Raw genomic sequence first — 107,924 nt, 5'->3', positions numbered from 1 at the left:
CGGCGCTCGATCTCACTGGCGCAAAACCCCTCAAGCCCTGAACCTCTAGAGGCCGTGGTTATGCACTGCGCGCCTGCGCCACCCCCGCAGTCGCTGTTCCAGCTGCAACGGGCTGTCGAGCTGCTGGCGCCGTGCCTGGCTGAGCAGGATCAGTGCAAGCTCTGCCGTGACCTGTGCATCGGCGCTGGCATGGTGACGCTCATCGACCTGCAGGCCAAAGCGCGCCACCCAGTCGTCCAGCCCGGCCTCGCGCAGTACGGTGTCGGGGTTGAGCATCGGTGCCAGCTCTGCAACGTCGAGGAAGGGCAGCTGCAAGCGATGGCCCAGGCTTTCCTTCAAGGCACGGGCAAGCATGCGCTGGTCGAACGGCGCATGAAACGCCAGCACCGGGCTGTCGCCGATGAATTCGAGCAGGTCGAGCAAGGCCTCGGCCGGGTCGCTGCCAGCAGCCAAGGCACTTGGCCCAAGGCCGTGGATCAGTACGCTGGCGTTGGTTTTCTGTTCTGGGCGGTGCAGGGTGCGTTCGAACTGCTGAGCGAAATCGATCGCCCCGTCCTCGATGGCCACCGCGCCGATCGACAGCACCTGGTCACGATTGGGGTTCAGGCCACTGGTTTCCAGGTCGAGTACGACCCAACGCTGCTCACGCAACGCGCACACGCCCAGTGGCCTGGCCTTGGGCAGCCGAGCCAGGCGCTGGCGCAAGGCATCGCTTAGCAGCGGGGCGGCAGGGCGCAGCCAGGCGAACAGGCTCATAACTGATACCGCAGGGCCAGGCTGCTCTGCAGGCGCTGGGCCTGGCGCAGGGATTCGCGCAGGATGCGCCGGTCCAGATGGTTGAGGCTGTCCGGATCTACGCGGTTGGAGTACGGCAGGTTGTCGCGGGTCTGGCGCTGGTGCTGCTGCATGCGGGTTTGCTGAATGAAGTGGTAGGCCTCTTCATAAGCGGCGCCGTCGAGCGCTTCGATGACCCCTTTGCCGACCAGCTGGCGTAGGCGCTCCAAGGTGTTGCAGGCGCCAATGCCATTGGCCAGGGCCAGCAGGCGGGCGCCATCGACGAAAGGTGTCAGGCCCTGGACCTTGAGATCGAGGGTAGCGGCCTTGTCGTTGCCCTGGCGGGTCAGCACGAACTCGCGCAGGCGGCCCACCGGAGGGCGCTGGCGCAGGGCGTTGTCGGCCAGCATACGCTGGAAGATCCGGTTGTCCGCCACTTGCTGCAGCAGTTGCTGGCGCAGTTGTTCACAGCCGTGTTCGTCGCCCCAGACCACGCGCAGGTCGAAGTAGATGCTCGAACCCAGCAGGTTCTCCGGGCTGGCTTCGCGCACGAAGCTGGCAAAGCGCCGTGCCCACTGCGCGCGTGACAGGCACAGCTCGGGGTTGCCGGCCATGACGTTGCCCTTGCACAGGGTGAAGCCGCATTGGGCCAGGCACTGGTTGATGTACTGCGCCAGGGGCAGCAGGCGTGTACGAATGGCCTCGGCTTCAGCGTCATCGGCAGCTTCGAAGAGGATGCCGTTGTCCTGGTCAGTGTGCAGGGTCTGCTCGCGTCGCCCTTCGCTGCCGAAGCACAGCCAGCTGAACGGCACCCCGGGGTCGCCACGTTCGGCAATGGCCAGCTCGATCACCCGGCACACTGTGTGGTCGTTGAGCAGGGTGATGATCTGGGTGATCTGCATCGAAGAGGCGCCGTGTGCGAGCATGCGCTCGACCAGCTGGCCGATCTCGCCGCGCAATTGCACCAGAGCGTCGAGACGGGGTGCATGGCGGATGGTGCGCGCCAGATGCACAAGGTCGACCCGCTGCAGGGAGAACAGGTCGCGCTCCGAGACCACGCCACACAGGCGCTGGTTGTCTACCAGGCAGACGTGGGCGATATGCCGTTCGGTCATCGCCATGGCCGCATCGAAGGCGCTGGCCTGTGGGCTGAGGTAGAACGGCCTGGCGGTCATGTGCTGCTCGATCGGCGCGCCGAGGTCGGCATCAGCGGCGGCCACCACCTGGCGCAGGTCGCGCAGGGTGAAGATGCCCACCGGATAGCGCTGCGGGTCGATCACCACGATGCTGCCGACCTGCTGTTCATGCATCAGCCGCACAGCCTCGCGCAGCGGCGTATCCGGCGCACAGACCACCGGGTGACGCATGGCCAGTTCGCCCAGGGGGGTATTCAGCGAGTACTGGGTGCCGAGGGTTTCCACCGCGCGTTGGCGTACTTGCTGGTTGACCTGGTCGAGCAGGCTGCTGACTCCGCGCAGGGCAAAATCTCGAAACACTTCCGACATTGAGAACACGCGGATGAACGCGGCTTTGTTCAGTTGCAGGCAGAAGGTGTCTTCGCCCGCCAGGTGTTCGGTGCGCGTCGCCCGCTCGCCCAGCAGTGCCGCCAGCGGGAAGCATTCGCCGCCGGTGATCTCGAAGGTGGTTTCCACCCCGGGCTTGACCAGGTGCTGGCGCTCGCCGACCACTCGGCCCTGCTTGACGATGTAGAAGTGCTCGACTGGCCCGTCCGTGGGTTTGATGATGCTTTCGCCACTGGCATAGAAGCGCAGCTGGCACTGTTCCACCAGGAAGGCCAGATGGCTCTGCTCCATCTGGTTGAACGGCGGGAAACGCTGCAGGAACTGCAAGGTGCCCTGGATATTCTGCAGTACTGCCGTTCTACCCGCCTGGTTGTAGGCGTCCTTTTTGCTCATGACACTGACCGTATCGCTACGCCGAACTATATATATCTATATATAGGTGCCGGCCTTGTTGTTCTCGGCTCCCATGGTCGGCTGGCAGCGGGGTGGTGCCCATTGGACGTAAGTCTAGTGAACCGTGGCTGTCAAAGACCCGACGAAAGGCGAGCGGGGTTACAGGGGTTTTGTGGTCCTAATCACTGAGCGGGATTTTTTTGACGAGATGACCATGGCTGAGCATGAAGACATCCTGAGTGACGCCGAACGCGAGGCGTTGGCCGTGGTAAGCGCACCTGTTGCGCCGAGTCCTGTGGTACTGGTTGTCGATGACAACCCGGTCAACAGCGAGGCGCTGAAGCTCTACCTGAAGAGCAGGGGCATCGAGAGCATGACGGCTGACGGGGCGCAGGAGGCAATGCTCAAACTGCATTACGAACCGCGCATCGCCCTGATGATCACAGACCTGCGCATGCAGCCCAACGATGGCCTGGAACTGATCCGGCAGATTCGCGAGTCGGAGCGGGCGGCGTTGTCGATCATCGTGGTGTCGGGCGACACCGATGTGAAGGAGGCGGTGGACGTGATGCACCTGGGGGTGGTGGATTTTCTGCTGAAGCCGGTGGATCTGGGGAAACTGCTGGGGCTGGTGAAAAAGGAACTGAAAATCGAGTAGTGCAGGACTGGGGCTGCCTTGCAGCCCTCTCGCGACACAAGGCCGCACCTCAAGGGATCGCATATTCCTGTAGGAGCGGCCTTGTGTCGCGAGAGGGCCGCAAAGCGGCCCCTTGCGGTTTACAGCCCGTTACGCGCCTTGAACTCGCGGCGACGGCGGTGCAGCACCGGCTCGGTGTAGCCGTTCGGTTGCTTGGCACCTTCGAGCACCAACTCCACTGCAGCCTGGAAGGCCACGTTGTCGTCGAAGTTCGCTGCCATCGGCCGGTACTGGGCGTCACCGGCGTTCTGCTTGTCGACCACCGCAGCCATGCGCTTGAGGCTCTCTACCACCTGCTCCTCGCTGACGATGCCATGGCGCAGCCAGTTGGCCAGCAGCTGGGCCGAGATGCGCAGGGTGGCTCGGTCTTCCATCAGGCCGACGTTGTTGATGTCCGGCACTTTCGAGCAACCCACGCCGTGGTCAATCCAGCGCACGACGTAGCCAAGGATGCCCTGGGCGTTGTTGTCCAGCTCGTTGCGGATCTCTTCAGCCGACCAGTTGGTGTCGGCTGCCAATGGGATGGTCAGGATGTCATCGACCGACGCCGGCGTGCGCGAAGCCAGCTCGCGCTGACGTGCCTGCACATCGACCTTGTGGTAGTGCAGGGCGTGCAGGGTGGCGGCGGTTGGCGACGGTACCCAGGCAGTGTTGGCGCCTGCCAGCGGGTGAGCGATCTTCTGCTCGAGCATGGCGGCCATCAGGTCAGGCATGGCCCACATGCCCTTGCCGATCTGCGCACGGCCTTGCAGGCCAGTGGCAAGGCCCACATCGACGTTGTTGTTCTCGTAGGCGCCGATCCACTTCTCGTTCTTCATGGCGCCCTTGCGCACTACGGCGCCGGCTTCCATCGAGGTGTGGATTTCGTCACCGGTGCGGTCGAGGAAGCCGGTGTTGATGAACACCACGCGCTCGGCGGCAGCCTTGATGCAGGACTTCAGGTTGACCGTGGTACGGCGCTCCTCGTCCATGATGCCGACCTTGACGGTGTTGCGTGGCATGCCCAGCAGGTCTTCGACGCGGCTGAAGATCTCGGCGGCGAAGGCGACTTCTTCCGGGCCGTGCATCTTCGGCTTGACGATGTATACGCTGCCGCTGCGTGTGTTTTTGCGGGTGGTGTTGCCGTTGAGGTTGTGCAGGGCGATCAGGTTGGTGAACAGACCGTCCTGGATGCCTTCAGGGATTTCATTGCCCTGGCCATCGAGAATCGCCGGGTTGGTCATCAGGTGACCCACGTTGCGCACGAACAGCAGCGAACGGCCGTGCAGGGTTACGCTGCCACCATTGGGAGCGGCGTATTCGCGGTCCGGGTTCATGGTGCGGGTGAAGGTCTTGCCACCCTTGCTCACGCTTTCGGCCAGATCGCCCTTCATCAGGCCCAGCCAGTTGCGGTAGACGATGACCTTGTCATCGGCATCGACGGCGGCGACCGAGTCTTCGCAGTCCATGATGGTGGTCAGTGCCGATTCCATCAGGATGTCTTTGACGCCGGCGGCATCGGTGCTGCCGACGGGCGTGCTGGCGTCGACCTGGATCTCGAAGTGCAGGCCGTTGTGCTTGAGCAGCACGGCGGTCGGCGCCTTGGCGTCGCCATGGAAGCCGATCAGCTGTGCGTCATCACGCAGGCCGCTGTTGCTGCCGCCTTTCAGCGCAACGACCAGCTTGCCGCCTTCGATGCGGTAGCCAGTGGAGTCGACGTGGGAGCCGGCCGCCAGCGGTGCGGCTTGGTCGAGGAAGGCGCGGGCGAAGGCGATGACCTTGTCGCCCCGGAGCTTGTTGTAACCCTGGCCTTTCTCGGCGCCGCCTTCTTCGCTGATGGCATCGGTGCCGTACAGCGCGTCGTACAGCGAACCCCAACGGGCGTTGGCGGCGTTCAGGGCGAAGCGGGCGTTCATCACCGGGACGACCAGCTGCGGGCCGGCCATGTGGGCGATTTCTTCGTCCACGTTCTGGGTGGTGGCCTGGAAATCGTCGGCTTGTGGCAGCAGGTAGCCGATTTCCTGGAGGAATGCTTTGTAGGCTACGGCGTCGTGTGCCTGGCCTTTGCGTGCCTGGTGCCAGGCGTCGATCTTGGCTTGCAGCTCGTCGCGCTTGGCCAGGAGGGCTTTGTTCTTGGGGGCGAGGTCGTTGATGATCTTTTCCGCCCCGGCCCAGAACGCATCGGCTTTGATGCCGGTTCCAGGGATCGCTTCGTTGTTGACGAAGTCATACAGGGCCTTGGCGACCTGAAGGCCACCGACTTGAACGTATCCAGTCATTGCTTGCCTCACCTCTGCTCAGCTATTTCGCTTTCGCTCTTCTGTATTAAGCCTGTAGCGCTTCTCTAAACACGGCACCAGTTCATGCTCTCGCCACTCACGAGAGCGGCTGGGTGCGGCTCGCCAGGCAGGCTGGCGGGCGGTTGGCGTATTTTCACAGGCGCCTTGGCAGACATCGAAACGACGTTTTGTAGTCCGCGCCAGCGCATACTACATGAAGCAGCAGGCAGGTAAACATCAGACTAAAAGCGTCGCTCTGCGACCGGGTGGTCGCGTTGGGTCACGCTGGGAATTGGTATGTTCGCAAAAAACCGGTGGATTGTTCCAGATAAATCTTGAAACAGTACACGATTAGTTCCGCGGACGGCCCTGCGGCAGGTTGCCGCGCCTTGCCTATACTGAGTCGATTCCCCGTATTTCCGCCGCTCAGGGCGGCTCGAAGCAGAGGAAGCCCCTGTGGATCATCTTGTATTGACCGTGATTGCCCCGGACATGGCCGGCCAGGTGGAGCGCATAGCCCAGTGCATTGCCGATCATAACGGCAACTGGCTGGAGAGCCGCATGTCGCGGATGGCCGGGCAGTTTGCCGGGATCCTGCGGGTAGCGGTGCCAGCCGAAAGTTATGACGAGCTGGTGAAGTCTCTGCAGGCGCTGGAGCAATACGATATTCGCGTGCTTATTGCCGAGAGTGGCATAGAACCGTCCTGCACCTGGAAACCGATTGCCATGGAGCTGGTGGGCAATGACCGCCCGGGGATCGTGCGCGATATCACTCGCTTGCTGGCGGATCATGGCGTGAACCTGGAGCGCTTCACCACCGAAGTGCGGCCGGCACCGATGAGCAGTGAGCCGCTGTTCCATGCTGATGCCTTGCTGGCGTTGCCGCTGACATTGTCGCTGGATGAATTGCAGCAGGAGCTGGAAAGCCTGGCGGATGACTTGATGGTGGAGTTGAAGCTGCGACCGGAGGACTGATCTGAAACGGCCGGGGCCGCTCGCAGCCGATTCGCGGCCCTCTGCGGTTATCCCGATTTCACGGGGAAGGCCCTGTGGATAAGCTGGGGGCTCACCTCTACAGCCCATACGTGGCAAGCGCTCCCAAGGTTTGAGCAAAAAACGTACAGAAATCAGTCGCTTGTGCACAAAGCACGGGGACGAGGGTGTGGATAACCTTTGGAGATGTTGCTGCAGGCCACAAAATACGTGGCCTGCAAGGTTTTGATCACTTTTTGATCAGGCACGCTTGCGCAGATTCAACCAGGCGTCGACGCTATATACCGCCAATCCCGCCCAGATGAAGATGAACGCCATCAGGCTGCTCGACGACAGGTGCTCGTCAAACAGCAGTACTGCCTGCAGCAGCACCAAGGTTGGCGCCAGGTACTGCAGGAAGCCCAGCGTGGTGTAGGGCAGGTGACGCGCAGCGGCGTTGAAGCACACCAGCGGCACCAGGGTCACAGGGCCCGCAGCCATCAGCCACAATGCCTGGCTGCTGCTGTAGAACTCGCTCTGCGCGCTCATCGCCGCCGGGTGCAGCAACATCCAGCCCAGCGCCAGTGGCACCAGCATCCAGGTTTCCACTACCAGGCCGGGCAGTGCAGCAACCGGTGCCTGTTTGCGGATCAGGCCATAGAAGCCGAAGCTCAGCGCCAGTGCCAACGACACCCACGGCAGGCTGCCCACCTGCCATACCTGCTGCGCAACGCCTACCGCCGCCATGGCCACCGCCAGCCATTGCAGGCGGCGCAGGCGCTCGCCAAGCAGCAGCATGCCCAGCAGCACATTGATCAAAGGGTTGATGTAGTACCCCAGGCTGGCTTCGAGCATGCGGCCGTTGTTGACCGCCCAGACATAGGTCAGCCAGTTGCCGGCGATCAATGTACCGCTCAGTGCCAGGATCGCCAGGCGGCGAGGGTTTTCACGCAGCTCGCGCCACCAGCCGGGGTGCTTCCACACCAGCAGCAACAGTGAACCGAACAGCGCCGACCAGAGCACCCGGTGGACGATGATTTCCACCGCCGGAATGCTCTGGATAGCTTTGAAGTACAGCGGGAACAAGCCCCAGATGATGTAGGCACCAAGGCCCAGAAGGTACCCGCGGCGCGGGTTTGCAGCTTGCATGGTGAATCCTTGCTGAATAAAGCGACGCCTATTGTAGACAGAGGCGCGCTCGCTTCTAGAACAATTTCAGCGGTTGCTCGTCCAGCGCAGCCAGTTGTTCGCGCAAGGCGAGAATCTGGTCGCCCCAGTAACGTGGCTGCCCGAACCAGGGGAAGCTTGGCGGGAACGCCGGGTCGTCCCAGCGGCGTGCCAGCCAGGCGCTGTAATGCAGTTGGCGCAGGGCACGCAGCGGTTCGATCAGGGCCAGCTCGCGTGGGTCGAAATCGTGGAACTCGTTGTAGCCGTCAACCAGTTCCGCCAGTTGCCCCAGGCGCTCCTCGCGGCTGCCGGCGAGCATCATCCACAGGTCCTGCACTGCTGGGCCCATGCGGCAGTCGTCGAGGTCGACCACGTGGTACACCTCGTCGCGGTGCATCAGGTTGCCAGGGTGCAGGTCGCCATGCAGGCGAATCGCCTTGTGCGGGGTGCGGGCGTAGATGGCCTCGACACGCTTGAGCAGGTCACGGGCCACCGATTCGAAGGCCGGCAGCAACTCCTTGGGCACGAAACCGCCTTCGAGCAAGGTATTCAGCGAGGCGTGGCCGAAGTTGTCCACAGCCAGTGCTTCGCGGTGTTCGAAGGGGCGTGCCGCGCCTACTGCATGCAGGCGGCCGAGCAGTTGCCCAAGGGGGTAGAGCTGGTCGAGGTTGCCCGGCTCCGGCGCATGGCCGCCGCGACGGGGGAACAGGGTGAAACGGAAGCCTTGGTGTTCGAACAGGGTCCTGCCTTCGTGCTGCAGCGGGGCGACCACCGGTACCTCGCAATCGGCAAGCTCGGCGGTGAACTGGTGTTCTTCGAGAATCGCTTCGTCGCTCCAGCGGCCGGGGCGGTAGAACTTGGCGATCAAGGGTTGCGAGTCTTCGATGCCCACCTGATAGACGCGGTTTTCGTAGCTGTTCAGCGCCAGGATCCGGGCATCGCTGAGAAAGCCCAGGCTTTCCACGGCGTCCAGGACCAGGTCGGGGGTGAGGGTGTCGAAGGGGTGGGACATGGAAGCTCCGGGAGGTGGGCGGCATGTCGGCATGGTACCGCATTCCAGGGCCTGCTCTGACTTCGCCTGAGCTTGCCCTTTCGCGGGTAAACCCGCTCCCACAGATACGGCATCATGCCTGAGGTTGGTGAAGCCTCTGAGGGGGCGGGTTTACCGGTGAAAGGGCCGGGTCAGGCTACACCGGTACCCCCAGCAGCACGTAGGACGGATGGAACTGCACCTTCACTTTGCTTCCTTCCTTGACCGACTGCTCGACCAGCCAAGCGGCCTCGGCGATCGCACACAACGTCTGCCCATTGCCCAGTGCCAACCGTACCTCGCTTTCGCCCTGTGCATCTGCCAGCACCTCCTCGACAGTGGCATTGAGCACGTTGCTTCCCGCCTCGGCTTCATCTTCCGCGCCCAGCAGCTGCACCCAACCGGCCTTGAGCAGCGCCATCACTGTGGTCCCCAGGGTCAGCTCCAGCCGTGCCGTGCTGTCATGGGTAATCAGCGCATCGATCTCCAGCCCGCCGCCCAGCGCCAGGTTGACCCGATCATGCCGGCCCTCCCTGCGTAGCCCACTGACTTGCCCCTGCAACTGATTGCGCGCACTGGTGCGCAACATCAGGCGGCCAAGCAGGTCGAGGTCACTGGACTCCTCCGCGGCTTCGAGAATCTGTGCCTGCAGTGCCTGTAGTTTCTGGTACAGGCGCAGCACCCGCTCACCCTCTGGCGAAAGCCTCGCGCCACCACCGCCACGCCCCCCCGTGCTGCGCTCGACCAAGGGCTGGCTGGCCAGGTTGTTGAGTTCATCGATCGCATCCCAGGCAGACTTGTAGCTGATGCCGGCAGCCTTGGCCGCGCGGGTGATCGAGCCTTGCTCGGCGATGTGCTGGAGCAGGGCGATGCGCTGCGGGCGGCGGGCGATGTGCTGGGTGAGCAGGGTGGGCAGTGACATGGTGGCGCCTATCTGGAACTGACCCGTCAAGCTTGCCCCGGTTTTGCCGTGCGTGCCAGGCAATACACATCGATCCTGCGTGCTCCGGCCTGGCGCAACAGCTGTGCGGTGGCCTGCGCGGTGGCCCCGGTGGTCAGCACGTCGTCGACCACCGCGACGTGTTTGCCCTCGAGCGAAGCCTCACCGGCAAGCGCGAATGCCTGGTGCAGGTTGCGACGGCGTGCCCGGGCATCCAGGTGTTGTTGAGCCGGCGTCTCGCGTGTGCGCAGCAGCAACCGCTCATTGCATTCGATAACCAACGCTTTCGACAGCCAGCGCCCTAGCATGCCGGCCTGGTTGAAGCCGCGCTTGCGCAGTCGACGCCGAGCCAGTGGTACAGGCAACAGCAGGTCTGGCTTGGGTAGGCCCTCCTGAAAGCGATGACTCAGGTTCAGGCTCAATATTTCGGCCATCAGCCGGCCAAGCGGCCATTGGCTGTTGTGCTTGAAGCGGCTGATCAGCGTGTCCAGCGGAAACCCGAAATGCCAGGGCGCAATGACCTGATCAAAGGCCGGCGGGCGGCGGCTGCACTGGGCACAGGTCAGGCCGGCCATCGCCAGGGGCAGGGCACAACGCAGGCAATGCTCGTCGTTCCAGGGCAGTTCCTGCTCGCAGGCAACACACAGCGGGTAGCGTTGCTCGGCGGGTTCGTTGCACAGCAAGCAGGAGTGATTAATATTCGTACACTTGTAAACCAGTGCTTTTAACCAAGGTTGACAGTTCATAGGCCTTCCATGACTATGCGAGCTATCCGTGATGCGCTGGCGGGCAGTTCTGCCTCGGCGCCAGTTACAGCCTAAACAAGGAAACGCCGATGAGCGCCAGCACAACTGCAACAACACGTCACGACTGGTCCCTGCCTGAGGTCAAGGCACTGTTCCAGCAGCCTTTCAATGACCTGCTGTTCCAGGCGCAGACCGTGCACCGCGCGCACTTCGACCCGAACCGCGTCCAGGTTTCGACGCTGCTGTCGATCAAGACCGGCGCTTGCCCGGAAGACTGCAAATACTGTCCGCAGTCCGGCCACTACAACACCGGGCTGGAAAAACAGAAGCTGATGGAAGTGCAGAAGGTGCTCGAGGAAGCCGCGCGCGCCAAAGCCATCGGCTCCACGCGCTTCTGCATGGGGGCGGCCTGGAAGCACCCGTCGGCCAAGGACATGCCCTACGTGCTGGAGATGGTCAAAGGCGTGAAGGCCATGGGCCTGGAAACCTGCATGACCCTCGGCAAGCTCGACCAGGAGCAGACCGCGGCCCTGGCCCAGGCTGGGCTGGACTACTACAACCACAACCTCGATACCTCGCCAGAGTTCTACGGCAGCATCATCACCACCCGCACTTACAGCGAGCGCCTGCAGACCCTGGCCTACGTGCGCGATGCCGGGATGAAGATCTGCTCCGGCGGTATTCTCGGCATGGGCGAGTCGCTGGATGACCGCGCCGGCCTGCTGATCCAGCTGGCCAACCTGCCCGAGCACCCAGAGTCGGTGCCGATCAACATGCTGGTCAAGGTAGCCGGCACCCCACTGGCCGAGGAAGAAGATGTCGACCCGTTCGACTTCATCCGCATGCTGGCGGTCGCCCGTATCCTCATGCCCAAGTCGCACGTGCGCCTGTCCGCCGGCCGCGAGCAGATGAACGAGCAGATGCAGGCATTGGCCTTCATGGCGGGCGCCAACTCGATCTTCTATGGCGAGAAGCTGTTGACCACCGCCAACCCGCAGGCCGACAAGGACATGCAGCTGTTCGCCCGCCTGGGCATCAAGCCTGAAGCGCGCGAAGAGCATGCCGACGAAGTGCACCAGGCGGCCATCGAGCAGGCCCTGGTCGAGCAACGCAGCAGCGAGCTGTTTTATAACGCAGCCATGGCCTGATATGGCCTTCGACCTGGCGGCGCGCCTGGCCGAACGGCGCGCCGCAGACCTTTATCGGCAGCGGCCATTGCTGGAAAGCCCACAGGGGCCTGAGGTAGTGGTCGACGGCCAGCGCTTGCTGGCCTTCTGCAGCAATGACTACCTGGGGCTTGCGAACCACCCTGAAGTGATCGCCGCCTGGCAGGCGGGCGCCGAACGCTGGGGTGTCGGTGGCGGCGCCTCGCACCTGGTGATCGGCCATAGCTCGCCGCACCATGCCGTCGAAGAAGCGTTGGCCGAACTGACCGGCCGCCCGCGTGCGCTGCTGTTTTCCACAGGCTACATGGCCAACCTTGGCGCCATCACCGCTCTGGTCGGGCAGGGCGACACGGTGCTGCAGGACCGCTTGAACCATGCGTCGCTGCTCGACGGCGGGTTGCTCAGCGGTGCCCGTTTCAGCCGCTACCTGCACAACGACGCTGGCAGCCTCGCCAACCGCCTGGGCAAAGCCACCGGCAACACGCTGGTGGTCACCGACGGCGTGTTCAGCATGGACGGCGACCTCGCCGACCTGCCGGCGCTGGCCGGCGTCGCCGGTGCCCGTGGTGCCTGGCTGATGGTCGACGACGCCCATGGTCTGGGCACCTTGGGTACGCAAGGCGGCGGCATCGTCGAGCACTTCGGCTTGGGCATCGAGGATGTACCGGTACTGATCGGTACGTTGGGCAAGGCCTGTGGCACCGCAGGTGCGTTTGTCGCCGGCAGCGAAGAGCTGATCGAAGCCCTGGTGCAGTTCGCCCGGCCGTATATCTACACCACCAGCCAGCCCCCGGCGCTGGCCTGCGCCACGCTCAAGAGCCTGGAACTGCTGCGCCGCGAAACCTGGCGCCGCGAGCACCTGGCTGCGCTGATCCGCCAGTTCCGCCAGGGCGCCGAGCAAATGGGCCTGCAACTGATGGACAGCCCGACGCCGATCCAGCCGATCCTGATCGGCGACAGTGCCCAGGCCCTTAAATTGTCGCGCATGCTGCGCGAACGCGGCCTGCTGGTGACCGCCATTCGCCCGCCTACCGTGCCTGCCGGCAGTGCGCGCCTGCGGGTAACCCTGAGCGCCGCGCACAGTGAGGCGCAGGTACAGCTATTGTTGAATGCATTGGGCGAGTGTTATCCACAGCTGGAGGCCGCCGATGCGTAACCGTTTGATCCTTCTTCCTGGCTGGGGGCTGGGCACCGCCGCCCTCGAGCCGCTGGCCGCCAGCCTGCGGGCTCAGGACGCGCGCCTGCAGGTCGAGCTGATGCCACTGCCGGAACTGGCCGAAGCCGATGTGCAGGCGTGGGTGGACTACCTCGACCGCAAATTGCCCAGCGATACCTGGCTCGGTGGCTGGTCTTTAGGTGGCATGCTCGCCAGCGAGCTGGCGCGCAAGCGCGGCGACCATTGCTGCGGCTTGCTGACCCTGGGCAGCAACCCCAGTTTCGTGGCCCGCCCCGATTGGCCCCACGGTATGGCCGGCGACACCTTCGGCACCTTCCTCGATGGTTGCCGCAGCCATACCTCGGTGACCCTCAAGCGCTTCCGCACGCTGTGCAGCGAGGGCGCCCTGCAACCTCGCACGCTGCTGCGGCAACTGGGTGTCGGTGTGCCAGACACCGACCCGCTGTACCTGGCTACTGGCCTTGAAGTGCTGGCCGGGCTCGATACCCGTGAAGCCCTGCAAGCCTATGCCGGCCCGCAGTTGCACCTGTTCGCCGGCAGCGATGCGTTGGTGCCGGCTGAAGCGGCCAAAGCCTTGAGCGAGCTGCTGCCCGATGTGGAAGTCGGCCTGGTCGAAGACAGTTCCCACGCCTTCTTGCTGGAGTATCCGCAGGAGCTGGCGGCGGGCATCAAGAGTTTCCTGCATGAGAGTGGCGATGACTGACCTTTCCCGTCCAACCCTGCCCGGTACGTTGCCGGACAAGCGCCAGGTGGCTGCCTCGTTCTCCCGTGCGGCGGCCAGCTACGACAGCGTCGCGGCCCTGCAGCGTGCAGTAGGGGTGAGCCTGCTGGACCAGCTGCCGGACGGCCTGACGCCGGCACGTTGGCTGGACCTGGGCAGTGGCACCGGGCATTTCAGCCGAGTGCTCGGCGAACGCTTCGAACAGGCAACCGGTGTGGCGGTGGATATCGCCGAAGGCATGTTGCGTCACGCCCGTGGCAAGCGCGGCGGGGCGCACTACCATGTTGCCGGTGATGCCGAGCGCCTGCCGCTGGGGGATGCCTGCGTCGACCTGGTGTTCAGCAGCCTGGCGGTGCAGTGGTGCGGTCAGTTCGCCCGTGTCCTCGATGAAGCCCGGCGGGTACTGCGCCCAGGTGGCGTGCTGGCCTTCAGCAGCCTGTGCGTTGGTACACTCGATGAGTTGCGCGCCAGCTGGCAGGCGGTTGATGGCATGGTGCATGTCAATCGCTTCCGCAGGTTCGAAGACTACCAGCGCCTGTGTGCCGCCAGTGGCTTCGCCCAGGTCAGCCTGCAGCGCCAGGCCCATGTGCTGCACTACCCCGATGTGCGTAGCCTGACCCATGAGCTCAAGGCCCTCGGTGCCCACAACCTCAACCCTGGGCGACCTTCAGGGCTGACCGGCCGGGCGCGCATGCAAGGCCTGTTGCAGGCCTATGAAGCGTTTCGCCAGCCCCAGGGGCTGCCAGCCACCTATCAAGTGGTCTATGGTGTGTTGCGCAAGCCACAGGCGTGAGAGGAGCAACATGAGCCAGGCCTATTTCATCGCCGGGACCGATACCGATGTCGGCAAGACCACCATCGCCGCCGGGCTGCTGCATGCGGCGCGGTTGCAAGGGCTGAGTACCTTGGGCGCGAAGCCGGTGGCTTCGGGTTGCACAGTGACGCCCAAAGGCCTGCGCAACAGCGATGCCCAGGTGCTGATCGACGAGAGTTCGATCAAGCTCGCTTATGAAGAGGTCAACCCGTTTGCCTTCGAGCCGGCCATTGCGCCGCACGTGGCTGCCCGGGAGGCGGGTGTTGCCCTGGAGGTCACCGAATTGTCCAGGGCCATGCGCCATGTGCTGGACCAAGGGGCCGACTTCACTCTGGTCGAAGGGGCGGGCGGTTGGCGAGTGCCATTGTCCGACCATGCCAACCTTTCGGACCTGGCGATTGCCCTTGAGCTGCCGGTGATTCTGGTGGTCGGGGTGCGCCTTGGCTGCATCAACCATGCGCTGCTCAGTGCCGAAGCGATTGCCCGGGATGGGCTGCAACTGGCGGGCTGGGTGGCGAATATCATTGAGCCCAGAACCTCCCGGCTGGAGGAAAACCTGGCCAGCCTGGCAGAGCGTTTACCAGCGCCGTGCCTGGGGCGAGTGCCGAAGCTCAAGCAGGCAACTGCCGATGCGGTGGCGGAACACTTGCAGCTCGACCTGCTGGATTGAACGTTGGCAGAAATGCCCGTGGGCTATCAGATAGCACCGAGCCATTAGGGATTTAAACGGGCCTTTTCGTGCCTGGCCTGCTTTAATTGGCCGTGTTCATATCCAGCGTCATTGGAGTTCTGACATGGAAATCACCGGCAGCACTGCGTATTACGCGGGCCTCAACGCCATCTACAACGGCCAGGATCGTGTCGATCAGGCCGCCGGCCAGATCGCCAATGCTTCGGTCGAGCGTTCTGCCACCAGCCAGTCCAGCGACTTCCAGGCCGAGCGCCTGCGTGGGGTCGACCGCAGCCAGCAGATGGACCTGGCAACCAGCACCGTGCAATTGGCCCTGGGCAAGACCGAGGTTGAACTTGGTGCAAAGGTGGCCAAGGCGTCCGACGAAATGCTTGGGCGCTTCATCGATACCTACGCCTGATTCTTGCCTCCCCCCGCTATCCCTGTGGGAGCGGGTTTACCCGCGAATGCGTCCGCCCAGACATCTCTGTTTTCTGGGCTGGCCCTTTCGCGGGTAAACCCGCTCCCACAGTCATTTCTGCCTGCGATTTCATGCGTTGGCATAAATGCCATCTTTCGCGGCGTAAATGGAACCATAGTCCCTCCTTGACATCGGACGGTGCTAAACGTAAGTTTCAAACAACTGTTTGACCGAAAGCCGACAAGAGCTGGTCGGTACCAGCGGTCCCCTACCGAACTCATCACAGAGGTTCATCGCAATGCCTGATTACAAAGCCCCCTTGCGTGATATCCGTTTCGTCCGCGACGAGCTGCTCGGCTACGAGGCGCATTATCAGAGCCTGCCGGGTTGCCAGGACGCAACGCCCGACATGGTCGACGCGATCCTGGAAGAAGGCGCGAAGTTCTGTGAGCAGGTGCTGTCGCCGCTGAACCGTGTCGGTGACCAGGAAGGCTGCACCTGGAGCGAGTCGGGTGTGAAGACCCCGACCGGTTTCAAGGCGGCCTACGAGCAGTTCGTGGAAGGCGGCTGGCCAAGCCTGGCGCATGATGTCGAGCACGGCGGCCAGGGCCTGCCGGAGTCGCTGGGCCTGGCCCTGAGCGAAATGGTCGGCGGTTCGAACTGGTCGTGGGGTATGTACCCAGGCCTGTCCCATGGCGCGATGAACACCATCTCCGCACACGGTACCGCCGAGCAGCAGCACACCTACCTGACCAAGCTGGTATCCGGCGAGTGGACCGGCACCATGTGCCTGACCGAGCCACATTGCGGTACTGACCTGGGCATGCTGCGCACCAAGGCCGAACCACAGGCCGACGGCAGCTACAAAGTGTCTGGCACCAAGATTTTCATCTCGGCCGGCGAACACGATATGGCCGACAACATCGTCCACATCGTGCTGGCGCGCCTGCCGGACGCTCCGGCGGGCACCAAAGGTATCTCGCTGTTCATCGTGCCGAAGTTCCTGCCCAACGCCGAAGGCGGTGTGGGTGAGCGCAACGGCGTGAGCTGTGGTTCCATCGAACACAAGATGGGCATCCACGGCAACGCCACTTGCGTGATGAACTTCGACAGCGCCACCGGCTACCTGATCGGCCCGGCCAACAAGGGCCTGAACTGCATGTTCACCTTCATGAACACCGCACGCCTGGGTACCGCGCTGCAAGGCCTGGCCCACGCCGAAGTGGCGTTCCAGGGCGGCCTGAAGTATGCCCGCGACCGCCTGCAGATGCGTTCCCTGACCGGCCCGAAAGCACCGGACAAAGCCGCTGACCCGATCATTGTCCACCCGGACGTGCGTCGCATGTTGCTGACCATGAAGGCCTTCGCCGAAGGCAACCGTGCGATGGTGTACTTCACCGCCAAGCAGGTCGACATCGTCAAGTACAGCCAGGACGAGGAAGCGCGCAAGAATGCCGACGCACTGCTGGCCTTCCTGACCCCGATCGCCAAGGCGTTCATGACCGAAGTCGGCTTCGAGGCCGCCAACCACGGTGTGCAGATCTATGGCGGCCACGGCTTCATCGCCGAGTGGGGCATGGAGCAGAACGTGCGCGACAGCCGTATCTCCATGCTGTACGAAGGCACCACCGGCATCCAGGCACTCGACCTGCTCGGTCGCAAGGTACTGATGACCCAGGGCGAAGCGCTCAAGGGCTTCACCAAGATCGTGCACAAGTTCTGCCAGGCGCAGGAGGGCAATGACGCTGTCAAGGAGTTCGTCGAGCCATTGGCAGCGCTGAACAAGGAGTGGGGCGAGCTGACCATGAAAGTGGGCATGGCCGCGATGAAGGACCGTGAAGAAGTGGGGGCCGCCTCGGTGGATTACCTGATGTATTCCGGTTACGCGTGCCTGGCCTACTTCTGGGCTGACATTGCACGCCTGGCTGCTGAAAAGCTGGCTGCCGGCACCAGCGAAGAGGCCTTCTACACCGCCAAGCTGCAGACCGCGCGCTTCTACTTCCAGCGCATCCTGCCGCGTACGCGCACCCATGTGGCCACCATGCTGTCGGGTGCCAACAACCTGATGGACATGAAAGAGGAAGACTTCTCGCTGGGTTATTAAGCCCGGTTGAGTTGCCAAGTAAAAAGCCGCTCCCCAGGGAGCGGTTTTTTTATTCTCGTTCTAATTCCACACGGGTTGAGTAACTTCTTTACTTGGTAGCTGGCAAAGCGGCAATAGCTTGCGCAGCGCAGCGTTAATGCGCGTGTATTTGTTCTTGTCGACTTTGGTCGGCCGTGTTCCAAGGGCTCCGCTCAATAGCGGGCCCCGCTCATCAAGTTTGAGCAAATACATTGCCAACTTTTACTCGGCGGCGCTCAGGCCATTTACTGCTGGGGTTTGCGCGGTTAGCCAGCAGGCTGATGGGGAATGGCCCCCATAAGTGGGGGGTAAGTTAACACCGGAACTGAGGAACGTTGGGGGTCAGCATTTATTGGCATGACGCCCTAAGTAAACTGATATAAAAAATAGTGAATGTTTCCCGTCGACATACTTTGTTACAGCTATCGTGGCATTAAGCGCACTCAGTGGCGTGAACGATCAGTCTGTAAACCTGAGCCGTCGGGAAGTCCATCATGGTCAAGTATCTTGGTAACTTGCGAGTCCCCCACCTGGCCTGTGCGGCAGCGATGACCCTCTGCGCTGCCGGCTTGCCGTTCATGAGCGTTCGGGCCGCGGACCCGGCCGAGCCCGCGCCGGTCGTGCCGGATGTGCCCAGCCTGCAGTCACTGCGTGGCATGACGCCGCCGGACCCTTCAGGTACCGAGGGGGGGCGCAAGGTCGACCTGATGTCCGATTATGTGATCAATCGTGGGGCGGTGGTGCTGTTGGGCAAGGCCCTGTTCTGGGACATGGCGGTCGGCAGCGATGGCGCCACCGCCTGCGCGTCATGCCACTACCACGCGGGTGTCGATCATCGGATCACCAACCAGATCAACCCCGGCCAGGCCAATACCAATGCCAATGTCGCGTCGATCTTCAACAAGCCGTTCACGGCCGCCGATATTCCCGGCGACGTGCCGAGCTACGCGATGCGCTCCGCAGGCAAGGGCGGCCCGAACTACACGTTGAAAAAAGGCGACTTCCCGACCCACGTGCTGGCCAACCCCCTGGATCGCAACTCAGCGATCGTCTATTCCAGCGATGACGTCATTGGCTCACAAGGTGTGTTCGACGCCAACTTCGTCAAACCCCGTCAATCGCGCTTCGACAAGTGCACCCAGCAACCGGACGGTATTTTCCAGGTAGGCGGCATCAACGTGCGCCGCGCCACCGGGCGCAATGCGCCGTCGGTGATCAATGCTGCATTCAACGTGCGCAACTTCTGGGATGGCCGGGCCAACAACGTGTTCAACGGCCTGTCGCCGTTCGGTAACCGCGACCCTGACGCGGGGATCTTCGTCACCAAGGATGCCAGCGGCGTGGCAGTCAAGGTACGCCTGGCCCTCAAGGATGCCTCGGCAGCCTCGCAAGCCGTCGGCCCACCCGGCAGTGCGGTGGAAATGTCCTGTGGCGGGCGCACCTTCGCCGACATTGGCCGGCGCATGCTCGACACCATGATGCTCAAGGGGCAGAAGATCTCGCCCACCGACTCGGTACTCGGGCCGGTCTCCAGCGCCCGCCGGCCGACCTACCGCGAACTGATCAGGAACGCCTTCCAGCCACGCCTGTGGAATGCCACGCAACAGGTCTTGCTGGGCGGCGAACCCTACAGTCAGATGGAGGCCAACTTCCCGCTGTTCTTCGGCCTGGCAATTCAGATGTATGAGTCCACGCTGATTTCCGACCAGGCGCCGTTGGATGCCTATCTGCAGGGCGATCACACCGCCATGAATGCGCAGCAGGTGCAAGGCATGCAACTGTTCCTGGGCAAGGGCAAGTGCGTCGCCTGCCATGGTGGTGCGGAGTTGACCAACGCCGGCAGCCGGCTGCTGTTCCAGCCACGTGAGCGCATCGAGCGCATGGTCATGGCCGACGGCCTGACCACGCTCTATGACAACGGCTTCTACAACACCGGTGTACGCCCGACCTCGGAAGACCTGGCGCTGGGCGGTTCGGACGCCTGGGGCAATCCGTTGTCCTTCACCCGCCAGTACAACACCCAACTTCAAGGCGGGAATATCCCTGACCCTCTGGATGTCGATGTGTGCACCTTCGAGGCACCGCTGAGCGCAGCGGTCCCCTGCGACCCGACACTCAAGCCCAGTGTCGGCTTCCGCGACTCGGTCGATGGCGCCTTCAAGACGCCTACCCTGCGTAACATCGCGCTGACCGGGCCGTACTTCCACAATGGCAGCCGGGCAACGCTGCAACAGGTGATGGAGTTCTACAACCGTGGCGGCGACCGGCGTGGCGAAGATGCAAGCAACACCAGCGGCTTCGAACACCCGGCAGTCAATCAGCACAACGGCTCCAACCTTGACCCAGACATGACCCCGCTGAACCTGACCCCGGATGAGGTAGAGGCACTGGTCAAGTTCATGGAGGTCGGCTTGACCGATCCGCGCGTTGCCTGGGAACGGGCACCGTTCGATCACCCGTCATTGATACTGCCACAGGGTGAGAAGGGGGATGAAAACTCCGTCGGTCAAAAACCGGCCAGTGCACAGACCACTTCGCGGCAAGCGCAAGACGCCGAATTCCAGCTCAATGCCGTCGGTGCTTCAGGTCGCTCCACGCTGCAAGGACCGCTGCAGCCATTCAGCAACGACCTGTAGCGGGGCTGTGTGGTGCCCTGTAGGAGCGGCCTTGCGTCGCGAAAGGGCCGCATGGCGGCCCCTCGATTTCGGCGTCGATCAGGGAACGCAGGGGCTGCTAAGCAGCCCTTTCGCGACACAAGGCCGCTCCTACACCGATCGTGCAGTTACAAGAAAAGCTCAAGCCCTCCACCCTCGCTGCCGTTAACCCACCGGTGTACTCATCTATTCACGTGTGCTGCCGATGAAGTAAAGGCACAATGCTATTATTGATCTGCCGGGTCGGAGATTGCCCTTGTTTCGTCTAAATGCTGTTCGCGCGAGCCATTTCCTGCCTTCGCTGTTTCTGTTGCTGGCTGGGCTTGCGGCGGCTTACGTAAGAGACCTCAGCGTCTTCTTCACGTCACTGTTCAACGTCCTCCCCACGCTGGTCTTGCTGCTGGGTGGTGCCTACTGCGCTGTCTACCGCCGCCAGCGTGAGCTGTTCCTGATGGTCACGGTGTACATCGCCTACTTCCTGCTCGACACGCAGACCGATTACTACCGCGACAACGGCCGTGTGCGTGAGGATGCGGCAGTGATCTTCCACCTGGTGTGCCTGCTGCTGCCCGCCCTGTATGGGTTGTTCGGCGCATGGCAGGAACGCACTCACCTGGCCCAGGACCTGCTGGCCCGCTTCGCCGTGTTGTTTGCCGTCGGCAGTGTGGCGGTGGCCCTGGAGCAAAGCTTCCCCGAGGCGCTGCTGGGCTGGCTGGCAGAGATTCGTTGGCCTTCGCTGCATGGCCAGTGGATGAGCCTGATCCAGATGGTCTACCCGGTGTTCTTCGGGGTGTTCGTCCTGCTGGTGGTGCAATACCTGCGCGAGCCTCGGCCTTTGCATGCGGCGCAGCTGATTGGCCTGGTCGGCATCTTCTGGATGTTGCCCAAGACCTTCATCCTGCCGTTCACCCTGAACATCATGTGCAGCCAGGTGATGCTGATGATCGCCGCTGCGGTATCGCACGAGGCCTATCAGATGGCCTTCCGTGACGAGCTTACCGGGCTGCCTGGGCGCCGTGCGTTGAACGAGCGCATGCAGCGCCTGGGGCGCAACTACGTGATCGCCATGACCGACGTAGACCATTTCAAGAAATTCAACGATACCCACGGCCACGATGTCGGCGACCAGGTGTTGCGCCTGGTCGCCAGCCGGTTGTCCAAGGTCACTGGCGGTGGCCGTGCCTATCGCTACGGCGGTGAAGAGTTTGCCCTGGTGTTCGCCGGCAAGACTGCCGAAGAGTGCGTGCCGCATGTGGAAGCCGTACGCGAGATGATCGCCAACTACACCATGCACCTGCGTGACCAGAACAGCCGCCCGCAGGACGATACCGCCGGGCGCCAGCGCCGCAGCGGCAGCGCCAGCGGTACGGTATCGGTGACCATCAGCATTGGCGTGGCAGAGCGCCAAATCGACCATCGCAACCCGGAACAAGTGCTCAAGTCCGCCGACCAGGCGCTTTACAGCGCCAAGAGCGCCGGGCGCAACTGTGTCATGGTCTATGGGCAACAATCCCAGCGCGGAGCAGTGCGGATGGCGTGACCAGGGTTGACCATATGGTCGCGTGATGACCCTATGTCTCGCAAAAGTTGTTCGGTTACACTGGTTTCAACGCCGGGTTTCAACCCGTGCCATGGCCCGTGAGGCCGCCCCGACCCGACCAGCGAGAGGTTGTCATGGCTGACTATAAAGCGCCCCTGCGCGACATGCGCTTCGTACTGAATGAAGTCTTCAACGTGGCCGAGCTGTGGGCGCAACTGCCCGAACTGGCCGAGGCGGTCGACGCGCAAACCGCCATGGCCGTACTGGAAGAAGCCGGCAAGGTCACCAGCAAGAGCATTGCCCCGCTCAGCCGCGCTGCCGATGAAGAAGGCTGCCACTGGGACAACGGTGCCGTGCGTACGCCCGCCGGTTTCATCGAGGCCTACAACACCTACGCCGAAGGCGGTTGGGTGGGCGTGGGCGGTGACCCGCAATTCGGCGGCATGGGCATGCCCAAGGCGGTATCGGCCCAGGTCGAGGAAATGGTCAACGCCTCCAGCCTGGCCTTCGGCCTGTACCCGATGCTGACCGCCGGCGCCTGCCTGTCGATCAATGCCCATGCCAGTGAAGCGCTGAAGGAAAAGTACCTGCCGAACATGTACGCCGGCGTCTGGGCCGGCTCCATGTGCCTGACCGAGCCGCATGCGGGTACCGACCTGGGCATCATTCGCACCAAGGCCGAGCCCCAGGCCGATGGCAGCTACAAAGTCAGCGGCACCAAGATCTTCATTACCGGCGGCGAGCACGACCTGACTGAGAATATCATCCACCTGGTGCTGGCAAAGCTACCGGACGCGCCGGCGGGGCCCAAAGGCATCTCGCTGTTCCTGGTGCCGAAATACCTGGTGAATGAAGATGGCAGCCTAGGCGCGCGCAACCCGGCCACTTGTGGCTCGATCGAGCACAAGATGGGTATCCAGGCTTCGGCTACCTGCGTGATGAACTTCGACGAGGCGGTCGGCTATATCGTCGGCGAGCCGAACAAAGGCCTGGCGGCCATGTTCACCATGATGAACTACGAGCGCCTGGGCGTGGGTATCCAGGGCCTGGCGTCGGCCGAGCGCTCCTACCAGAACGCTGTGGAATACGCCCGTGACCGCCTGCAGAGCCGCGCACCGACCGGGCCGCAGGCCAAGGACAAGGCCGCTGACCCGATCATCGTCCACCCTGATGTGCGGCGCATGCTGCTGACCATGAAGGCGCTGATCGAGGGCGGTCGTGCCTTCTCCACCTATGTGGCGATGCAACTCGATAGCGCCAAGTACAGCGAAGACACGGCTACGCGCAAACGCAGCGAAGAGCTGGTGGCGCTGCTGACGCCGGTGGCCAAGGCGTTCCTTACTGACCTTGGCCTCGAGTGCACAGTGCACGGCCAGCAGGTATTTGGTGGCCATGGCTACATTCGCGAGTGGGGCCAGGAGCAACTGGTGCGCGATGTGCGTATCACCCAGATCTACGAAGGCACCAACGGCATCCAGGCGCTGGACCTCATGGGCCGCAAGGTGGTGGCCAGCGGTGGCGCGTACTACAGGCTGTTCTCTGACGAGATTCGCCAGTTCATTGCCAGTGCGGGCGATGAGCTCAAGGAGTTTGCCGGCCCGCTGGGCGTCTCACTGGATCAGCTCGACGGGCTGACCGAGTGGGTGCTGGAGCAGGCCAAGGGCAATCCGAATGAAATCGGCGCCGCGTCGGTCGAGTACCTGCATGCCTTTGGCTATGTAGCCTATGCCTACATGTGGGCGTTGATGGCACGTGCGGCCAAGGCGGGTGAGGGCGATGAGGCGTTCTATTCGGCCAAGCTGGGCACGGCGCGGTTCTACTTCGCGCGCTTGCTGCCGCGGGTGAATTCGCTGGTGGCCTCGGTGAAGGCGGGCAGTGAGTCGTTGTACTTGCTGCATGCCGAGCAGTTCTGACCGATTGCGTGGGGCCCATTCGCGGCGTTACCGGCGAATGGGCTCAAGCCGATGTATCTGGGAATGACTACTTCTTGTAAGCCTTTTCCTACATGACGTGGTGACTTTTCGCCACTGGTGTCAGATTGGATCCACGGTTAATCTTTCTACATGGACGTTGCGCAGGAAGTGCAAAGGACAGAACAGGGACAACGAAGGATTTCCTGCCAGGATGGCGGGGCGATAGGGATGTCACAGGGAAACAGTCTAGAGAACCCCGCTTCGGCGGGGTTTTCTTTGTCTGCGTGTTTTTCAGCCAAGCACATCCAGCGGCGAGGCGCCCAGTTGCCGGGTGTCGGTCTCTTCCTCCAGCAACGTGCGCAGCAGCTCCACCGACGCCTGCTGACGCTGTGCATCACGGAACACCAGGCCAACCTTTAGCGGCACGCGCGGCTCGCTCAGTGGCTTCCACAGCAAGCCCTGCTCATCCTCGGCGGCATCCTTGGCCCGCCCTGGCAGGATGGTCGCAAGCGCCGTGTGCGCCAGGCTGTCGAGGATCCCCGCCATGTTGTTCATCTCGGCCTGCACCTGCGGCCTGCGGCCTTGGGCGGCGAGCTGCTCCTTCCAGATCTGGCGGATCTGGAATTCCTCACCGAGCATCAGCATGGGTAATTCGGCGGCCTGCTTGATGGAGACCTTCTTGAAGTCCTTGAGGGGGTGGGTATCCGGGATGACAACCTGCAACTCGTCTTCGTACAGAAGTGAGCCGTGCAGCCCTGGCTGACGGGGTGGCAGGTAGCTGATGCCAATGTCCAGGTTGCCGTTGAGCAACCGCCGTTCGATCTCCAGCCCAGACAGTTCGTAGATCTGCACCACCAGATGCGGCTGTGCCTTGCGCACCCGCTCCAGCAACTGTGGCACCAGGCTTGGCCGCACGGTCTGCAGCACACCGATGGCCAGCGTGCGAAGTGAATGGCCCTTGAAATTGCGCATGGCCTCATGGGCCCGTTGCAGGCCATCCAGCAGCGGCAGCGCATGGTTGTACAAGGTGTGAGCGGCCAGGGTCGGCAGCAGGCGCTTGTTGCTGCGCTCGAACAGGCTGAGGTCAAGGCTGTGCTCAAGCTGGCGAATCTGTTGCGACAGCGCCGGTTGTGACAGTGAAAGGCGTTCGGCAGCACGGCCGACATGGCCCTCTTCGTACACCGCGACGAAATAACGCAGTTGGCGAAAATCCATAAGTAACACTTATCGAAAAAGCTGGGAAAACGAAATGGCCGAAAACACGGGCGACGCCTAGTCTATCGCCGTATTCCAACGGGTTACAGCGATCATTCAGCTCATTGTTACCGCGTTTGAAAAACACTTTTGATAGGCAAGGCAGAATTATCCAGCGCCGGCAGCAAGACCGGACCCCTGGCCGCCCTTTACCGTGATTGGTTGGAGCCCCGATGAACCTGTTCAACCTGCGCCGTTCGGCCCCTGCCGCGGTTGCCGAGCCCAAGCGTGCGCCGGTGATCGTGGCGGATGCGCCGCAGTTGTCACGCGAGCGCCTGATGCCGAGCACCGAGCGTGCGGCGCAAGTGTTCGTGCGTGGTCAGGGCTCCTGGTTGTGGGATAACGAAGGGCATGCCTACCTGGACTTTACCCAAGGCGGCGCGGTGAACAGCCTCGGGCACAGCCCCACGGCGCTGGTCAAGGCATTGGGTAACCAGGCACAGGCGCTGATCAACCCAGGTGCGGGCTACCACAGCCATGGCCTGCTGGCGCTGGTCAATCGGTTGTGCCAGAGCACTGGCAGCGACCAGGCCTACCTGCTCAACAGCGGTGCCGAGGCCTGTGAAGGGGCGATCAAGCTGGCGCGCAAGTGGGGCCAGCTGCACCGTAACGGCGCCTACCACATCATCACCGCCAGCCAGGCCTGTCATGGCCGCAGCCTGGGTGCGCTGTCGGCCTCTGACCCGCTGCCGTGCAACCGCTGCGAACCGGGCCTGCCGGGGTTCAGCAAGGTGCCGTTCAACGACCTGGCGGCGCTGCACGCCGAGGTCGATTCGCGCACGGTGGCGATCATGCTCGAACCGGTACAGGGCGAGGCGGGCGTGATCCCGGCTACACGCGAGTACCTGCAAGGGGTGGAACAGCTCTGCCGGGAGCTGGGCATCCTGCTGATTCTCGACGAAGTGCAGACTGGCATTGGCCGTTGTGGAGCCTTGCTGGCAGAGCAGACCTACGGCGTGCGCGCCGACATCATCACCCTGGGCAAGGGCCTGGGCGGCGGTGTGCCACTGGCCGCGTTGCTGGCTCGCGGGACGGCCTGCTGTGCCGAACCGGGTGAGCTGGAGGGCAGCCATCACGGCAATGCGCTGATGAGCGCTGCCGGTCTGGCCGTGCTGGAGACCGTGCTGGAGCCGGGCTTCTTCGAACAGGTGCAGGACAGTGGTCGTCACCTGCGCGATGGCTTGAGCCGCCTGGCTGGCCGCTACGGTCAGGGGGAAGTGCGTGGCCAGGGCCTGCTTTGGGCCCTGCAACTGCAGGAGAACCTGGCAAAAGAACTGGTCGAGGCCGCCCTGCACGAAGGCTTGCTGCTGAATGCGCCACAACCCGATGTGGTGCGCTTCTCGCCGGCACTGACGGTGAGCAAGGGCAACATCGATGAAATGCTCCTGCGCCTGGCCCGGGCCTTTGCCCGCCTGCACGCGCAGCAACAGGCCCGCCGCGAGATGCCGGCCTGATCAAGAATTCAACGAACCGTCTGGCGTTCCTGCGCATCGCCCCGTGCCTGTTTCATTTGGCCCGGGGCGTTTTTTTTGCCTGTGGAACCTCTGCGATGCGCGACTAGTCTCTGATGTAACCCCTTCAGGAGAGACCCGCATGGACATCATTCGCATCATCATCGCTATCATCCTGCCGCCGCTGGGCGTGTTTCTGCAGGTGGGTTTTGCCGGGGCGTTCTGGCTGAATATTCTGCTGACCCTACTGGGCTACATCCCGGGGATCGTGCATGCGGTGTACATCATCGCCAAGCGCTGAGGATGCCGGGGCCGCAAGGCCGCTCCTACAACTGAACGCGACCCTGTAGGAGCGGCCTTGCCGGGGCGCCGGACCGGTCGGAAAGGGCCGCAAAGCGGCCCCAAGGTCTCAGCCCTGCAGCACCCGGCAGTAAAACCTCCACTCTTCCTCCAGCGCATGGGCCAGGTTCTCGGCTTTGCGCAGCCCATGCCGTTCCCCTGCATAGAAATGCCCTTCGGCCGCGATGCCATTGGCCTGCAACGCCTGCAGCATCGAGCGCGTCTGCTCCGGCACCACCACGGCATCCAGCTCGCCCTGGAAGAAGATCACCGGCACCTTGATCCGTGAGGCATGCAGCAGCGGTGTGCGCTGGCGGTAGCGTTCGGCATCCTGTTGCGGGTCACCGATCAGCCAGTCCAGGTAGTCGCCTTCAAACTTGTGCGTGGCCCGGCCCAGGGCAACGGGGTCACTGACTCCGTAAAGGCTGGCGCCGGCGCGGAACACGTCGTGGAACGCCAGGGCGCACAACGTGGTGTAGCCACCGGCACTGCCACCGCGAATGAACGCCTTACCGGGGTCGATCAGCCCTTGCCCTGCCAGATGCTCGACCGCGGCGCAGGCATCCTGCACATCGCTTTCGCCCCAACGCAGGTGCAGCGCCTGGCGGTAGGCCCGGCCATAGCCGGTGCTGCCCCGGTAGTTCAGGTCGGCCACGGCGAAACCGCGCTGGGTCCAGAACTGGATACGCGGGTCGAGCACCGGGTAGCAGGCCGAGGTCGGGCCGCCGTGGATAAACACCAGTAAAGGCGCAGGGCCCTTGGAGCCGTGTGCCGGATAGAAAAAGCCATGGGCAAACGTGCCGCCGCTTTCGTAGTGGATCGATTGCGGCAGGCTGATCTGCCCTGCCGGCAGCACTTCGGCACCGCCGGCCAGCACGCTGACTGCGTGGTTGGCGCGGGCAATGGCGATCACCGCTGGTGGGCTGATTGGCGAGGCGGCGACGGCGTAGAGGTGTTTGGCGTCCATGGCCAGGTTGCGGAATCGGGTGTAAGCGCTGGCGAATCGCTCCAATCGGCCATTTTCATCATGCAGGCCCAACTGCCCGATACCGCCTTCGAACCAGGTGGCAAGATATTGTCGAGGGCTCACCGGTAGCCAAGTGCAGGTGCCCAGTTGCCAAGGCGCGGCGGCATGGTCGGCAGGCTTGGCCGGCAATGCTTGCCAGTGGCCGTCGACCTCGCCCCAGGGCTGCCAGAAGCCATTACGGTCAGACAGGCAATACAAGCGGCCCTCAGCGTCGAAACGCGGTTGTTGCAGCGATTCGTCTGCGGCGGCGATGGGCTGTGCGGGGCCCCAGTCGCCCTTGGCGTCGCGTTCGCGGCACATCAGCCGGGTCAGGGTCCAGGGCTGTGCCGGGCGGTCCCATTCGACCCACGCCAGGCGGTTGCCATCAGCGCTGACCGTTGGCGAGGCGTAGAAGTCGGCACCTTCGGCGAGTACCTGGCGGGTGTTTTCACCCAATGCCACCAGGCGATGTTCGACGCCTTCGCCATGGCGCTCTTCAACCGCCAGCACCTTGCCGTGGTGCCACTGCAGATCGCCGTAGCGGCAGCCGGCCTCGGCGCTCAGGGGGCGTGGTGCAGAGCCTGCGAGGCTCTGGGTATAGACCTGCTGATCCTCTTCGTTGACGAACAGCAGCCCGTCGCCGCCCAGGCAGAAGCTGCCGCCACCGTATTCGTATACCCGGCTGCGCACGCTGAAGCCATCGGGCGTCAGGCAACGGGCCTGGTGGTCACGCCAATGCCAGATACGGCAGGCGCCATCGGCCGGGCGGAACTCGTTCCAGAACAGCCCCTCGGGGCTGACCTTGAGTTCGGCAAAGTCGGTGCCGGCGGCGACGGCCTGTGCGGCGCTGAAGTCAGCCGCGGACGATGACACGGGAGTTGCGCTCATTGCGGAAGGTCATCTCTTCGATGGCGAGCTGGGCGGTTTCCGCCTCCTCGCGGGCTTTGAGGATGATGCCGTGGTCGGCCGACTTGGCGCACACCGGGTCGGCATTGCTGGCATCGCCGGTGAGCATGAAGGCCTGGCAACGGCAGCCGCCGAAGTCCTTTTCCTTCTCGTCGCACGAACGGCACGGCTCGGGCATCCAGTCGTAACCGCGGAAGCGGTTGAAGCCGAACGAGTCGTACCAGATGTGGTGCAGGTCATGCTCGCGCACGTTGGGGAACTGCACCGGCAGCTGGCGCGCGCCGTGGCAGGGCAGGGCGGTGCCGTCCGGGGTGATGGTCAGGAACAGGCTGCCCCAGCCGTTCATGCAGGCCTTGGGGCGTTCTTCGTAGTAATCCGGGGTGACGAAGATCAGCTTGCACGGGTGGCCCTCGGCCTTGAGTTTTTCCCGGTACTCGTTGGTGATCCGCTCGGCACGTTCGAGTTGCGCGCGGGTCGGCAGCAGGCCCAGGCGGTTGAGGTGCGCCCAGCCGTAGAACTGGCAGGTGGCAAGCTCGACGAAGTCCGCCTCAAGGGCAATGCACAGCTCGATGATGCGGTCGATCTTGTCGATGTTGTGCCGATGGGTGACGAAGTTGAGCACCATCGGGTAACCGTGGGCCTTCACCGCACGGGCCATCTCCAGCTTCTGGGCAAAGGCCTTCTTCGAGCCGGCCAGCAGGTTGTTGACCTGCTCGTCACTGGCCTGGAAGCTGATCTGGATATGGTCCAGCCCGGCCTCCTTGAAGGCGGCGATGCGCGCTTCGGTCAGGCCGATGCCTGAGGTGATCAGGTTGGTGTAATAGCCCAGCCGGCGCGCCTCGCCGATCAGCTCGGCGAGGTCCTGGCGCACCAGCGGTTCACCACCGGAAAAACCGATCTGTGCGGCGCCCATCTCGCGGGCTTCGGCCATCACCTTGAACCACTGCGCGGTGCTCAGCTCCTGGCCCTGAGCGGCGAAGTCCAGCGGGTTGGAGCAGTACGGGCACTGCAGCGGGCAGCGGTAGGTCAGCTCGGCCAGCAGCCACAGCGGCAGGCCGACCGGCACCTCAGGCGAGGGTGATCCAGTGTTCGGCACGGGCCACCTCCATGAATTGCTCGATGTCGTCGGCGACTTCAGGCACACCAGGGAATTGCTGTTCAAGTTCGGCGATGATCGCCGCCACGTCGCGCTTGCCGTCGATCAGCCCGCCGATCAGGCCGGCGCTGTCGTTGAGCTTGATCATGCCCTCGGGGTACAGCAGCACATGCCCCTTCTGCGCCGGTTCATACTGGAAGCGGTAGCCAGGGCGCCAGTTCGGCACCTGGTTGCGTTCGAAGCTCATAGGGCGATCCCCTTGTGCCAGACCCGTTGCTGGGTGACGGAGTGGTAAGGCGGGCGGTTCAGCTCGTAGGCCATGCTCATGGCGTCGAGCATGCTCCAGAGAATATCCAGCTTGAACTGCAGGATTTCCAGCATACGCTCCTGGCCCGCGCGGGTGGTGTAGTGCTGGAGGGTGATCGCCAGACCGTGCTCCACGTCACGCCGGGCCTGGCCCAGGCGGGTGCGGAAGTACGCGTATCCGGCGGGGTCGATCCAGGGGTAGTGCTGCGGCCAGCTGTCCAGACGCGACTGGTGGATCTGCGGGGCGAACAGCTCGGTCAGCGAGCTGCTGGCCGCTTCCTGCCAGCTGGCGCGGCGGGCGAAGTTGACGTAGGCATCCACTGCAAAGCGCACACCGGGCAGCACCAGTTCCTGGGAGCGCAGCTGGTCGGGGTCGAGGCCGACTGCCTGGCCCAGGCGCAGCCAGGCTTCGATGCCGCCGTCCTCACCGGGCGCGCCGTCGTGGTCGAGCAGGCGCTGGATCCACTCGCGGCGTACTTCGCGGTCCGGGCAATTGGCCAGGATCGCGGCATCCTTCATCGGGATGTTGACCTGGTAGTAGAAGCGGTTGGCCACCCAGCCCTGGATCTGCTCGCGGCTGGCGCGGCCTTCGTACATCGCCACGTGGTACGGGTGGTGGATGTGGTAGTAGGCGCCTTTGGCGCGCAGGGCCTGCTCGAACTCGGCAGGGGACATTGGCAGTGCGTCGCTCACGGGGCCTCCTTACAACTCGATGCTCATGCCGTCGAAGGCGACTTCGACGCCACGGCGCTGGACTTCGGCGCGCTCGGGCGAGTCTTCGTCGAGGATCGGGTTGGTGTTGTTGATGTGGATAAGCACCTTGCGCTGGCGCGGGAAACCATCGAGCACCTCGAGCATGCCGCCGGGGCCGTTCTGCGCCAGGTGGCCCATCTCGCGGCCGGTACGGGTGCCGACACCACGGCGCTGCATTTCATCATCCTCCCACAGCGTGCCGTCGACCAGCAGGCAGTCGGCGCCGTCCATCATCTGCAGCAGCTGCTCGTCGACCTGGCCGAGGCCGGGGGCGTAGAACAGTTTGCCGCCGGTGCGGGTGTCCTCGACCAGCAGGCCGAGGTTGTCGCCCGGGTGTGGGTCGAAGCGGTGCGGCGAATAGGGTGGTGCGGCGCTGCGCAGAGGGAAGGGGGTGAACCTGAGGTTGGGACAGGCTTCGATGACGAAACTGCCTTCGAGCTCGATGCGGTTCCACTGCAGGCCGCCGTTCCAGTGGCTGAGCATGTTGAACAGCGGGAAGCCGGTGGTCAGGTCCTGGTGGACCATGTCGGTGCACCAGACCTGGTGCGGGCAGCCTTCGCGCAGGCTGAGCAGGCCGGTGGTGTGGTCGATCTGGCTGTCGAGCAGGACGATGGCGTTGATGCCGGTATCGCGCAACGCACGCGCAGGCTGCATCGGCGCAAAGGCCTGCAGCTGGGCGCGAATGTCGGGTGAGGCATTGCACAGGATCCAGTGCTCACCGTCGTCGGACAGGGCGATGGACGACTGGGTGCGTGCCGTGGCGCGCAGGCTGCCGTCGCGAAAGCCCTTGCAGTTGACGCAGTTGCAGTTCCACTGCGGGAAACCACCGCCGGCGGCGGAACCGAGAATCTGGATGTACATGGCCACTCCTTCTGCGAAAAAGCCGTATCCGAAAAACGACGACGCCCCGGCGGGCCGAGGCGTCATGCCGCAAAGCAGGGCTTAGCGGTTGGCGAAGTACATGGTCACTTCGAAGCCGATACGCAGGTCAGTGTATGCAGGTTTGGTCCACATGGGCGTTCTCCTTCCGGATGGGGTTGGGGTGTTTCAGCTACTCGTTGGGTGCCGCCTGGAGCAGGAGGTTCCATTTGCTGAGATAGCGTTATCTTACAAGAAAATTTTGTACCGAAAGGTTAATTCTTTGATATGCGCCCTTGTAGAAAACGTAACAATCTTCGATTGGTCAGTTCCAGGACGCATCTGGAGCGGCGCTGTTAGCCAGGCAGAGCCAAGCGCGATCGGTACTGAGCAGGTCACGTAGCATGTCGTCCAGATCTGCTTGTCGTGTATTCAGGATAGACCACTGAAGTGCAGGCAAGCTGGCGCGCTGGCTGGCCAGGTGTGTCTGCCAAGCCCATTCGGCGACCTCGGCGTTGGCCATGGCAGGTTCGTCGAATTGCTCGGCCAGTGCTTGTCGGGCGTCGGTGTCGAGTGTGACACCTTGGCTCAGAAGCTCGCGCAGGTGGCCGAGGATTTCGGCGTGACTGGCATGTGGCGACTGCACGCCGAACAGCAGGCCACCGATGCCCTCGACCTGACGGAAGGTACTGAAAACCGCGTAGCCGAGTTGCAGTTCGACGCGCAGGCGTTGGTAGACCGGGCCTTGCAGCAGTTGCGCCAGCAGACGACCACAGGCCTGCTGCTCGGCAGCCAGTGGGCAGAACAGCAACAGGGCATTCTCACTGCCCGCTATCTTGGCATGCTGCCAGCGATGGCCAGTCCAGAGGGCGGCAGGCGTGGGCGCAGCGCCTTGCCCGGGGCAGCCCTGCAGCACTGCGCCCAGTGCCTGCGCGGCGTGGGTATCGAAACCCGTCGCGAGGCCCTGCCAGTGGCTGTGCTGCCAGGCGTCGTTGAGGCGTGACTGGTCGACGGTGCATGAGGTAGATGCTTCGGGGCAGGTGTCGAGCACTGCGTCAGGTAGTTGCTTGATCAGCGCCCTGATCGGTATCAGGGTGGGCGCCTCAGGCGGCGAAAGTTGCCAGTTGGAGGGCGCCTGCAAAAGCGCCAGGGCTTGGGCTGTGGCGCGTATCACGGCAGCCGGGTGGCCAGCGCAGCGCAACTGCCAGTATTCGCCTGACGCACTGAACTGCAGTTGCACACAGGCCTGCTCGCAACGCATTTGCAGGGGGTGCAAGGCGCGCTCAAGCACGCCATAGAGATGCTGGCGCAATGCCGAAGGGAGGTGCCAGCGCAGATAAAGCGCTGCGTATTGCCTGGCTGGCGGAAGCAGGTCGCAGAGGGTGAGCGCACGTGGCAGCGCTGTATTTTCAGAAATGGGCAAATCATCGAACAACAAAGGCTCGGCCGCAGGCAGATGCCATTGCGCGTATGCGCGGCACGGCAGCTGCTCAAGCAATGCTGCAAGCGCGGCGAGAGCTTGCGTATCCAGCGATGCGAACGGTTGTCTGGCGCTGTCGCGGCGGGCCAGTTCCAGTGCGCTGGCATTGCGCTCGCGACGTTGCTGCAAGAGGCCGAACGCGCCATTGAGCTGGACGGGGTCTGACTGGCGGATGAAGTCGAACCAGCCGTGCAGAAGCTTCCGGGCTTCGTCGAAACTCGCATCTGGGCCGAGCTTCAGGTCGATGTGCCAGAGCAATTGACCGGCGAAGGCATATAGCTTCTCGACCTTGAACCCTTTGAGCCAGCCACGTCGCTGCAGTGCATCCAGCCAACTGCCGGGGCGGTTATCGCCGAGGCAGGCCATCAGCAGCTCCAGCGCCTGTTCTGCACCTGCAGGCAAGCCTTCGTGAGCGAACAGTAGCGGCTCGTTGGCAGCCAGGGCGGGTGGCAATGCTTGGGGCACAGTTGCGCGCGATTCGAAGATACCGGCGAATTGCCTGCCGAGTGGTTCCAGTGCATCCAGTGGCTGCGGGCCGCACAGACTCAATGTGATCTGACCGCCCTGGTAGAAGCGCTGGTGAAAACCGGTGAGGGCTTGCTGGAAGGCAATATTGCCTAAAGCGAGGGAATAGCGGTTGCCTGCATGAAAGCCGACCAACGGATGATCGCCTACCACCGACTGCAGCAAGGCAAACGCCTGTTGTGCTTGCGGGTTGCGTGACCAGGCGATGAATTCGGCGTGGATGACTTCCCGCTCGCGGTGCTGGCGCTCGATGCTCAGGTCCGGCTCGGCAAGCATCTGGCACAGGCGCTCCAGCCCACCGGCCAGCGCGGCCGGTGGTACTTCGAAGAAGAAGTCGGTCGTGCGTTCGCGGGTACTGGCATTGACCTGGCCGCCGAGGGCCTGGACGTAGCGCATCAGGCCGTCTTCCAGTGGGAAGCGCGCGGTGCCGAGGAAGAACAGGTGTTCGAGGAAGTGGGCAAGGCCCGGCCACTGGCGCGGAGCGTCGTGGCTGCCCGCGTGCACTCGCAGAGCTGCAGCCGCGCGCTTCAGGCGCGGGGCATGACGCAAGGTCAGTTGCAGGCCGTTGGCGAGTGCGAGGTGGCGGGTGGTGTCAGGCATGGGAACTCCGGGGCAGGTGTTCATGCTAACCCATTTGTAAGGCAGGCCCGGCCCATTCGCGGGTAAACCCGCTCCCACAGGCGTTGCGCAGGACCAAGGCCTGTAAAAATGCTCTGGGAGCGGGTTTACCCGCGAATGGGCCGCAAAGCGGCCCCTGTCAGCCCTGAAGCAGATGCAACTCTCGACGCAGATCGGTCAGATAAGGAAACGCCTCACGCCCCCGCACCACCCGCTCATGCTCCAGTTCCGCCAGCAGCAGGCACTCGTCGCGCCCGGCCATGGCCAGCAGGCTGCCGTCCGGCCCGATGATGCTGCTTTGCCCGCAATACTGGATCTCGTCTTCGGCCCCGCAGTAATTGGCATAAACCAGGTAGCACTGGTTTTCCTGCGCTCGCGAGCGCACGGTCACCTGGCAGACGAAATCGTAAGGCGCCATGTTCGCGGTCGGCACCAGAATCAGCTCGGCACCTGCCAGCGCCAGGCGCCGGGCGTTCTCCGGGAACTCGATGTCGTAGCAGATCAACAGGCCGACCTTCCAGCCTTCCAGCTCGACCACCGGGAAATGGTCGGCGCCAGGGCTGAACATCGACCGGTCCAGCTCGCCGAACAGGTGGGTCTTGCGGTAATTGCTCAGGCTGCGGCCATGGGCATCGATCAACTGCACGCTGTTGTAGATCGCCCCGTCATCGGCACGCTCCGGGTAGCCATAGACGATGGCGATCCGGTGCGCCTGAGCGATTTCCACCACCGCCATGGCCGAGGGGCCATCGTCGGCTTCGGCCAGCCGTTCGACCTGCGCCAGGCCAATGTTGTAGCCGCTCAGGAACATCTCCGGGCACACCAGCAGCTGCGCGCCACGCTCGGCTGCCAGTTGCGCCTGGTGACGCAGCCGTTGCAGGTTGCCGGGCACGTCCAGCGGGTTGGGTGCGCCCTGGAACAGAGCGATGCGCATGCTGCCTCCTTGGTTTCAGTCGGCCAGGGCGATCGGCCCGATCTCGTCGAACACATCGCCCGGCCCTGGGTTGTCCGGGTGGGTGTGGCCACCGAAGTGGTTCATGATACCCCACACCGCATTCAGCGACGTCTGTACTGCGCCTTCGACCCAGGCCGGGGTCCACGACACGTCGTCGCCGGCGATGAACATGCCGCGTTGTTCGGCGGGCATGTCTTGCTGCATGAAGTGCGCATACATGCGTTGGTTGTAGCGGTAGTGGCCCGGCAGAGCGCCCTTGAAGGCGCCGAGGAAGTGCGGGTCGGCTTCCCAGGAAATGGTGATCGGGTCGCCGATGATGTGCCCGGCGATGTCGGTTTTCGGGTAGATCTTTTTCAGTGCATCCAGAGCCAGCTGCACGCGCTTTTCCACCGGATGCGGCAGCATCTTCAGGGCGTCACTCATCCAGGCGTAGGACAGGCAGATGACGCCCGGCTTGTCGTCACCATTATCGAACAGGTAGGTCCCGCGGGTGAGGCGATCGGTAAGGGTCATGCTCATCAGATCGCGGCCGGTCTGTGGGTCCTTGTCCTTCCAGAACGGCCGGTCGACCATGACAAAGGTTTTCGACGACTGCATGTAGCGGGTGCGGTCCAGGGCCATCCACATTTTCTGTGAGAACAGCGACTCTTCACAGTCGATCTGGGTGGTCAGCAGCCAGCTCTGGCAGGTGGCGAGCACCGCGCCGTAGTGGCGGGTGTCACCCCAGTTGTCGGTGACCGCCAGGCGCCCATCGGCGGCACGTGCAATGCGTTTTACCCCGGTGCGCGGCGCGCCGCCATGCAGCGAACTCAGGCTGGTGCCTTGCGGCCAATGGGCGCAGCGCTCCGGCACATGGCGCCAGATACCCTGAGGGACTTGCTCCACGCCGCCGACGATCAGGTGCTGGTGGTCATCGCAGTTGGTCATCACCACGCGGAAGATTTCCAGCATCGAGTTGGGGAAGTCCGAGTCCCAGCCGCCGGTGCCGAAACCGACCTGGCCGAACACTTCGCGGTGCTGGAAGCTCAGTTGGGCAAACGAGCGCGAGGTGGCGACAAAGTCGTAGAAGGTGCGGTCGTCCCACAGCGGCACCAGCGTGTTCCACAACTCTTTCAGCCGAGGTACGTCGCGGTCACGGATCGCCTGCTGGATGTCGGCGAACCTGGCACCGCTTTCCAGTGCATCGGCCCAGGCGTCGGCCACTTCATGGAACAGCTTGGGCAAGTCACTGGCTTTTTCCGCGTAGTAGGTCTGGCCTTCGAGGTCGATCACCGTGCTGCCCGAGGCAGAGGTCAGCGGGTTGGGGAAGGGCTTGGTTTCCAGCCCCAGCTTGTCGACGTAGTGGTAGAAGGCGGTGGAGGACACCGGGAAGCGCATGCCACCGAGCTCGGCGATGATGCCGTCGGTGCCGTTGAAGGCCTGCGAGCGCAAGCGCCCGCCGAGCTTCGAGGCCTCGTACACCACAGGCTTGAGGCCAAGCTTCATCAATTCGTAGGCCGCCACCAGGCCGGCGATGCCTGCACCGACAATGGCGACTTCCTCACCGTGGCGCTCGGCCGGGATACTGCCCAGGCCGGCCGGGTGTTCCAGCCAGTCGTCGAAGGCGAAGGGAAAATCCGGGCCGAAGATGGTGATGGGTTGTTTGCCGTCGGCGGGGTGGCGGTTTTTCTTGTTCATGAAGTGACCTTGCCAGAGCGGCTGCGCGAAGGGCGGAGCCTGAGTATAGGAGATGGCTGTGGGTCATTTTATGAAGCGGGGTGTTCGTAATTAAGATGCAGAATGATGTCGTAATGTGTGTTCGGTGGTCATATCGACCGATTCTGTGGCTATTTTGATGATCAGCAGGCAACGCCGATCCCACGCGAAGGTTTAGATGGGCTGCCCCCGATCAACCTTGCTGCTCAGGATGATCGACGTGGTGGTTTTTTCCACTCCCTCGACACTGCCAATTTGGTCCAGCAGTTGGTCGAGTTGTTCCGGCGAATCGCTGCGTAGCCAGGCCACGTAGTCGAATTCGCCACTCACCGCGCACAGCTGCTGCACTTGCCCCATGGCACTCAGCCGCCGGACCACTTCCTTGCCAGAGCGTGGCTGTACTTTGATCCCGACATAAGCCTGCAGCCCACCGCCAATCAGGCGCTGGCCAAGGCGCACGCCATAGCCGGTGATTACCTTGTTCTTCTCAAGCCGCTCCAGGCGCGAGTTGACCGTGGTGCGGGCGATGCCCAGCTGGCGGGCGAGGGTGGCGACGCTTTCGCGGGCGTTGATCTGCAGCAGGGCGAGCAACTGACGGTCGATTTCGTCGAGGGTGATGGGGCGGGCATCCGACATGGTGAGTCTCTACGGTTGGTCCGTTAGCCTAGCCAGCCGTAGATGAGCAGGGCAAGCCCCAAACCCTTGCCGGCAATCGGGCATAAAAAAACCGCGCGGATGCGCGGCTTTTTCATGATCTGGTGGGCCCACACGGACTCGAACCGTGGACCAAAGGATTATGAGTTCGCCAATGACACCGCTACGCTAGGTTTCATTGGGTTACACGAGGAAACGGTACAGTACGCGAAAGCACAGGGCAATCAGTACGTTAGCGAACGGTAGGTTACAAGTGAGGACCTTCGTGCTGTACCGCTAGTGTACCTGTTTTCGAGGTACACCAGCCCGGCTTGAGATCGGTGTTAACGTTGTTCGGCTCAGGCTCAGCGTTCCAACCCTCGACCGGCTGCGGCAGCAGAGCTGCCTTGGTCTCGGGTTATTCGATTTCAGGTCCCGCCTGCTCCGCTGGCTCCTGTGGAGTGTTAACCCCCGCCTGTTGGTTGCCATCAGCCTGTGGTTGGTTAGTCGTCACTGGTTTCGCTGGATTGGTAGGTTTGTTATTCGCTGATTTCACATGTTTCTGTAGAGCTTGTTCTTTTTCCGTAATGAAGCGAGTGTACATTTCTCGAATTTTTGGAGACTCGCCCTTGTTTGATGAGGAAAAGGTTTTATAGTATTTAGTAAATAAGGCTTTGTCCTCTTCAAAGTCTTTTGACCATAGGCTTTTGGGTATTGCTTTTTTGTCGCCTTTTCTTACGGGTGTCGTAGGGAATGTACGATCTAGGACGCACTTGTAAGCGGAGTTGTTTATGGTTTTTACTACGGATCGTAGTGTGCTTGAAACTAAGAGGAGGTCATCCTTTTTAAGGCTTAACGGCTTTTCAAATAGATTGCTATGTGATGTTAAACCCAGTGCCATAGCATTTTTTGCACCAAGCTTTCCAAATCGATGTACGCAGCAGTGTCTGAGCTGACAGACTTTGTCTAGCTCGTCTGTAATGGCGTCATCAATGACAAGGTCAATATCTGTTAGGCTTTTGAATGTTCTAAGGATGTTTTCTGAAGCTGTGAAAGAGTGGTTATCCATCAGCGCTTCAGGCAAAAGCTGTTTGTTATGGTGGAGGGCTGCACCAAAGGTTATTTGCTGGTTCTCTGCACATCTCTGCGAATAGATGTCGATTTGAATTAGTGTTCTGATGATGGCGCGAACATAACTTTCTACAGCTGAGAAATATCCGAGAAACAAGATGTTCGCGAACTCGCTGGAAAGCTCCTCATTATTTATCCATAGAAGATTAAGTCTGTTCGAGTTTTCAATGAATTCGTCGATTGGTGAAAGGTTGCTACTTTTGTGAGACTTATCAAATAGAGCGTCGGTAGAGATAATTTGTGTGAAAGGAGTGACCTTCACGATCGCTGAATAGTCTGCTGATGAAGTGCTAGGGGCTGGTTGTATAGTCATTGCAGAAACTCATCAACGAAGCTTGTCACAAGCTTAATGATTTTCTCGGCACGAGCTTGGCCAACTCTATGTATCTTGCGCAGCTCGGTTCCAGGGTCTTGCACCGATAGTAAATCTCCGATGGTTCTAAACCTCGGAAGATCTTGTTTGAGTCTAGCAGCGGTCCATTTTGTTAAGCCGGGTACTTCGTGGAGTGGCAATGACATACATGTTTCGAAAGTGGAACTGTCAAGGAGTTCAGAGCCGCAGTGATGGCAATATTTTTGAGTCGCAGCAATTCTTTCCTTACCGCATGTAGAGCAAGCTGGCAGGTCAAACCGCAAAGAGCTTATATCCTCTGCAGAAAATAAACTTGAGACCGACCGTCGGAGAGGTTGTCTACTTGCTTTTAGATTTATTTTGTCGACTACTATCCGCGCAGACCAGCCTCGGGCTTTTGCGGAAAATGCTCGCTCATGCAAGAGTGCAGCAATATGGGGCGTAAATCTATCGTACTTGCGGTCCTCTCCATGAGAAACCTTTTCAATCAGCGGATAAAGCAGACCAGCTTCAACCAATAAATTGAACATGCGCTCAATCATCGGTTGTTCTTTAATTCCGGTAATTCCGATTAGCAGTTGCTTTGTGCCTTGAGCTGCGAGCTTGTCATTAGCTTCCTTGAGAAGTAAGACAAGTTTGCTAAATAGAATATTGCCCTTTTCAATAATTGTTCTTAGTTTTGGGGCTTTTATCGCGAGAGTAGAAAACTCCTCGATACGCGCCTCTGCATGGCTTTGGACGATTCTGTTGAGGCCTTGCTGAACGGTAGAAAACTTTTTCTTCTGGAACTCCATGAGCATATGTAGATAAGCTCTAGGTATTCCAAAAGCGGCATATGCTAAATACTCCCGGATGTCCTCAGGAATGTCCGCGAAATCAGTGATCCGATGTTCCGCTATAGACGTCATCGTTTCCAGGTATAGGGGATTAGAAACTGAAAGCCAAACAGGTTCGAAGCCACCTTCCTGTGTTGGGTGAAACCTTGCGCCGTATTCAGTTGTGCCTGGGTATACTGAAGCTTTCGGTGAAATGTGAGGAGTTTTTATACTTCTAAATATCTCAAAAAATTCTGCCATGTATTCTGGCGTAAGTGTTAGTGCTGCGTCGTCAAGAAGAAGGACAGCCCTCGCTCTTTCTGCCAATTGGACGTGATTGTCAATGACCTTTTTAGTGATATGCAGCGTAATGCTATTTGCAAGATCTAGCTCATCCTGCGTTAGCGGCAGGCTACGCTCTAATTTAGCAATTAAGTTCTGTAGTTCGGTGAGGTCTAGGTATTCTAACGCTTCATGCAACTCGTCTGCGCTGAAGTCCTCTTCCTGCTCGTTTATGGCTTCGTGAGTGGCAACGAGGATGCGAGCTAGTACCCAAGTGTGGAAAAGGTTTATAGCGTTAGCACGACTAATGAGCATTGGCTCTAAACGGTAGTACCGATTGAAAGATACGTAGATCGCTAGCGGTTTTCTATTGTCATCCCGACAAAGTATAGATGCATAACGCATCATATGTGTTTTTCCGCAACCGCGCGGTCCAACAATCAAGGTTGTTTGTTTTTTTAGAAGTGTTGCAATTATTTCGTCAAAAAAATCGCTTGTAGCAGTTCCATCCTTGAGCTCCTTGCTAGTGATGTAGTCTGCTCTTTGCTCTAAAGCAATATCAATTTCCTTTTCGTTAATTTCATTATCCATTGCTTTGGAGAGTCCCTTAGTAAATTGGAAGTTCTAGTAAGTAGTCTCGTGGAAGGTGCTTTGCACTTACTCCATGAGCGCGCGACTTCAAAAAATGGCGACCTTCATCAGAAGTCAAAAAAGTAAAGAACCGATCTCTATATCCTACAGGGAGGCGAATACGATATATGCAGTCTGTTATCGGCATTCTGCCGGAAGTGACCATGCATACACGTGTGTGGAGATCTCTACCGACGCGCGCTAGTAGTATATCCCCCGCCTCAGCTAAGACTGTCGAGCTCGAATTAAAATCATGCACATCGTCAAGTGAGATAGTGGTTTCCAACGGTCGCAGATCTGTAGTGTGCAGTACTTTGAATTCCGATTCCCGGGCTTCTTTAGAGTTCAGTCTTCCTCGAGTTATCTCGCAATCCAGATCCTTAAGTTGAACAATGGATTTGCGTTTTTTAGGCAGAGGCGCAGAGTAATAGTCGTAATCTAAAGTTTTTATGGCATCTGTTGCCGAAATCAGAATGGTATGAGTGTCATCCTCTACGTCAGGAAAATTTTTAACCTTGATAGGATTTCCTGGATTTCCATTCTTTGTAATAATTATGATGTGCGCTTGTGCTTCCGTGCCGATAAACATATTTCTCGGAAGTTTAATGACGGTATCTATGGAGTTTTCATTGAGGATGGCTTGCCTCAATGACTTATTTTTCTCCCCAGATACGAAGCCGTCGGGAACGATCAGGCCAAGTTGTCCACCAGGCTTAAGAGATGCTAGGTTTTGAGCTATGAATATAAACTCTGCCGAGGCGTGCCTGATAGTTTTTATGTCGATATTTAGTCCGGCTGACCTTACTATTGAGTCATACCCTGCTTGCCATTTTTGCTTAATGAAAGGTGGGTTGCATAGAGCGAGGTCTACAGACTCAGGTGTGATGCCTATAGACGCTATCAGATCAGGAGATAGTGCATCAGCATGATGGTGTAGATGTTTTACTGGACGGGCAGTTTTATCTTTGGAAAGAAAGTCAGGTTTGCTGTCGATGTCGACAGTGACATACAGGGCATCTACCCATCGGGATGCTGCCGCCCGAGAGAGCGCACCATCTCCGCATCCCAAATCCAAAACTAATTTTGGTGCTATTTCAGAAAGCTCAGAGACTAAAAGCTTGCTGATGGTTTCTTTCGTGTAGTACCTGCCCAATGGGTCGCTGAGAGAGCCTGGTGGAGATAGCATTCTGTGAACCCGAAAAATGAAGGCCGGTAACGTGCCGGTGAGGTGCTATGCCCCCCGGCATCTGGTCTGCGTCAATTGTGCCACGGGCCGGTACCGTTGTAGAGGTCTCTTGTCGAGCAGGGCTATCAGATGACCATGCTGCGTCATACCGCGACAGACTCTGCCGCCCAGCCTTGCTGGCTGACGCCCACCGACGGGCCAGGCAATACGTTGGCGCTGTTGAGTTTCCGCCCGTGAACCGCTGAGCCTAGCTCGACATCGTGTGATGGGAGGCGTAGAGCCTTATCGAGTCAGGCTGCAGCCGAGCCAAGACATATCAAGACATATACAGCGTTAAAGATTCACTCGCACGTGTTCTCTTGGAGTCGGATTGCGGGTTTGCAGAATGTGTCGAGCAGCCCTTACCTCGATCGGGCTCAGACCACCGGTTGCTTGGCCGATTTGAAATTGGCCATAGCTGCTAGAGGTTTTGCTCACGCAATGACCCAGAGCAGCAGAGATATCGTCATCACACAGCCCGGCTCGCTTCCAGTCGCTAGCTGCAGCATTGCGGAGGTGGTACGGACAGATCCTAAACTTTAGTCGGGGCCATAGCCTCTGGCCGGCGGAAGACAGCGCCGCACGCCAATTGGTAGTCTTCTCTACGTTTACTATCGTTGTCGTAATTTCTCTGCTCTGAGCATCCTTTACGCAGATCTCAAAGAGGGCTCTAACCAACGGATTCTGATCCAATTGGTAGATGATCTCCCGCCAGGGTTGCCCCTTGTGGTCAGTCACCTTGATACCATTGTCTATTCTGATAGTCAGCAACCCGGTCTCTTTAGAAAAAATCACTTTGACACCCTTCTCGAGCTCACCTGGCCGACAGCCCGAAACTGCCTCTACCAAATATGAAATTTCGTACTTACTCCCCTCAAGCTGTGTATGTAACTGATTCCGCCAACTGCTAGGAAGATACTTTAAATCAGATCGTTTTGATTTTCGCCTCATCGTGTTCACGAGGGGGCACTGCCCCCGATTTTTTTCAATAATAGTTATCAGCTCTAGCAGTTCTTTAATTACGCTCGCTTGAAGTTTTAGTGACTCCATGTCACCCGCACGCTGGGCTGCATCTTGCTGACGTAGTGCCTCCTGAAGCTGAATTCGGCAGCAGTGCATTGTTGCCGCCACTCGTCTTCGGTATGTGGACTTACTTTGAGTGTCGCAGATCGCAGACCATAGTTTCTGTGGATCAGCCCCGTCATCGCCAACCAAACGGTTGTATTCGCGCACGTAACCATCATCGGTCGACTTGCTTAGATTTTTGGTTGGCAGTTCTTTGATTTGTTGGCGGGCGGTTTTTACGATCTCAAAAATCTCTTCCTGGGTCTTCATAGCGCTTTTCCAGTGACCTAAGTCGTTTGAGCTGGCTGGCTGAAAGGGCACCTTTCGCTACGCGAATCGCCGTTCCGGCGACCGGTGCCCACATTCACGCAGCTGCGTGAATGTGATTTCTTTTTAGGTCACTTACGACCTATTCTTTTTAGGTCACGCATGACTCATCGATTTTTAGGTCACATGTGACTTTTTCTTTGCCTGATCCTTGTGCAGCTTAAACAAGTTTGCTTGAATACTCTCATCGCCTATGTATGGAGACTTTCAATGTCATCCTCCGGATATCAAGTTGGCTTATCTGCTGGTTACGCTCACTCTCGCGCAACCCAAGCGTCATACGAAGCTGTAATTGATGAGTGGCGCTTGCACTCAGAGAGCCTGAAGCGTCAAGTAAACGCTTTAAATGAGCGTATCGAAATCATGCAAGGCCACTTTGAGGCGAATAACTATGTCTTGCTTCTATTGCTGGAGGAGTTAAGAAAGACCTCTCCTAACTCTCCATTGCTGGAAAAGGAAAACAGGGATTCGCTTCGTCAGAAGGCCTTTGATAGATATCTTGAAGATCACGAATATGAGGGGCAAAGTTCACGCCTCCGGAGATAATTAACCTCCAGGAGGCGGCCCCCCCAGCAGTGTGCTGTTGTCTGGCATGCTTCGGCCAGGCGTAGAGCTATCTGGCCCCTTGGAGTGTTTCGCCCCGCCACCCAGACCACCCGCGGCCCCGTGCTTCGTTTCCCTGACGCCGGCGACAAACACATCCTGGCCGCTGTCACCCGTGCGCTCTGCGTCGGCGATACCACCAGTAGATCCGTTACCGATCCATCGCAGGATGTTGTCCGGAACCCAGTGAATCAGGCTGAAAACGATATGGACAACCGTCGTCATCATCACCACATAGATGGCCACGTAAGCGATAAAGCTGACGATGCCCGTCATGCTGTCGGCCTGGATCCCCGAGACAACTGACATGAAGGCTGCATTGATGTAGCCAACGATTGGCTGGGTTAGCAGCATCCCGCCGATGAGGCCGAACAGCATCAGTGCCGGGCGCATCACCAGTGACAGGATCATCATGTACCCCTGGCCAGCTCGGCCAACAGCATCGTCTCCGTCCGGGTGGATGTGGGCCACAGCGAACAGCGGGGCCGCAATAACCGACTCCAGGACAAGAACGAACCAGTTCACGATCGAGGTTACCCAGGTGATGAAAGGGATCATTGGGACGTAGGTGCTGAGCGTCACGCCGAAAGCGAACAGCAAAATCAACAGCGTGGTGATCAGGGTTGAGAGAAACTGGAATACCGCTCCTGCGTCGAAACCGACCTTCACTGTGGCCTGTGCTGCCCAGGAGTTCGCGACGCCGGTGGCGCTGGTCATGGCCGCGAGCATCACCTCGCCGGTAGTCACGATGACATCGCCGAAGCTTTTCATCTGGCTCATGTGGTTGAGGTTGGAGCCGGCTATGCTCTGCGTCATCTGGTTGATCGCACCCATGAACGGGGCGGAAATCATCTTTTTGACGTATTCCCATGCCCCTTCGCCATCGCGGGGCTCACGCACGTTGGTCTCGGCATAGTAGGTGTTGCGCACCGAGTCGACGCGGTGCTTGGCATATTCGTCGGCGGTGAGCATCACGTCGGCATAGGTCTGGAGTGTCTCCTTGGTCTCCTTGTCGACGATGGCAATGGGGTCGGCTGCCGGTAGGCCGTTCAACGTCGATTGCATCACATCGTTCATTTTGACGATGTGGTTGTACCAGGTGCCGGCGAACAACCAGCCACCGTCCTTGGCGGCTTTGAGGAAATCAGCTGCCGCCCGATCACTGGTCTGCATTACGGCTGTCTTGGCGGCGGCGCGAAGCGAGTTCTCATAGGTGTTCGCTGCGGCGTCTATCACGCCAGGGGCCGGTTTCTGTCCAGCTACGATTTGCTGCGCAGTCGGCCGGATGTCCTGGATCATCTGCTGAATGGCTTTGGCGTGGGCGGCGAGAATTGGTTCTTTGATGACCTTGGTGTTGCTGTTGCCTTCCGAGGCCTCCCAGGATTGCTTCCAGGTCAGGGCACCGCAGACATCAGGGTTCATGTAGGAGTTATCGTTCGCCTTCCACTTGTAGTCGGTGACGGTATAGCTCGCTTTGTTGTACTTCTGAACCATATTGATGCCGCCATAGACCGGTATGGCATCGGTAATGTCAACGTCAATCTCACCGGTGTTGACGACCTTGCGGGTGGATGCGACAGCTTGGATGCGTGTCGACCGACCAGAGGCCTCGAACTGCTTGTTCATCGCCGCGGTGCAAACTTCGAACTTCAGGATGTTGGCGGCCAGCGGCCGGGAGTCTGGAATGAGCGGTCGGGAAAGCATGCCGTCCTTGCCGATTTGGTCTACCGCCTGGCTCCAGATTGCGTCTCCCACACCCACGCCCTGTATCGCAAGCCAGAGCACCATGATCTGGATCAGTGAGTAACCATGCCCGAGCGGCAGCAGCAATGCGCCGCCCGCAGCGGTGCGGAGGGGAATCCAGATGTCGCTCATCTTCCGGCCTAGGACCTCACCATCCTGAGCGGAGTCCACGGTGCCTTTGATCGTGGTGTAGGCGATGAAGAGCATTCCCAGGAACATCACTGCTCCGCCGAACACCGACATCATGCTTCCAAGCACGTCTTCGGTTTCGCCACCCTCCACGTTTCCACCGGAGTGAATGGTGCCGACGATCGAGCCGAAGACTTCCTCCAGGAAGTCCACAGATGTATCACCTGGCGGTGGGGTGAACTGGTTCAGTCCGCCTGAGGAGTTAGCGTGAGCTGTGCCTCCGAAGAGAGCGGCCAGAAGTAGGCAAAGCAGCAGCGATTTTTTCATCTGGCCGTACCCCGCTGTGCCGGCGGTAAAACTAGAGGCGTGACACTAGCGTCAAACACATACAGCAACGCATACGGGATGCCGGCGAGCGCATAAAACTGACCCCCGCCGGACAAATACTGTTGCACGGCATAAAGGGCCAGGACGGCTGTTGAGGGGAACAACCACCAGCCTGGGAGTCCACCCCAAGCACGATGTTGCCCGAAGGGAACTGCTAGGTTGGTGAGGAGTAAAAGAAGGTAAAAAATTCTGTGCGTTAGACGGCTAAAGCCCGGTGAGCCAAGCCAGCTTATTAGGCCGGGCATGCGAGGATCTCCGCAACTTCTGGGGTTCTGTAGTAAACACGGCGACCAACTTTTACAGAGGTACCATTGAGGCTTCGATAAAAATTATCGTTTTTGTAACGGGTGAGATGAACGCGAAGGGCTTCTGGAGACTTGCCTAAAAGCTCTGCGAGTTGGGCAGGAGACATCAAAAGTCCAAATTTTTCGACTAGGGCTTCTTCGAATCGACTTTTCATCGGAACGCTCCACAACTTGGGGGTAAGTGTTGTGGCCTATTTAAATTCGGCGGCTCATATGCGGTCAACTAACGTGGCGTTATGTCTTGTACCGCTAATTTGTTATTTTGGCGTATTGTTGCGTATTTTTTGTTGTTATTTGTTATTGTTTGGCGCTTTTGATTACTCGGGGTTAGCGGCCCTATACGCTTATATGAAAAAAAGATCTAAGAATGGTACTCCCCATAAGTTTTCACCTTCGCCCCATAAGCTTTCACTTTTAACCCCATATGTTTTCACCTTTGCTCCCCATAAATGTTCACCTATTAAAGTTGTCGCCCCATATCTCTTCACCTTTCGCCCCATATCCTTTCACCTTAGGCCCCATAAGATTTCACCTTAGATTGGTAAAGTCCTTTAAATTCAATGAGTTATGAAAAAATATAGTTTCCTCTGTTTGTATGTCTTAAAGAAAAAACAAACAGACTGACCGGAGGGCTGGACTAAAATTAGCGGGTGGAGATAAAGTGACGACGCTGGATGGGGTTGCAGCCCTATCCAGCGTCTGACCAAAAAGATCGACAGGAGATCCTAATGGCTTCCAATATCCTACCACGTCAGCTTTTTCCTCAAAACCTCACGCATGATTTACTAACAGAAGTCGCACCAGAGCTTGATACCCTCAATGGTGAGATGCTGTTAGAAAAATTCACTGGTATGTTGCAGCCAGCGCTGGATGCTGTTGTAGGTGCATACAAACTGGCGGCTGCTAGCAAAGTGACAGAGCAGGCATTCCAATTGTTTTTAGAAAACCTCGTTGTGGCTGCTGACGAGGAGTAAGGCTGATGCATCCGCTGAAGAGGTTAGTCCAGGGGGAGCTTCATCACGCCAATCCTGAAGTATTGGTTGAGACTGCTTTGAATCTTTGGTACCACCCTGATCCTATGCCTCTGGTTCTAAAGGTCGTTAATGGCCTCCAAGATATAGAATTGCGTCGAGCCCTGTATACCCTGGATCGTTTGAGGCGTTATGGTACCGCGCTGACCGAGCAAAGACGTATAGAGTTGACAGAGCTCGTACGCTCACCACGTTGGGACTCATTGAAAATCTTTTTTGTGCTTTCGCCGCCACCACCCTGGGGTGGCGGCGAAAGATGGCCAGATATACTCGCGCAGGGATGGGGTTTGGGTGAGGCAGAGCGGCTTGATACCGCCTGCATCTTGAAATACCAGACTCGTCATTATGCTGCTAAGCGGCGTAAAGGTCAGAGTTGAGGAGCAACGGGTGGACGGGTGCGAGATCGCAGAATACTTGATCAGCTGTTTACATCGGGATTGACGGCGTCGTTGTAGAACTATTATTGATGAGAAGCTGCTTCCCTTGGAGCAGTTTTATTATTTTCATTAATAATGTTTTTCAGGATTTCCTTGGTCTCGCTATCTGTTGTGCGAGGCGGACTGCAGCTGATTTTTATAAACTTATAACCAAGCTTAACATCAGGTATCGCTAGCGCCGCACGATCATCCGGCATCACCGCAACGTTAACGCCGTTAGTATCTTCAAGTCCGCAATATGATGTTGGGAGGTGGAAGGATGAAAATGCAATGGCCTGCCTTAGTCTAGGCTCATAAAAGCTCTTGCTTGCAATTTTCTGCATTAGCGTAAGTAGTATTATGGCTCCAAGGGAAAGTGCAACTATTGCCATGACTGGTGAGAATTTGTTCTTTTCGCGAAGGGGGCGTTTTTTGTTTTTGTTACGATGTTCATCCACTAGGTTCTTAACTAAAAGAGCTGGGATTAATGGTAAACTCGCATACCCAAAGGCTAATGATGCAGCCAAGAGCCATATTGTTGGCGTCAGGATTAGAGTAAGAAATAGTTGAGTGCCTGGCAGGTCTGCAGGAGATAGCCCGCTAAGCTCAGCAATTGCTGCATCGGAGTAAATCTTTGAAAGTGTTGCTACGCATACCACCACTGGTGTGATGAGGGTCTTAAATAGCTCCCAGTGCCGCCCAATAAAGGCAGAGACTCTCCAATGATAGTAAAGAAATACAAAGGCGGAGAGGCAGTTTATTGACAGTACGGTTAGCGCAGTTGTTGAGTTGGATTTGTTCCCCATGATTGCAGAAAGGCCCAGTGTGTAAAATGCAGCTGTGGCAGCAACGAAAGCTGCGGCTGAATATTCTAGCTTTTTCCAGCGCTTGATCCTGCGTAGTCGTTTATACCACCATATTTTTTTGTCTCTTGAGTTCAGGATATTTGCAGTACATCCCAACAGAATCGGTAGGAGGAAAAATATTCCAAATAGAGTTATTGCGATCATGCTATTCCTTGATCGTTGGTTTTATCGTTGGCTACTAAAACAGGTGGATAGTATGTTCAATTGCGCAGCTGGTGAGGCATGGATGCCGCGCCAGGGCCGGGCGGCTTCATGCCCGGGCCTGGCCACCAGCGCCGGCAGGGATGCCGGAAAACGATCTATAAATTCGCACAGGACAACATTTCTTCGCACAGCAAGATTAGTGCGACTTCTCTCCAGTAGTTGGTTCTGGCTTGGAAGCGAGCCAGGACAAGCTTGAGAAGTTCTGCTTCAGGAAAAGGATGGGTCTCATTGAGTTCGCTATATGTCAAAAGGTCTAGCCCGAGCTGCCGACTAGCGAACTTGTCCGTAGGAAGCATCGCTAACGTTCTTCCGCGATCGTCTAGGCTACGCTTCAGCGAGCTGAGCAATCCGCATATAGTGGAATCAGGCGAAGAGTTTGAGGTGCTGTGTGTCGCCTCCTGCTCATTCAGGGAGGTGGCTACACTCCTGATAAAGTCCTCCCCCAGTGCCATACATCTATCAGAGTCTGCTTGCGATAGAATTGGAGCCAGTAGCTCCAACTCTTCCTGCCTCTTTAGGCGTAGCTCATCGAACGTCATGCTTTTCGCTTTTTCTTCGGGCGGCCGATAGCATCTAAATCTTTCACCAGGTCTTCGGCTCTCAGATGCGTATAGCGCCGGAGCATCTGCATAGATTTATGCCCACTTATGGCCGAGACCTTCTGGTCCGACATGCCGCTTTCGACAAGCCGACTCACTGCTTCATGGCGTAGATCGTGAAAGCGCAGATCAGACATACCTAGCTTGGTCTTGAGCAGTCCCCATTTCTTTGTGAAGGCATAGGGCCGGCGTTTACCGTCTTTACCTGGCTCGCCAAAGAATACGAGGTTGCAATCGGTTGGTCGTACTGGATTATCCAAAGCGGCCTTGAAGGTGTCCGTAGCCTGTTTGGTGAGAGGAACGGTCCGGGCACTATCATTTTTTGTGTCTGACAGGCGCACTACACGCTTTTTCAGGTCGACCTGGTGACAGCGTAGACCTGTGATCTCCGATGAGCGCATGCCTGTCTCCAGGGCGATACGAACGATCCAGCCAAGCATAGGGTTGCTGTGTGTGCTAGCGGCGCTAAGCAGGCGTCGTTCTTCATCGGCTGACAGTCGGCGGTCGCGACCTTCTCCAGGGCTCGGCTTGCGAATATTGAGCACCGGGTTAAATGTCAGTCCGAGCCCCCATTCTTGAATCGCCACGGTATAGAGATGGCTAAGCAAGGCTATCTCGAGGCGCACGGTGTTATTGCTAACGGGGACGCCACGCTTGCTCAGGGCGCCCAGTCGAGTGTCGCGGTAACTGGCGATAACTTCGGCGGAGAGGGCGGCCAAGGAGTATTTGCCCAGATGTTCGATCAGCTGCTTGGCCTTGGTCGCCTCGGCTTTCTGCGTGGTGGGTTTTTTACTTGGGGTGACCTCGGCCAGATAGCGCTCCAGTGCTTTCTCAAGCGTTAGGCGCTCTGAGCCGCTGCGCTGGATGTAAACCCCTCGCACCATTTCGTCCTCGGTACGACGTGACCAGTCTTCTGCGTCGCGTTTAGTTCGGAAGGTTTTAGAGTTGGTGGGCCATCCCGTTTTGCGGATGACAGCTTTCCAAGTGCCGGCAGGGGTTTTGACAATTGTGGCCATCTGAGGACTCCAAAGGCGAGCAGACAGAACTGCACTGTACCTAAATTGTACCTTTGGACCATAGGATTATTCGTGAGGCCACACCTCTGAAAAGCACAAAGCCGCGCAGTGCGCGGCTTTGAAGGTGGTGGGCCCACACGGACTCGAACCGTGGACCAAAGGATTATGAGTCCTCTGCTCTAACCGACTGAGCTATAGGCCCTCAGTAAGTGCGCGGATTATAACGAGGGTTTTGAAAGCGTGCCATCCGAAAGATCGGACAGTGCTATACGAAGAAACGCCGCCGCGAACTCATCAGGCGGCAATGGCAGGCTCACGATGTACCCCTGAATCTGCTCGCAGCCCTCGGCTGCAAGGAAACGCTGCTGTGCCTGGTTCTCTACACCCTCGGCGATAATCGTCAGCTGCATGCTGCGCCCCAGTGCAATGATGGCACGGGCGATGGCGGCGTCGTGCGGGTCATCCGGCAGGCCACGGATGAACGACTTGTCGATCTTGAGTATGTCCAGCGGCAGGCGCTTGAGGTAGCTCAGCGACGAGTAGCCGGTGCCGAAGTCGTCGATTGCCAGCTGTACGCCCAGGTGCTTGAGTTGGTGCAGCACGGCCAGGGCTTCCTCGGCCTGGCTCATGATGAAGTTTTCTGTGATCTCCAGCTGCAAGTCACCCGCTTTCAGCTGGTAGACCTTCAACAGATGCTCGATACGCTTGGCGAGATTCGGCTGGCGCAGCTGCGCGCCCGCCAGGTTGATCGAAAGCGGGCCAAAGGCTTGGTAGACCTTTTTCCAGCGATGCATCTGCTGGCAAGCCTGTTCCAGCACCCAGTCGCCCAGCTGGAGAATGCTGCCGTTTTCTTCGGCCAGGTGAATGAAGTGCTCGGGCGGCACCTCGCCGAATGTCGGATGGCTCCAGCGAATCAGCGCTTCGGCGCCGACCAGGGTCTGGGTCTTGAGGCTCAGCTTGGGCTGGAAGCTCAGGCTCATCTCGTTACGCTCGATGGCGCGGCGCAGTTCGTGCTCCATGGCGATGCGTTCGCTGGCCTGCACGGTCAGGTCACGGGTGTAGGCCTCCACGCGGTTGCGGCCTTTGGCCTTGGAGCGGTACATGGCGGCGTCGGCGTTGCGGATCAGCGTGGCGACGTCGGTGCCATCTTGTGGGTAGAGGCTGATGCCGATACTGGCGCTGGTGAAGAACTCGTGTTCGCCGGCCTGGAACGGGGCGATGAAGCAGGCCAGCAATTTGTTGGCGATGGCATGGGCATCGCTGGGCTTGTGCAGGCCTGGCAGCAGGATGATGAACTCGTCGCCACCCAGGCGGGCCACGGTGTCGACGTCGCGCACCTGCTCCTTGAGGCGCTGGGCGATGCCTTTGAGCAACAGGTCGCCGACCGGGTGGCCGAGGCTGTCATTGATGTGTTTGAAACGGTCCAGGTCGAGGAACAGCACGGCGCCCTGGCGGTTGGACACCTGCGAGCAAGTCAGCACGGCCTGCAGCCGGTTTTCGAAGAGGGCGCGGTTGGGCAGGCCGGTCAGCGGGTCGTGGTGGGCCTGGTAGTCGAGTTTGGCCTGGGCGTGCTTGAGGCTGGAGATGTCCGCGAATACTGCGACGAAGTGGGTGATGTCGCGTTCGTTGTTGCGCACGGCGCTGATGGTCAGCCAGCCCGGATACAGCTCGCCATTCTTGCGCTTGTTGTAGATCTCGCCTTGCCAGTGGCCTTCAGCGGTGAGCTGATGCCACATCGCGGCGTAGAAGGCGCTGTCATGCTGACCGGAGGCGAGCAGCCGCGGAGTCTGGCCCAGCGCTTCGATCTCGCTGTAGCCAGTGATCTCGCTGAAGGCGCGGTTAACTGCGCTGATGCGCTGGTCGGTGTCGGTGATCAATACCCCTTCGGCGGTATTTTCGAACACGGTGGCAGCCAGTTGCAGTTTTTCCTGCATCAGGTGGCGTTCGGTAATGTCGCGGGCGATGGTCAGCATGCAGTCCACACCACCGATCGGCAGTGGCCGTGCCGACAGCTCGCAGAGGCGAATCTGCCCGTCGCTGCGGCGCAGGTGGCAACTGAAGTCACGCACGAAACCATCGCGGCCAAGCTGGTCTATCAGGCGCTTGCGTTCGTTCAGGTCGACCCAGATCCCCAAGTCGAATGAGGTCTGGTCGATAGGGGTGTTGAACTCGTAACCGGTCAGGCGGCAGAAGCCCTCGTTGACCTCCAGCAGCAGGCCATCGCTCTGACGCGACAGCAGCAAGCCGTCAGGCGAGGCGTGGAAGGCCTTGGCGAACTTTTCCTCGGAGGTTTGCAGTTGTTGCTGGGTTTGCTTGAGCTGGCTGATATCGCGTACTGCCACCACCAGCGCCGGGGTGCCGTCGAGTTCGAAGGTTTCGGCTGAGGTCAGGCCGGTGAACAGCTCGCCGTTGCTGCGGCGGAAGGTCATTTCCAGGTTGCGGATGCCGCCTTGGTGCAGGCGTTCGAGCAGTTTCGGGCCCATGCCTTCGATGCCCCACAAGTTGAGCTCGGTGGCGGTGCGGCCGATCACTTCGCCGGGCGTCAGGCCGATTTGCTCTTCGAACGCCTCGTTGACTTCGAGCAGCACGCCATCGCTGTGCCGAGCGATCAACAGAATGTCCGGGCACTGCTCGAACACCGAGGCGAATTTCTGCTCCGACAGGCGCAGGGCGTCTTCCGTGCGCTTGGTCTCGCTGATGTCGATCATCAGGCCGCGCATCACCGGGCGGTGGCCGTGTTCGATCATGCTGACGATGTTGCGCACCCAAAGCGGCTGGCCATCGGCGCGCATCACCCGATAGTCGAGGCTGTGATCACGCCCCGCGGCGGTTTCACTCTCGCAGAAGGCTTGGGCCCAGAGCGCATCCTCGGGGTGCAGAATGCTGCGCCAGAAACCGGGCTTGAGCCAGTCGTGCAGTGGGTAGCCCAGCAGGTCTTCGGCGTGCGGCGAGACATAGCTGTAGGTGAAATCGTTGGCGTCGGCTTCCCAGGCGATTGCCGACAGGCTTTCGACCAGGCCGCGGTAGTGATATTCGCTGCTGCGTAGTTCCTGTTCCAGGGCGATGCGCCGGGAAATTTCCGAACTGAGCCGGCGATTGATGCGGATGACCACGGCGAGAATTGCAATCAGCAGCAGGACGGCGGGCAGGCCATAGACCAGGGTGTCATGCCAGAAGCTGCGCTGGTCGACCACATTGCCGACCCAACGTTGCTGGATATGGCTGATCTCATCGCTGGACATGTCGGACATCACCTTGTCGAGAATGCCGATCAGTACTTGCTGGTCACGGGGCGCAGCCATTGCCAATTGATAGCGATAGGGCGTTTCGCCGCTCACGTACAGCCCTTCGAGCTTGAGCTGGCGCAGGCTCCAGATGCTCGAGGCGAGGTCGCCGACCACGGCATCCACCGCATCGGTGGCCAGTGCCTGCAGGGTCGAGCTGACATTGGGCATCGCCACCAGGTTGAGGTCCGGGTGGTGAGTGCGCAGCAGTTCATGGGGGGCGTAGTTCTCGACTACGGCGACCTTCAGCCCGTACAGGTCCTTGAGCGTGCGCGGTTGCGGGCCGCCGTCGTGGGCCAGGATGACAATCGGGAAATCGAGGTAGGGGCGGGTGAACGCAAGGTAGCCTTGGCGTTGCGGGGTGGACATGATGCCGGGCAGCAAATCGATGCGGCCTTCGCGCGCTTGCTGCAGCACTTCGGTCCAGCTGCTGGGCTCGACCGGCTTCAGTGTTACTCCCAGGCGGTCCTGGAGCAACGCGATGTAATCGGCGGCCAATCCCTGGTACCGGCCCTCCTGGTCACGAAATTCGAATGGTGGCCAGGAGGCGTCGACGCCCAGCTTCAGCTGCGGGTGGGCAGTGAGCCAGGTTTTTTCCTCGTCTGTCAGGGTCAGGGCGCCGGCCGTCGAGTTCCACAGGATCAGGAACAACAACAGAATGGCCGGCATCGGCAGCATAGCGGCCTCACACTCAGTTGGTCTGAAGTCGAGTGTAGACTGGCATTCAGCCACCCGAGTAGCCGATCACAACTATTTGTCGGATAAGAAAAACCCCGGCCTGGGCCGGGGTTTGTCATCACTCGTCGAGGAAGGAGCGCAGATGCTCGCTGCGAGTCGGGTGGCGCAGCTTGCGCAACGCCTTCGCTTCGATCTGACGGATCCGCTCGCGGGTCACGTCGAACTGCTTGCCCACCTCTTCGAGGGTGTGGTCGGTGTTCATGTCGATACCGAAGCGCATGCGCAGCACCTTGGCTTCGCGTGCGGTCAGGCCCGAGAGCACGTCACGGGTCGCTTCCTTGAGGCTTTCGACCGTGGCCACGTCGATCGGGGACTGCATGGTCGAGTCCTCGATGAAGTCACCCAGGTGCGAATCTTCGTCATCACCGATCGGGGTTTCCATGGAGATCGGCTCTTTGGCGATCTTCAGTACCTTGCGGATCTTGTCCTCAGGCATTTCCATGCGTTCACCGAGCTCTTCCGGGGTCGGTTCACGGCCCATTTCCTGCAACATCTGGCGGGAAATACGGTTGAGCTTGTTGATCGTCTCGATCATGTGCACCGGAATACGGATGGTGCGCGCCTGGTCGGCGATCGAGCGGGTGATCGCCTGGCGGATCCACCAGGTGGCATAGGTCGAGAACTTGTAACCGCGACGGTACTCGAACTTGTCCACTGCCTTCATCAGGCCGATGTTGCCTTCCTGGATCAGGTCGAGGAACTGCAGGCCACGGTTGGTGTACTTCTTGGCGATGGAAATCACCAGACGCAGGTTCGCCTCGACCATTTCTTTCTTGGCGCGGCGGGCTTTCGCCTCACCGATGGACATGCGGCGGTTGATTTCCTTGATCTCGGCGACGGTCAGGCCGGTCTCGGTCTCGAGGTCGATCAGCTTCTGCTGGCAAGCAACGATGGCGGCGTCCTTTTCACCCAGGGCTGCAGCCCATTTGGTGCTGCGCTTGGCCAGGTCACCGGACCAGGTCTGGTCGGTTTCGTTGCTTGGGAACAGGCGCAGGAAGTCGGCACGCGGCATACGGGCGTCACGCACGCACAGCTGCATGATCGCGCGCTCTTGCTGGCGCAGGCGGTTCAGGGCATCGCGCACGCGCTCTACCAGAACGTCGAACTGCTTGGGCACCAGCTTGATCGGCATGAACAGGTCAGCCAGGGCCTGCAGGGCCTCGATGCTTTCCTTGGCATTGCGGCCGCCCTTCTTCAGGACCTTGTTGGTGGCCTGGAGCTGATCGGCAACGGCGCCGAAACGCTGGGCTGCAACGGCCGGATCGGGACCGCTTTCGGTCTCTTCCTCGTCGTCACCGCCTTCACTTTCTTCGTCTTCGTCGTCCGACTCTTCCTTGGCCGCAGGGGCCTTGGCGCCAGGTACCGGTACTTCTTCGGTCGGTGCGGCGATATTGTCGTCAGGGTCGATGTAGCCGCTGAGAACGTCGGACAGGCGGCCGCCTTCGGCGGTGACGCGGTCGTATTCGCCGAGGATGTAGTCGACAGTACCCGGGAAGTGAGCGATGGCGCCCATGACTTCACGGATGCCTTCCTCGATCCGCTTGGCGATTTCGATCTCGCCTTCACGGGTCAGCAGCTCGACGGTACCCATTTCGCGCATGTACATGCGCACCGGGTCGGTCGTGCGGCCGATATCGGTTTCAACTGCCGCCAACGCAGCAGCGGCTTCTTCGGCCGCGGCTTCGTCGGTGTCGGCTTCCGCCAACAGAAGGGCATCCGCATCCGGAGCACTCTCGAATACGTTGATCCCCATGTCGTTGATCATGCGGATGATGTCTTCCACCTGTTCCGGATCTGAAATATCCTCAGGCAGGTGGTCGTTGACCTCCGCGTAAGTCAGGTAGCCCTGCTCACGACCGCGGGTGATCAACTCTTTGATACGAGACTGCTGTTGCGCTTTTCCGGACATAACACCCTATCCACTGAAGGTCTTGGCGGGCAAAAAACAAGCCGAGGATTATACCCGAGCATGGGCCTCACGCGCCAGATGAGGTCGGCGTTTGTGCGGGAACATTCCGGCTCAGCAGGGCGAGGAGCTGTGATTTTTCCTCGCTGGTCAATTCGCTTTGACGTGATTTCCTGAGCAGTTGTTCCAGGCTGCGCTCGCGTTGGCGGGCGGACAAGCTAGTTATAGTGTCGAAAAACTGTTGTTCAAGGTTGTCGGCCACGATCAGCCATTCCTTTTCTGCCAGGGCCCGCAGCAGGCGGCCTTGTTCGGTGCCGTGCCAGCGTGCGATCAGCTGCATTGAGCTTAGCCCAGGATTTTTCTGCGCAGCTTCGATCAGTGCCACCAGCAGTTGGCTGTACAGGTGTTCTTCGTCGGCGAAGTGGCTGGCATCCTCGACCTTGCCGGCCAGCAGCGGGTGGTGCAGCAAGGTGCGCAGGGCGGCCAGGGTCGGTGGTTCGACGGGTGCCGGCACGCGCGGCGGCGCTTCGTCGCGTTGCTGCCAAGGCTTGCCGCCCTTGCGGTTCTTGTCCCAGGGCTTGTCGTTCCACTGTTTTTTTCCTCCCCCCTTGTTCGGCTTCCACGCCTGCTCCTGGTGGGCGGGCGCGTAGTCGTGCTGCGGCATGTCGCCGTAGTCGGGGGTGTAGCTGGCCATGGCATCGTAGTCGTAGCCAGGGTCGTAGTCCGGCACATTGCTGGCCGCTGGCGCTTGCTGCGCCAGTTCCTCGACCTGCTGCGGATCGAGGCCGGTGATTTCTTTCAGGCGGTTGCGCATCAACTGGCGCAGGTTGGCGCCAGGGATCTTTTCGATCAACGGTGCGGCCAGGGTCGCCATGTGTGCCTTGCCTTCCAGCGAGCGGGGATCGGCCTCGTTGCTCAATTGCTCGAAGAAATAGTCAGCCAGCGGTTGTGCGTGCTGGTTGATTCGGGCCATGAAGGCGTCGGTGCCTTCGGCGCGTACCAGGCTGTCCGGGTCTTCGCCTTCGGGCAGGAACAGGAAGCGCGCCCGACGGCCGTCCTGCAGCGCCGAGAGGGTTGATTCCAGTGCGCGCCACGCAGCCTTGCGCCCGGCTTGGTCGCCATCGAAACAGAACAGCACGCTGGGCACCACGCGGAACAGGCGCTTGAGGTGCTCTTCGCTGGTAGCGGTGCCGAGGGTGGCGACGGCGTTGCGCAGGCCTTGCTGGGCCAGGGCGATCACGTCCATGTAGCCCTCGACGACGATGATCTCGTCGAGGTTGCGGTTGTGCTTGCGCGCCTCGTACAGCCCGTAGAGTTCCTGGCCTTTGTGGAACACCGGGGTTTCCGGGGAGTTGAGGTATTTGGGCTTGTCGTCGCCAAGTACCCGGCCACCAAAAGCGATGATGCGCCCGCGGCTGTCGCGAATCGGGAACATCACCCGGTCGCGGAAGCGGTCATAGCGTTTTCCGCTTTCGGCGTTCTCGATCAGCAGGCCGGCGTCGATCATTACCTTTTGTTGCAGGGTGTCGGCGCCCAGATGCTTGAGCAGGTTGTCCCAGCCCGGCGGCGCGAAGCCCAAGCCGAAGTCCCGGGCGATTTCGCCCGACAGGCCACGGCCTTTGAGGTAGTCCACCGCTGCCTTGCGGGTCGGGTGGCTGCGCAGGGCCTGGCGGTAGAACTCCGAGGCGGCGTCCAGCAAAGGGTATAGCGGCGAATCGGTCGGCTGGCGCGGTTTGTTGTCGCGACGGCCTTGTTCTCTGGGCACTTCCATGCCGGCAGCGCGGGCCAGTTCTTCGACGGCCTGGGGGAAGTCCAGGTTGTCGTGGTCCATGACGAAGCCAAGGGCGTTGCCGCCGGCGCCGCAGCCGAAGCAGTAATAGAACTGCTTGTCGGGGCTGACCGTGAAGGAAGGGGTCTTTTCCTTGTGGAACGGGCAGCAGGCGGCGTAGTTCTTGCCGGTCTTTTTCAGCTGAACGCGCGAACTCACCACATCGACAATGTCGAGGCGGTTGATCAGGTCGTCGATGAAGCTTTGGGGAATTAGCCCGGCCATGGCAGTCTCATCATCTGGCAACTGGCAAGTCTAAACGCTATCGGGGCGAGTGCTGCTAGGGGAAGTGCGAGGGGGGGTGTGCTCGTCGCCAGCCTCCAGTTTCACTGAGGGCTCGTCAGACAGGACGTGCACGCCTGGCCGAAACCAGATCTGACGTTTTGAAACCTTTTGCCCGCTGCAGGTTGCGACAGGCACCTTGGGCTAGCTGCTCAAGGTCAAGCAAACCCCTGCCATCGGCCCGGCGGTAAGCCGGGCAGGGCAGAAGCTCTAGCGTAGAACGTCTGTATTAGTACAGACGAACGGCGCGGCGCTGTTCGCGCTGAACTTTCTTGGCGTGACGCTTAACAGCAGCAGCTGCTTTGCGCTTACGCTCTGCGGTCGGCTTCTCGTAAAACTCGCGGCTACGAACTTCAGCCAGTACACCGGCTTTTTCGCAGGAGCGCTTGAAACGACGCAGAGCTACGTCGAAGGGTTCGTTCTCTTTAACTTTGACGGCTGGCATCCAGGGCTACCTTAATTCATTACCGGGGTAGACGTGCTCCTGGCAAAACAAAAGGTGTGCTGGAGAACGTCGGTTTTCAAGGGTTGCGGATGTTAACCCTTAGTACGCCGGAATGCAAAGCCTCTGATCGAAAACCGCTGGTCGGCACCCGGCACGGGGACTATCATGCGCGGCTTCGAATTCAGCCCCCACAAGGGACGAACCCATGCTAGTACTGGGATTGGAAACATCCTGCGACGAAACCGGCGTCGCATTATACGACAGCGAACGCGGTTTGTTAGCCGACGCGCTGTTCAGTCAGATCGACCTGCACCGCGTGTTCGGTGGTGTGGTGCCCGAGCTCGCCTCGCGTGACCACGTCAAGCGCATGCTGCCGCTCATCCGCCAGGTGCTGGAGGAGGCTGGCTGCGTTGCCACCGAGATCGACGCCATTGCCTACACCGCGGGCCCTGGCCTGGTCGGCGCGCTGCTGGTCGGTGCCTCGTGCGCCCAGGCCTTGGCCTTTGCCTGGGATATCCCGGCGATCGGCGTGCACCACATGGAAGGCCATCTGCTGGCACCGATGCTGGAAGAAAACCCGCCCGAGTTCCCGTTCGTCGCGTTGTTGGTTTCCGGCGGCCATACCCAGCTGGTGCGGGTGGATGGCATTGGCCAATACGCGTTGCTGGGCGAGAGCCTCGACGATGCTGCTGGCGAAGCGTTCGACAAGACCGCCAAGCTGATCGGCCTCAATTACCCAGGTGGCCCGGAAATCGCCCGCCTGGCCGAGCAGGGTGTGCCAGGGCGCTTCGTCTTCCCGCGGCCGATGACCGATCGGCCGGGCCTGGAGTTCAGCTTCAGCGGCCTCAAGACCTTTGCCCTGAATACCTGGCAGCAATGCAAGAATGCTGGCGACGACAGCGAGCAAACCCGTTGCGACCTGTCGCTGGCATTCCAGCAGGCGGTGGTGGAGACTCTGACCATCAAGTGCAAGCGCGCCCTCAAGCAGACCGGCCTCAAGCGCCTGGTCATCGCGGGTGGCGTGAGTGCCAACAAGGCGTTGCGCGCCTCGCTGGAAGACATGCTGGCCGGCCTCAAGGGCAACGTGTACTACGCGCGTCCGCAGTTCTGCACCGATAATGGCGCGATGATCGCCTACGCCGGTTGCCAGCGTCTGTTGGCCGGGCAGCAACAGGACCTGGCGATCAGCGTGCAGGCACGCTGGCCGATGGAGCAGTTGCCGCCACTGTGAATGGCTGTGGAGGTGTCAGAAATGCCTTTCACGCCCGGCAAACAGATCGCGCAGGTTGTTGCGGTGACGCCAGACGATCATCAGCGTGAGCACGGCGATCGGCAGCAGCGCCTCCGGCTCGCGCCAGGCCAGTAGTGGTAAGGTCAGCGGGGTCGCGACAAGCGCTGCAAGCGAGCTGGTGCGGGTGAGGTAGAAGGTCAGTAGCCAGGCGGCGATGGCGAGCAATGCGGCCGGGAAATACAGGCCCATGAGCATGCCTGCGGCGGTAGCGACGCCTTTGCCGCCGCGAAAACGGAAGTACAGCGGGAACAGGTGACCGAGCACTGCGCACACGCCGACCCAGGCTTGCTCCTGCAGGCCAAGGCCGGCAGCGCGGGCGAGCAAAACCGGCAACAAGCCCTTGCACAGGTCGCCCAGCAGGGTCAGGATCGCCAGTTTACGGCCCGCCAGGCGTAGCATGTTGGTGGCGCCGGCGTTGCCCGAACCGCTGGAACGCGGGTCCGGGCTGCCTGAAAGGCGGCTGAGGACGATGGCGAAGGACAGCGAGCCGAGCAGGTAGGCGAGCAGCGCCAATAACCAAAACATGCTAACTATTCCGGGCGAGGACGCCTTGATTCTAACGGCGCCCGTCGCCCTTGTCGTGCTGTGGAGAGAAGTGCTTGGACAGAGTGTTCATCGAAGGCCTGGAAGTCGATACCGTCATCGGTGCCTATGACTGGGAACGGGATATTCGCCAGTGCCTGCGCCTGGACCTGAGCTTCGCCTGGGACAACCGCCCGGCGGCGGCCGGCGATGACTTGAACCTGGCGTTGGACTACGCCAGTGTTTCGGCGCGGGTCCAGGCATTTGCCGAGCAGGCGCGCTTCGAGCTGGTGGAAACCTTTGCCGAGCGCCTGGTGGCGACGCTGATGGAAGAGTTCCACATTCCCTGGGTGCGGTTGAAGCTGACCAAGCCGGGCGCCGTTCCTGCTGCTCGGGGCGGTGTTGGCGTGGAGATCGAGCGCGGATGTCTCTGAGCACGGTTTACCTGGGCCTTGGCAGCAACATTGATCGCCACCGGCACCTGTGTGCGGGGCTCGATGCGTTGGCGGCCATGCTCAGCGACATGCAATGTTCCCCGGCGTTCGAGAGTCAGGCTGTGGGAATCAAGAGTGGGCCGTTCATCAACTTCGTGGTCACCGGCAAGACCGATTTGCCGCTGATGGAGCTGGATCGCCGGCTCAAGTTCATCGAGGCGGACAATGGCCGTTATGCGCCAGATCGCAAAGGCTTGCCGCTGGATATCGATGTGCTCATGTACGACGGCCTGCATGGCACGTTCGATGGGCTTGTACTGCCCCGGGCGGAGATCCTGAAGAATGCCTTTGTGCTGTGGCCGTTGTCGCTGCTGGCACCGGATCTTATTCACCCCGGGGTGGAAAAAAGCATGGCGCAGTTGTGGCAGGAGGCGCAGATCGATCAGGTGTTGGCACCGGTCAACTTCGAATGGCGGGGGCTGCAGCTGACCCCGGCGTAAACCTGTACCGGCCCCTTCGCGGCTAAAGCCGCTCCCACAGGGGCCGCAAAGCCTTGGCATCATGCGGCCCCTGTGGGAGCGGCTTTAGCCGCGAAGGGGCCGGTGTGGTCAGCCCGCCTTGTAAGCCTCTAGCGCTTTAAGCCGCTCACCCTTGAGCGCCTCGCCCAGGCCTTGCCCGGTCAACCCGGCTTCCACCAGTGGCTTCACATCCACAGCCCGGGCTGCCGCCGCTGCGCCACGCAGATAATCGCCTTGTGGATAACTTTCACAGGTGGCCATCTCGCACGCCGCAATGAAATCCTCGAAACGCTGCGGCCGCCGATAAACGTCGAACTTCTGCAGCATTTCCAGCAATTTTGCAGGCGTTAGCTGCAAAGCATTGTCGGCGTCCCCGGCAAATTCACCCACCAGCATGGCCAGTTCCTGGCATTCACGCGGCGCCTTGAACCGCTGGTTGAGCGCTTTGATCGCTGCTGGTTCCAGGCCGCGCAACAAGCAAGCCCAGCGCACCGCCAGCGCTTGCTGATGCTGAGCCGCCCGTTGAAGTGCCGCCAGCGTATCTGCGCCATGCTCCAGCTCTGGCATCAATTCGTTCAGGGCGCCACATGCGCGCAGCACCTGGATGAATACCTGCGGCTGGCTTTCCATCAGCGCCCGCTCGATTTCCTTCCAGCTACGCTCGGCCGTAAGCGCCTCCAGCTCACCCGATTCGGTGATCTGGCGCATCAATGCCAATGTTTCGTCGGCAACACGAAAGCCCATTGGCGCATAGCGCGCGGCAAACCGGGCAACGCGCAGCACACGCAAGGGGTCTTCGGCGAACGCCGGGGAAACATGACGCAGGATGCGTTGCTCGAGATCAGCTTGGCCATGGTATGGGTCATAAACCACGCCCTGCTCATCCTCGGCCATCGCATTGATGGTCAGGTCGCGGCGGATCAGGTCTTCTTCCAGTGTCACTTCCGGGCTTGCGTGAAAAGTGAACCCGCCATAGCCGCGCCCGCTCTTGCGCTCGGTGCGCGCCAGGGCGTATTCCTCGGCTGTCTTCGGATGCAGGAAAACCGGGAAATCGGCGCCGACCGGGCGAAAGCCCTTGGCGTGCATTTCTTCGACCGTGGCGCCGACCACCAGCCAGTCGATATCGCTGACCGGGCGCCCGAGCAGGCGGTCGCGTACAGCGCCGCCGACTTTGTAGATGTGCATGTGCAACCTCCATTACTGCCCACAGGATACCCTGTCGGCAGTAATGGCGGTGCATCAGAGGTGGTGGATGACGGCGAGGTCCGTGCGCCCGTAGTCGCCGCTCTCGGCATGCTCCCCACGTGGCGGCATATGGTGGGTCTTGATCACCTGGTCGCCCTGTACGGTCTCCAGGTGGATATCAAAGCCCCACAGGCGGTGCAGATGCTTGAGCACTTCTTCGGTAGAGTCGCCCAGCGGCTTGCGGTTGTGCTGCTGGTGACGCAGGGTCAACGAGCGGTCGCCACGGCGGTCGATGCTCCAGATCTGCACGTTGGGTTCGCGGTTGCCGAGGTTGTACTGGGCTGCCAGTTGCTCGCGAATGATCCGGTAACCGGCCTCGTCATGGATGGCCGGTACCAGCAGGTCGTCGCGCTGGTCGTCATCAAGGATGCTGAACAGCTTCAGGTCGCGCATCACCTTGGGTGACAGGTACTGCAGGATGAAGCTCTCGTCCTTGAAGCTGCTCATTGCGAACTTGATGGTAGAAAGCCAGTCGCTGCCGGCAATGTCGGGGAACCAGTGGCGATCTTCCTCTGTTGGGTTCTCGCACATGCGGCGGATGTCGGTGTACATGGCAAAGCCCAGCGCGTACGGGTTGATGCCGCTGTAATACGGGCTGTCGAAGCCAGGCTGGAACACCACACTGGTGTGCGACTGCAGGAACTCCATCATGAAGCCTTCGGTGATCAGGCCCTCGTCATACAGGTCGTTCATCAGGGTGTAATGCCAGAAGGTCGCCCAGCCTTCGTTCATCACCTGGGTCTGGCGCTGCGGGTAGAAGTACTGGGCGATCTTGCGCACGATGCGCACCACTTCGCGCTGCCAGGGCTCCAGCAGCGGGGCGTTTTTCTCGATGAAGTAGAGGATGTTTTCCTGAGGTTCCGAGGGGAAGCGTGCATCGTCGCGCTCGCCGCCTTTTTCAGCGCTCTTGGGAATCGTGCGCCACAGGTCGTTGATCTGCCGTTGCAGGTGCTCTTCACGGTCTTTCTGGCGCCGGCGCTCTTCTTCGGCGGAAATCGGATAGGGGCGTTTGTAGCGATCGACGCCATAGTTCATCAGGGCGTGGCAGGAGTCGATCAGGTCTTCCACGGCATCGATGCCGTGGCGTTCCTCGCACTGGGCGATGTACTGCTTGGCGAACACCAGGTAGTCGATGATCGAGGTGGCATCGGTCCAGGTGCGGAACAGGTAGTTGCCCTTGAAGAAGCTGTTGTGGCCATAGCAGGCGTGGGCAATCACCAGTGCCTGCATGCACATGGTGTTTTCTTCCATCAGATAGGCGATGCACGGATCGGAGTTGATCACGATTTCATAGGCCAGGCCCATCTGCCCCCGGCTGTAGGACTTCTCGGTACTGAGGAACTGCTTGCCGTAGGACCAATGGTGATAACCCAGCGGCATGCCGACGGAGGCGTAGGCGTCCATCATCTGCTCGGCGGTGATCACTTCGATCTGATTGGGGTAGGTGTCCAGGGCGTAACGCTCGGCCAGCCGGCTGATTTCCCGGTCGTAGGTCTGGATCAGCTCGAACGTCCACTCGGACCCGGTGGAAATGGGTTGGCGTCTCTGTGCTCTGGCGGTCATGTGGCTAACCTGCGCTGGAAGAGTTCACGGAAGACCGGGTAGATGTCGCCGGCCGATACCAACTGCTGCTGGGCGAATGTGTCGGGGAAAGCCTCGCCGATTCGCTCATACTCGTACCACAACGCCTGGTGCTCACGCGGGGTGATCTCGACGTAAGTGTAGTACTGCACATGCGGCATGATCTGCTTGGACAGGATCTCGCGGCAGATCGGCGAGTCGTCGTTCCAGTTGTCGCCGTCGGAGGCCTGGGCGGCATAGATATTCCAGTCAGCGGCCGGATAACGTTCGGCCATGATCTCCTGCATCATCTTCAGCGCGCTGGAGACGATGGTGCCGCCGGTTTCCCGGGAATAGAAGAACTCCTCCTCATCGACTTCGCGGGCGCTGGTGTGGTGGCGGATGAACACCACCTCGATGCGGTCGTAGTTACGCTTGAGGAACAGGTACAGCAGGATGAAGAAGCGTTTGGCGATGTCCTTGGTGGCCTGGGTCATCGAGCCGGACACGTCCATCAGGCAGAACATCACCGCCTTGGAGCTGGGGTTGGGCTGCTTGACCAGCAGGTTGTACTTGAGGTCGAAGGTGTCGAGGAAGGGCAGGCGGTTGATGCGTGCCTTGAGCCGTTCGATTTCCTGTTCGGTTTCCTGGATATCGGAGAAGTTGTCTGGTTCCTCGACTTTCAGCCGGTCCAATTCCTTCTGTGCCTCGCGCAGCAGCGCACGGCTGCTGCCGGTCAGGGCGATGCGCCGGGCATGGGCCGAGCGCAGGGTGCGGACGATGTTGATGCGTGACGGGTTGCCCTCGTTGGCGATACCGGCACGCACGGTCTTGAAGGTGTCGGCGCCCGTCAGGTGGCGTTTGACCAGGTTGGGCAGTTCGAGGTCTTCGAACATGAATTCGAGGAACTCTTCCTGGGTGATCTGGAAGACGAAGTCGTCCATGCCATCGCCGGAGTTACCCGCTTTGCCGCGGCCGCCGCCGCCCCCGCCGCCCTGAGGCCTGGGGATGTGCTCGCCGGCGGTGAATTCCTTGTTGCCTGGGTGCACGATGGTCTGCTTCCCGCCACGCCCATGGTGCAGCACCGGTTCATCGATGTCCCGTCCCGGAATGCTGATCTGCTCGCCGTGTTCCATGTCCATGATGGAACGGCGGCTTACGGCCTCTTCGACGGCCTTCTTGATGTGCTCACGGTAACGCCGCAGGAAGCGCTGGCGGTTGACCGTGCTCTTGTTCTTGCCGTTCAGGCGTCGGTCGATAACGTAGCTCATGGTCCCTCCGGTGACTGAATGCAGCTGCAAGCCACAAGCTTCAAACTGCAAGAAAGAGCAGCCACCGCTGCTGCAAGCTGCGGCGCAGGCCGGAGCGCTGACGCCGAGCAGCTTGCAGCTTGCGGCTAGAAGCTTGCCGCTTTATTGCGATTTCCTGACCCGCAGGTACCATTCCGACAGCAGGCGCACCTGTTTGTCGGTGTAGCCACGCTCCACCATCCGCGTGACGAAGTCGTTGTGCTTCTGTTGATCCTCCTTGCTGGCCTTGGCGTTGAAGCTGATGACCGGCAGCAGGTCTTCGGTGTTGGAGAACATTTTCTTCTCGATCACCACCCGCAGCTTTTCGTAGCTGAGCCAGCTCGGGTTCTTGCCGTTGTTGTTGGCGCGGGCACGCAGCACGAAGTTGACGATCTCGTTGCGGAAGTCCTTCGGATTGCTGATGCCTGCTGGTTTCTCGATCTTCTCCAGCTCTTCGTTGAGGGCGATACGGTTGAGGATCTCGCCGGTTTCCGGGTCGCGGTATTCCTGGTCCTGGATCCAGAAGTCGGCGTACAGCACATAGCGGTCGAAGATGTTCTGGCCGTATTCGCTGTAGGACTCGAGGTAGGCGGTCTGGATTTCCTTGCCGATGAACTCGATGTAGCGCGGTGCCAGGTATTCCTTCAGGTAGCGCAGGTAACGCTCGCGCACTTCGGCCGGGAACTGTTCCTGCTCGATCTGCTGTTCCAGCACATACAGCAGGTGCACGGGGTTGGCCGCCACTTCATGCGGGTCGAAGTTGAACACCTTGGAGAGAATCTTGAAGGCGAAGCGGGTCGACAGGCCGTTCATGCCTTCGTCCACTCCCGCGGCATCGCGGTACTCCTGGATCGACTTGGCTTTCGGGTCGGTATCCTTGAGGTTTTCGCCGTCGTAGACCCGCATCTTCGAGTAGATGTTGGAGTTTTCCGGCTCCTTGAGGCGCGAGAGCACGGTGAACTGGGCGAGCATCTTCAGGGTATCGGGCGCGCAATGGGCCTTGGCCAGCGAGCTGTTGACCAGCAGCTTGTCGTAGATCTTGATCTCATCGCTGACGCGCAGGCAATACGGCACCTTGACGATGTAGATCCGGTCGATGAAAGCCTCGTTGTTCTTGTTGTTGCGGAAGGTGTGCCACTCCGATTCGTTGGAGTGGGCCAGCAGGATACCGGTGTAGGGAATGGCCCCAAGGCCTTCGGTACTGTTGTAGTTGCCTTCCTGGGTGGCGGTGAGCAAGGGGTGCAGGACCTTGATCGGCGCCTTGAACATTTCGACGAATTCCATCAGGCCCTGGTTGGCCCGGCACAGTGCGCCCGAGTAGCTGTAGGCATCGGCGTCGTTCTGCGGGAATTCCTCGAGCTTGCGGATATCCACCTTGCCGACCAAGGCCGAGATGTCCTGGTTGTTTTCGTCACCTGGTTCGGTCTTGGCGATAGCGATCTGGTTGAGGATCGACGGGTACAGCTTCACCACCCTGAACTTGCTGATATCACCGCCGAATTCCTGCAGGCGCTTGGTGGCCCAGGGCGACATGATGGTGTTCAGGTAGCGCCGCGAGATGCCGTACTCTTCCTCGAGAATGGCCCCGTCTTCGGTGGCGTTGAACAAGCCCAGCGGAGACTCGAATACCGGCGAGCCCTTGATTGCGTAGAAGGGCACCTTTTCCATCAGCTGCTTGAGTTTCTCGGCCAGCGACGACTTGCCGCCGCCTACCGGGCCCAGCAGATAGAGGATCTGTTTCTTCTCTTCCAGACCTTGGGCGGCATGGCGGAAGTATGAAACGATCTGGTCGATGCACTCTTCCATGCCATGGAAGTCGGCAAAGGCCGGATACCGGCGAATAACCTTGTTGGAGAATATTCGCGACAGCCTGGAGTTGCTGGAGGTGTCGATCAGTTCTGGCTCACCGATGGCCAGCAATAGCCGTTCAGCCGCCGATGCGTAGGCACTGCGATCCTCTTTGCACAGCTCGAGGTACTCCTGCAGCGAAAGTTCTTCCTGGCGCGTAGACTCGAAGCGTTGTTGGAAGTGGCTAAAAATACTCATGACGTCACCTCGCTCGATACGTGGAGACGACGCCGGATCAGTCAGCTGATGCTGGCATGCAACCGGGTTCGCCGATTGCTGTATACCCCCCAGAACACCCTGAAACGCTACCGATGACCCGCACGCCGGTGTACCGGCTCTCCCCTTTTTTTGGATGGCCTGCGCTTAAGAATAGTTGGTTATCCGCAAGGTCAAGGGCGTGCGGCGGAGAAGTTGCGAACGACCGTTCGTCAGGTAGGCTGCAAGCCCGCGTGGGGCGCGGGCTGCAGTAAAAATGAAAAATTATTCGGCAGCGCCCTGGGCGGTCTCGGCCGGGTAGGTGGTGCGCCACAGTTCGAAGCCGCCATCGACGCTGTACACGTCGGAGAAGCCCTGGCCGACGAGGTAGGCGGCTGCGCTCTGGCTGGAATTGCCGTGGTAGCAGACCACCAGGGTCGGGGCATCCAGGTCGGCGTTGCGGATGAACTCGGCGACCGAATGGTTATCCAGATGCCTGGCGCCGGTGATGTGGCCGGCGGCAAAGGCTTGCGAGTCGCGAATGTCGACGACTACCGCACCTTGCGCGCGCAGGGCCAGGGCCTGCTCGGGAGGGATGCGCTTGAATTCGCTCATGGGTACGGCTTCCTTCAGGGGTGATCGTTGAGTGTAGGTGTTTAGGCAGGGAGGCGTAAGTTGCCGTCGTCGGAGCAGTCGCAGCGGTGATATTCGCCGCTGTCGACGTTGTACAGGGTCATGGCGCCGCCCCACACGCAGCCGGTGTCGAGGGCGATGATGCCGGGCTCGTCAACCTGGCCCTGTAGCGCGGCCCAGTGGCCGAAGATGATCTTCACGTGGCGCGAGCGGCGCTCCTTGTGCGCAAACCAGGGCTTGTAGCCTTTGGGGGCGGTGCCCAGCCCTTCCTTGCTCTTGAGGTCGAGCTTGCCTGCGGCGGTGCAGAACCGCATGCGCGTGAGGTAATTGGTGATTACCCGCAGGCGCTCGACGCCAGTGAGGCTCTTGCTCCACTTGTTCGGCTCGTTGCCGTACATGCCGTCGAGGTAGGGTTGCAGGCGGTTGTCGTCGCGCAGCACTTGCTCGACTTCTTCTGCCAGTTGCAGCGCCTGGCCGAGTGTCCATTGTGGTGGGATGCCGGCATGGACCAGGGCGATGCCACGGGGTTCGTCGTAATGCAGCAGTTTCTGCTGGCGCAACCAGTCGAGTAGCCGGTCGGCGTCCGGCGCCTGAATGATCTCGCGCAGCGTATCGCTTTTCTTCAGGCGCTCGACGTTGTGCCAGGCGGCCAGCAAGTGCAGGTCATGGTTGCCCAGCACGCACACCAGCGACTGGCGGATCGAATAGAGGTATCGCAAGGTTTCGAGCGACTCCGGGCCGCGGTTGACCAGGTCCCCGACCAGCCACAGGCGGTCCACCGCCGGGTTGAAGTTGACCCGTGCGAGCAGGCACTTGAGCGGTTCCAGGCAGCCTTGCAGGTCTCCGACGGCGTAAGTGGCCATCAGTGGAGCGCCCCGGGGACCGCCAGACGAAAGGGTGCGATGTCAGCTTCGAAGCGCTTGCCGTCTTCGGCGAACATCTCGTAGCTGCCCTGCATGGTGCCGACGCGCGTGCTGATGACTGCGCCGCTGCTGTAGGTATGGCTCTGGCCGGGTTCGATGGTGGGCTGCTGGCCGACTACACCGGCGCCGCGAACCTCTTCGACTTCGCCATCACCATTGGTGATCAGCCAGTGGCGCGACAGCAGCTTGGCTTTGACCGAGCCGTTGTTTTGCACGGTGATGGTGTAGGCGAAGGCGAAGCGACTGCTTTCGGGGTCGGATTGGTCTTTCAGGTAACGGGTCACGACGCTGACGTCGATCTGATAGCGAGGGTCGGACATGCAAGGGCCTTGGGCGAACTGACGCAATAATGCAGTCTAGGCCATTGAGAGGGGCGAGGGCCAGCGGTGTGGGGTTGTGCTGCCAGTGCAGACGCTGTCGCCGGCAAGCCGGCGACAGGGCAGTAGCAGGTGCAATCAGGCTTGCTGCTCGGCCAGCTGATCGGCCAGGCGCACGAAGGCGGCCAGGTCGAGCTGCTCGGGGCGCAGGCTGCCATCTACGCCGGCGGCCTCGATGGCTGCGCTGTCGAGTAGGCCTTTCATGGTATTTCGCAGGGTCTTGCGGCGCTGGTTGAACGCTTCGCGCACCACCTGTTCCAGCAACTTCGCATCCTTGGCTGGATGTGGCAGTACTTCGTGGGGCACCAGGCGCACGATCGCCGAGTCTACCTTCGGTGGCGGGTTGAACGCGCCCGGGCCAACGTTGAACAGGTGCTCCACGCGGCAGTGGTACTGCACCATGATCGACAGGCGGCCCCAGTCGCCACCGCCTGGGCCTGCAGCCATGCGCTCGACCACTTCCTTCTGCAGCATGAAGTGCATGTCACGGATCAGCCCGGCGTGGCTGAGCAGGTGAAAGATCAGCGGGGTGGAGATGTTGTAGGGCAGGTTGCCGACCACCTTGAGGCTGCGTGGCGGCACGCCTAGCTGGTTGAAGTCGAACTTCAGGGCGTCGCCCTGGTGCAGGCGGAAGTTGTCGCGCCCGGCGAACTTGTGCTGCAGGATCGGCACCAGGTCCTTGTCCAGTTCGACCACGTCCAGCTGTGCGCCGCTGCCCAGCAGGCCCTCGGTCAGGGCTCCCTGGCCCGGGCCGATCTCCAGCAGGTGTTCGCCGGCCTTGGCGTTGATGGCACGCAGGATGCGGTCGATGATGCCGGCGTCGTGCAGGAAGTTCTGGCCAAAGCGCTTGCGCGCCTTGTGTTGGTATTGCTCGTTCATGGTCGGTTCTCGGCCATCTGGTAGGCGGTTTCCAGGGCGACGCGCAGGCTGCCGGTGTCGACCTTGCCGCTGCCGGCCAGGTCCAAAGCAGTGCCGTGGTCAACCGATGTGCGGATGATCGGCAGGCCCAAGGTCACGTTGACTGCGGCGCCAAAGCCCTTGTACTTGAGTACGGGCAGGCCCTGGTCGTGGTACATCGCCAGCACCGCGTCGCAGTGCTCCAGATATTTGGGGCTAAACAGGGTATCGGCCGGCAGTGGGCCGCGCAGGTCCATGCCTTCGGTACGCAGGCGGGCCAGCGTCGGCTCGATGATGTCGATTTCTTCGCGGCCAAGATGGCCGCCTTCCCCGGCATGCGGGTTGAGGCCGCAGACCAGGATGCGTGGGTTGGCAATGCCGAACTTGTCACGCATGTCGGCATGCAGGATGCGGGTGACCCGCTCCACGCGCTCGGCAGTGATGGCGTCGGCAATGTCCCGCAGCGGCAGGTGCGTGGTCACCAGGGCCACACGCAAGCCGCGGGTGGCCAGCATCATCACTACCTGGGCGGTGTGGGTCAGGTCGGCAAGGAATTCGGTATGGCCGGAGAAGGCAATACCGCTTTCATTGATCACGCCCTTGTGTACGGGTGCGGTGATCATCCCGGCGAATTGCCCGTCAAGGCAACCTTGGCCAGCACGGGTCAGCGTTTCCAGTACGAATGCTGCGTTGGCCTTGTCCAGCTGGCCTGGCACCACTGGTGCTGCCAAAGGTGTGTCCCACACGTACAAACTGCCAGCAGGTGCCGGCTGGTCTGGCCATTGGCCCGGCACTACCGGCAGCAGGTTGACGGCCAGCCCCAGCTGCGTGGCCCGCTCGGCGAGCAGGTCACGGCTGGTGATGGCGATCAGGGGATGGGGCTGGGCGTCGGCGGCGAGCAGCAGGCACAGGTCGGGGCCTATGCCGGCTGGTTCGCCGGGGGTGACGGCGAAGCGCAGGGGCTTCACTGTGCGGCCTGGTCAGCGCCAGGCAGCTTGATTTCAACGTAGGCTTCGTCGCGGATCTGGCGCAGCCAGGTCTGCAGCTCTTCGTCGTACTTGCGGTTGCGCAGCACGTTCATGGCCTGTTGCTCACGCGCCTGCTCGGTGCTGTCGGTGGCGCGGCGGCCCAGCACTTCCAGAACGTGCCAGCCATACTGGGTCTTGAACGGTTTGGTCACAACACCTTGCTGGGCGTTGGCCATCTGTTCGCGGAACTCCGGTACCAGGCTGTTCGGGTCGACCCAGTTGAGATCGCCGCCGTTGAGTGCGGAGCCCGGGTCTTCCGAGAAGCTCTTCGCCAGCTCGCCGAAGTCCTCGCCGTTCTGGATGCGCTCGTACAGGCGCTCTGCCAGCTGCTTGGTGGCCGCTTCGCTGCGGATTTCGCTCGGCTTGATCAGGATGTGGCGAACATGCACTTCGTCACGCAGCACGTTTTCGCCACCACCACGCTTCTCCTCGAGCTTGAGCAGGATGAAGCCGTTGGGGATGCGGATGGGTTGGGTGATGTCGCCTACCGCCATGCTGCTGAGCATCTTGGCGAAGTCTGGTGGCAGTTGGGCGGCTTTACGCCAGCCCATTTCACCACCTTCAAGGGCGTTTTCGCTGGCCGAGTTGGCAATCGCCACCTGGCCGAAGTCCGCGCCCTGGCGCAGTTGCTGGTAGAGGTCACCGACCTTGCGCGCAGCTTTCTGGATGTCGTCCGAATTGGCGGCTTCCGGGGTCGGGATGAGGATGTTTGCCAGGCGGTACTCTTCTGACATCTGCATCTTGCCCATGTCCGAGTTGAGGAAGTTCTTCACTTCCTGCTCGGAGACCTGGATGCGTTCGGCAACGCGGCGCTGGCGCACGCGGCTGATGATCATCTCGCGCTTGACCTGCTCACGGGCGTCATCGAACGACAGGCCGTCATGGGCGAGGGCGGCGCGGAACTGCTCCAGGGACATGCCATTGCGCTGGGCAATGGTGCCGATGGCCTGGTTCAGTTCTTCGTCGGTGATGCGGATGCCCGAACGTTCGCCAATCTGCAACTGCAGGTTCTCGACGATCAGGCGTTCCAGTACCTGCTGCTCCAGTGCGCCGGTCGGCGGCACGCCGCCGCCACGCTTGGCGATGGTTTGCTGCACCTCGTGAACGCGCTGGTCCAGTTGGCTCTGCATGACCACGTCGTTGTCGACGATGGCCACCACGCGGTCCAGGGGTTGTACCGCGGCATGCACCGCGCCACTCAGCAATGCAGCGCCCAGCAACACTGGGCGCAGTCGATCAATAAGCTTGTTCTTCACGAGTACGATAGCCTTGAATGCCTTGGTCGAGGAACGATTCGACTTTATTGCCCACTACACCACCGAGGCCTTTCAGCACGATCTGCAGGAAGATGCCGTGGTCGCCTTTTTCGTTTGTCGGGGTCGCTTGGCTGAAGTCGTCGCTGTCGACCCAGTAACGGTTGATCAGACGCAGCTTCCAGCAGCAGTTGTCGTATTCGAAACCGCCCATGGCTTCCAGGGTACGGTTGCGGTTGTAGTCATGCTGCCAGCGGGCGATTACGCTCCATTGCGGCACGATCGGCCAGATGACCGAGAAGTCGTGCTGCTGGATCTTGTAGTAATCCTTGATGAAATTATCGGTGCCAGGTGTGCCATAGTCGCCGCCGCCCACTTTCCAGGTACCGGTGGTGGAGTCATAGGCAATGGTGTCGTTGCGGTAGCGATAGCCGAAGTTGACCACCTTGTTCGGGTTGTCTTCAGGCTGGTAATGGAACATCGCGCTGCCCGAGCGGGTGCTGCGGCTGTCCGGGTCCCAGTTGAAGTCCGAATTGAAGCGCCAGTCGCGGTTGAAGTAGTAGTTGTACAGCAACGCGTAAGGCGACACATCCGACTGCGAATCCTTGCGGGTACGGTAGTCGATGCCTGGCAGCTGGACCTTGCGGTCCTTGAAGTAGTAAGCCTGACCGATGCTGAAGTTCTGGCGTTCGAAGCCATTGTCTTCGATCCAGCGGGTAGTCACACCCAGCGACAGCTTGTTCTCGTCGCCGATACGGTCGGTGCCGGAGAAGCGGTTGTCACGGAACAGCGAGTCATAGCTGAACAGCGTTTCGCCCGTGTCGAACAGCGGGATGTCCACCTGGTCCTTGTACGGGACATAGAGGTAGTACAGTCGCGGTTCGAGGGTCTGGCGGTAGTTGGTTCCGAACAGCGAAGTATTGCGGTCGAAGTACAGGCCGCTGTCCACGCTGAGAATCGGGATGTCGCGATTCTGGTTGCTCTTGAAGTCGCCAAACAGATCACGGGTGGCATCGCTGCTGCCGGCAACGTCGCTTTTGCCTTTGCCATCCAGATCCAGATCGTAATGGGTGTACATGTACTTCAGCTTCGGCGTGATGTAACCGTAGCTGGCGTTCATCGGCAGGCTGATCGACGGCGCGACGTTCAGGCGGGCACCGTTAGCGCGGGCGACGCCGAAGAGGTTTTCGTCAAGTCGACGGCCTGGGGCACCAGCGCTGAGGTCTGGGTTGCCATCTTTGTCAGTAACGAAATCGTTCTTCAGGTCACGATCAAAGCGTACAGCCTCGGTCTCATAGCCAAAGTTCAAGCCACCTGGCTGGAATGGCAACGTACCGTTGAAGGTGATCTGAGGCAGCTTGTTGTACGGGGTGATCTGCGACAGGGTCGCCATCTCGTACGCTTGCGCATTCAGGCGAGCGGTGTAGCTGTCGCCACGCCAGGTCAGGGCACCTTGCTGATTGACCACGTCATTGCTTTTAACGCCAATCTGGTCGGTTTCCAGATCCTGGAAGTAGAACGGATCGCTGATGTCGGTGTAGTCAACTTCAGTCATCAGGCGCTCGTCCAGGCCACCTTTGTGCTGCCAGTTGATCATCCAGCGTTCTTTCTTGTAGTCCGTCTGCAGCTTGCGGTCATCGTCCTCGTCGTTGAGGTAACCACCGCCGAACTGGCCTTCGCTGGACTTGGTCAGGTAGCGGAACTCGCCTTCCATGAGCATGCCGCGCTTGGTCATGTAGCGCGGGTACAACGTGGCGTCATAGTTGGGCGCCAGGTTGAAGTAGTAAGGCGTGACCAGCATGAAGCCGGTGTCGCTGGTGCTGCTGAACGACGGCGGCAGGAAGCCGGACTGGCGACGATCGTCGATCGGGAAGTAGATGTACGGTGTGTAGAGCACCGGGAAATCTTTGACCCGCAGGGTGACGTTGGTCGCCGTACCGAAACCGGTTGCCGGGTTCAGGGTGATGTTGTTGCCCTTCAGCTGCCAGGCGTTGCTGCCCGGTTCGCAGGTGGTGTACGTACCGTCCTTGAGGCGGATGATGGCGTTTTCGCCACGCTTGGCGTACAGGGCGTTGCCGCGAATGTGCGACTTGTGCATCACGTATTCGGCGTTGTCGACCTGGGCTTCGCCGGTATCGAGCTGAATCTGGGCCTCGTCGCCGACCACCAGCGAGCCATTGTCGCGAATCTTGACGTTGCCCTTGAGCTCGCCACGGTTCTCGGCCTGGTACAGGTTGGCCTCGTCGGCTTCGGCCTGCATGCTGCCTTGGCGCATCACCACGTCACCGGCGAGGGTAGCGATCTGCTGCTCCTGCTGGTACTTGGAGACCTTGGCGTTGATGTAGGTTGGCGACTCATCCTTGGGGGTGGAGTCGGCCATGCCTGGGCGAGTGGGCTCGATGTACGCGCCACCGCAGTACGGGCCGGTTTCGGCCAGCTGCGCTGCAGTGAGCTTTTCGCGTGGAACCCAGTCAAGGTGGCTGTAATCTTCGCTGCGCGACTTCAGGCCGCGGCCCTTGGCCTCGGTGACCAGCATGGGCTTGTCTGCACGTTCGGCCTCGGCCGGTTCGGCTTCAGTCCCGGAAGTGAGCGCGGCACCTTCATGCACCGGGCGCGGAGGCAGGTTGTTGACTGGGGTCTTGGGCTTGCAGTCCCAACCACCGGAGGCGGACACTTGGCAGTCGAACTGCTCGGCTGCCACCACATAAGAGGTGGCCAGAGGTTGCATGGCCAGCAGACCGCCGGTTACCAGCAACGGAAACTTTCTACGAAATGCGGGGGATTTCAATGCCATCTTATTAGTCCGGGCTTCCTGCGTGCCATCTGCCCGCGTGTGGGGCCGCACGCCTCTCGATGGTCTGAAAAAGATGCTGGATAATAAAGCATGACCCGCTTGACGGCTAGGGCCGTCGGAGACCCTTGTAATGCCTGAACACGATGTACGCCTGCAACAACTGACTGTCTGGCTCCATGAGCAGCTCGATCAACTTTTCCGCGATAACGCCTGGGGCGAGGTGCCCGAGGGCCGCCTGACCGCCGCCAGCAGCGATGCCAGCTTCCGCCGTTACTTCCGCTGGCAGGGTGCAGGCCACAGTTTCGTGATCATGGACGCGCCGCCGCCTCAGGAAAACTGCCGACCATTCGTCGCCATCGACCATCTGCTGGCCGGTGCCGGCGTGCATGTGCCGCAGATCCATGCGCAGGATCTGGAGCGCGGTTTTCTGCTACTGGGTGATCTGGGTCACCAGACATACCTTGACATCATTAATGGCGATAACGCGGATGCATTGTTCGCCGATGCCATCAATGCGCTGCTGGCCTTCCAGCGCCTGCCGATGGATGCGCCACTGCCCAGCTACGATGAAGCCTTGCTGCGCCGTGAAGTCGAACTGTTCCCGGAATGGTACGTAGGCCGTGAGCTCGGCCTGGTCTTCAGCGACGCGCAGAAGGCCAGCTGGCAGCGTATCAGCCAGTTGTTGATCGACAGCGCCCTGGCCCAGCCCAAGGTGCTGGTGCACCGTGACTACATGCCGCGCAACCTGATGCAGAGCACGCCCAACCCAGGCGTGCTGGACTTCCAGGACGCGGTTTACGGCCCGGTTACCTACGACATCACTTGCCTGTTCAAGGACGCTTTCCTCAGTTGGCCGCAAGCCCAGGTCGAAGGCTGGCTGCGCCGCTACTGGGACCAGGCGCGCGCCGCGGGCATTGCGGTGCAGCCGGTGTTCGACGACTTCCAGCGTGCCAGTGACCTGATGGGCGTGCAGCGCCACCTCAAGGTGATCGGTATTTTCGCGCGAATTTGCCACCGTGATGGAAAACCGCGATATCTGGCCGACGTCCCGCGATTCTTCGCCTATATAGATGAAGTGGTCAGCCGTCGCCCGGAGCTTGCCGAACTGGGCCAGCTGATCGCCGAGTTGCAAGCCGGAGCGCGTGCATGAAGGCGATGATTCTTGCAGCAGGCAAAGGCGAGCGCATGCGCCCGCTGACCCTGCATACCCCCAAACCGCTGGTACCCGTCGCGGGTCAGCCACTGATCGAGTATCACCTGCGCGCGCTGTTGGCGGCCGGGTTTACCGAGGTGGTGATCAACCACGCCTGGCTTGGCCAGCAGATCGAAGACCATCTTGGCGATGGCAGCCGGTTCGGGCTGCACATCCGCTACTCGGCCGAAGGTGAGCCGCTGGAAACCGGTGGCGGAATCTTCAAGGCCTTGCCATTGCTGGGGAACGAGCCATTCGCCCTGATCAATGGCGATGTCTGGACCAACTATGACCTTGCCCGCCTGCGCGCGCCGCTGCACGGGCTGGCGCATCTGGTGTTGGTCGATAACCCAGGCCATCACGGCCGAGGCGACTTCCGCCTGGACGGCGAACGGGTGGTCGACGGAGACGAGGCTCCCGGCACGCTGACCTTCAGCGGCCTCTCGGTGTTGCACCCGGCATTGTTCGATGGCTGCCAGGCGGGCGCCTTCAAGCTGGCACCGTTGCTGCGCCAGGCAATGGCGTCGGGCCAGGTGAGTGGCGAGCACCACCGTGGCCACTGGGTGGATGTCGGCACCCTGGAGCGCCTGGCCGAGGCCGAGCGCTTGATCGGCGAGCGCGCCTGACATGTGGTGGCCAGGCACGGTAATCGGGCTGGGCGCAGGCTTTGCGGTCGCCAGTATTCCCGGCGCGTTGCTCGGTGCCTTGCTGGGCCAGGCGATGGACCGACGCATCCGCCTGCAGGGTTGGGAAGACATGCGCGAGCGCCTGGGTGGTCGCCCGGCCCTGCCCGACGATGAGTTGCTGTTCGTGTTGCTGGGGCGGCTGGCCAAGAGCGATGGCCGTGTGGCCGAGCAGCATATCCAGCAGGCGCGCCAGGAAATGGTCCGCCTGGACATGACCGAGGCCGCGCGTTTGCGGGCAATAGCCGCGTTCAACCGGGGCAAGGCCGGCAAGGAGCGGCTGGCCGGTCACCTGCGCCGCATCCGGCTGCAGCCGCATGCCGCCGAAGGCACGTTGCGCGCTTGCTGGCGCATGGCCTGGGCCGACGGCAAAGCCGGGCGGCACGAGCGCGAACTGCTGCTGGAATGGGGGCACAAGCTGGGCCTCAGCCGGCGTCAGGTGCAGGCGATGTCGCTGGAGTATGAGCCGCGCAAGGCGCCGGTGTCGGGCGGGGTGATGAACTATGCATCAGCCCTGCGCTTGCTGGGCGTCGAGGCCGACACCGAAGGCGATCAGGTCAAGCAGGCTTACCGGCGGCTGGTAAGCAAGCATCATCCGGACAAGCTGGCGGGCAGCGGGGCAAGCGAGTCGCAAGTGCGCGAGGCGACCGAGCGGACTCGCGAACTGCACCAGGCCTACGCCATCGTTCGCAAGCGGCGCGGGTTCTAAAGGCCCGACCGCGGCGGCCCGCCGCCACAGCAAGCCCGCTCCCACAGGCATTGCACGCGATCCTGTGGTGGCGGGCTTGCCCGCTAACAGGGCTCTGGCAGGCTTACTGTTGCGGGTTCATCCAGCCCCGAACCCTGCGGAACAGCTGCTCCTGCTCACCGTTCTTGTTGGCCGGCATGGCAATCAGCGACAGCTGTTTGTACTGGCTGTCCTTGTGCCGCTTGCTGGCCTGCAGGCGCTGCGCTGCAGCGTTGCGGTCGCCGGTACGCGTGGCGTAGTAGAGGTCGGCCGTTGGCACCTTCAGGGTTGGCGTCAGGCTTTGCAGGTCGTGCTCGACCCGGGCCGGCGTCTGTGCGGCAACCATCACCAGTTTCTGCACCTGTGGCGGTTGCTTCTCGCTCAGGTAGCGCGCGGCCCAATAGGCGCCGCTGCCATGGCCGATCAACACGATGCTGCGTGAGTTGTGCTGCTGGGCATAGGCCACGGCGGCATCCAGGCGAGCGAAGATGCGTTCGGCGTCGGCCACATCGTTCTGCTCGCCGGCTTGCTCGGCATCGGTGCTTTCCGCGGTATCGGGGTCGGCGGCGGTGGCCTGGGCGACGTTGGCGTTGGCGTCGGCGGGGGTGTCCTTGGATGGAGCTGTTTCGCCCGCTTTCTTCTCGGGCTCTGCTGCTGGCTTGGCCTCGACCCGTGCCTGGGGGGCGTCGGCCAGCAGGTCGGGCAGGCTCACGCTCAGGCTGTGCCAGCCGATATCCGGGAACTTGCGCCGCAGCGGGCCGACCACATTGGGCCAGTCGGCGTTTTCGCCAGCGCCAGGGACGATGATCACTGCGCCCTGCGGATCACTGTCGTTGGCTGGCTTCCACAAGGCCAGGAAGCTGTCCGCTCCGGCCTGCAGGGTCTGTTGTTCGGCCTTCGGTGCCAGGCGTTCCAGGGCCTGCGCAACTTCCTGGCTACGCTCCAGCAGGGGCGGGCGTGGCGCCGGAGCAGCTGGCGCTTCGGCCGTCGCCTCCGGCTTTGCAGCGTCAGCGGCCAGGGCGCCGAGTGGTAGGAGCGAGGCCAGGCAGCACATTGCCAGCGTCGTGCGATAAAGTGTGGACATGAATCAACCCAAGGCCAGAATGATACCGGCAGCCTAATAGTATTTGCCCGCGACGGCCATGCTGCATGGCCGCCTTTGCCAAGATGAGCGTGTAGATGAAGCGATTGCGTCGCCTGTTGGTTATCGGCGGGTTGTGCCTGCCCTTGATCGCCTTGGCACGGCCAGAGCTGCCGCCGCCGGTGACGCTGGAGCCTGCCCAGCAGCAATGGCTCGATAGCCATCGCAGCCTGCGTGTCGGCCTGGTGCTGCAGGCGCCCTACGCGCAGTTCGACCGCCGCCTGCAGCAGCTTTATGGCGCCAACGTCGAGTTGGTGAACGGGTTGGGGCAGGCACTGGGCCTTGATCTGACCTGGCGCAACTTCGCCGACCAGGCCAGCCTTGAACATGCGCTGCAGGCGGGTGAAATCGATTTTGCCCCGGGCCTGACGCAAACACCGACAACCCTGCGCCTGTGGTTGTTCAGCGACCCTTACATGCGGGTGCCGCAGCTGGTGGTGGGGCCACGTACCGGGGCGATGGCCGTGGAGCTGGAAAAGCTCGATGCTGAAAGCCGGGTCGCGGTGCGCATGCCCAGTGCCCTGGCCGACTACCTGCGCGGCAATTACAGCGGCCTGAACCTGCAGGGCGTGCCCAGCGAGCGCGAAGCCCTGCAGCTGGTGGTCGGTGGCCAGGCCAGTTACGCCGTGCTAGATGAAGCACAACTGAGCCGGCTCTCACGCGAGAGCGAGTTCGCCGAACTGGTGGTGGTGGGTGATATCGGCTTGCCGCAGTTGCTGCGGGTGGGTTCGCGACGCGATTGGCCGGTGCTTGCCGATGTGCTCGAGCGCGGGTTGCAGGCCATGCCGGCCAAGGAGCTGGAACAACTTCACCAGCGTTGGTTGCAGCCCAAATACCCGCGTTTGAGCGACTCGCCTGGCTTCTGGCAGAACCTGGCCTTGCTGTTCGGCCTGTTGCTGCTGTGTGCCCTGGCCACGCTGATATGGCAGCGTCGCCAGCAACGCCAACTGGAACGTAGCCTGCTGGCCGCGCGGGAAAGCCTGACCGAGCGGCAGGGGCGCGAAGAGGCGCTGCGCCTGAGCCAGTTCGCCATCGATCAGAGCACGGTGGGTATCCTCTGGGTCAACTGGGACAGCCATGTGCGTTACGCCAACCATGCGGTGGAGGGCATGCTCGGCTATGCCGAGGCCGAACTGCTGGAGCGCCCGCTGATCGATTTTGAGCCGAACCTGACCATGGATCGCTGGCTCGAACTGTGGAAGGGGGCGCGTGCTGGCGATGGCGGTGTGCGGCAGTTCGAAACCCAGTGCCGGCGCGCCGATGGCAGCTTCTTGCCGGTGGAGTTGTCGCTCCGTTTCCTGCGCTTTCGCGATGCCGAATACCTGGTGGTGTACCTCGCCGATGTCACCGAGCGCCATCGCGCCCTGGCGGCATTGCGCGAAAGCGAGGCGCGGCTCAAGGGTATCGCTGGCAACGTGCCGGGCCTGGTGTTCCGGCTTGAGCCTGCGCCTGCCGAAGGTGAGCCGGAGTTCCCTTATATCAGCGAGGGCAGCGAAGCACTGGTCGGCTACACCCCCGCGCAGATCCAGCACCCGCAGATGGGGCTGCGCAACCTCGTTCATCCGGACGATCGGGCGAACTACCACCAGGTACAGGATCTGGCTATCGCCGGCGATCAGGACTGGTCGTGGCAGGGGCGTATTCTCACCCGCCAGGGCGAGCAACGCTGGGCCGACATCAAGGCCAGTGCCCGCCGTTTGCCCAATGGCCGGGTGGCCTGGGACGGTGTCGTCTGGGACATCACCCAAGGCAAGCGCGCTGAGCTGGCGCTGGCCAAGTCGCAGGAACAGCTGCGCGAACTGTCGGCGCACCTGGAAAGCGTGCGCGAGGAAGAGAAGGCTCGCATCGCCCGTGAAGTGCATGACGAACTGGGGCAGATGCTGACCGTGCTCAAGCTGGAAGTGTCGATGTGCGAGCTGGCCTTCGCCGAACTCGACCCCGGGTTGCACGAACGCCTGGGCAGCATGAAGCGCCTGATTGCCCAGCTGTTCCAGCTGGTGCGCGACGTCGCTACCGCGCTGCGCCCACCGATCCTCGACGCGGGCATCGCCTCGGCCATCGAATGGCAGGCGCGGCGCTTCGAAGCGCGCACGCAGATACCCTGCCTGGTGCAGGTACCGGATAATCTGCCAGCATTGAGCGATGCCAAGGCCACCGGCCTGTTCCGCATTCTGCAGGAGGCGCTGACCAATGTGATGCGCCATGCCCAGGCGCACAGTGTGGAAATAGAGCTGGTACGTGAAGACGGGCAACTGCGCTTGACCGTCAGCGACGATGGCTCCGGGTTCTGCCGCGACCAGCCCAGGCCGACATCGTTCGGCCTGGTCGGCGTGCGTGAGCGGGTGCTGATGCTCGGTGGCAGCATGGCGTTGGACAGTGAACCAGGCGAGGGCACCAGCCTGAGCGTGGCCATTCCCTTGGAGTAGGAGAGCAAGCGTGATTCGAGTGCTGGTGGCCGAAGACCACACCATTGTCCGGGAAGGCATCAAACAGCTGATTGGCCTGGCCAAGGACATGCAGGTGGCAGGGGAGGCCGGGAATGGCGAGCAGTTGCTCGAGACTTTGCGCCACACGCCCTGCGAGGTGGTGTTGCTGGATATCTCCATGCCGGGGGTGAGCGGCCTGGAGGCGATCCCGCGTATTCGTGCGTTGCACGATGCCCCGGCGATCCTGATGCTGTCGATGCACGACGAGGCGCAGATGGCTGCTCGCGCGCTGAAGGCGGGTGCCGCCGGTTATGCGACCAAGGACAGCGACCCGGCCCTGCTGCTGACGGCCATTCGCCGGGTCGCGAGCGGCGGGCGTTACATCGACCCGGCGCTGGCTGACCGGATGGTCTTCGAGGTAGGCCTGACCGAAACCCGGCCGCTGCATACGTTGCTCTCCGAGCGTGAATTCTCGGTGTTCGAGCGGCTGGCCCAGGGGGCCAACGTCAACGACATCGCCCAGCAGCTGGCGCTGTCGAGCAAGACCATCAGCACCCACAAGGCCAGGCTGATGCAGAAGCTCAAGGTCAATTCGCTGGCGGAGCTGGTGAAGTACGCCATGGAGCACAAGCTGGTCTGAGTGTTCTGATCGCGACAGCTGCCATATCCGGCACAGTGGTGAACCCTGTGGGAGCGGGTTTACCCGCGAAAGGGCCGGGCCTGCCATCTGCGGCGTCTGGGCTGGCCTCTTCGCGGGTAACCCCGCTCCCACAGGGACTCATGTCTGTGCTGAAAGCGCCGTGCTTGTAGGGCAATCCCTACAGGAAATCTTCCAGCCGGATGATGGCATTCTCTCAGTACCGCCGATTTCCGGGCGCTTGCGGCTCTTCTACTCTTTTGCCTACGCAGTCATTCCAACAAGAAGGTGCAGGCATGAGCGAGGCGAATTCGAACGCTGCCACCAGCGAGACGCTGGTCAGCTTCCGTGGTGTGCAGAAGAGCTACGACGGCGAATCGCTGATCGTCAAAGACCTCAACCTGGACATTCGCAAAGGTGAATTCCTCACCCTGCTCGGCCCTTCCGGCTCGGGCAAGACCACCAGCCTGATGATGCTGGCTGGTTTCGAAACCCCCACCGCCGGTGAAATCCAGCTGGCCGGTCGATCGATCAACAACGTGCCGCCGCACAAGCGCGACATCGGCATGGTGTTCCAGAACTACGCACTGTTCCCACACATGACCGTGGCCGAAAACCTGGCCTTCCCGCTGAGCGTGCGCGGCCTGAGCAAGACCGACATCAGCGAACGGGTCAAGCGTGTGCTGAACATGGTCCAGCTCGATGCCTTCGCCAAGCGCTATCCGGGCCAGCTTTCCGGTGGTCAGCAGCAGCGTGTGGCACTGGCCCGGGCGCTGGTGTTCGAGCCACAGCTGGTGCTGATGGACGAACCGCTGGGTGCCCTCGACAAGCAACTGCGCGAACACATGCAGATGGAGATCAAGCACATTCACCAGCGCCTGGGCGTGACCGTGGTCTACGTGACCCACGACCAGGGCGAGGCGCTGACCATGTCTGACCGCGTGGCGGTGTTCCACCAGGGTGAGATCCAGCAGATCGCCGACCCGCGCACTCTCTATGAAGAACCGTGCAACACCTTCGTCGCCAATTTCATCGGCGAGAACAACCGCATCAACGGCACCCTGCTGGCCAGCGATGGCAAGCGTTGCCAGGTGCAGTTGGCCCGCGGCGAGCGGGTGGAGGCGCTGGCGGTGAATGTCGGCCAGGCCGGCGAGCCGGTGACCCTGTCGGTTCGCCCTGAGCGCGTGCGCCTCAACGGCCACAGCGAAAGCTGCGTCAACCGCTTCTCCGGCCGTGTGGCCGAGTTCATCTACCTGGGCGACCACGTACGGGTGCGCCTGGAAGTCTGCGGCAAGGCCGACTTCTTCGTGAAGCAGCCGATCGCCGAGCTCGACCCGGCGCTGGCCGTGGGCGATGTAGTACCGCTGGGCTGGGAGGTGGAGCACGCCCGCGCGCTCGATCCGATTGCCGAAGCCCACTGATGGATTGCTTCACCAACCCTGTACTGTGGAGAGAATAATAATGCGCAAGCAGTTGAAACTGACCGCCCTGGCCCTCGGCCTGTGCGCCGCCGGCCAGAGCATGGCAGCGGACCTGACCGTGGTCTCCTTCGGCGGTGCCAACAAGGCGGCCCAGGTCAAGGCGTTCTACGAGCCATGGGAGAAGGCCGGCAAGGGCAAGATCGTCGCGGGCGAGTACAACGGTGAAATGGCCAAGGTCAAAGCCATGGTCGACACCAACAGCGTGTCGTGGAACCTGGTGGAAGTGGAATCGCCAGAGCTGGCGCGCGGCTGCGACGAAGGCATGTTCGAAGAGCTCGACCCGGCGCTGTTCGGCAACGAGTCCGATTACGTGAAGGGCGCCATCCAGCCATGCGGCGTGGGCTTCTTCGTCTGGTCGACGGTGCTGGCCTACAACGCCGACAAGCTCAAGACCGCACCCACCAACTGGGCCGACTTCTGGGACACCCAGAAATTCCCAGGCAAGCGTGGCCTGCGCAAGGGCGCCAAGTACACCCTCGAATTCGCCCTGATGGCCGACGGCGTTGCGCCGAAGGACGTGTATCAGGTGCTGGCCACCAAGGAAGGCGTGGACCGTGCCTTCAAGAAGCTCGACGAACTCAAACCGAGCATCCAGTGGTGGGAAGCTGGCGCCCAGCCTCCGCAATACCTGGCCTCGGGTGACGTAGTCATGAGTTCGGCCTACAACGGCCGCATTGCCGCCGTGCAGAAAGAAAGCAATCTCAAGGTGGTGTGGAACGGCGGCATCTACGACTTCGACGCCTGGGCGATCCCGAAAGGCGCCAAAGATGTGGAAGAGGCGAAGAAGTTCATCGCCTACACCGTACAGCCGGAACAGCAGAAGACTTACTCCGAGAACATCGCCTACGGCCCGGCCAACTCCAAAGCCGTGCCACTGCTGGCCGATGCGGTGAAGAAAGACATGCCGACCACGCCTGAGAACATTGCCAATCAGGTACAGATCGACGTGGCCTTCTGGGCCGACAACAGCGAGCAGCTGGAGCAACGCTTCAACGCCTGGGCGGCGAAGAAGTAAACGACCAGCGTAAGGGGCCGCGTTGCGGCCCATCGCTGGCAAGCCAGCTCCCACAGGGACCGCACCCTCTCTGAAGGCGGTGCGCCACCTGTGAAAGAGATTCCACAGGGATCAGAAGCTTCGAAGCCAATGCATTACCTGTGGGAGCCGGGCTTGCCGGCGATGGGCTGCTTAGCAGCCCCAATTTCAGCCTGTATCGCGGAGTTCGCCATGGCCATTGCAGTGCCCCTCAACGAAGGCGCAGGTCCAAGTCTCAAGCAGCGCCTCAAGCGTGCCGAGCGGGTTAACCGCTGGAAGGCGCAGGCGTTGATCGCGCCGCTGGCGCTGTTTCTCCTGCTGGTGTTCCTGGTGCCGATTGCGGCGCTGTTGTACAAGAGCGTCGGCAACCCGGAAGTGGTTGGCGGCCTGCCGCGCACGGTTGAAGTGATCAGCCAGTGGGACGGCAAGAGCCTGCCCGGCGAAGATGTCTACAAGGCGCTGAGCCAGGACCTGGCCGAATCGCGCAAGAACCAGACCCTGGGCGACCTCTCCAAACGCCTGAACATGGAACTGGCCGGCTATCGCAGCCTGCTGGCCAAGACTGCAAGGGCGCTGCCATTCAAGGCCGAGCCTGCCTCTTATAAAGATGCCTTGCAGGCGCTCGACGAGCGTTGGGGCGACCCGGCCTACTGGCAGGCGATCCGCCGCAATACCAGTTCGGTGACCTCGTTCTACCTGTTGGCTTCGCTCGACCACCGTATCGATGACCTCGGCGAGCTGGCCAAAGCCACCCCCGACCAGGCCATCTACCTGGATATCTTTGCCCGCACCCTGTGGATGGGTGTGGTGATCACCGCCATCTGCCTGGTGCTGGCCTATCCGCTGGCCTACCTGCTGGCCAACCTGCCGACCCGCCAGAGCAACCTGCTGATGATCCTGGTGCTGCTGCCGTTCTGGACCTCGATCCTGGTGCGGGTGGCGGCGTGGATCGTGCTGTTGCAGTCCGGCGGCCTGATCAACAGTGCACTGATGGCCATGGGCATCATCGACCAGCCGCTGGAACTGGTGTTCAACCGCACCGGTGTGTACATCTCGATGGTGCATATCCTGCTGCCGTTCATGATCTTGCCGCTGTACAGCGTGATGAAGGGCATCTCGCCGAGCTACATGCGTGCGGCGATTTCGCTGGGCTGCCACCCGTTCGCCAGCTTCTGGCGGGTGTACTTCCCGCAGACCTACGCTGGCGTGGGAGCCGGTTGCCTGCTGGTGTTCATCCTGGCCATCGGCTACTACATCACCCCGGCGCTGCTCGGCAGCCCGAACGACCAGATGGTCAGCTACTTCGTCGCCTTCTACACCAACACCAGCATCAACTGGGGCATGGCCACCGCCCTGGGCGGGCTGTTGCTGCTGGCGACCGTGTTGCTGTACCTGATCTATAGCTGGCTGGTCGGCGCCAGCCGCCTGCGCCTGAGCTGAGGAGCCTTGAGATGCTGAGCCCCTACATGTCGCCCGTCGAGCGGGTGTGGTTCTACACCCTGCGCATCCTTTGCGGCCTGATCCTGCTGTTCCTGGTGCTGCCGGTGCTGGTGATCGTGCCCTTGTCGTTCAACAGCGGCAGCTTCCTGGTGTACCCGCTGCAGGGCTTCTCGCTGCAGTGGTACCACGACTTCTTCGCTTCGGCCGAGTGGATGCGGGCGCTGAAGAACAGCATCATCGTCGCGCCGGCGGCCACGGTGCTGGCGATGGTCTTTGGCACCTTGGCATCGATCGGCCTTACCCGTGGCGATTTCCCCGGTAAATCGCTGGTGATGGCGCTGGTGATTTCGCCGATGGTGGTGCCGGTGGTGATCATCGGCGTGGCCAGCTACCTGTTCTTCGCCCCACTGGGCATGGGCAACAGTTTCATCTCGCTGATTCTGGTGCATGCGGTGCTGGGTGTGCCGTTCGTCATCATCACCGTGTCGGCGACCTTGCAGGGCTTCAATTACAACCTGGTACGTGCGGCAGCCAGCTTGGGCGCCTCGCCATTGCTGACCTTCCGTCGGGTGACCTTGCCGCTGATTGCCCCCGGGGTGATCTCGGGGGCGCTGTTTGCCTTTGCCACGTCGTTCGATGAGGTGGTGGTGACACTGTTCCTCGCCGGGCCCGAGCAGGCGACCCTGCCGCGGCAGATGTTCAGCGGCATTCGCGAGAACCTCAGCCCGACCATTGCTGCGGCAGCGACTTTGCTGATCGCGTTCTCGGTGGTGCTGTTGCTGACCTTGGAGTGGTTGCGCGGGCGTAGCGAAAAGCTCAGGACTCAGCAACCTGTCTGATGATGTGTTGCCTGTTCCGGCCTTTTCGCGGCTAAAGCCGCTCCCACAGCTTCTGTGCTGTGGGAGCGGCTTTAGCCGCGAAGAGGCCGGAACAGGTTAAAACGGTTACAATGCGCGCCACCGTGATTCTGCCAACAGGTGCGCCATGCAGCCCTACGCTATTGCCCCCTCCATTCTCTCCGCCGATTTCGCCCGCCTGGGCGAGGACGTCGACAAGGTCCTGGCCGCGGGTGCCGACATCGTCCACTTTGATGTCATGGACAACCACTACGTGCCCAACCTGACCATCGGCCCGATGGTCTGCACGGCGCTGCGCAAGTACGGCGTGACCGCGCCGATCGACGTGCACCTGATGGTCAGCCCGGTAGACCGCATCATCGGCGACTTCATCGAGGCCGGCGCCACCTACATCACTTTCCACCCGGAAGCCTCGCAGCACATCGACCGTTCGCTGCAGTTGATCAAGGACGGCGGTTGCAAGGCCGGCCTGGTGTTCAACCCAGCCACCAGCCTGGATGCACTGAAGTACGTGATGGACAAAGTCGACATGGTCCTGCTGATGAGCGTCAACCCAGGTTTCGGCGGGCAGAAGTTCATCCCTGGCACCCTCGACAAGCTGCGCGAAGCCCGCGCGCTGATCGACGCCAGCGGCCGTGACATCCGCCTGGAAATCGACGGTGGCGTCAACGTCAACAACATCCGTGAGATCGCTGCCGCTGGCGCCGACACCTTCGTGGCCGGCTCGGCAATCTTCAATGCCCCGGACTACCAGGAAGTCATCGCCAAGATGCGCGCCGAACTGGCCCAGGCCCGCCCATGAGTGGCTTCGAGCAGCTGTTCCCGGGGACGCTGCCCAGGCTGGTGATGTTCGATCTGGACGGTACCCTGATCGACTCGGTACCCGACCTGGCCGCTGCCGTGGACCGCATGCTGCTCGAACTGGGGCGCCCACCTGCAGGCCTGGCGGCAGTACGCCACTGGGTCGGCAACGGTGCCCAGGTGCTGGTGCGTCGCGCCCTGGCAGGTGGCATCGAGCATGATGCCGTGGACGATGCGCTGGCCGAAAAAGGCCTGGCGCTGTTCATGGAGGCCTATGCCCAAAGCCATGAGCTCACCGTGCTCTACCCCGGTGTGAAGGACACCCTGCGCTGGCTGCAGAAGCAGGGGGTGGAAATGGCGCTGATCACCAACAAGCCGGAGCGTTTCGTCGCGCCGCTGCTGGACCAGATGAAGATCGGCCGCTATTTCCGCTGGATCATCGGCGGCGATACCTTGCCGCAGAAAAAGCCCGACCCGGCGGCGCTGCTGTTTGTCATGCAGATGGCCGGTGTCAGCCCGCAGCAGTCGGTGTTCGTCGGTGACTCGCGCAGCGATGTGCTGGCGGCCAAGGCGGCTGGCGTGCAATCAGTGGGCCTGACCTACGGCTACAACCATGGCCGGCCGATTACCGAGGAATTCCCCAGCCTGGTGGTCGACGACCTGCGCGCACTGCTGCCCGGTTGCGCAGACCCGGCCACTGGGATAACGTTGGCGGATCTTCAAGCCTCCCAAGACAGAGAGTCCACCGTGGCGGTCACTGGCAAATTCTGGATGAAAGTCATCAAGGCCCTGGCCCGTTGGCGCTGGCGCGCCTGACTCCTGCTCGCCGGCGCCTGCCGGCCCGTCCGCTTGCCCGACCCCATTGCTGCTTGCCACGAGGCTACCCATGACCCGCGAAGAATTCCTGCGCCTGGCCGCTGCCGGCTACAACCGCATCCCTTTGGCCTGTGAAACCCTGGCCGACTTCGACACGCCGCTGTCGATCTACCTGAAACTGGCTGACCAACCCAACTCCTACCTGCTCGAGTCCGTGCAGGGCGGTGAGAAGTGGGGCCGTTACTCGATGATCGGCTTGCCGTCGCGCACCGTGATGCGCGTGCATGGCTACCACGTGAGCATCCTGCAAGATGGTGTCGAGGTGGAAAGCCACGACGTCGAGGACCCACTGGCCTTTGTCGAAAGCTTCAAGGACCGTTACAAGGTCGCCGACATCCCTGGGCTGCCACGTTTCAACGGTGGTCTGGTTGGCTACTTCGGCTACGACTGCGTGCGGTATGTGGAAAAGCGCCTGGGCGCCAGCCCGAACCCGGACCCGCTGGGCGTGCCGGATATCCTGCTGATGGTCTCCGACGCGGTGGTGGTATTCGATAACCTGGCGGGCAAGATGCACGCCATCGTGTTGGTCGACCCGGCTGAGGAGCAGGCCTTCGAGCAAGGCCAGGCGCGCCTGCAAGGCCTGCTGGAGAAACTTCGCCAGCCCATCACCCCGCGCCGTGGCCTGGACCTGAGCGGGCCGATGGCGGCCGAGCCGGAGTTCCGTTCCAGCTACACCCGTGACGATTACGAGAACGCGGTGGGCCGAATCAAGGAGTACATCCTGGCCGGCGACTGCATGCAGGTAGTGCCGTCGCAACGCATGTCGATCGACTTCAAGGCTGCACCGATCGACCTGTACCGGGCACTGCGCTGCTTCAACCCGACGCCGTACATGTACTTTTTCAACTTCGGCGACTTCCATGTGGTCGGCAGCTCGCCGGAAGTGCTGGTGCGGGTGGAAGACAACCTGGTCACCGTGCGGCCAATTGCCGGCACTCGCCCACGTGGGGCTACCGAGGAAGCCGACCGGGCGCTGGAAGATGATCTGCTGTCGGACGATAAAGAGATCGCCGAGCACCTGATGCTGATCGACCTCGGCCGCAACGACGTCGGCCGGGTATCGTCGACCGGTAGCGTGCGCCTGACCGAGAAGATGGTGATCGAGCGTTATTCGAACGTGATGCATATCGTCTCCAACGTCACCGGCCAGCTGCGCGAAGGCCTGACGGCGATGGATGCGCTGCGGGCGATCCTGCCGGCGGGCACCTTGTCGGGTGCGCCGAAGATCCGCGCGATGGAGATCATCGACGAACTGGAACCGGTCAAGCGTGGCGTCTACGGTGGTGCGGTCGGCTACTTCGCCTGGAACGGCAACATGGATACCGCGATTGCCATTCGTACTGCGGTGATCAAGGACGGCGAACTGCACGTGCAGGCCGGTGGCGGTATCGTCGCCGACTCGGTGCCGGCGCTGGAGTGGGAAGAGACCATCAACAAGCGCAGGGCGATGTTCCGTGCCGTGGCGCTGGCCGAGCAGACCACCGCCAAGTAAATCAGTTGGGGCTGCTGCTCAGCCCTTTCGCGACACAAGGCCGCTCCTACAGGGAACGCAATCTCCTGTAGGAGCGGCCTTGTGTCGCGAAAGGGCCGCAAAGCGACCCCAATGATCTAAAAATCTACACTGACGCCCAGGCTCACCCCCTGTTGGGTCAGCTCATCACTCTTGCGCCAGTTGTAGTTCCCGCGCAGGTGCACCCCCGCCACCAGTTCATGCGTCACCCCTAGGCTCGCCCGAGTCAGATCGCTATGGGGCGTGTACCCGGTCAACGTGAAGTCGTTGCTCGGCAACGTCGTCAGGTGCATGGTCACATCCTGCTGGTCATCCTCGAACTCATGCTCCTGCGCCACCTCGGCGAACAACCTGGTGCTCGGCAGTACCTGCACGCTGCCTAGCAGCCCTACGCCCAAGCGCCGCGAAGTCCGTTCCTGGTCATCGAAGCCCAGCGCCGTCGAACGCCCGCTCTTCTCGTCATAACCATCGACGTTCACCCGCGCATAGTCGGCACTGATGAACGGTGCCAGTTGCCAGCGGCTGCTGTCGGCCGCCAGGTTGTAGCCCAGCCGGGCAGTCACGGCCCAGGCTTCACCATCGGTGTCGCCCTTCTCGCTGCGGTCGTTGACGCCAAGGGCAAAGGTGCGCTTGAGGTCGTGGTAGTCCAGATGGCCGGCGCTCAGCACAGCGTCGGCCCACCAGCGGTCCTGGCGGAACTGGGCGAAGGCGCTGGCCAGGTAGCTGTCGAGCTTGTAGTCCGAGTCCTGTTCGCCGGCTTCCAGTTTCTGCCGGTATACGCCGCCGGCCAGGCCCAGGCGCCAGGCGTCGTTGAGCCGGTAGCTGCCACCCAGGGTCAGGTTGTATCCATGGCCGTCAGCGCTGGCAGCACTGTGCTGGTCATCGAAGTCCAGGTTTTGGGCGCCAGTGCTGACGAAGGCCTGCCATTGGCCGACTCCCTGCCAAGGTGTCTGCCACTGGTTGCGCAGTTCGTCCTGGTGCGCGCGCAGGCTGGCGTGGGCCATTTCCGGCAGCAGGGTCAGTTCCCACGGGGCGGAGATGATCGAGTAGGCGTAGTCGGCAATCAGTTGCTGGCCGGCGATGGTCGGGTGTACGGAGTCGTTGAACAGTAGTTTGCTTGGGTCGGGGCTGGTGCCGTTGATCCCGTAAACCGGGTTTTCCACACAGCTGTTGCCGCTGTAGCAGGTGCCAACCAGGTTCTGTCCGGTGGCCAGGCCGAACGGGGTCGGGCTGGCCAAGGCTTCGCTGAGCAATACTGGAATGTTCAGAGGGATGATTTCGGCGTCGACCTGGCTCAGTTGGCTGGTCAGCGACTGGTTGAACACGCTGGAGAGCTGCGTAAGTGCATTTTGCTGTGGCGTACCGGTGAAGTTTGGTGTCTGCCCAAGGTCCGGCAACAGCCAGACCATGATATAGCGCGCGCCGCCTTGCTGCAGGGCCTGGGCGCTGGCGGCGAGGCGTGAGCCGGCCGCCGCAGCGTCGGCAGGGCTGTTGACCAGGCCTTGGAGGAAGTCATTGCCGCCGCCGGTGAGGTAGTAGAGGGCATTCGGGTCTGCCCGCAGGCCGGTGGCCAGATAACCCGGCTTCTCGCGCAGCACGAACCCTCCCAGTGCGCTGCCTGGCGGAATCACGGTTTCGGATGTCTCGGTGATCGAGTCAAGGATCTGCTGCGTCGTATACCCGCCGACCGCCCAGTTGTTACCGTCCGGCAGGCCCAGGGCCTGGTAGGTCGGTGAGGTTGACGGCCCGAGTTCGGCCGGGCTGACACCCAGCCTGCCTCCCAAGATCATCGGGGACACCGGTGCATAGTTGCCACTGGCGTCGCGGTTGGTAAAGCGCATGCCCAGCGTGCCGCCGGCCAGGTCGGGAAACTGCCCGGCATCGCTCAGGCTGTCGCCGAACACGATCAGCGTGGAGTAAGGCGAGGGTGCGGCGAAGGCCTGGCTGCAGGCCAAGGCCAGTGAAGCGAGGGTAAAGCGCATCAGTGGTGCTTTTCGCATCGTTGAACATCCTTTTCATTGTTTTTATGAGGACTACCTGCTCGACCTTAGCAAATCGCTGTGCATCCCTCCCAAGTCCATTCGTTTCCCCGTGTTTACGGGCATATTGCACCAGCCGCCCCGGTAGGCTACTGTGCGTGCAAGTATGAGCGAGACTTATCCTGTGTTGATCGTCAGCAAACTCTTGATGCGCGTTATCAAGGCCCACGCCCGTTGGCGTTGGCGCGCCTGACTTTATCTCCTGCCGGCCCGTCCGGCCCGCCCCCGTTTGCCTTCCTGTCCGTTTAGCGACCGCCCTTCATGGCAAAGCCGTGTCTATGGCCGGTGTAGGAAGGTTCGATTTTTGAAGTCAGTAGATTCAAGAGGTTTAGCCCGATGTTACTGATGATCGACAATTACGACTCATTCACTTACAACGTTGTTCAGTACCTTGGCGAGCTGGGGGCCGAGGTCAAGGTCATTCGCAACGACGAAATGACCATCGCCGAGATCGAAGCCCTCAACCCCGAGCGCATCGTCGTGTCGCCAGGCCCGTGCACGCCAAGTGAAGCGGGCGTGTCCATCGAAGCCATCCTGCATTTTGCTGGCAAGCTGCCGATCCTGGGCGTCTGCCTGGGCCACCAGTCCATTGGCCAGGCTTTCGGCGGTGATGTGGTGCGTGCCCGTCAGGTCATGCATGGCAAGACCAGCCCCGTGCACCATCGCGACCTCGGCGTTTTCGCCGAACTCAACAACCCGCTTACCGTGACGCGCTACCATTCCCTGGTGGTCAAGCGCGACACACTGCCCGATTGCCTGGAAGTCACCGCCTGGACCGCCCATGAAGACGGTTCGGTCGACGAGATCATGGGCCTGCGCCACAAGACCTTGAACATCGAAGGGGTACAGTTCCACCCCGAGTCCATCCTCACCGAGCAGGGCCACGAGCTGTTCGCCAACTTCCTCAAGCAGACCGGCGGCCGCCGTTAAGGATTGATCATGGATATCAAGAGCGCGTTGAGCCGCATCGTCGGCCACTTGGACCTGAGCACCGATGAAATGCGCGATGTCATGCGCCAGATCATGACTGGCCAGTGCAGCGAAGCGCAGATCGGTGCTTTCCTGATGGGCATGCGCATGAAGAGCGAGAGCATCGACGAGATCGTCGGTGCGGTCTCGGTGATGCGCGAGCTGGCCGACAAGGTCGAGCTGAACAGCCTCGATGGTGTGGTCGATATCGTCGGTACCGGCGGTGATGGCGCCAACATCTTCAACGTTTCCACCGCATCGTCGTTCGTTCTCGCCGCTGCCGGCTGCACCGTGGCCAAGCACGGCAACCGCGCGGTTTCAGGCAAGAGCGGCAGCGCCGACCTGCTGGAAGCTGCCGGCATCTATCTGAACCTGACCCCGAAACAGGTCGCACGCTGCATCGACAGCTTGGGGATAGGCTTCATGTTCGCGCAAAGCCATCACACCGCCATGAAGTATGCCGCTGGCCCGCGTCGCGATCTGGGGCTGCGTACCCTGTTCAACATGCTCGGCCCGCTTACGAATCCGGCCGGAGTGAAGCATCAGGTGGTCGGCGTGTTCACCCAGGCGCTGTGCCGTCCGTTGGCCGAGGTGCTTCAGCGCCTGGGCAGCAAGCATGTGCTGGTGGTGCATTCGAAAGATGGCCTGGACGAGTTCAGCCTGGCCGCGCCAACCTTCGTCGCCGAGTTGAAGAACGGCGAGATCACTGAGTATTGGGTAGAACCCGAAGACCTCGGCATGAAGAGCCAGAGCCTGCATGGCCTGGCCGTCGAGACGCCGCAGGCCTCGCTTGAGCTGATTCGTGATGCCCTGGGCCGGCGCAAGACCGAAAACGGCCAGAAGGCCGCCGAAATGATCGTGCTCAATGCTGGCGCGGCGCTGTATGCCGCTGACCATGCCATGAGCCTGAAGACTGGCGTGGAACTGGCCCACGACGTACTGCATACCGGGCTGGCCTGGGAGAAACTGCAGGAACTGGGCGCCTTTACTGCAGTATTCAAGGTGGAGAACGAAGCATGAGTGTGCCGACGGTGCTGGAAAGGATCATTGCCCGCAAGTTTCAGGAAGTGGCCGAGCGCAGCGCGCGCGTAAGCCTTGCCGAACTGGAGCGCCTGGCCAAGGCTGCCGATGCACCGCGTGGCTTTGCCAATGCGCTGATCGAGCAGGCCAAGCGCAAGCAGCCCGCGGTAATCGCCGAAATCAAGAAGGCTTCGCCAAGCAAAGGCGTGATCCGCGAGAACTTCGTGCCGGCCGACCTTGCCGTCAGCTACGAAAAAGGTGGGGCGACCTGCCTGTCGGTACTGACCGATGTGGATTACTTCCAGGGTGCGGATGAGTACCTGCAACAGGCGCGCGCCGCCGTTTCGCTGCCGGTGATCCGCAAGGATTTCATGGTCGATCCGTACCAGATCGTCGAGGCGCGCGCGCTGGGTGCTGACTGCGTGCTGTTGATCGTGTCGGCGCTGGATGATGTGAAAATGGCCGAACTGGCTTCGGTGGCGAAGGATGTCGGCCTCGACGTGCTGGTCGAAGTGCATGATGGCGATGAGCTGGAGCGTGCGTTGAAAAACCTCGATACACCGTTGGTAGGGGTAAACAACCGTAACCTGCACACCTTCGAGGTCAGCCTGGAAACCACGCTCGACCTGCTGCCACGCATTCCACGTGACCGCCTGGCAATCACCGAGAGCGGTATTCTCAATCGCGCCGATGTCGAGCTGATGGAAATCAACGAGGTCTACTCGTTCCTGGTCGGCGAAGCATTCATGCGCGCCGCGCAGCCAGGGCTGGAGCTGCAGCGGTTGTTCTTCCCGGATCAGGTGAAGAAGACGGTTCAGACGCTGGACTGATCGACACGAAGCCGGCTTTATGCCGGCTTTTTTGTATGCCTATTCTGGCGTCTTCGCGGGCAAGCCCGCTCCCACAGGCCCTGTGTAGGCCTGAGGGCGATGGAATTTTGTGGGCGCGGGCTTGCCCGCGAAGAGGCCGGTAAACCCAACATCGAAGGTGGATCAATGACCGATCAACCCCTGGCGCTCACTGTCGAGCAAGGTTTGCACGCCGAGCAGGAGCTGCTCGCTGCCGTCTGCCGCGGCGAACGCGATTCGGGTGTGCTGTTCTGGCGCCCCACTGACCACGCGCTGGTCATGCCCCGGCGCATGAGCCGGCTGGACAACTTCGAAGCCGCCTGCGCGGAGCTGGCGATTGCCGGCTGGCCGGTGCTCTTGCGTGAAACCGGCGGCGAGCCGGTGCCGCAGTCGCACTCGACGGTGAACGTAGCGCTGGTCTACGTGGCCCCACGTAGCGAAGGCGATCATGGCCGTATCGAAAGCGCCTATGAGCGCTTGTGCCTGCCATTGTGTGATGTGTTGCGTGAGTGGGGCGGTGTCGCCTCGGTGGGCGAGATCGACGGTGCCTTCTGCGATGGCCGATACAACGTCAACCTCAATGGCCGCAAGCTGGTCGGCACGGCCCAGCGCTGGCGCCAAGGCTTGGGTGGCAAACGCCCGGTGGTGCTGGTGCATGGCGCGTTGCTGCTGGACAACGAGCGCGAGTCGATGGTAGCGGCAGTCAACCGCTTCAATGAATGCTGTGACCTGGAACAGCGCTGCCGTGCCGACAGCCATATCGCCCTGCACGAAGTGGCGCCCGAGGCGCCCTGGTTCGAGCGCCTGTCCCTGGCCTACCACGACGTGCTGGCAGCCCTGCCAAAGGACTAACGGGTGCCGTAGACCACCATGGTCTTGCCCTTGACCTGCACCAGGCTGCGCTCTTCAAGGTCTTTGAGGACGCGGCCGACCATTTCCCGCGAGCAACCGACGATACGGCCGATTTCCTGGCGGGTGATCTTGATTTGCATGCCGTCCGGGTGGGTCATGGCATCCGGTTGCTTGCACAGGTCGAGCAGGCAACGGGCCACGCGGCCGGTGACATCGAAGAAGGCCAGGTCGCCGACCTTGCGCGTGGTATTGCGCAGGCGCTGGGCCATCTGGCTGCCCAGGGCGTAGAGAATTTCCGGGTCCTGGCGCGCCAGTTCGCGAAACTTGTCGTAGCTGATCTCTGCCACTTCGCACTCGGTCTTGGCTCGGACCCAGGCGCTGCGCTGCTGCTCGCCGCCAGCTGGCTCGAACAACCCAAGCTCGCCGAAGAAGTCGCCACTGTTGAGGTAGGCGATGATCATCTCGTGACCTTCGTCGTCTTCGATCAGGATGGTGACCGAGCCCTTGATGATGAACGACAGCGTGTCGGCACGGTCACCGGCGCAGATGATGTTGCTTTTGGCGGTGTAGCGGCGGCGCTGGCAGTGAACCAGCAGCTTGTCGATGTTCTTGATCTTGGCGGGTAGGGCTGAGGCAACCATCACGAAATCCTGTTCGATGCGAGGCATAGGCTCTTCTTAGGCATTGTTTGACGCGACGCGCCAGTCAATTGGCGCCAGCTTATCAGACAGCGCCAGAAGTTTTGACACTAAAGCGACTCGCATTGAGCTTTTCCGACAGGCATACAAGGCTTAAGCTGACACCCTTTTGCGAAATTCAGGAGTACGGACAGATGAAGGCACGCATCCAGTGGGCCGGTGAAGCGATGTTCCTCGGTGAATCGGGGAGTGGCCACGTGGTAGTGATGGACGGCCCTCCTGAGGCCGGTGGCCGCAACCTGGGCGTGCGCCCGATGGAAATGCTCCTGCTCGGCCTTGGTGGCTGCAGTAGCTTCGATGTGGTGAGCATTCTTAAAAAGTCGCGCCAGGCCGTGGAAAGCTGTGAGGCATTCCTCGAAGCAGAGCGTGCCAGTGAAGACCCGAAGGTGTTCACCAAGATCCACATGAATTTCGTGGTTAAAGGGCGTGGGTTGAAAGAGGCTCAGGTCAAGCGTGCGGTAGAGCTGTCAGCGGAGAAGTACTGCTCGGCGTCGATCATGCTTGAACGTGCCGGTGTTGAAATCACCCATGGTTACGAAATCGTAGAGCTGGGCTGAGTGCGAGACTCTGGGGCTGCGAAGCAGCCCCGGCAATTAATCAGTTACGCAGGGCCGGCAAAGCAGCCAACAGCCATTCCGGCAAGCTGCTTCTGATGGCTTTGCTCAACTGCTCCCGCCGCTTCTGGTACCCCAGCCCCAAGCCGATCACCCCAAGCCCGATCAGGGTCAGCACCACCGGGAACAGCAACGATTCGGCAAACACCTCGTAAGACAGATACCCCAGATAAGCCGCTACCCCCAACGCCCCAAAGACCATGAACACCGGCCGGCGCAACACCACCGCCATGCCCATCAACCCCAGGTTGATCAGGCAGTACAGCGCCTTGCCCAGTTCACTGTCGCTATCCATCATCGTCAACCCGCCCCAGAATGCCGCCAGACCAGCCAGGTAACCCCAATGGGCATAGTCCTCGCGGGTACGCCCGTCGATGACCAGGAATGCCAGCAGCAAGCCGAGCCCGAACCACAGTGACACCGTGCGCCGCTGTTCCCAGGAGAAGGGGGCGCCATATACCCATTCGCTCAGGTCCATCGACATGAACCACAGGGCAACGGCAATCGGCATCACCACGAAGGGGTAGGGGATCAGGCGCAGCATCAACAGCCCGGCAACCACAGTGGCCGCCTCCATCAGCAGCCAGCCGCCTTGCACATAGGTGTAGTACTGATGATAGTTCGATTGCGCATCACCCAGCGGCCACCAACCTGTCAGTCGCTCGATGGCAAACACGACCAGCGGCACGATGCTGACCGAGACAGCGGCCAGCACCCCGGCGGCAACGGTTTGCTTGCGACGCTGCAAGTTGAGGGCGAACGATGTGAGCAGAACGATGTAAAGAGTGGAGATGGCCAGTAAAGCCCCGTCGCCACTACTCATCCAGGCTTCGGTTAGCAGCCAGCCCATCGCGCCCATGATCAGCAGGGCGCCGAAGTAGAAGGCAACATGGGCAAGCTGGAAACTGCCACGGGCTGGCGGTTGCTGGCGCAGAAACGCCAGCAAGGCCTGGTCCTGGCCAGGCTGGAGAATGCCGGCTTGCACGGCGCGCGCCAGGTCCTTGGCGTCGATACGGTCCGTCATGTGTGCGCCCTTAGATGCGGTAGGTGCTCTTGGTCATGACCTTGGCCAGCAGGCTCATGCCGAAACGTACCGGCATCGGGAAGCGATACCCGCCAGCTTCAAGCGCGGACTCGGCGTGCTGCTCTTCATCTACGCGCATTTGTTCAAGGATGGCGCGGGACTTTTCGTCCTGCTGGGGGAGTTGCTCCAGGTGTTCGTCCAGGTGCTTGCACACCTGATGCTCGGTGGCGGCGACGAAACCGAGGCTGACCTTGTCGCTGACCAGGCCGGCCAGGGCGCCGATGCCGAACGACATGCCGTAGAACAGCGGGTTGAGCACGCTCGGGTGGCTGCCCAGTTGGCGGATGCGTTGTTCGCACCAGGCCAGATGGTCGATTTCTTCCTCGGCTGCATGTTCCATGGCCTTGCGCACTTGCGGCAGCTTGGCAGTCAGGGCCTGCCCCTGATACAGCGCCTGCGCGCAGACTTCGCCGGTATGGTTGATGCGCATGAGCCCGGCAATGTGGCGGGCCTGGTTGTCATCCAGTTCTGCATCCGGCTGGATGATCGCTGGCGACGGGCGGGATGGTTGGCCGCTGAAGGGCAGCAAGGTGCGCATGGCGGTATCGGCCTGCAGCAACAAGCGGTCGAGCGGCGAGTAGTGACGTTCGGTGGCCATCGGGCACCTCCGCTGAAGTGATGCCCGACAGTTTACCTCAATCGCCCGGATGGGGCTTGCCTTGGGTCAGCCCGGCGGCCAGTTCATCTGGCGCTGGCCGAGCACGTGCATATGGATGTGGTAGACGGTCTGGCCGCCTTTCGGGTTGCAGTTCATGACCACCCGGAAGCCTTCCTCACAACCTTGTTCGACTGCCAGGCGCTGGGCGGTAAACAGGATATGACCGGCCAAGGCCTTGTCCTCTTCGGTCAGGTCGTTGAGGGTGCGAATGTGTTTCTTCGGGATGACCAGAAAATGCACGGGCGCCGCTGGGGCGATGTCCTTGAAGGCGAGGATCTGGTCATCTTCGTAGATGATATCCGCCGGGATCTCCCGGTTGATGATTTTGAGGAATAGATCGTCCACAGCACTTGCTCCATGGTGAGTGTCGGGCCGAGTGTACTCAGCCGGGCGCCACTCGCCCAGTGGCTATTCCATGCCGACCGGGCAGTAGCGGCGGTGGATGAAACCGGCCAACTTGCGCGTCAGCCAGCGCGGTAGCAGGCGCGGCGCGAAGGCCAGCCAACGGTTGCGGCGCACCGGCATGATCACTGCGCGATTTTTGGCCAGTGCGCGCACGGTACACAGTGCCACTTCTTCAGGGCTCAGGCAGCGGCTGTTGCCTTCAAGCCTGGGTATGCGCCGGCGCGACGAACGTACCGGGCCGGGGCAAAGTACCGATACCTTGATGCCGGCGGGTTTGAGCTCTTCACGCAGCGCTTCGCTGAAATTCATCACATAAGCCTTGCTGGCGGCATAGGTTGCCATCCCCGGGCCGGGTGCAACGGCGGCCAGGCCGGCGACGTTGAGAATCTGCCCGCCACCTTGCACCGCCATCAGATTGCCAATGGCATGGCAGAGGCGGCTCAGGGCGAGGATGTTGACCTCCAGCAGGTCCTGCTCGTCGGCCCATTCGTGGGCCAGGAACGGGCCATAAGTACGTTGGCCTGCGCAGTTGACCAGCAGGTCGATGCGCCGCTCGCCTTCTTCCAGTTCCAGCACGAAACCAGACAGGCGCAAGGGCTGGCTGAGGTCGCAGGCACGCAGCAGCACTTCGACGCCGAAGCGCTGGGCCAGTTCGAGCGCTACCGGTTCCAGCGTTTCTCGGTGGCGTGCCACCAGGATCAGGTTGCGCCCGCGCCGCGCCAGTGCTTCCGCCAGGGCCAGGCCCAGGCCGCTGGAAGCTCCGGTGATCATGGCGTAACGGGTCATGCAAGGCTCCTGGGGGCTGAAGAGGGCGCCTAGTGTACAGCCTGACCAGGCGAGTTGTTGCCTTTTGCTACAAGGCTTTGCCGCGCAATGCCTGGGTACGCTCCAGGGCGTCGTGGTACTCGCCGCGCAAGCGCTCGATCAGTGTGGCGGCCGCAGGCAAATCATGTATGTCGCCCACACCTTGGCCAGCGGACCAGACGGTTTTCCAGGCCTTGGCTTCATCGTCGATAGGCTTGAGCTTGCCTTGCTCGTGCCCGGACTTCAGGGCCGCCATGTCATAGCCGGCCTGTTCCAGGCTGGATCGCAGGAAGCTGGCAGGGATGCCGGATACGGCAGGGGTGTGAATGATGTCGGCAGCGTGGGCATCGAGCAGCATCTGTTTGTAACCGGCCTGGGCATGGCTTTCCTGGGTGGCGATGAAGCGCGTACCCATGTAGGCCAGGTCGGCACCGAGCAACTGCGCGGCGAGAATCTCGTGGCCGTGGTTGATGCAGCCGGCCAGCAGCAAGGTCTTGTCGAAGAACTGGCGAATCTCAGCCGCAAGCGCGAACGGGCTCCAGGTTCCGGCATGCCCACCGGCGCCCGCCGCCACGGCGATCAGGCCATCGACCCCGGCCTCGGCGGCTTTCTCCGCGTGCCGCCGGGTGGTCACGTCGTGAAACACCAAGCCACCGTAGCCGTGCACTGCATCAACCACTTCCTTCACGGCGCCGAGGCTGGTGATGACGATGGGCACGCGGTGCTCGACGCAGAGGGCGAGGTCGGCCTGTAACCGCGGGTTGGTGGGGTGGACGATCAGGTTTACCGCATAGGGGGCCGGCGCCTCAAGCTGCGCCAGGCCTGCTTCGATTTCTTCCAGCCAGGCCTTGAAGCCGGCGCTATCACGCTGGTTCAGTGCCGGGAAGCTGCCGACCACGCCGCTGCCGCAGCAGGCCAGCACCAACTGAGGGTTGGAAATCAGGAACATCGGCGCTGCAACCACAGGCAAGCGCAGGCGTTGTTCGAGCGAAGCAGACAGGGACATGGGTGAGGCTCCATCGTTTTATGTCAGAACGGTTTGACCACCACGAGAATCACGATGCCCAGCAGGAACAGCACCGGTACTTCGTTGAACCAGCGGTAGTACACATGACTGCGAGTATTGCTGCCAGCGGCGAAGCGTTTGCGCTGGGCGCCACAGATGTGATGGTAGCCGGTCAGCAGAATCACCAGGGTGAGCTTGGCGTGCAGCCAGCCTTGGCTCAGCCAGCCGGGGGTGAGGTAGAGCATCCAGGCGCCGAAGATGTAGGTCGCGATCATTGCCGGGTTCATGATGCCGCGGTACAGCTTGCGCTCCATGGTGACGAAGCGTTCCTGGCTGATGCTGTCCTGGCTCTGAGCGTGGTAGACGAACAGCCTGGGCAGGTAGAACAGGCCGGCGAACCAGCAGACCACGCTGACGATATGCAGCGCTTTGATCCATAGGTAGAGCATGGAGGGAGTTCCTTCAGGTAATCACGGTCGTCGAATAGTAGAGCCCAAGCGCCTGAAGGGGCACCCCAAGAGTTGTTACAGGCGCTTTGCCCCCCTATTATCGTGCGCTTTCCAGACGGCTCGTTGAAAAGGGGCAAGCGTTATGATCAAGGTCGGTATCGTCGGCGGCACGGGTTACACCGGCGTCGAACTGTTGCGTCTGCTGGCACAGCATCCACAGGCCGAAGTGGCGGTCATCACTTCGCGCTCCGAGGCGGGCGTGGCGGTCGCCGACATGTATCCGAACTTGCGCGGTCACTACGACGGCCTGGCTTTCAGCGTGCCGGACAGCAAGACCCTGGCCGCCTGCGACGTGGTGTTCTTCGCCACTCCGCATGGTGTCGCCCACGCCCTCGCTGGCGAATTGCTGGCTGCCGGGACCAAGGTCATCGACCTGTCTGCAGACTTCCGCCTGCAGGACGCTACCGAGTGGGGCAAATGGTATGGCCAGCCGCATGGTGCTCCAGAGCTGCTCAAGGACGCCGTCTACGGCCTGCCTGAAGTGAACCGTGAAAAGATCCGCCAGGCACGCCTGATTGCCGTGCCGGGTTGCTACCCGACCGCCACTCAGCTGGGCTTCCTGCCGCTGCTCGAAGCCGGCCTGGCCGACCCGTCGCGCCTGATTGCCGACTGCAAGTCGGGCGTCAGCGGTGCTGGCCGTGGTGCAGCGGTCGGTTCGCTGTTCTGCGAGGCTGGCGAAAGCATGAAAGCATACGCGGTCAAAGGCCACCGCCACCTGCCGGAGATCAGCCAGGGCCTGCGCCTGGCCGCTGGCAAGGACATCGGCCTGACCTTCGTGCCGCACCTGACGCCGATGATCCGTGGTATCCACGCCACCCTGTACGCGACCGTCGCCGACAAGTCGGTCGACCTGCAGGCGCTGTTCGAGAAGCGCTACGCCGATGAGCCGTTCGTCGACGTCATGCCGGCCGGCAGCCACCCAGAAACCCGCAGCGTGCGCGGTGCCAACGTCTGCCGCATCGCAGTTCATCGCCCGCAGGGGGGGGACCTGGTGGTGGTGCTGTCGGTAATCGACAACCTGGTCAAGGGCGCGTCGGGCCAGGCGGTGCAGAACCTCAACATCCTGTTTGGCCTGGATGAGCGCATGGGCCTGTCCCACGCTGGCTTGCTGCCGTAAGCGTTCGTTGCTTGAAAGGGCCCGCACTGTGCGGGCCTTTTTGTTTGTCGCGACTAAAGCCGCACAATTCTTGACCAATTTTCTCGGAGAAGCGGATAATGCGCGTCATCGAGTTTTATGGCGGCTACTGCGCCGGGAGAATCAACATGAGCGTCGAAACCTTCACCCCCACGGCTTTGGAATTCACCCACGGCGCCGCGCAAAAGGTGAAGAACCTGGTTTCCGAAGAAGGCAATGATCGCCTGAAGCTGCGCGTGTTCGTCACCGGTGGCGGCTGCTCGGGCTTCCAATATGGTTTCACCTTCGATGAAGACGTGGCTGAAGATGACACCATTGTCGAGCGCGAAGGCGTTTCGCTGGTAGTCGACCCGATGAGTTACCAGTATCTGGCCGGTGCCGAAGTGGACTACCAGGAAGGCCTGGAAGGTTCGCGATTCGTGATCAAGAACCCGAATGCCGCGACTACCTGTGGTTGTGGTTCTTCGTTCTCGATCTGAAGCCAGGCTGTACGAAAACGCCGCGCAATTGCGCGGCGTTTTGCATTCTGGCGTGGGCTCAGGCCGGGTAGATCGCGCCGAGTACGCGTAGCCCCTTTGCCGCCGTCACGCTTGGGCGATTGGCGGCAATGCCCTCAAGGCAGCAGTGGGCTAGCCAGGCAAAGGCCATGGCCTCGACCCAGTCCGGGTCCACGCCATGGGCACCTGTGCTGGTGACCTGAGCCTGTGGCAGCAATTCAGCAAGGCGAGCCATCAGGGCGCCATTGCGAGCGCCGCCGCCACATACCAGCAGCGCCTCGGTGCCTTGCTGGGCATTCTGCAGCGACTCGATGATGGTGCGCGCGGTCAACTCCAGCAGGGTGGCCTGGACATCTTCATCACGGTAGGCAGGCAGGCGCGCCAAGTGGTCGTCCAGCCAAGGCAGGTTAAACACCTCACGGCCAGTGCTTTTCGGGCCGCTGCCGGCGAAGAACGGATCACTTAGCAGGCGGTTGAGCAAATCGGTTTGCACTGTGCCACTGGCAGCCCAGGCACCATCGGCATCATAGGCCTGACCACGCGTGCGCTCGATCCAGGCGTCCAGCAACACGTTGCCTGGCCCGCAATCGAAGCCATGCACGGGCTGGTCGTGCTCGATCAGGCTCAGGTTGCTGAAACCACCGACATTGAGAACTGCCAGGCGCTGGCCGAGGTGGCTGAACAGGGTGTCGTGGAAAGCAGGCACCAGCGGTGCGCCCTGGCCGCCTGCCGCCACATCGCGACGGCGGAAGTCGGCGACCACGCTGATGCCGGTCAGCTCGGCGAGTAAAGCCGGGTTGCCGATCTGCACGGTGAAACCGCGCGCCGGCTCATGGCGAATGGTCTGGCCGTGGCTGCCGATGGCACGGACGGCGTCGGCCTGCAGCCCATGCTTATCGAGCAATTGCCGTACACCTTCACCTGCCAGGCTGGCCCAGCGGTTTTCTGCCAGGGCGGCGCGGGCAATCTCGTCCGGGCCACTGCTGCAAAGGCTGAGCAGATCCTGGCGCAGGTCGGCCGGCATCGGCAGGTAATGGGTGGCGAGCAACTGCAGCTGCTCGCCTTGTTCGATCAAGGCGATGTCCAGGCCGTCGAGGCTGGTACCGGACATCACACCCAGGTAAAGCGCCATGAGTCAGCGCTTGTTCGCGGCGAGCATGGTGGCCTTTTCCTGGTCCATGCGGGCGATCAGTGGTTGGCTTTGCTGCAGGAAGCGCTGGCGTTCGTTCTTGGCGATCGGGTCAGCCATTGGCACCTTCTGGCTCAGCGGGTCCACGTGTACGCCGTTGACCTGGAACTCGTAGTGCAGGTGCGGGCCAGTCGACAGGCCAGTAGTGCCGATGTAACCGATGATTTGGCCCTGCTTCACGTTGCTGCCGGTCTTGATGCCCTTGGCAAAGCCCTGCATGTGACCGTAAAGGGTCTTGTAGCTGTTGCCATGGGCGATGATCACGGTGTTGCCGTAACCGCCGCGGCGGCCAGCCAGCTCGATGCGACCGTCACCTGCCGCCTTGATTGGCGTACCGCGCGGGGCCGCATAGTCCACGCCCTTGTGTGCGCGGATCTTGTTCAGAATCGGGTGTTTGCGGCCCGCGGAGAAGCGTGAGCTGATGCGGGCGAAGTCGACCGGGGTGCGGATGAACGCCTTGCGCAGGCTGTTGCCGTCGGCGGTGTAGTAGCTGGTGTTGCCCTGTTTGTTGGTGTAACGCACGGCGGTATAGGTTTTGCCGCGGTTGGTGAAGCGTGCGGACAGAATGTTGCCGGTGCCTACCACTTTGCCGTCCATCACCTTCTGCTCGTAGACCACGTCGAACTCGTCGCCAGGCCGGATATCCTGGGCGAAGTCGATGTCGTAGCCCAGGACCTTGGCCATATCCATGGTCATGCTGTGGGACAGGCCGGCGCGCTGGGCCGAGGCCGACAACGAGCTCTTGATCACGCCGTGGGCGTAGGCGGTACGGACCACTGGCTTGCTGATCTCGCGATCGAAGGTGTAACCCTTGGCGGTCTTGGTCAGGCGGATGGTTTCGAGGTTGCTGACCTTGCTGTGCAGGCTGGCCAGTTGGCCATCCTTGTCGAGTTCGAATTGCAGCACCTGGCCGTGCTTTAGCTGGCTGAACTGCTTGGCTTGCTTGTTGCTGGCCAGCAGGTCGTGCACCGCGTTGGCCGGTAAGCCAACCTTGGCGAACAGGGTAGACAGGGTGTCGCCGCGGGCTACGGTCACTTCGCGATGACCTGGCTCCTTGGCTTCAGGCTTTTTCTCGGTTGCAGGTGCCTCTTGTGCGGCCTGCTCGGTGTTGGTTTCGGTGCCGTCTATCTGCGCGAAGGGAGAGCCCTGGTCGCCTTGAGTCTGTACCAGCGGGGCGGCGTTGGACTCGTCCTTCAGCTGCTCGGCCGGGCTTTCCAGCTCCAGGCTGAGGGTGGTCTTCTTGGCTTCGACTTCGCTGGACGGAAATACCAGCAGTGCCAGGCTGAGCAGGGCGGCGATGCCGCTGGCGGCCAACAGATGGCTTTTCGGATAAAGCGGGGGCGCTTTAGGCGTTTCGTTGGTCATAGGTAAGGTGACTTTGAAGAAAAATGAATATGGAAAAGATGAATGACATGATGAAGATGAAATAACTGTATAAAATATAACCAAATCTACTTTCGCGCAAGGGCGCGTAGACGCCGTGACGCGTCGGTCGGGTCACATTTCATTTCGAAACTTGTAATTGATGGCCGATCTTGTATGGTTGGCTCCCTTTGAATCTGAGCCTTGCGGGTCTGTCTATGAAGTCGGTTGAAGAGCAGCTGGCGCTTATCAAGCGCGGTGCGGAAGAGGTGTTGGTCGAGTCGGAACTGGTCGAGAAGCTCAAGCGCGGCCAACCTCTGCGTATCAAGGCAGGCTTCGATCCGACTGCACCTGACCTCCACTTGGGGCACACGGTGCTGATCAACAAGCTCCGTCAGTTCCAGGAACTGGGGCATCAGGTCATCTTCCTGATCGGTGACTTCACCGGCATGATCGGTGACCCGAGCGGCAAGAGTGCCACGCGTCCGCCGCTGACTCGCGAGCAAGTGCTGGAAAACGCCGAGACCTACAAGCAGCAGGTGTTCAAGATTCTCGACCCGGCCAAGACCGAAGTTGCGTTCAACTCCACCTGGATGGACCAGCTTACGCCTGCCGACTTCATTCGCCTGGCGTCGCAGTACACCGTTGCGCGCATGCTCGAGCGTGACGACTTCGACAAGCGATACACCACCAACCAGCCGATCGCCATTCACGAGTTCCTCTACCCGTTGGTGCAGGGGTACGACTCCGTGGCGCTGAAGGCTGATGTGGAGCTGGGCGGTACCGACCAGAAGTTCAACCTGCTGATGGGGCGCGAGTTGCAGCGCTCTTATGGGCAGGAGGCTCAGAACATCGTGACCATGCCGTTGCTCGAAGGGCTCGATGGCGTGAAGAAGATGTCCAAGTCGCTGGGTAACTATGTCGGTATCCAGGAAGCGCCGGGTGTGATGTACAGCAAGCTGGTGTCGATCCCCGACACCCTGATGTGGCGTTACTTCGAGCTGCTGAGCTTCCGTTCGATGGAAGAGATCGAGCAGTTCCGGGCCGACGTTGCCAATGGGGCGAACCCGCGTGACATCAAGATCAAGCTGGCCGAGGAGATCGTCGCGCGTTTCCATGGCGAAGAGGCTGCGGCCAATGCTCACCGTGCTGCTGGTAACCGCATGAAGGAGGGCGAGCTGCCGGAAGATCTGCCGGAGATCGAAGTGGCTGCGGCTGAAGATCTGCCGATTGCCGCTGTGCTGAATCGTGCAGGCCTGGTGAAGAACTCGGCGCAGGCGCGCGACCTGCTCAGTGGCGGTGCGGTGAAAGTCGATGGTGCGGTGGTCGACAAAGACTTCATGTTTGTCCTGGGTGCGACCCATGTGTGCCAGGCAGGTAAGAAGTCGTTTGGCCGGGTTACCCTCAAGGCGGAGTGATGTCTTGCTGGCATAGCTATATAT

General features: G+C 61.2%; 93 protein-coding genes and 1 tRNA gene. 40 read left to right on the top strand and 54 right to left on the bottom strand.

The features are described from left to right. Positions 1–45 precede the first annotated feature (45 nt). Both APH27_RS11000 and APH27_RS10995 read right to left on the bottom strand, forming a co-directional pair. The gene (locus APH27_RS11000; protein ID WP_027917514.1) at positions 46–756 is read right to left on the bottom strand and encodes a PolC-type DNA polymerase III; all 711 of its coding nucleotides are present in this window, start codon (positions 754–756) and stop codon (positions 46–48) included. Beyond that, positions 753–2,690 carry a putative nucleotidyltransferase substrate binding domain-containing protein gene (locus APH27_RS10995; protein ID WP_027917513.1) on the bottom strand — a complete coding sequence of 646 codons (1,938 nt, stop codon included), beginning with the start codon at positions 2,688–2,690 and terminating at the stop codon, positions 753–755. The genes APH27_RS11000 and APH27_RS10995 overlap by 4 nt, the downstream gene beginning before the upstream one ends. A gap of 214 nt (positions 2,691–2,904) precedes the next feature. Between APH27_RS10995 and APH27_RS10990 the strand changes: the two genes are divergently transcribed. Further along, the gene (locus APH27_RS10990) at positions 2,905–3,348 is read left to right on the top strand and encodes a response regulator (RefSeq protein WP_060484802.1); all 444 of its coding nucleotides are present in this window, start codon (positions 2,905–2,907) and stop codon (positions 3,346–3,348) included. Between the two features lie 119 nt (positions 3,349–3,467). Here APH27_RS10990 and APH27_RS10985 read toward each other — a convergent pair whose 3' ends face one another. Continuing rightward, entirely contained in the window at positions 3,468–5,645 is a 2,178-nt protein-coding gene (locus APH27_RS10985) for a malate synthase G (protein WP_060484801.1), read from the bottom strand. 456 nt (positions 5,646–6,101) lie between these two features. Here APH27_RS10985 and APH27_RS10980 point away from each other — a divergent pair, with 456 nt between their 5' ends. Further along, the gene (locus tag APH27_RS10980) at positions 6,102–6,620 is read left to right on the top strand and encodes a glycine cleavage system protein R (RefSeq protein ID WP_027917510.1); all 519 of its coding nucleotides are present in this window, start codon (positions 6,102–6,104) and stop codon (positions 6,618–6,620) included. Between the two features lie 258 nt (positions 6,621–6,878). Here APH27_RS10980 and rarD read toward each other — a convergent pair whose 3' ends face one another. The 4 genes from rarD to APH27_RS10960 all read right to left on the bottom strand — a co-directional run bounded on the left by rarD (position 6,879) and on the right by APH27_RS10960 (position 10,500). Then, complete coding sequence (rarD, locus tag APH27_RS10975; RefSeq protein ID WP_060484800.1) at positions 6,879–7,766, bottom strand: EamA family transporter RarD; 888 nt, start codon at positions 7,764–7,766, stop codon at positions 6,879–6,881. A gap of 55 nt (positions 7,767–7,821) precedes the next feature. Further along, on the bottom strand, positions 7,822–8,796 hold the full coding sequence (locus APH27_RS10970; protein ID WP_060484799.1) for a serine/threonine protein kinase: 975 nt from the start codon (positions 8,794–8,796) through the stop codon (positions 7,822–7,824). A gap of 175 nt (positions 8,797–8,971) precedes the next feature. Then, positions 8,972–9,736, bottom strand: coding sequence for a TOBE domain-containing protein (locus tag APH27_RS10965; protein ID WP_060484798.1), 765 nt, complete (start codon positions 9,734–9,736; stop codon positions 8,972–8,974). A gap of 26 nt (positions 9,737–9,762) precedes the next feature. Then, positions 9,763–10,500, bottom strand: coding sequence for a ComF family protein (locus tag APH27_RS10960; protein WP_060484797.1), 738 nt, complete (start codon positions 10,498–10,500; stop codon positions 9,763–9,765). A gap of 89 nt (positions 10,501–10,589) precedes the next feature. Between APH27_RS10960 and bioB the strand changes: the two genes are divergently transcribed. The 10 genes from bioB to APH27_RS10910 all read left to right on the top strand — a co-directional run bounded on the left by bioB (position 10,590) and on the right by APH27_RS10910 (position 23,698). Beyond that, positions 10,590–11,648 carry a biotin synthase BioB gene (gene bioB / locus APH27_RS10955; protein WP_060484796.1) on the top strand — a complete coding sequence of 353 codons (1,059 nt, stop codon included), beginning with the start codon at positions 10,590–10,592 and terminating at the stop codon, positions 11,646–11,648. A 1-nt stretch (position 11,649) separates the two neighbouring features. Continuing rightward, positions 11,650–12,822 (top strand): 8-amino-7-oxononanoate synthase, encoded by a 1,173-nt coding sequence (gene bioF, locus APH27_RS10950; RefSeq protein ID WP_060484795.1) that lies wholly within the window; start codon positions 11,650–11,652, stop codon positions 12,820–12,822. Next, positions 12,815–13,546: an alpha/beta fold hydrolase gene (locus APH27_RS10945; RefSeq protein ID WP_027917503.1), complete on the top strand. Its 732-nt coding sequence runs from the start codon at positions 12,815–12,817 to the stop codon at positions 13,544–13,546. Before bioF ends, APH27_RS10945 begins: the two co-directional genes overlap by 8 nt. Next, positions 13,539–14,357, top strand: coding sequence for a malonyl-ACP O-methyltransferase BioC (gene bioC, locus APH27_RS10940; RefSeq protein WP_027917502.1), 819 nt, complete (start codon positions 13,539–13,541; stop codon positions 14,355–14,357). The genes APH27_RS10945 and bioC overlap by 8 nt, the downstream gene beginning before the upstream one ends. 10 nt (positions 14,358–14,367) lie before the next feature. Beyond that, positions 14,368–15,048: a dethiobiotin synthase gene (gene bioD / locus APH27_RS10935; protein ID WP_060484794.1), complete on the top strand. Its 681-nt coding sequence runs from the start codon at positions 14,368–14,370 to the stop codon at positions 15,046–15,048. A 124-nt stretch (positions 15,049–15,172) separates the two neighbouring features. Next, entirely contained in the window at positions 15,173–15,469 is a 297-nt protein-coding gene (locus APH27_RS10930) for a hypothetical protein (RefSeq protein WP_027917500.1), read from the top strand. A gap of 298 nt (positions 15,470–15,767) precedes the next feature. Then, entirely contained in the window at positions 15,768–17,573 is a 1,806-nt protein-coding gene (locus APH27_RS10925) for a phenylacyl-CoA dehydrogenase (RefSeq protein WP_027917499.1), read from the top strand. Positions 17,574–18,085: 512 nt separating this feature from the next. Continuing rightward, entirely contained in the window at positions 18,086–20,227 is a 2,142-nt protein-coding gene (locus APH27_RS10920) for a cytochrome-c peroxidase (protein WP_371262708.1), read from the top strand. A 274-nt stretch (positions 20,228–20,501) separates the two neighbouring features. Further along, positions 20,502–21,785, top strand: coding sequence for a diguanylate cyclase (locus tag APH27_RS10915; RefSeq protein WP_060484793.1), 1,284 nt, complete (start codon positions 20,502–20,504; stop codon positions 21,783–21,785). A gap of 134 nt (positions 21,786–21,919) precedes the next feature. After that, positions 21,920–23,698, top strand: coding sequence for an acyl-CoA dehydrogenase C-terminal domain-containing protein (locus APH27_RS10910; protein ID WP_060484792.1), 1,779 nt, complete (start codon positions 21,920–21,922; stop codon positions 23,696–23,698). A 291-nt stretch (positions 23,699–23,989) separates the two neighbouring features. Here the strand turns inward: APH27_RS10910 and APH27_RS10905 are convergent, their stop codons facing one another. Further along, on the bottom strand, positions 23,990–24,913 hold the full coding sequence (locus APH27_RS10905; protein WP_027917495.1) for a LysR family transcriptional regulator: 924 nt from the start codon (positions 24,911–24,913) through the stop codon (positions 23,990–23,992). A 212-nt stretch (positions 24,914–25,125) separates the two neighbouring features. Here APH27_RS10905 and APH27_RS10900 point away from each other — a divergent pair, with 212 nt between their 5' ends. Both APH27_RS10900 and APH27_RS25845 read left to right on the top strand, forming a co-directional pair. Next, on the top strand, positions 25,126–26,406 hold the full coding sequence (locus tag APH27_RS10900) for an aspartate aminotransferase family protein (RefSeq protein ID WP_027917494.1): 1,281 nt from the start codon (positions 25,126–25,128) through the stop codon (positions 26,404–26,406). Positions 26,407–26,545: 139 nt separating this feature from the next. Then, on the top strand, positions 26,546–26,704 hold the full coding sequence (locus APH27_RS25845) for a YqaE/Pmp3 family membrane protein (RefSeq protein WP_082435085.1): 159 nt from the start codon (positions 26,546–26,548) through the stop codon (positions 26,702–26,704). A 108-nt stretch (positions 26,705–26,812) separates the two neighbouring features. On the opposite strand, the gene APH27_RS10895 is transcribed toward APH27_RS25845, so the two are convergent. The 14 genes from APH27_RS10895 to APH27_RS10845 all read right to left on the bottom strand — a co-directional run bounded on the left by APH27_RS10895 (position 26,813) and on the right by APH27_RS10845 (position 43,343). Then, positions 26,813–28,636, bottom strand: coding sequence for a S9 family peptidase (locus APH27_RS10895; RefSeq protein WP_060484791.1), 1,824 nt, complete (start codon positions 28,634–28,636; stop codon positions 26,813–26,815). After that, a complete protein-coding gene (gene pqqE, locus APH27_RS10890; protein WP_027917492.1) occupies positions 28,602–29,750 on the bottom strand; it encodes a pyrroloquinoline quinone biosynthesis protein PqqE in 1,149 nt (382 codons plus the stop codon). The genes APH27_RS10895 and pqqE overlap by 35 nt, the downstream gene beginning before the upstream one ends. Continuing rightward, complete coding sequence (gene pqqD / locus APH27_RS10885) at positions 29,722–29,997, bottom strand: pyrroloquinoline quinone biosynthesis peptide chaperone PqqD (protein ID WP_027917491.1); 276 nt, start codon at positions 29,995–29,997, stop codon at positions 29,722–29,724. Before pqqD ends, pqqE begins: the two co-directional genes overlap by 29 nt. Beyond that, on the bottom strand, positions 29,994–30,731 hold the full coding sequence (gene pqqC, locus APH27_RS10880) for a pyrroloquinoline-quinone synthase PqqC (RefSeq protein WP_177326674.1): 738 nt from the start codon (positions 30,729–30,731) through the stop codon (positions 29,994–29,996). Before pqqC ends, pqqD begins: the two co-directional genes overlap by 4 nt. Before the next feature lie 27 nt (positions 30,732–30,758). Further along, positions 30,759–31,670: a pyrroloquinoline quinone biosynthesis protein PqqB gene (pqqB, locus tag APH27_RS10875; protein WP_060484790.1), complete on the bottom strand. Its 912-nt coding sequence runs from the start codon at positions 31,668–31,670 to the stop codon at positions 30,759–30,761. Positions 31,671–31,751: 81 nt separating this feature from the next. After that, entirely contained in the window at positions 31,752–31,823 is a 72-nt protein-coding gene (gene pqqA, locus APH27_RS25840) for a pyrroloquinoline quinone precursor peptide PqqA (protein WP_003243383.1), read from the bottom strand. A gap of 169 nt (positions 31,824–31,992) precedes the next feature. After that, a complete protein-coding gene (pqqF, locus tag APH27_RS10870; RefSeq protein ID WP_060484789.1) occupies positions 31,993–34,272 on the bottom strand; it encodes a pyrroloquinoline quinone biosynthesis protein PqqF in 2,280 nt (759 codons plus the stop codon). A 157-nt stretch (positions 34,273–34,429) separates the two neighbouring features. Continuing rightward, entirely contained in the window at positions 34,430–35,224 is a 795-nt protein-coding gene (locus APH27_RS10865) for a carbon-nitrogen hydrolase family protein (protein WP_027917487.1), read from the bottom strand. 15 nt (positions 35,225–35,239) lie between these two features. Beyond that, positions 35,240–36,922 carry an NAD(P)/FAD-dependent oxidoreductase gene (locus tag APH27_RS10860; protein ID WP_060484788.1) on the bottom strand — a complete coding sequence of 561 codons (1,683 nt, stop codon included), beginning with the start codon at positions 36,920–36,922 and terminating at the stop codon, positions 35,240–35,242. Positions 36,923–37,114: 192 nt separating this feature from the next. After that, positions 37,115–37,576, bottom strand: a complete 462-nt coding sequence (locus APH27_RS10855; protein WP_027917485.1) for an Lrp/AsnC family transcriptional regulator — start codon at positions 37,574–37,576, stop codon at positions 37,115–37,117. Positions 37,577–37,991: 415 nt separating this feature from the next. Continuing rightward, a complete protein-coding gene (locus APH27_RS26400) occupies positions 37,992–39,017 on the bottom strand; it encodes a hypothetical protein (protein ID WP_156335874.1) in 1,026 nt (341 codons plus the stop codon). After that, the gene (locus tag APH27_RS10850; RefSeq protein ID WP_060484787.1) at positions 39,014–40,744 is read right to left on the bottom strand and encodes a hypothetical protein; all 1,731 of its coding nucleotides are present in this window, start codon (positions 40,742–40,744) and stop codon (positions 39,014–39,016) included. The genes APH27_RS26400 and APH27_RS10850 overlap by 4 nt, the downstream gene beginning before the upstream one ends. A 16-nt stretch (positions 40,745–40,760) precedes the next feature. Continuing rightward, positions 40,761–41,969: an N-6 DNA methylase gene (locus tag APH27_RS25835; RefSeq protein ID WP_082435083.1), complete on the bottom strand. Its 1,209-nt coding sequence runs from the start codon at positions 41,967–41,969 to the stop codon at positions 40,761–40,763. A 333-nt stretch (positions 41,970–42,302) separates the two neighbouring features. Continuing rightward, a complete protein-coding gene (locus APH27_RS10845) occupies positions 42,303–43,343 on the bottom strand; it encodes a hypothetical protein (RefSeq protein ID WP_060484786.1) in 1,041 nt (346 codons plus the stop codon). Between the two features lie 267 nt (positions 43,344–43,610). Here APH27_RS10845 and APH27_RS10840 point away from each other — a divergent pair, with 267 nt between their 5' ends. Further along, on the top strand, positions 43,611–43,946 hold the full coding sequence (locus APH27_RS10840) for a hypothetical protein (protein ID WP_060484785.1): 336 nt from the start codon (positions 43,611–43,613) through the stop codon (positions 43,944–43,946). Here the strand turns inward: APH27_RS10840 and APH27_RS10835 are convergent, their stop codons facing one another. Together APH27_RS10835 and APH27_RS25830 are read right to left on the bottom strand one after the other, a co-directional pair. After that, on the bottom strand, positions 43,947–46,202 hold the full coding sequence (locus tag APH27_RS10835; protein WP_060484784.1) for a DotA/TraY family protein: 2,256 nt from the start codon (positions 46,200–46,202) through the stop codon (positions 43,947–43,949). 292 nt (positions 46,203–46,494) lie between these two features. Continuing rightward, positions 46,495–46,722 (bottom strand): hypothetical protein, encoded by a 228-nt coding sequence (locus APH27_RS25830; RefSeq protein WP_079743374.1) that lies wholly within the window; start codon positions 46,720–46,722, stop codon positions 46,495–46,497. A 573-nt stretch (positions 46,723–47,295) separates the two neighbouring features. Here APH27_RS25830 and APH27_RS10830 point away from each other — a divergent pair. Both APH27_RS10830 and APH27_RS26395 read left to right on the top strand, forming a co-directional pair. After that, the gene (locus tag APH27_RS10830) at positions 47,296–47,541 is read left to right on the top strand and encodes a hypothetical protein (protein WP_060484783.1); all 246 of its coding nucleotides are present in this window, start codon (positions 47,296–47,298) and stop codon (positions 47,539–47,541) included. Between the two features lie 5 nt (positions 47,542–47,546). Further along, entirely contained in the window at positions 47,547–47,975 is a 429-nt protein-coding gene (locus tag APH27_RS26395; protein WP_139832990.1) for a hypothetical protein, read from the top strand. Between the two features lie 83 nt (positions 47,976–48,058). Here the strand turns inward: APH27_RS26395 and APH27_RS26390 are convergent, their stop codons facing one another. The 7 genes from APH27_RS26390 to rpsU all read right to left on the bottom strand — a co-directional run bounded on the left by APH27_RS26390 (position 48,059) and on the right by rpsU (position 59,182). Continuing rightward, complete coding sequence (locus APH27_RS26390) at positions 48,059–49,024, bottom strand: hypothetical protein (RefSeq protein ID WP_156335873.1); 966 nt, start codon at positions 49,022–49,024, stop codon at positions 48,059–48,061. A 595-nt stretch (positions 49,025–49,619) separates the two neighbouring features. Continuing rightward, a complete protein-coding gene (locus APH27_RS10820) occupies positions 49,620–50,699 on the bottom strand; it encodes a site-specific integrase (protein ID WP_060484781.1) in 1,080 nt (359 codons plus the stop codon). Positions 50,700–50,824: 125 nt separating this feature from the next. Next, positions 50,825–50,901: transfer RNA gene (locus APH27_RS10815), tRNA-Ile, on the bottom strand. Positions 50,902–50,917: 16 nt separating this feature from the next. Beyond that, entirely contained in the window at positions 50,918–54,661 is a 3,744-nt protein-coding gene (locus tag APH27_RS10810; RefSeq protein ID WP_082435081.1) for an EAL domain-containing protein, read from the bottom strand. Positions 54,662–54,779: 118 nt separating this feature from the next. Next, positions 54,780–56,630: an RNA polymerase sigma factor RpoD gene (gene rpoD / locus APH27_RS10805; protein WP_060484780.1), complete on the bottom strand. Its 1,851-nt coding sequence runs from the start codon at positions 56,628–56,630 to the stop codon at positions 54,780–54,782. A gap of 67 nt (positions 56,631–56,697) precedes the next feature. Then, the gene (gene dnaG, locus APH27_RS10800; protein WP_027917474.1) at positions 56,698–58,680 is read right to left on the bottom strand and encodes a DNA primase; all 1,983 of its coding nucleotides are present in this window, start codon (positions 58,678–58,680) and stop codon (positions 56,698–56,700) included. Between the two features lie 286 nt (positions 58,681–58,966). Further along, positions 58,967–59,182 (bottom strand): 30S ribosomal protein S21, encoded by a 216-nt coding sequence (gene rpsU / locus APH27_RS10795; protein WP_003255575.1) that lies wholly within the window; start codon positions 59,180–59,182, stop codon positions 58,967–58,969. 205 nt (positions 59,183–59,387) lie between these two features. On the opposite strand from rpsU, the gene tsaD reads away from it, so the two are divergent. Continuing rightward, the gene (gene tsaD, locus APH27_RS10790) at positions 59,388–60,413 is read left to right on the top strand and encodes a tRNA (adenosine(37)-N6)-threonylcarbamoyltransferase complex transferase subunit TsaD (RefSeq protein WP_027917473.1); all 1,026 of its coding nucleotides are present in this window, start codon (positions 59,388–59,390) and stop codon (positions 60,411–60,413) included. Between the two features lie 15 nt (positions 60,414–60,428). On the opposite strand, the gene plsY is transcribed toward tsaD, so the two are convergent. Next, positions 60,429–60,998: a glycerol-3-phosphate 1-O-acyltransferase PlsY gene (gene plsY, locus APH27_RS10785; RefSeq protein WP_027917472.1), complete on the bottom strand. Its 570-nt coding sequence runs from the start codon at positions 60,996–60,998 to the stop codon at positions 60,429–60,431. Between the two features lie 74 nt (positions 60,999–61,072). Between plsY and folB the strand changes: the two genes are divergently transcribed. Both folB and folK read left to right on the top strand, forming a co-directional pair. Continuing rightward, complete coding sequence (folB, locus tag APH27_RS10780) at positions 61,073–61,429, top strand: dihydroneopterin aldolase (RefSeq protein WP_027917471.1); 357 nt, start codon at positions 61,073–61,075, stop codon at positions 61,427–61,429. Beyond that, the gene (gene folK, locus APH27_RS10775) at positions 61,420–61,929 is read left to right on the top strand and encodes a 2-amino-4-hydroxy-6-hydroxymethyldihydropteridine diphosphokinase (protein WP_060484779.1); all 510 of its coding nucleotides are present in this window, start codon (positions 61,420–61,422) and stop codon (positions 61,927–61,929) included. The genes folB and folK overlap by 10 nt, the downstream gene beginning before the upstream one ends. Positions 61,930–62,037: 108 nt before the next feature. Here the strand turns inward: folK and APH27_RS10770 are convergent, their stop codons facing one another. The 11 genes from APH27_RS10770 to APH27_RS10720 form a co-directional block, all read right to left on the bottom strand. Then, a complete protein-coding gene (locus APH27_RS10770) occupies positions 62,038–63,132 on the bottom strand; it encodes a hypothetical protein (protein ID WP_027917469.1) in 1,095 nt (364 codons plus the stop codon). A 54-nt stretch (positions 63,133–63,186) separates the two neighbouring features. Next, positions 63,187–64,755 (bottom strand): SpoVR family protein, encoded by a 1,569-nt coding sequence (locus APH27_RS10765; RefSeq protein ID WP_060484778.1) that lies wholly within the window; start codon positions 64,753–64,755, stop codon positions 63,187–63,189. Continuing rightward, positions 64,752–66,023, bottom strand: a complete 1,272-nt coding sequence (locus tag APH27_RS10760; RefSeq protein ID WP_027917467.1) for a YeaH/YhbH family protein — start codon at positions 66,021–66,023, stop codon at positions 64,752–64,754. Before APH27_RS10760 ends, APH27_RS10765 begins: the two co-directional genes overlap by 4 nt. Before the next feature lie 141 nt (positions 66,024–66,164). Further along, positions 66,165–68,087, bottom strand: a complete 1,923-nt coding sequence (locus tag APH27_RS10755; RefSeq protein ID WP_060484777.1) for a PrkA family serine protein kinase — start codon at positions 68,085–68,087, stop codon at positions 66,165–66,167. Between the two features lie 282 nt (positions 68,088–68,369). Beyond that, positions 68,370–68,699: a thiosulfate sulfurtransferase GlpE gene (glpE, locus tag APH27_RS10750; protein ID WP_027917465.1), complete on the bottom strand. Its 330-nt coding sequence runs from the start codon at positions 68,697–68,699 to the stop codon at positions 68,370–68,372. A gap of 41 nt (positions 68,700–68,740) precedes the next feature. After that, positions 68,741–69,580 (bottom strand): symmetrical bis(5'-nucleosyl)-tetraphosphatase, encoded by an 840-nt coding sequence (locus APH27_RS10745; protein WP_027917464.1) that lies wholly within the window; start codon positions 69,578–69,580, stop codon positions 68,741–68,743. Beyond that, on the bottom strand, positions 69,580–69,960 hold the full coding sequence (apaG, locus tag APH27_RS10740; RefSeq protein WP_027917463.1) for a Co2+/Mg2+ efflux protein ApaG: 381 nt from the start codon (positions 69,958–69,960) through the stop codon (positions 69,580–69,582). Before apaG ends, APH27_RS10745 begins: the two co-directional genes overlap by 1 nt. A gap of 135 nt (positions 69,961–70,095) precedes the next feature. Then, a complete protein-coding gene (gene rsmA / locus APH27_RS10735; protein ID WP_027917462.1) occupies positions 70,096–70,896 on the bottom strand; it encodes a 16S rRNA (adenine(1518)-N(6)/adenine(1519)-N(6))-dimethyltransferase RsmA in 801 nt (266 codons plus the stop codon). Continuing rightward, positions 70,893–71,882, bottom strand: coding sequence for a 4-hydroxythreonine-4-phosphate dehydrogenase PdxA (gene pdxA / locus APH27_RS10730; RefSeq protein WP_060484776.1), 990 nt, complete (start codon positions 71,880–71,882; stop codon positions 70,893–70,895). The genes rsmA and pdxA overlap by 4 nt, the downstream gene beginning before the upstream one ends. Further along, positions 71,879–73,198, bottom strand: a complete 1,320-nt coding sequence (locus APH27_RS10725) for a peptidylprolyl isomerase (protein ID WP_027917460.1) — start codon at positions 73,196–73,198, stop codon at positions 71,879–71,881. The genes pdxA and APH27_RS10725 overlap by 4 nt, the downstream gene beginning before the upstream one ends. After that, positions 73,179–75,989 (bottom strand): LPS-assembly protein LptD, encoded by a 2,811-nt coding sequence (locus APH27_RS10720; protein ID WP_060484775.1) that lies wholly within the window; start codon positions 75,987–75,989, stop codon positions 73,179–73,181. The genes APH27_RS10725 and APH27_RS10720 overlap by 20 nt, the downstream gene beginning before the upstream one ends. 130 nt (positions 75,990–76,119) lie before the next feature. Between APH27_RS10720 and APH27_RS10715 the strand changes: the two genes are divergently transcribed. The 3 genes from APH27_RS10715 to APH27_RS10705 are packed head-to-tail and all read left to right on the top strand — an operon-like array spanning position 76,120 to position 78,573. Beyond that, the gene (locus tag APH27_RS10715) at positions 76,120–77,139 is read left to right on the top strand and encodes an aminoglycoside phosphotransferase family protein (protein WP_060484774.1); all 1,020 of its coding nucleotides are present in this window, start codon (positions 76,120–76,122) and stop codon (positions 77,137–77,139) included. Continuing rightward, the gene (gene murU / locus APH27_RS10710) at positions 77,136–77,807 is read left to right on the top strand and encodes an N-acetylmuramate alpha-1-phosphate uridylyltransferase MurU (RefSeq protein WP_060484773.1); all 672 of its coding nucleotides are present in this window, start codon (positions 77,136–77,138) and stop codon (positions 77,805–77,807) included. The genes APH27_RS10715 and murU overlap by 4 nt, the downstream gene beginning before the upstream one ends. 1 nt (position 77,808) lies before the next feature. Further along, complete coding sequence (locus tag APH27_RS10705; protein WP_060484772.1) at positions 77,809–78,573, top strand: TerB family tellurite resistance protein; 765 nt, start codon at positions 77,809–77,811, stop codon at positions 78,571–78,573. A gap of 103 nt (positions 78,574–78,676) precedes the next feature. Here the strand turns inward: APH27_RS10705 and APH27_RS10700 are convergent, their stop codons facing one another. Continuing rightward, positions 78,677–79,675: an alpha/beta hydrolase family protein gene (locus tag APH27_RS10700; protein ID WP_060484771.1), complete on the bottom strand. Its 999-nt coding sequence runs from the start codon at positions 79,673–79,675 to the stop codon at positions 78,677–78,679. A 95-nt stretch (positions 79,676–79,770) separates the two neighbouring features. Between APH27_RS10700 and APH27_RS10695 the strand changes: the two genes are divergently transcribed. From APH27_RS10695 to trpE, 9 genes are all read left to right on the top strand, one after another. Further along, on the top strand, positions 79,771–82,158 hold the full coding sequence (locus APH27_RS10695; RefSeq protein WP_060484770.1) for a PAS domain S-box protein: 2,388 nt from the start codon (positions 79,771–79,773) through the stop codon (positions 82,156–82,158). Between the two features lie 10 nt (positions 82,159–82,168). Continuing rightward, the gene (locus APH27_RS10690) at positions 82,169–82,798 is read left to right on the top strand and encodes a response regulator transcription factor (protein ID WP_027917453.1); all 630 of its coding nucleotides are present in this window, start codon (positions 82,169–82,171) and stop codon (positions 82,796–82,798) included. 293 nt (positions 82,799–83,091) lie between these two features. Further along, a complete protein-coding gene (locus APH27_RS10685) occupies positions 83,092–84,216 on the top strand; it encodes an ABC transporter ATP-binding protein (protein WP_027917452.1) in 1,125 nt (374 codons plus the stop codon). Positions 84,217–84,256: 40 nt separating this feature from the next. Then, positions 84,257–85,291, top strand: a complete 1,035-nt coding sequence (locus APH27_RS10680) for an ABC transporter substrate-binding protein (protein ID WP_060484769.1) — start codon at positions 84,257–84,259, stop codon at positions 85,289–85,291. A gap of 210 nt (positions 85,292–85,501) precedes the next feature. After that, the gene (locus tag APH27_RS10675) at positions 85,502–86,749 is read left to right on the top strand and encodes an ABC transporter permease (protein ID WP_027917450.1); all 1,248 of its coding nucleotides are present in this window, start codon (positions 85,502–85,504) and stop codon (positions 86,747–86,749) included. Between the two features lie 11 nt (positions 86,750–86,760). Further along, the gene (locus APH27_RS10670; protein ID WP_027917449.1) at positions 86,761–87,588 is read left to right on the top strand and encodes an ABC transporter permease; all 828 of its coding nucleotides are present in this window, start codon (positions 86,761–86,763) and stop codon (positions 87,586–87,588) included. A gap of 145 nt (positions 87,589–87,733) precedes the next feature. Beyond that, entirely contained in the window at positions 87,734–88,408 is a 675-nt protein-coding gene (gene rpe / locus APH27_RS10665) for a ribulose-phosphate 3-epimerase (RefSeq protein ID WP_027917448.1), read from the top strand. After that, positions 88,405–89,223, top strand: a complete 819-nt coding sequence (locus tag APH27_RS10660; RefSeq protein ID WP_027917447.1) for a phosphoglycolate phosphatase — start codon at positions 88,405–88,407, stop codon at positions 89,221–89,223. Before rpe ends, APH27_RS10660 begins: the two co-directional genes overlap by 4 nt. Before the next feature lie 70 nt (positions 89,224–89,293). Then, on the top strand, positions 89,294–90,775 hold the full coding sequence (trpE, locus tag APH27_RS10655) for an anthranilate synthase component I (RefSeq protein WP_060484768.1): 1,482 nt from the start codon (positions 89,294–89,296) through the stop codon (positions 90,773–90,775). Between the two features lie 116 nt (positions 90,776–90,891). Here trpE and estP read toward each other — a convergent pair whose 3' ends face one another. Next, positions 90,892–92,793, bottom strand: coding sequence for an esterase EstP (gene estP, locus APH27_RS10650; protein WP_060484767.1), 1,902 nt, complete (start codon positions 92,791–92,793; stop codon positions 90,892–90,894). A 375-nt stretch (positions 92,794–93,168) separates the two neighbouring features. On the opposite strand from estP, the gene APH27_RS10645 reads away from it, so the two are divergent. From APH27_RS10645 to APH27_RS10630, 4 genes are all read left to right on the top strand, one after another. Further along, a complete protein-coding gene (locus APH27_RS10645) occupies positions 93,169–93,762 on the top strand; it encodes an aminodeoxychorismate/anthranilate synthase component II (RefSeq protein WP_060484766.1) in 594 nt (197 codons plus the stop codon). Between the two features lie 9 nt (positions 93,763–93,771). Further along, positions 93,772–94,821, top strand: coding sequence for an anthranilate phosphoribosyltransferase (gene trpD, locus APH27_RS10640; RefSeq protein ID WP_027917443.1), 1,050 nt, complete (start codon positions 93,772–93,774; stop codon positions 94,819–94,821). Beyond that, on the top strand, positions 94,818–95,651 hold the full coding sequence (gene trpC, locus APH27_RS10635; RefSeq protein ID WP_060484765.1) for an indole-3-glycerol phosphate synthase TrpC: 834 nt from the start codon (positions 94,818–94,820) through the stop codon (positions 95,649–95,651). Before trpD ends, trpC begins: the two co-directional genes overlap by 4 nt. Before the next feature lie 165 nt (positions 95,652–95,816). Next, a complete protein-coding gene (locus tag APH27_RS10630; RefSeq protein ID WP_027917441.1) occupies positions 95,817–96,521 on the top strand; it encodes a lipoate--protein ligase family protein in 705 nt (234 codons plus the stop codon). Here the strand turns inward: APH27_RS10630 and crp are convergent. After that, positions 96,518–97,162, bottom strand: coding sequence for a cAMP-activated global transcriptional regulator CRP (gene crp, locus APH27_RS10625; RefSeq protein ID WP_027917440.1), 645 nt, complete (start codon positions 97,160–97,162; stop codon positions 96,518–96,520). The two genes, APH27_RS10630 and crp, sit on opposite strands and share 4 nt — an antisense overlap. Before the next feature lie 191 nt (positions 97,163–97,353). Here crp and APH27_RS10620 point away from each other — a divergent pair, with 191 nt between their 5' ends. Continuing rightward, complete coding sequence (locus APH27_RS10620) at positions 97,354–97,776, top strand: OsmC family protein (RefSeq protein WP_004376171.1); 423 nt, start codon at positions 97,354–97,356, stop codon at positions 97,774–97,776. 40 nt (positions 97,777–97,816) lie between these two features. Here APH27_RS10620 and APH27_RS10615 read toward each other — a convergent pair whose 3' ends face one another. The 6 genes from APH27_RS10615 to hemJ all read right to left on the bottom strand — a co-directional run bounded on the left by APH27_RS10615 (position 97,817) and on the right by hemJ (position 102,239). Next, entirely contained in the window at positions 97,817–98,857 is a 1,041-nt protein-coding gene (locus APH27_RS10615; protein WP_027917439.1) for a hypothetical protein, read from the bottom strand. 10 nt (positions 98,858–98,867) lie between these two features. Further along, a complete protein-coding gene (gene coq7, locus APH27_RS10610) occupies positions 98,868–99,515 on the bottom strand; it encodes a 2-polyprenyl-3-methyl-6-methoxy-1,4-benzoquinone monooxygenase (protein ID WP_027917438.1) in 648 nt (215 codons plus the stop codon). 66 nt (positions 99,516–99,581) lie between these two features. Then, entirely contained in the window at positions 99,582–99,920 is a 339-nt protein-coding gene (locus tag APH27_RS10605) for a histidine triad nucleotide-binding protein (RefSeq protein WP_003255518.1), read from the bottom strand. Positions 99,921–99,983: 63 nt separating this feature from the next. Next, positions 99,984–100,766 carry an SDR family oxidoreductase gene (locus tag APH27_RS10600; RefSeq protein WP_027917437.1) on the bottom strand — a complete coding sequence of 261 codons (783 nt, stop codon included), beginning with the start codon at positions 100,764–100,766 and terminating at the stop codon, positions 99,984–99,986. 67 nt (positions 100,767–100,833) lie between these two features. Continuing rightward, on the bottom strand, positions 100,834–101,790 hold the full coding sequence (locus tag APH27_RS10595; protein WP_027917436.1) for a nitronate monooxygenase family protein: 957 nt from the start codon (positions 101,788–101,790) through the stop codon (positions 100,834–100,836). A 23-nt stretch (positions 101,791–101,813) separates the two neighbouring features. Next, positions 101,814–102,239, bottom strand: coding sequence for a protoporphyrinogen oxidase HemJ (gene hemJ / locus APH27_RS10590; protein ID WP_027917435.1), 426 nt, complete (start codon positions 102,237–102,239; stop codon positions 101,814–101,816). 142 nt (positions 102,240–102,381) lie between these two features. Here hemJ and argC point away from each other — a divergent pair, with 142 nt between their 5' ends. Both argC and erpA read left to right on the top strand, forming a co-directional pair. Continuing rightward, positions 102,382–103,416: an N-acetyl-gamma-glutamyl-phosphate reductase gene (gene argC, locus APH27_RS10585; protein WP_060484764.1), complete on the top strand. Its 1,035-nt coding sequence runs from the start codon at positions 102,382–102,384 to the stop codon at positions 103,414–103,416. A gap of 146 nt (positions 103,417–103,562) precedes the next feature. Then, positions 103,563–103,913, top strand: coding sequence for an iron-sulfur cluster insertion protein ErpA (erpA, locus tag APH27_RS10580; protein ID WP_027917433.1), 351 nt, complete (start codon positions 103,563–103,565; stop codon positions 103,911–103,913). 58 nt (positions 103,914–103,971) lie between these two features. On the opposite strand, the gene APH27_RS10575 is transcribed toward erpA, so the two are convergent. Further along, complete coding sequence (locus APH27_RS10575; RefSeq protein ID WP_027917432.1) at positions 103,972–105,063, bottom strand: anhydro-N-acetylmuramic acid kinase; 1,092 nt, start codon at positions 105,061–105,063, stop codon at positions 103,972–103,974. 3 nt (positions 105,064–105,066) lie between these two features. Next, a complete protein-coding gene (locus tag APH27_RS10570; protein WP_060484763.1) occupies positions 105,067–106,485 on the bottom strand; it encodes a peptidoglycan DD-metalloendopeptidase family protein in 1,419 nt (472 codons plus the stop codon). Between the two features lie 215 nt (positions 106,486–106,700). Here APH27_RS10570 and tyrS point away from each other — a divergent pair, with 215 nt between their 5' ends. Further along, positions 106,701–107,900: a tyrosine--tRNA ligase gene (gene tyrS, locus APH27_RS10565; RefSeq protein WP_060484762.1), complete on the top strand. Its 1,200-nt coding sequence runs from the start codon at positions 106,701–106,703 to the stop codon at positions 107,898–107,900. The last annotated feature ends 24 nt before the right edge of the window (positions 107,901–107,924 follow it).

The organism is Pseudomonas sp. NBRC 111123 (assembly GCF_001320205.1).
GTDB lineage: Bacteria > Pseudomonadota > Gammaproteobacteria > Pseudomonadales > Pseudomonadaceae > Aquipseudomonas > Aquipseudomonas putida_J.
The sequence above is the reverse complement of the archived record's forward strand: the minus strand, read 5'-3'. Positions and strand labels throughout refer to the sequence as shown.

What these genes read in the sequence shown, in the direction of transcription:
- APH27_RS10990 (WP_060484802.1), top strand. Translation starts at nt 2,905, where the DNA reads ATGGCTGAGCATGAAGACATCCTGAGTGACGCCGAACGCGAGGCGTTG.
- rpoD (WP_060484780.1), bottom strand. Translation starts at nt 56,630, where the DNA reads ATGTCCGGAAAAGCGCAACAGCAGTCTCGTATCAAAGAGTTGATCACC.
- rpsU (WP_003255575.1), bottom strand. Translation starts at nt 59,182, where the DNA reads ATGCCAGCCGTCAAAGTTAAAGAGAACGAACCCTTCGACGTAGCTCTG.
- APH27_RS10705 (WP_060484772.1), top strand. Translation starts at nt 77,809, where the DNA reads ATGTGGTGGCCAGGCACGGTAATCGGGCTGGGCGCAGGCTTTGCGGTC.
- APH27_RS10970 (WP_060484799.1), bottom strand. Translation starts at nt 8,796, where the DNA reads ATGTCCCACCCCTTCGACACCCTCACCCCCGACCTGGTCCTGGACGCC.
- APH27_RS10835 (WP_060484784.1), bottom strand. Translation starts at nt 46,202, where the DNA reads ATGAAAAAATCGCTGCTGCTTTGCCTACTTCTGGCCGCTCTCTTCGGA.
- APH27_RS10960 (WP_060484797.1), bottom strand. Translation starts at nt 10,500, where the DNA reads ATGAACTGTCAACCTTGGTTAAAAGCACTGGTTTACAAGTGTACGAAT.
- bioF (WP_060484795.1), top strand. Translation starts at nt 11,650, where the DNA reads ATGGCCTTCGACCTGGCGGCGCGCCTGGCCGAACGGCGCGCCGCAGAC.
- bioB (WP_060484796.1), top strand. Translation starts at nt 10,590, where the DNA reads ATGAGCGCCAGCACAACTGCAACAACACGTCACGACTGGTCCCTGCCT.
- APH27_RS10965 (WP_060484798.1), bottom strand. Translation starts at nt 9,736, where the DNA reads ATGTCACTGCCCACCCTGCTCACCCAGCACATCGCCCGCCGCCCGCAG.
- pqqF (WP_060484789.1), bottom strand. Translation starts at nt 34,272, where the DNA reads ATGCCTGACACCACCCGCCACCTCGCACTCGCCAACGGCCTGCAACTG.
- APH27_RS10925 (WP_027917499.1), top strand. Translation starts at nt 15,768, where the DNA reads ATGCCTGATTACAAAGCCCCCTTGCGTGATATCCGTTTCGTCCGCGAC.
- APH27_RS10920 (WP_371262708.1), top strand. Translation starts at nt 18,086, where the DNA reads ATGGTCAAGTATCTTGGTAACTTGCGAGTCCCCCACCTGGCCTGTGCG.
- folK (WP_060484779.1), top strand. Translation starts at nt 61,420, where the DNA reads ATGTCTCTGAGCACGGTTTACCTGGGCCTTGGCAGCAACATTGATCGC.
- APH27_RS11000 (WP_027917514.1), bottom strand. Translation starts at nt 756, where the DNA reads ATGAGCCTGTTCGCCTGGCTGCGCCCTGCCGCCCCGCTGCTAAGCGAT.
- APH27_RS10660 (WP_027917447.1), top strand. Translation starts at nt 88,405, where the DNA reads ATGAGTGGCTTCGAGCAGCTGTTCCCGGGGACGCTGCCCAGGCTGGTG.
- APH27_RS26400 (WP_156335874.1), bottom strand. Translation starts at nt 39,017, where the DNA reads ATGACTATACAACCAGCCCCTAGCACTTCATCAGCAGACTATTCAGCG.
- APH27_RS10630 (WP_027917441.1), top strand. Translation starts at nt 95,817, where the DNA reads ATGACCGATCAACCCCTGGCGCTCACTGTCGAGCAAGGTTTGCACGCC.
- APH27_RS10715 (WP_060484774.1), top strand. Translation starts at nt 76,120, where the DNA reads ATGCCTGAACACGATGTACGCCTGCAACAACTGACTGTCTGGCTCCAT.
- APH27_RS10685 (WP_027917452.1), top strand. Translation starts at nt 83,092, where the DNA reads ATGAGCGAGGCGAATTCGAACGCTGCCACCAGCGAGACGCTGGTCAGC.
- APH27_RS10670 (WP_027917449.1), top strand. Translation starts at nt 86,761, where the DNA reads ATGCTGAGCCCCTACATGTCGCCCGTCGAGCGGGTGTGGTTCTACACC.
- trpE (WP_060484768.1), top strand. Translation starts at nt 89,294, where the DNA reads ATGACCCGCGAAGAATTCCTGCGCCTGGCCGCTGCCGGCTACAACCGC.
- APH27_RS10645 (WP_060484766.1), top strand. Translation starts at nt 93,169, where the DNA reads ATGTTACTGATGATCGACAATTACGACTCATTCACTTACAACGTTGTT.
- APH27_RS10895 (WP_060484791.1), bottom strand. Translation starts at nt 28,636, where the DNA reads ATGAGCGCAACTCCCGTGTCATCGTCCGCGGCTGACTTCAGCGCCGCA.
- APH27_RS10760 (WP_027917467.1), bottom strand. Translation starts at nt 66,023, where the DNA reads ATGAGCTACGTTATCGACCGACGCCTGAACGGCAAGAACAAGAGCACG.
- tsaD (WP_027917473.1), top strand. Translation starts at nt 59,388, where the DNA reads ATGCTAGTACTGGGATTGGAAACATCCTGCGACGAAACCGGCGTCGCA.
- APH27_RS26395 (WP_139832990.1), top strand. Translation starts at nt 47,547, where the DNA reads ATGCATCCGCTGAAGAGGTTAGTCCAGGGGGAGCTTCATCACGCCAAT.
- rsmA (WP_027917462.1), bottom strand. Translation starts at nt 70,896, where the DNA reads ATGAACGAGCAATACCAACACAAGGCGCGCAAGCGCTTTGGCCAGAAC.
- estP (WP_060484767.1), bottom strand. Translation starts at nt 92,793, where the DNA reads ATGCGAAAAGCACCACTGATGCGCTTTACCCTCGCTTCACTGGCCTTG.
- APH27_RS10840 (WP_060484785.1), top strand. Translation starts at nt 43,611, where the DNA reads ATGTCATCCTCCGGATATCAAGTTGGCTTATCTGCTGGTTACGCTCAC.
- APH27_RS10850 (WP_060484787.1), bottom strand. Translation starts at nt 40,744, where the DNA reads ATGGATAATGAAATTAACGAAAAGGAAATTGATATTGCTTTAGAGCAA.
- APH27_RS10620 (WP_004376171.1), top strand. Translation starts at nt 97,354, where the DNA reads ATGAAGGCACGCATCCAGTGGGCCGGTGAAGCGATGTTCCTCGGTGAA.
- APH27_RS10845 (WP_060484786.1), bottom strand. Translation starts at nt 43,343, where the DNA reads ATGAAGACCCAGGAAGAGATTTTTGAGATCGTAAAAACCGCCCGCCAA.
- APH27_RS10945 (WP_027917503.1), top strand. Translation starts at nt 12,815, where the DNA reads ATGCGTAACCGTTTGATCCTTCTTCCTGGCTGGGGGCTGGGCACCGCC.
- APH27_RS10675 (WP_027917450.1), top strand. Translation starts at nt 85,502, where the DNA reads ATGGCCATTGCAGTGCCCCTCAACGAAGGCGCAGGTCCAAGTCTCAAG.
- APH27_RS10755 (WP_060484777.1), bottom strand. Translation starts at nt 68,087, where the DNA reads ATGAGTATTTTTAGCCACTTCCAACAACGCTTCGAGTCTACGCGCCAG.
- APH27_RS10905 (WP_027917495.1), bottom strand. Translation starts at nt 24,913, where the DNA reads ATGGATTTTCGCCAACTGCGTTATTTCGTCGCGGTGTACGAAGAGGGC.
- APH27_RS10855 (WP_027917485.1), bottom strand. Translation starts at nt 37,576, where the DNA reads ATGTCGGATGCCCGCCCCATCACCCTCGACGAAATCGACCGTCAGTTG.
- APH27_RS25830 (WP_079743374.1), bottom strand. Translation starts at nt 46,722, where the DNA reads ATGAAAAGTCGATTCGAAGAAGCCCTAGTCGAAAAATTTGGACTTTTG.
- pqqC (WP_177326674.1), bottom strand. Translation starts at nt 30,731, where the DNA reads ATGTCCCCTGCCGAGTTCGAGCAGGCCCTGCGCGCCAAAGGCGCCTAC.
- APH27_RS10695 (WP_060484770.1), top strand. Translation starts at nt 79,771, where the DNA reads ATGAAGCGATTGCGTCGCCTGTTGGTTATCGGCGGGTTGTGCCTGCCC.
- APH27_RS10865 (WP_027917487.1), bottom strand. Translation starts at nt 35,224, where the DNA reads ATGCGCATCGCTCTGTTCCAGGGCGCACCCAACCCGCTGGACGTGCCC.
- trpC (WP_060484765.1), top strand. Translation starts at nt 94,818, where the DNA reads ATGAGTGTGCCGACGGTGCTGGAAAGGATCATTGCCCGCAAGTTTCAG.
- APH27_RS10745 (WP_027917464.1), bottom strand. Translation starts at nt 69,580, where the DNA reads ATGGCCACTTACGCCGTCGGAGACCTGCAAGGCTGCCTGGAACCGCTC.
- APH27_RS10570 (WP_060484763.1), bottom strand. Translation starts at nt 106,485, where the DNA reads ATGACCAACGAAACGCCTAAAGCGCCCCCGCTTTATCCGAAAAGCCAT.
- APH27_RS10615 (WP_027917439.1), bottom strand. Translation starts at nt 98,857, where the DNA reads ATGACGGACCGTATCGACGCCAAGGACCTGGCGCGCGCCGTGCAAGCC.
- APH27_RS26390 (WP_156335873.1), bottom strand. Translation starts at nt 49,024, where the DNA reads ATGATCGCAATAACTCTATTTGGAATATTTTTCCTCCTACCGATTCTG.
- plsY (WP_027917472.1), bottom strand. Translation starts at nt 60,998, where the DNA reads ATGTTTTGGTTATTGGCGCTGCTCGCCTACCTGCTCGGCTCGCTGTCC.
- APH27_RS10720 (WP_060484775.1), bottom strand. Translation starts at nt 75,989, where the DNA reads ATGGCATTGAAATCCCCCGCATTTCGTAGAAAGTTTCCGTTGCTGGTA.
- APH27_RS10595 (WP_027917436.1), bottom strand. Translation starts at nt 101,790, where the DNA reads ATGTCCCTGTCTGCTTCGCTCGAACAACGCCTGCGCTTGCCTGTGGTT.
- pqqB (WP_060484790.1), bottom strand. Translation starts at nt 31,670, where the DNA reads ATGTACATCCAGATTCTCGGTTCCGCCGCCGGCGGTGGTTTCCCGCAG.
- APH27_RS10575 (WP_027917432.1), bottom strand. Translation starts at nt 105,063, where the DNA reads ATGGCGCTTTACCTGGGTGTGATGTCCGGTACCAGCCTCGACGGCCTG.
- murU (WP_060484773.1), top strand. Translation starts at nt 77,136, where the DNA reads ATGAAGGCGATGATTCTTGCAGCAGGCAAAGGCGAGCGCATGCGCCCG.
- APH27_RS10770 (WP_027917469.1), bottom strand. Translation starts at nt 63,132, where the DNA reads ATGCACATCTACAAAGTCGGCGGCGCTGTACGCGACCGCCTGCTCGGG.
- apaG (WP_027917463.1), bottom strand. Translation starts at nt 69,960, where the DNA reads ATGTCCGACCCTCGCTATCAGATCGACGTCAGCGTCGTGACCCGTTAC.
- erpA (WP_027917433.1), top strand. Translation starts at nt 103,563, where the DNA reads ATGAGCGTCGAAACCTTCACCCCCACGGCTTTGGAATTCACCCACGGC.
- APH27_RS10820 (WP_060484781.1), bottom strand. Translation starts at nt 50,699, where the DNA reads ATGGCCACAATTGTCAAAACCCCTGCCGGCACTTGGAAAGCTGTCATC.
- APH27_RS10910 (WP_060484792.1), top strand. Translation starts at nt 21,920, where the DNA reads ATGGCTGACTATAAAGCGCCCCTGCGCGACATGCGCTTCGTACTGAAT.
- coq7 (WP_027917438.1), bottom strand. Translation starts at nt 99,515, where the DNA reads ATGGCCACCGAACGTCACTACTCGCCGCTCGACCGCTTGTTGCTGCAG.
- APH27_RS25835 (WP_082435083.1), bottom strand. Translation starts at nt 41,969, where the DNA reads ATGCTATCTCCACCAGGCTCTCTCAGCGACCCATTGGGCAGGTACTAC.
- APH27_RS10765 (WP_060484778.1), bottom strand. Translation starts at nt 64,755, where the DNA reads ATGACCGCCAGAGCACAGAGACGCCAACCCATTTCCACCGGGTCCGAG.
- hemJ (WP_027917435.1), bottom strand. Translation starts at nt 102,239, where the DNA reads ATGCTCTACCTATGGATCAAAGCGCTGCATATCGTCAGCGTGGTCTGC.
- trpD (WP_027917443.1), top strand. Translation starts at nt 93,772, where the DNA reads ATGGATATCAAGAGCGCGTTGAGCCGCATCGTCGGCCACTTGGACCTG.
- bioC (WP_027917502.1), top strand. Translation starts at nt 13,539, where the DNA reads ATGACTGACCTTTCCCGTCCAACCCTGCCCGGTACGTTGCCGGACAAG.
- APH27_RS10810 (WP_082435081.1), bottom strand. Translation starts at nt 54,661, where the DNA reads ATGCTGCCGATGCCGGCCATTCTGTTGTTGTTCCTGATCCTGTGGAAC.
- crp (WP_027917440.1), bottom strand. Translation starts at nt 97,162, where the DNA reads ATGGTTGCCTCAGCCCTACCCGCCAAGATCAAGAACATCGACAAGCTG.
- glpE (WP_027917465.1), bottom strand. Translation starts at nt 68,699, where the DNA reads ATGAGCGAATTCAAGCGCATCCCTCCCGAGCAGGCCCTGGCCCTGCGC.
- APH27_RS10930 (WP_027917500.1), top strand. Translation starts at nt 15,173, where the DNA reads ATGGAAATCACCGGCAGCACTGCGTATTACGCGGGCCTCAACGCCATC.
- APH27_RS25845 (WP_082435085.1), top strand. Translation starts at nt 26,546, where the DNA reads ATGGACATCATTCGCATCATCATCGCTATCATCCTGCCGCCGCTGGGC.
- APH27_RS10860 (WP_060484788.1), bottom strand. Translation starts at nt 36,922, where the DNA reads ATGAACAAGAAAAACCGCCACCCCGCCGACGGCAAACAACCCATCACC.
- APH27_RS10995 (WP_027917513.1), bottom strand. Translation starts at nt 2,690, where the DNA reads ATGAGCAAAAAGGACGCCTACAACCAGGCGGGTAGAACGGCAGTACTG.
- rarD (WP_060484800.1), bottom strand. Translation starts at nt 7,766, where the DNA reads ATGCAAGCTGCAAACCCGCGCCGCGGGTACCTTCTGGGCCTTGGTGCC.
- APH27_RS10830 (WP_060484783.1), top strand. Translation starts at nt 47,296, where the DNA reads ATGGCTTCCAATATCCTACCACGTCAGCTTTTTCCTCAAAACCTCACG.
- rpe (WP_027917448.1), top strand. Translation starts at nt 87,734, where the DNA reads ATGCAGCCCTACGCTATTGCCCCCTCCATTCTCTCCGCCGATTTCGCC.
- bioD (WP_060484794.1), top strand. Translation starts at nt 14,368, where the DNA reads ATGAGCCAGGCCTATTTCATCGCCGGGACCGATACCGATGTCGGCAAG.
- tyrS (WP_060484762.1), top strand. Translation starts at nt 106,701, where the DNA reads ATGAAGTCGGTTGAAGAGCAGCTGGCGCTTATCAAGCGCGGTGCGGAA.
- APH27_RS10900 (WP_027917494.1), top strand. Translation starts at nt 25,126, where the DNA reads ATGAACCTGTTCAACCTGCGCCGTTCGGCCCCTGCCGCGGTTGCCGAG.
- APH27_RS10680 (WP_060484769.1), top strand. Translation starts at nt 84,257, where the DNA reads ATGCGCAAGCAGTTGAAACTGACCGCCCTGGCCCTCGGCCTGTGCGCC.
- argC (WP_060484764.1), top strand. Translation starts at nt 102,382, where the DNA reads ATGATCAAGGTCGGTATCGTCGGCGGCACGGGTTACACCGGCGTCGAA.
- APH27_RS10600 (WP_027917437.1), bottom strand. Translation starts at nt 100,766, where the DNA reads ATGACCCGTTACGCCATGATCACCGGAGCTTCCAGCGGCCTGGGCCTG.
- pqqD (WP_027917491.1), bottom strand. Translation starts at nt 29,997, where the DNA reads ATGAGCTTCGAACGCAACCAGGTGCCGAACTGGCGCCCTGGCTACCGC.
- APH27_RS10985 (WP_060484801.1), bottom strand. Translation starts at nt 5,645, where the DNA reads ATGACTGGATACGTTCAAGTCGGTGGCCTTCAGGTCGCCAAGGCCCTG.
- APH27_RS10700 (WP_060484771.1), bottom strand. Translation starts at nt 79,675, where the DNA reads ATGTCCACACTTTATCGCACGACGCTGGCAATGTGCTGCCTGGCCTCG.
- dnaG (WP_027917474.1), bottom strand. Translation starts at nt 58,680, where the DNA reads ATGGCCGGGCTAATTCCCCAAAGCTTCATCGACGACCTGATCAACCGC.